103 protein-coding genes, 4 tRNA genes, 1 pseudogene and 1 riboswitch (2 of these 109 only partly in view) are annotated in these 113,451 nt (G+C 66.8%); of the genes and pseudogenes, 44 read left to right on the top strand and 64 right to left on the bottom strand.

Annotation, left to right across the window (positions count from 1 at the left end; all coding sequences use genetic code 11):
* From C507_RS0103100 to C507_RS0103110, 3 genes are all read left to right on the top strand, one after another.
* Positions 1–877, top strand: partial view of a vitamin B12-dependent ribonucleotide reductase gene (locus C507_RS0103100; protein WP_018698196.1) — the 3' end only. The gene continues 2,843 nt to the left of window position 1, outside the view; the window shows 877 of its 3,720 coding nt (coding positions 2,844–3,720); the start codon falls outside the window, past its left edge; it ends in the stop codon at positions 875–877.
* Between the two features lie 171 nt (positions 878–1,048).
* The gene (locus C507_RS0103105; RefSeq protein WP_018698197.1) at positions 1,049–1,399 is read left to right on the top strand and encodes a ParD-like family protein; all 351 of its coding nucleotides are present in this window, start codon (positions 1,049–1,051) and stop codon (positions 1,397–1,399) included.
* 2 nt (positions 1,400–1,401) lie between these two features.
* Complete coding sequence (locus tag C507_RS0103110) at positions 1,402–1,998, top strand: ATPase (RefSeq protein ID WP_018698198.1); 597 nt, start codon at positions 1,402–1,404, stop codon at positions 1,996–1,998.
* A gap of 6 nt (positions 1,999–2,004) precedes the next feature.
* Here C507_RS0103110 and C507_RS0103115 read toward each other — a convergent pair whose 3' ends face one another.
* The 3 genes from C507_RS0103115 to C507_RS0103125 all read right to left on the bottom strand — a co-directional run bounded on the left by C507_RS0103115 (position 2,005) and on the right by C507_RS0103125 (position 3,691).
* Complete coding sequence (locus tag C507_RS0103115; protein WP_018698199.1) at positions 2,005–2,808, bottom strand: DUF72 domain-containing protein; 804 nt, start codon at positions 2,806–2,808, stop codon at positions 2,005–2,007.
* Positions 2,809–2,921: 113 nt separating this feature from the next.
* Positions 2,922–3,275: a lysozyme inhibitor LprI family protein gene (locus tag C507_RS0103120; RefSeq protein WP_018698200.1), complete on the bottom strand. Its 354-nt coding sequence runs from the start codon at positions 3,273–3,275 to the stop codon at positions 2,922–2,924.
* Positions 3,276–3,421: 146 nt separating this feature from the next.
* Complete coding sequence (locus tag C507_RS0103125; RefSeq protein WP_018698201.1) at positions 3,422–3,691, bottom strand: hypothetical protein; 270 nt, start codon at positions 3,689–3,691, stop codon at positions 3,422–3,424.
* Positions 3,692–3,882: 191 nt separating this feature from the next.
* Here C507_RS0103125 and C507_RS0103130 point away from each other — a divergent pair, with 191 nt between their 5' ends.
* The gene (locus C507_RS0103130) at positions 3,883–4,776 is read left to right on the top strand and encodes a sugar kinase (RefSeq protein WP_018698202.1); all 894 of its coding nucleotides are present in this window, start codon (positions 3,883–3,885) and stop codon (positions 4,774–4,776) included.
* Here C507_RS0103130 and C507_RS0103135 read toward each other — a convergent pair.
* Positions 4,760–5,086, bottom strand: a complete 327-nt coding sequence (locus C507_RS0103135; protein WP_018698203.1) for a hypothetical protein — start codon at positions 5,084–5,086, stop codon at positions 4,760–4,762. The two genes, C507_RS0103130 and C507_RS0103135, sit on opposite strands and share 17 nt — an antisense overlap.
* Before the next feature lie 271 nt (positions 5,087–5,357).
* Between C507_RS0103135 and C507_RS0103140 the strand changes: the two genes are divergently transcribed.
* The 4 genes from C507_RS0103140 to C507_RS0103155 all read left to right on the top strand — a co-directional run bounded on the left by C507_RS0103140 (position 5,358) and on the right by C507_RS0103155 (position 12,446).
* Complete coding sequence (locus tag C507_RS0103140; protein WP_018698204.1) at positions 5,358–5,909, top strand: PadR family transcriptional regulator; 552 nt, start codon at positions 5,358–5,360, stop codon at positions 5,907–5,909.
* A 23-nt stretch (positions 5,910–5,932) separates the two neighbouring features.
* Entirely contained in the window at positions 5,933–7,042 is a 1,110-nt protein-coding gene (locus C507_RS0103145) for an efflux RND transporter periplasmic adaptor subunit (RefSeq protein ID WP_018698205.1), read from the top strand.
* Positions 7,039–10,290 (top strand): efflux RND transporter permease subunit, encoded by a 3,252-nt coding sequence (locus tag C507_RS0103150; RefSeq protein ID WP_018698206.1) that lies wholly within the window; start codon positions 7,039–7,041, stop codon positions 10,288–10,290. Before C507_RS0103145 ends, C507_RS0103150 begins: the two co-directional genes overlap by 4 nt.
* Before the next feature lie 221 nt (positions 10,291–10,511).
* Positions 10,512–12,446 (top strand): ABCB family ABC transporter ATP-binding protein/permease, encoded by a 1,935-nt coding sequence (locus C507_RS0103155; RefSeq protein WP_018698207.1) that lies wholly within the window; start codon positions 10,512–10,514, stop codon positions 12,444–12,446.
* 6 nt (positions 12,447–12,452) lie between these two features.
* Here the strand turns inward: C507_RS0103155 and C507_RS0103160 are convergent, their stop codons facing one another.
* From C507_RS0103160 to C507_RS0103270, 23 genes are all read right to left on the bottom strand, one after another.
* Positions 12,453–13,430, bottom strand: a complete 978-nt coding sequence (locus tag C507_RS0103160; RefSeq protein ID WP_018698208.1) for a linear amide C-N hydrolase — start codon at positions 13,428–13,430, stop codon at positions 12,453–12,455.
* A 60-nt stretch (positions 13,431–13,490) separates the two neighbouring features.
* The gene (locus tag C507_RS0103165) at positions 13,491–13,778 is read right to left on the bottom strand and encodes a DUF1467 family protein (RefSeq protein WP_018698209.1); all 288 of its coding nucleotides are present in this window, start codon (positions 13,776–13,778) and stop codon (positions 13,491–13,493) included.
* 155 nt (positions 13,779–13,933) lie between these two features.
* Positions 13,934–14,338 carry a methylmalonyl-CoA epimerase gene (gene mce / locus C507_RS0103170; RefSeq protein ID WP_018698210.1) on the bottom strand — a complete coding sequence of 135 codons (405 nt, stop codon included), beginning with the start codon at positions 14,336–14,338 and terminating at the stop codon, positions 13,934–13,936.
* A 46-nt stretch (positions 14,339–14,384) separates the two neighbouring features.
* Entirely contained in the window at positions 14,385–16,058 is a 1,674-nt protein-coding gene (locus C507_RS0103175; RefSeq protein ID WP_018698211.1) for a ribonuclease J, read from the bottom strand.
* Between the two features lie 112 nt (positions 16,059–16,170).
* Entirely contained in the window at positions 16,171–16,959 is a 789-nt protein-coding gene (locus tag C507_RS0103180; RefSeq protein ID WP_018698212.1) for a biotin--[acetyl-CoA-carboxylase] ligase, read from the bottom strand.
* A gap of 3 nt (positions 16,960–16,962) precedes the next feature.
* Complete coding sequence (nuoN, locus tag C507_RS0103185; protein ID WP_018698213.1) at positions 16,963–18,393, bottom strand: NADH-quinone oxidoreductase subunit NuoN; 1,431 nt, start codon at positions 18,391–18,393, stop codon at positions 16,963–16,965.
* A 37-nt stretch (positions 18,394–18,430) separates the two neighbouring features.
* Positions 18,431–19,942, bottom strand: coding sequence for an NADH-quinone oxidoreductase subunit M (locus C507_RS0103190; RefSeq protein WP_018698214.1), 1,512 nt, complete (start codon positions 19,940–19,942; stop codon positions 18,431–18,433).
* Complete coding sequence (gene nuoL / locus C507_RS0103195; RefSeq protein ID WP_018698215.1) at positions 19,942–21,882, bottom strand: NADH-quinone oxidoreductase subunit L; 1,941 nt, start codon at positions 21,880–21,882, stop codon at positions 19,942–19,944. Before nuoL ends, C507_RS0103190 begins: the two co-directional genes overlap by 1 nt.
* Positions 21,883–21,889: 7 nt before the next feature.
* On the bottom strand, positions 21,890–22,198 hold the full coding sequence (nuoK, locus tag C507_RS0103200; protein ID WP_018698216.1) for an NADH-quinone oxidoreductase subunit NuoK: 309 nt from the start codon (positions 22,196–22,198) through the stop codon (positions 21,890–21,892).
* A 49-nt stretch (positions 22,199–22,247) separates the two neighbouring features.
* Positions 22,248–22,862, bottom strand: a complete 615-nt coding sequence (locus tag C507_RS0103205) for an NADH-quinone oxidoreductase subunit J (protein ID WP_018698217.1) — start codon at positions 22,860–22,862, stop codon at positions 22,248–22,250.
* A gap of 79 nt (positions 22,863–22,941) precedes the next feature.
* On the bottom strand, positions 22,942–23,433 hold the full coding sequence (gene nuoI / locus C507_RS0103210) for an NADH-quinone oxidoreductase subunit NuoI (protein ID WP_018698218.1): 492 nt from the start codon (positions 23,431–23,433) through the stop codon (positions 22,942–22,944).
* A 122-nt stretch (positions 23,434–23,555) separates the two neighbouring features.
* Positions 23,556–23,999 carry a GFA family protein gene (locus C507_RS0103215; RefSeq protein WP_026318806.1) on the bottom strand — a complete coding sequence of 148 codons (444 nt, stop codon included), beginning with the start codon at positions 23,997–23,999 and terminating at the stop codon, positions 23,556–23,558.
* On the bottom strand, positions 23,992–25,041 hold the full coding sequence (gene nuoH, locus C507_RS0103220; protein ID WP_018698220.1) for an NADH-quinone oxidoreductase subunit NuoH: 1,050 nt from the start codon (positions 25,039–25,041) through the stop codon (positions 23,992–23,994). The genes C507_RS0103215 and nuoH overlap by 8 nt, the downstream gene beginning before the upstream one ends.
* Before the next feature lie 32 nt (positions 25,042–25,073).
* Complete coding sequence (nuoG, locus tag C507_RS0103225; RefSeq protein ID WP_018698221.1) at positions 25,074–27,173, bottom strand: NADH-quinone oxidoreductase subunit NuoG; 2,100 nt, start codon at positions 27,171–27,173, stop codon at positions 25,074–25,076.
* Positions 27,174–27,286: 113 nt separating this feature from the next.
* Positions 27,287–27,490: a hypothetical protein gene (locus C507_RS0103230; RefSeq protein ID WP_018698222.1), complete on the bottom strand. Its 204-nt coding sequence runs from the start codon at positions 27,488–27,490 to the stop codon at positions 27,287–27,289.
* A 9-nt stretch (positions 27,491–27,499) separates the two neighbouring features.
* A complete protein-coding gene (nuoF, locus tag C507_RS0103235; protein WP_018698223.1) occupies positions 27,500–28,801 on the bottom strand; it encodes an NADH-quinone oxidoreductase subunit NuoF in 1,302 nt (433 codons plus the stop codon).
* Position 28,802: 1 nt separating this feature from the next.
* Positions 28,803–30,017 (bottom strand): NADH-quinone oxidoreductase subunit NuoE, encoded by a 1,215-nt coding sequence (gene nuoE, locus C507_RS0103240; RefSeq protein WP_018698224.1) that lies wholly within the window; start codon positions 30,015–30,017, stop codon positions 28,803–28,805.
* Positions 30,018–30,205: 188 nt separating this feature from the next.
* On the bottom strand, positions 30,206–31,390 hold the full coding sequence (locus C507_RS0103245; protein ID WP_018698225.1) for an NADH-quinone oxidoreductase subunit D: 1,185 nt from the start codon (positions 31,388–31,390) through the stop codon (positions 30,206–30,208).
* A 4-nt stretch (positions 31,391–31,394) separates the two neighbouring features.
* A complete protein-coding gene (locus C507_RS0103250) occupies positions 31,395–31,811 on the bottom strand; it encodes a GFA family protein (protein ID WP_018698226.1) in 417 nt (138 codons plus the stop codon).
* Between the two features lie 4 nt (positions 31,812–31,815).
* Positions 31,816–32,415, bottom strand: a complete 600-nt coding sequence (locus C507_RS0103255; protein WP_018698227.1) for an NADH-quinone oxidoreductase subunit C — start codon at positions 32,413–32,415, stop codon at positions 31,816–31,818.
* 46 nt (positions 32,416–32,461) lie between these two features.
* Positions 32,462–33,043: a NuoB/complex I 20 kDa subunit family protein gene (locus C507_RS0103260; protein WP_018698228.1), complete on the bottom strand. Its 582-nt coding sequence runs from the start codon at positions 33,041–33,043 to the stop codon at positions 32,462–32,464.
* Positions 33,034–33,399, bottom strand: a complete 366-nt coding sequence (locus C507_RS0103265; RefSeq protein ID WP_018698229.1) for an NADH-quinone oxidoreductase subunit A — start codon at positions 33,397–33,399, stop codon at positions 33,034–33,036. The genes C507_RS0103260 and C507_RS0103265 overlap by 10 nt, the downstream gene beginning before the upstream one ends.
* Before the next feature lie 471 nt (positions 33,400–33,870).
* Positions 33,871–33,947: transfer RNA gene (locus C507_RS0103270), tRNA-Asp, on the bottom strand.
* A 408-nt stretch (positions 33,948–34,355) separates the two neighbouring features.
* Here C507_RS0103270 and C507_RS0103275 point away from each other — a divergent pair.
* Positions 34,356–34,432, top strand: a tRNA-Val gene (locus tag C507_RS0103275).
* A 125-nt stretch (positions 34,433–34,557) separates the two neighbouring features.
* On the opposite strand, the gene C507_RS0103280 is transcribed toward C507_RS0103275, so the two are convergent.
* The 7 genes from C507_RS0103280 to C507_RS0103310 all read right to left on the bottom strand — a co-directional run bounded on the left by C507_RS0103280 (position 34,558) and on the right by C507_RS0103310 (position 43,544).
* On the bottom strand, positions 34,558–35,373 hold the full coding sequence (locus C507_RS0103280) for an EAL domain-containing protein (protein ID WP_018698230.1): 816 nt from the start codon (positions 35,371–35,373) through the stop codon (positions 34,558–34,560).
* 813 nt (positions 35,374–36,186) lie between these two features.
* Positions 36,187–36,462: an HU family DNA-binding protein gene (locus C507_RS0103285; RefSeq protein ID WP_018698231.1), complete on the bottom strand. Its 276-nt coding sequence runs from the start codon at positions 36,460–36,462 to the stop codon at positions 36,187–36,189.
* A gap of 288 nt (positions 36,463–36,750) precedes the next feature.
* Positions 36,751–39,186: an endopeptidase La gene (lon, locus tag C507_RS0103290; RefSeq protein ID WP_018698232.1), complete on the bottom strand. Its 2,436-nt coding sequence runs from the start codon at positions 39,184–39,186 to the stop codon at positions 36,751–36,753.
* Between the two features lie 437 nt (positions 39,187–39,623).
* Positions 39,624–40,892, bottom strand: a complete 1,269-nt coding sequence (gene clpX / locus C507_RS0103295; protein ID WP_018698233.1) for an ATP-dependent Clp protease ATP-binding subunit ClpX — start codon at positions 40,890–40,892, stop codon at positions 39,624–39,626.
* 250 nt (positions 40,893–41,142) lie between these two features.
* On the bottom strand, positions 41,143–41,766 hold the full coding sequence (locus C507_RS0103300; protein ID WP_018698234.1) for an ATP-dependent Clp protease proteolytic subunit: 624 nt from the start codon (positions 41,764–41,766) through the stop codon (positions 41,143–41,145).
* Positions 41,767–41,942: 176 nt separating this feature from the next.
* Positions 41,943–43,325, bottom strand: coding sequence for a trigger factor (gene tig / locus C507_RS0103305; RefSeq protein ID WP_018698235.1), 1,383 nt, complete (start codon positions 43,323–43,325; stop codon positions 41,943–41,945).
* A gap of 134 nt (positions 43,326–43,459) precedes the next feature.
* Positions 43,460–43,544: transfer RNA gene (locus C507_RS0103310), tRNA-Leu, on the bottom strand.
* A 282-nt stretch (positions 43,545–43,826) separates the two neighbouring features.
* Here C507_RS0103310 and C507_RS0103315 point away from each other — a divergent pair.
* The gene (locus tag C507_RS0103315; RefSeq protein ID WP_018698236.1) at positions 43,827–45,410 is read left to right on the top strand and encodes a hypothetical protein; all 1,584 of its coding nucleotides are present in this window, start codon (positions 43,827–43,829) and stop codon (positions 45,408–45,410) included.
* 38 nt (positions 45,411–45,448) lie between these two features.
* Here C507_RS0103315 and C507_RS0103320 read toward each other — a convergent pair whose 3' ends face one another.
* Positions 45,449–46,957, bottom strand: a complete 1,509-nt coding sequence (locus tag C507_RS0103320) for a bifunctional ADP-dependent NAD(P)H-hydrate dehydratase/NAD(P)H-hydrate epimerase (protein WP_018698237.1) — start codon at positions 46,955–46,957, stop codon at positions 45,449–45,451.
* Positions 46,958–47,292: 335 nt separating this feature from the next.
* Here C507_RS0103320 and C507_RS0103325 point away from each other — a divergent pair, with 335 nt between their 5' ends.
* From C507_RS0103325 to cbiB, 3 genes are all read left to right on the top strand, one after another.
* The gene (locus C507_RS0103325) at positions 47,293–47,631 is read left to right on the top strand and encodes a P-II family nitrogen regulator (protein ID WP_018698238.1); all 339 of its coding nucleotides are present in this window, start codon (positions 47,293–47,295) and stop codon (positions 47,629–47,631) included.
* Between the two features lie 81 nt (positions 47,632–47,712).
* Entirely contained in the window at positions 47,713–49,122 is a 1,410-nt protein-coding gene (gene glnA, locus C507_RS0103330; RefSeq protein ID WP_018698239.1) for a type I glutamate--ammonia ligase, read from the top strand.
* Between the two features lie 174 nt (positions 49,123–49,296).
* Positions 49,297–50,268 (top strand): adenosylcobinamide-phosphate synthase CbiB, encoded by a 972-nt coding sequence (gene cbiB / locus C507_RS0103335; protein WP_018698240.1) that lies wholly within the window; start codon positions 49,297–49,299, stop codon positions 50,266–50,268.
* Here cbiB and C507_RS0103340 read toward each other — a convergent pair.
* Positions 50,241–51,725 (bottom strand): cobyric acid synthase, encoded by a 1,485-nt coding sequence (locus C507_RS0103340; protein ID WP_040400445.1) that lies wholly within the window; start codon positions 51,723–51,725, stop codon positions 50,241–50,243. The two genes, cbiB and C507_RS0103340, sit on opposite strands and share 28 nt — an antisense overlap.
* Before the next feature lie 203 nt (positions 51,726–51,928).
* Here C507_RS0103340 and C507_RS0103345 point away from each other — a divergent pair, with 203 nt between their 5' ends.
* Both C507_RS0103345 and C507_RS0103350 read left to right on the top strand, forming a co-directional pair.
* A complete protein-coding gene (locus C507_RS0103345; protein ID WP_026318809.1) occupies positions 51,929–52,186 on the top strand; it encodes a hypothetical protein in 258 nt (85 codons plus the stop codon).
* Between the two features lie 205 nt (positions 52,187–52,391).
* On the top strand, positions 52,392–52,664 hold the full coding sequence (locus C507_RS0103350) for a hypothetical protein (protein WP_018698243.1): 273 nt from the start codon (positions 52,392–52,394) through the stop codon (positions 52,662–52,664).
* Between the two features lie 79 nt (positions 52,665–52,743).
* Here the strand turns inward: C507_RS0103350 and cobO are convergent, their stop codons facing one another.
* The 5 genes and pseudogenes from cobO to C507_RS23415 form a co-directional block, all read right to left on the bottom strand.
* Positions 52,744–53,367, bottom strand: a complete 624-nt coding sequence (gene cobO, locus C507_RS0103355) for a cob(I)yrinic acid a,c-diamide adenosyltransferase (RefSeq protein ID WP_018698244.1) — start codon at positions 53,365–53,367, stop codon at positions 52,744–52,746.
* On the bottom strand, positions 53,364–57,128 hold the full coding sequence (gene cobN, locus C507_RS0103360; RefSeq protein WP_018698245.1) for a cobaltochelatase subunit CobN: 3,765 nt from the start codon (positions 57,126–57,128) through the stop codon (positions 53,364–53,366). Before cobN ends, cobO begins: the two co-directional genes overlap by 4 nt.
* Positions 57,129–57,179: 51 nt before the next feature.
* Positions 57,180–58,220 carry a cobalamin biosynthesis protein CobW gene (gene cobW, locus C507_RS0103365; RefSeq protein WP_018698246.1) on the bottom strand — a complete coding sequence of 347 codons (1,041 nt, stop codon included), beginning with the start codon at positions 58,218–58,220 and terminating at the stop codon, positions 57,180–57,182.
* The gene (gene cobU / locus C507_RS0103370) at positions 58,217–58,771 is read right to left on the bottom strand and encodes a bifunctional adenosylcobinamide kinase/adenosylcobinamide-phosphate guanylyltransferase (RefSeq protein ID WP_026318810.1); all 555 of its coding nucleotides are present in this window, start codon (positions 58,769–58,771) and stop codon (positions 58,217–58,219) included. The genes cobW and cobU overlap by 4 nt, the downstream gene beginning before the upstream one ends.
* Before the next feature lie 132 nt (positions 58,772–58,903).
* Positions 58,904–59,132, bottom strand: a riboswitch (cobalamin riboswitch).
* 132 nt (positions 59,133–59,264) lie between these two features.
* Positions 59,265–59,477, bottom strand: a pseudogene (locus C507_RS23415) (hypothetical protein); the annotation flags it as partial.
* A gap of 243 nt (positions 59,478–59,720) precedes the next feature.
* On the opposite strand from C507_RS23415, the gene C507_RS0103380 reads away from it, so the two are divergent.
* Positions 59,721–59,795, top strand: a tRNA-Asn gene (locus C507_RS0103380).
* 172 nt (positions 59,796–59,967) lie between these two features.
* Here the strand turns inward: C507_RS0103380 and hpxZ are convergent.
* The 10 genes from hpxZ to C507_RS0103430 form a co-directional block, all read right to left on the bottom strand.
* Complete coding sequence (hpxZ, locus tag C507_RS0103385) at positions 59,968–60,342, bottom strand: oxalurate catabolism protein HpxZ (RefSeq protein ID WP_018698249.1); 375 nt, start codon at positions 60,340–60,342, stop codon at positions 59,968–59,970.
* 14 nt (positions 60,343–60,356) lie between these two features.
* Positions 60,357–61,949: a gamma-glutamyltransferase family protein gene (locus C507_RS0103390; protein ID WP_018698250.1), complete on the bottom strand. Its 1,593-nt coding sequence runs from the start codon at positions 61,947–61,949 to the stop codon at positions 60,357–60,359.
* A 43-nt stretch (positions 61,950–61,992) separates the two neighbouring features.
* The gene (locus C507_RS0103395) at positions 61,993–63,282 is read right to left on the bottom strand and encodes a TRAP transporter large permease (RefSeq protein WP_018698251.1); all 1,290 of its coding nucleotides are present in this window, start codon (positions 63,280–63,282) and stop codon (positions 61,993–61,995) included.
* A gap of 19 nt (positions 63,283–63,301) precedes the next feature.
* The gene (locus C507_RS0103400; protein ID WP_210162074.1) at positions 63,302–63,832 is read right to left on the bottom strand and encodes a TRAP transporter small permease; all 531 of its coding nucleotides are present in this window, start codon (positions 63,830–63,832) and stop codon (positions 63,302–63,304) included.
* A 17-nt stretch (positions 63,833–63,849) separates the two neighbouring features.
* Positions 63,850–64,872, bottom strand: a complete 1,023-nt coding sequence (locus C507_RS0103405) for a TRAP transporter substrate-binding protein (protein ID WP_018698253.1) — start codon at positions 64,870–64,872, stop codon at positions 63,850–63,852.
* 163 nt (positions 64,873–65,035) lie between these two features.
* On the bottom strand, positions 65,036–66,244 hold the full coding sequence (locus C507_RS0103410; RefSeq protein WP_018698254.1) for an amidase: 1,209 nt from the start codon (positions 66,242–66,244) through the stop codon (positions 65,036–65,038).
* A complete protein-coding gene (locus tag C507_RS0103415) occupies positions 66,241–67,479 on the bottom strand; it encodes an amidohydrolase family protein (RefSeq protein WP_018698255.1) in 1,239 nt (412 codons plus the stop codon). Before C507_RS0103415 ends, C507_RS0103410 begins: the two co-directional genes overlap by 4 nt.
* A 40-nt stretch (positions 67,480–67,519) precedes the next feature.
* On the bottom strand, positions 67,520–70,012 hold the full coding sequence (locus C507_RS0103420) for a branched-chain amino acid ABC transporter ATP-binding protein/permease (RefSeq protein WP_018698256.1): 2,493 nt from the start codon (positions 70,010–70,012) through the stop codon (positions 67,520–67,522).
* Complete coding sequence (locus tag C507_RS0103425) at positions 70,009–70,884, bottom strand: branched-chain amino acid ABC transporter permease (RefSeq protein ID WP_018698257.1); 876 nt, start codon at positions 70,882–70,884, stop codon at positions 70,009–70,011. Before C507_RS0103425 ends, C507_RS0103420 begins: the two co-directional genes overlap by 4 nt.
* A gap of 79 nt (positions 70,885–70,963) precedes the next feature.
* Positions 70,964–72,160: an ABC transporter substrate-binding protein gene (locus tag C507_RS0103430; protein WP_018698258.1), complete on the bottom strand. Its 1,197-nt coding sequence runs from the start codon at positions 72,158–72,160 to the stop codon at positions 70,964–70,966.
* 199 nt (positions 72,161–72,359) lie between these two features.
* Here C507_RS0103430 and C507_RS0103435 point away from each other — a divergent pair, with 199 nt between their 5' ends.
* Positions 72,360–73,133, top strand: a complete 774-nt coding sequence (locus tag C507_RS0103435) for a TetR/AcrR family transcriptional regulator (RefSeq protein ID WP_245559644.1) — start codon at positions 72,360–72,362, stop codon at positions 73,131–73,133.
* A gap of 58 nt (positions 73,134–73,191) precedes the next feature.
* Here C507_RS0103435 and C507_RS0103440 read toward each other — a convergent pair whose 3' ends face one another.
* From C507_RS0103440 to C507_RS0103450, 3 genes are read right to left on the bottom strand one after another with little or no spacing between them, the layout of a single operon-like run.
* The gene (locus C507_RS0103440) at positions 73,192–74,313 is read right to left on the bottom strand and encodes an isocitrate/isopropylmalate dehydrogenase family protein (protein WP_018698260.1); all 1,122 of its coding nucleotides are present in this window, start codon (positions 74,311–74,313) and stop codon (positions 73,192–73,194) included.
* 41 nt (positions 74,314–74,354) lie between these two features.
* A complete protein-coding gene (locus tag C507_RS0103445; protein ID WP_018698261.1) occupies positions 74,355–75,059 on the bottom strand; it encodes a GntR family transcriptional regulator in 705 nt (234 codons plus the stop codon).
* Complete coding sequence (locus C507_RS0103450) at positions 75,056–76,120, bottom strand: Gfo/Idh/MocA family protein (protein WP_018698262.1); 1,065 nt, start codon at positions 76,118–76,120, stop codon at positions 75,056–75,058. The genes C507_RS0103445 and C507_RS0103450 overlap by 4 nt, the downstream gene beginning before the upstream one ends.
* Before the next feature lie 174 nt (positions 76,121–76,294).
* On the opposite strand from C507_RS0103450, the gene C507_RS0103455 reads away from it, so the two are divergent.
* From C507_RS0103455 to C507_RS0103495, 9 genes are all read left to right on the top strand, one after another.
* Positions 76,295–77,302 carry a tripartite tricarboxylate transporter substrate binding protein gene (locus C507_RS0103455; protein ID WP_018698263.1) on the top strand — a complete coding sequence of 336 codons (1,008 nt, stop codon included), beginning with the start codon at positions 76,295–76,297 and terminating at the stop codon, positions 77,300–77,302.
* A gap of 75 nt (positions 77,303–77,377) precedes the next feature.
* Entirely contained in the window at positions 77,378–78,145 is a 768-nt protein-coding gene (locus C507_RS0103460) for a hypothetical protein (RefSeq protein WP_018698264.1), read from the top strand.
* A gap of 2 nt (positions 78,146–78,147) precedes the next feature.
* Positions 78,148–79,701: a tripartite tricarboxylate transporter permease gene (locus tag C507_RS0103465; RefSeq protein ID WP_018698265.1), complete on the top strand. Its 1,554-nt coding sequence runs from the start codon at positions 78,148–78,150 to the stop codon at positions 79,699–79,701.
* The gene (locus tag C507_RS0103470; RefSeq protein WP_018698266.1) at positions 79,698–79,985 is read left to right on the top strand and encodes a putative quinol monooxygenase; all 288 of its coding nucleotides are present in this window, start codon (positions 79,698–79,700) and stop codon (positions 79,983–79,985) included. Before C507_RS0103465 ends, C507_RS0103470 begins: the two co-directional genes overlap by 4 nt.
* The gene (locus tag C507_RS0103475; RefSeq protein ID WP_018698267.1) at positions 79,982–81,016 is read left to right on the top strand and encodes an aldo/keto reductase; all 1,035 of its coding nucleotides are present in this window, start codon (positions 79,982–79,984) and stop codon (positions 81,014–81,016) included. The genes C507_RS0103470 and C507_RS0103475 overlap by 4 nt, the downstream gene beginning before the upstream one ends.
* Positions 81,009–81,833 carry an N-acyl homoserine lactonase family protein gene (locus C507_RS0103480; RefSeq protein ID WP_018698268.1) on the top strand — a complete coding sequence of 275 codons (825 nt, stop codon included), beginning with the start codon at positions 81,009–81,011 and terminating at the stop codon, positions 81,831–81,833. The genes C507_RS0103475 and C507_RS0103480 overlap by 8 nt, the downstream gene beginning before the upstream one ends.
* A gap of 5 nt (positions 81,834–81,838) precedes the next feature.
* Positions 81,839–83,098, top strand: coding sequence for a 3-oxo-tetronate kinase (otnK, locus tag C507_RS0103485; protein WP_018698269.1), 1,260 nt, complete (start codon positions 81,839–81,841; stop codon positions 83,096–83,098).
* On the top strand, positions 83,095–83,736 hold the full coding sequence (gene otnC, locus C507_RS0103490; protein ID WP_018698270.1) for a 3-oxo-tetronate 4-phosphate decarboxylase: 642 nt from the start codon (positions 83,095–83,097) through the stop codon (positions 83,734–83,736). Before otnK ends, otnC begins: the two co-directional genes overlap by 4 nt.
* 58 nt (positions 83,737–83,794) lie before the next feature.
* A complete protein-coding gene (locus C507_RS0103495) occupies positions 83,795–84,178 on the top strand; it encodes a methylglyoxal synthase (protein WP_018698271.1) in 384 nt (127 codons plus the stop codon).
* Between the two features lie 77 nt (positions 84,179–84,255).
* On the opposite strand, the gene C507_RS22975 is transcribed toward C507_RS0103495, so the two are convergent.
* Positions 84,256–84,408, bottom strand: a complete 153-nt coding sequence (locus C507_RS22975; RefSeq protein WP_018698272.1) for a hypothetical protein — start codon at positions 84,406–84,408, stop codon at positions 84,256–84,258.
* A 193-nt stretch (positions 84,409–84,601) separates the two neighbouring features.
* Between C507_RS22975 and C507_RS0103505 the strand changes: the two genes are divergently transcribed.
* Positions 84,602–84,889: a hypothetical protein gene (locus C507_RS0103505; protein ID WP_018698273.1), complete on the top strand. Its 288-nt coding sequence runs from the start codon at positions 84,602–84,604 to the stop codon at positions 84,887–84,889.
* 47 nt (positions 84,890–84,936) lie between these two features.
* Here the strand turns inward: C507_RS0103505 and C507_RS0103510 are convergent, their stop codons facing one another.
* Positions 84,937–86,043, bottom strand: a complete 1,107-nt coding sequence (locus tag C507_RS0103510; protein WP_018698274.1) for an alpha/beta hydrolase — start codon at positions 86,041–86,043, stop codon at positions 84,937–84,939.
* Between the two features lie 118 nt (positions 86,044–86,161).
* Here C507_RS0103510 and C507_RS20245 point away from each other — a divergent pair, with 118 nt between their 5' ends.
* From C507_RS20245 to C507_RS0103530, 4 genes are all read left to right on the top strand, one after another.
* Entirely contained in the window at positions 86,162–87,841 is a 1,680-nt protein-coding gene (locus C507_RS20245; protein WP_018698275.1) for an alpha/beta hydrolase, read from the top strand.
* Positions 87,831–88,736, top strand: coding sequence for a dienelactone hydrolase family protein (locus C507_RS0103520; protein WP_018698276.1), 906 nt, complete (start codon positions 87,831–87,833; stop codon positions 88,734–88,736). The genes C507_RS20245 and C507_RS0103520 overlap by 11 nt, the downstream gene beginning before the upstream one ends.
* Before the next feature lie 390 nt (positions 88,737–89,126).
* Positions 89,127–90,602, top strand: coding sequence for a guanitoxin biosynthesis MBL fold metallo-hydrolase GntH (gene gntH, locus C507_RS0103525; RefSeq protein ID WP_018698277.1), 1,476 nt, complete (start codon positions 89,127–89,129; stop codon positions 90,600–90,602).
* Complete coding sequence (locus C507_RS0103530; protein ID WP_018698278.1) at positions 90,603–91,703, top strand: CobW family GTP-binding protein; 1,101 nt, start codon at positions 90,603–90,605, stop codon at positions 91,701–91,703.
* Between the two features lie 10 nt (positions 91,704–91,713).
* Here C507_RS0103530 and C507_RS0103535 read toward each other — a convergent pair whose 3' ends face one another.
* Complete coding sequence (locus C507_RS0103535; protein WP_018698279.1) at positions 91,714–92,568, bottom strand: universal stress protein; 855 nt, start codon at positions 92,566–92,568, stop codon at positions 91,714–91,716.
* 237 nt (positions 92,569–92,805) lie between these two features.
* Entirely contained in the window at positions 92,806–94,290 is a 1,485-nt protein-coding gene (locus C507_RS0103540) for a SulP family inorganic anion transporter (protein ID WP_018698280.1), read from the bottom strand.
* Positions 94,291–94,571: 281 nt separating this feature from the next.
* Between C507_RS0103540 and C507_RS0103545 the strand changes: the two genes are divergently transcribed.
* The 8 genes from C507_RS0103545 (at position 94,572) to C507_RS0103580 (ending at position 103,024) form a co-directional block, all read left to right on the top strand.
* Complete coding sequence (locus C507_RS0103545; protein WP_018698281.1) at positions 94,572–95,099, top strand: DUF6790 family protein; 528 nt, start codon at positions 94,572–94,574, stop codon at positions 95,097–95,099.
* A 231-nt stretch (positions 95,100–95,330) separates the two neighbouring features.
* The gene (locus C507_RS0103550; protein WP_018698282.1) at positions 95,331–95,606 is read left to right on the top strand and encodes a hypothetical protein; all 276 of its coding nucleotides are present in this window, start codon (positions 95,331–95,333) and stop codon (positions 95,604–95,606) included.
* A gap of 288 nt (positions 95,607–95,894) precedes the next feature.
* On the top strand, positions 95,895–96,428 hold the full coding sequence (locus tag C507_RS0103555) for a hypothetical protein (RefSeq protein ID WP_018698283.1): 534 nt from the start codon (positions 95,895–95,897) through the stop codon (positions 96,426–96,428).
* Positions 96,429–96,655: 227 nt separating this feature from the next.
* Complete coding sequence (locus C507_RS0103560) at positions 96,656–98,128, top strand: cryptochrome/photolyase family protein (RefSeq protein ID WP_026318814.1); 1,473 nt, start codon at positions 96,656–96,658, stop codon at positions 98,126–98,128.
* Positions 98,125–99,459, top strand: a complete 1,335-nt coding sequence (locus C507_RS0103565) for an NAD(P)/FAD-dependent oxidoreductase (RefSeq protein ID WP_018698285.1) — start codon at positions 98,125–98,127, stop codon at positions 99,457–99,459. The genes C507_RS0103560 and C507_RS0103565 overlap by 4 nt, the downstream gene beginning before the upstream one ends.
* Positions 99,456–100,349 (top strand): DUF1365 domain-containing protein, encoded by an 894-nt coding sequence (locus C507_RS20250; protein ID WP_245559636.1) that lies wholly within the window; start codon positions 99,456–99,458, stop codon positions 100,347–100,349. The genes C507_RS0103565 and C507_RS20250 overlap by 4 nt, the downstream gene beginning before the upstream one ends.
* Before the next feature lie 114 nt (positions 100,350–100,463).
* Entirely contained in the window at positions 100,464–101,702 is a 1,239-nt protein-coding gene (locus C507_RS0103575) for an SAM-dependent methyltransferase (protein ID WP_018698287.1), read from the top strand.
* A complete protein-coding gene (locus C507_RS0103580; RefSeq protein ID WP_018698288.1) occupies positions 101,699–103,024 on the top strand; it encodes an MFS transporter in 1,326 nt (441 codons plus the stop codon). The genes C507_RS0103575 and C507_RS0103580 overlap by 4 nt, the downstream gene beginning before the upstream one ends.
* A gap of 42 nt (positions 103,025–103,066) precedes the next feature.
* Here the strand turns inward: C507_RS0103580 and C507_RS0103585 are convergent, their stop codons facing one another.
* Both C507_RS0103585 and C507_RS0103590 read right to left on the bottom strand, forming a co-directional pair.
* Positions 103,067–103,864 carry an SDR family NAD(P)-dependent oxidoreductase gene (locus tag C507_RS0103585; RefSeq protein WP_018698289.1) on the bottom strand — a complete coding sequence of 266 codons (798 nt, stop codon included), beginning with the start codon at positions 103,862–103,864 and terminating at the stop codon, positions 103,067–103,069.
* 55 nt (positions 103,865–103,919) lie between these two features.
* Positions 103,920–104,663, bottom strand: coding sequence for a ChrR family anti-sigma-E factor (locus C507_RS0103590; protein WP_083923350.1), 744 nt, complete (start codon positions 104,661–104,663; stop codon positions 103,920–103,922).
* Positions 104,664–104,799: 136 nt separating this feature from the next.
* Here C507_RS0103590 and C507_RS0103595 point away from each other — a divergent pair, with 136 nt between their 5' ends.
* The 4 genes from C507_RS0103595 (at position 104,800) to C507_RS22235 (ending at position 108,298) form a co-directional block, all read left to right on the top strand.
* The gene (locus C507_RS0103595) at positions 104,800–105,840 is read left to right on the top strand and encodes a cysteine synthase A (protein WP_018698291.1); all 1,041 of its coding nucleotides are present in this window, start codon (positions 104,800–104,802) and stop codon (positions 105,838–105,840) included.
* Positions 105,841–105,897: 57 nt separating this feature from the next.
* Entirely contained in the window at positions 105,898–106,584 is a 687-nt protein-coding gene (locus tag C507_RS0103600; RefSeq protein WP_051089693.1) for an alanyl-tRNA editing protein, read from the top strand.
* Between the two features lie 245 nt (positions 106,585–106,829).
* Positions 106,830–107,693 (top strand): 3-mercaptopyruvate sulfurtransferase, encoded by an 864-nt coding sequence (gene sseA / locus C507_RS0103605; protein ID WP_018698293.1) that lies wholly within the window; start codon positions 106,830–106,832, stop codon positions 107,691–107,693.
* A 2-nt stretch (positions 107,694–107,695) separates the two neighbouring features.
* Positions 107,696–108,298 carry a hypothetical protein gene (locus tag C507_RS22235; protein ID WP_018698294.1) on the top strand — a complete coding sequence of 201 codons (603 nt, stop codon included), beginning with the start codon at positions 107,696–107,698 and terminating at the stop codon, positions 108,296–108,298.
* 48 nt (positions 108,299–108,346) lie between these two features.
* Here the strand turns inward: C507_RS22235 and C507_RS0103615 are convergent, their stop codons facing one another.
* The 4 genes from C507_RS0103615 to C507_RS0103630 form a co-directional block, all read right to left on the bottom strand.
* On the bottom strand, positions 108,347–109,144 hold the full coding sequence (locus C507_RS0103615; protein ID WP_018698295.1) for an amino acid ABC transporter ATP-binding protein: 798 nt from the start codon (positions 109,142–109,144) through the stop codon (positions 108,347–108,349).
* Positions 109,145–109,219: 75 nt separating this feature from the next.
* Positions 109,220–110,518: an amino acid ABC transporter permease gene (locus C507_RS0103620; RefSeq protein WP_018698296.1), complete on the bottom strand. Its 1,299-nt coding sequence runs from the start codon at positions 110,516–110,518 to the stop codon at positions 109,220–109,222.
* 9 nt (positions 110,519–110,527) lie between these two features.
* Entirely contained in the window at positions 110,528–111,730 is a 1,203-nt protein-coding gene (locus tag C507_RS0103625; RefSeq protein ID WP_018698297.1) for an amino acid ABC transporter permease, read from the bottom strand.
* 94 nt (positions 111,731–111,824) lie between these two features.
* Positions 111,825–112,844 carry an amino acid ABC transporter substrate-binding protein gene (locus C507_RS0103630; protein ID WP_018698298.1) on the bottom strand — a complete coding sequence of 340 codons (1,020 nt, stop codon included), beginning with the start codon at positions 112,842–112,844 and terminating at the stop codon, positions 111,825–111,827.
* Positions 112,845–113,403: 559 nt separating this feature from the next.
* On the opposite strand from C507_RS0103630, the gene metC reads away from it, so the two are divergent.
* Positions 113,404–113,451: the beginning of a cystathionine beta-lyase gene (gene metC / locus C507_RS0103635; protein ID WP_018698299.1), read on the top strand. It continues 1,122 nt past the right edge of the window; only the first 48 of its 1,170 coding nucleotides appear in the window; it begins with the start codon at positions 113,404–113,406; its stop codon lies off the right edge, out of view.

Here is a 113,451-nt window from a genome sequence, read left to right on the forward strand (position 1 = left end):
GGTGCGCGCCGCGGCGGCGGCCGAGCGGATCGTGGAGCGCATCGTGGAACGGGCGATCCGCGAGCGCGACCCGATGCCGAACCGGCGCAAGGGCTACACCCAGAAGGCCATCGTCGGCGGCCACAAGGTGTATTTGCGCACCGGCGAGTACGATGACGGCCGCCTCGGCGAGATCTTCATCGACATGCACAAGGAGGGCGCGGCCTTCCGGGCGATGATGAACAACTTCGCCATCGCCATCTCGCTCGGCCTCCAGTACGGCGTGCCGCTGGAGGAATATGTCGACGCCTTCACCTTCACCCGGTTCGAGCCGGCCGGCATGGTGCAGGGCAACGAGGCGATCAAGAACGCCACGTCGATCCTCGACTACGTGTTCCGCGAGCTGGCGGTCTCCTATCTCGGCCGCAACGAGCTCGCCCACGTGCAGCCGGAAGACGCCGGGTCCACGACCATCGGCCGCGGCGTGGAAGGCGACAAGCCGCAGGTGGCGCCGGTCTCGCACGGCCTGGTGCGCGGCCAGACCCAGCGCTTCCAGATCGTCAAGGGCGAGCCGCGCGGCTCCGCCGGCGGCACGACGACGGCCACCGCCACGGTGACGGCCCTGCGCGCCGACGTGCAGACCGCCTTCAGCCGAGACCTCGACCAGGAGATCGGCGAGGAGGCCTTCGATGCGGCCAGCGACGTGGAAGGCCTCGTCGACGAGGATCCGGAGACGGCGAAGCAGAATGCCCGCAAGCAGCAGGCGTCCAAGGTCGCGCTGGCCCGCCTGCAGGGCTACGAGGGCGAGGCCTGTGGCGAGTGCGGCAACTTCACCATGGTCCGCAACGGCACCTGCCTGAAGTGCGACACCTGCGGGTCCACGAGCGGGTGTAGCTGAGCCTCACCCCTTCTGACTGACATGAGAGGCCGGGCGGAAACGCCCGGCCTCTCTGCGTTATTGGGACTGGCGCACCTGGCGTGCCTCCCCCTCGACCTTTTGGCAGCCTTGATCCAGCACGTGCTAAGCTCTACTTACACTTGGTAGCATTTTGCCACCTGGAGGCTATGCATGGCCCAGTCGATCAAACTCTCTGACGAGGTGATGGACGTCGTCCGCCGCGAGGCGGAGCTCCAGAGCCGATCGATCGCCGGGCAACTGACCCACTGGGCGCGCATCGGCCGCGCCGTGGAGAAGACCGGGCGGTTTGACTACCGGCGCATCGAACAGGCGCTCGGCGGCAAGCTGTCGCCGGACGCGCTCAGCAGCGATGAGCAGGATGTCTGGTTCGATGCCTTCGCCGAGGCGGTGACAGGCCCGACAGCTGAAGAGGAAGCCTTCTTCGCCGAGCGCCGGAAGCTTGGGCGGGGCGTGGGGCTCGACGAGAACGGCCGGTTGGTTCGGCAAGAACCGAAGCCCTGACGGTGGCGGCGGGTCGCCCGACGATCGTGGTCCTCGCCGGGCCGAACGGGGCGGGCAAGACGACCCTCTACCAGACCCGCATTGCGCCGAAACTGAAGGTGCCGTTCGTCAATGCCGACCTTATCCAGCGCGACGAACTCGCGGATCCGAGACCCGAGGCCTCCTACGAGGCGGCCCGGATCGCAGATGATCGCAGGAACGCCTACTTCAAGAACCGTGCGAGTTTCACGACCGAGACGGTGTTCTCCCATCCCTCCAAGCTGGCGTTGATCGAACGAGCGCGGGCTAATGGCTACCGCATCCTCACCTTCCATGTCGGTCTCGACAGTCCGGATCTCGCTGTGGCGCGCGTCGGCGACCGCTCTGAACACGGCGGGCACTCGGTGCCGGAAGACAAGATCCGCGCCCGCTTCGACCGCAACGGCCCGCTTATCCGACAGGCCGTCCTGATGAGCGACGTCGGCCATGTCTTCGACAATTCAGTCCTGAACCGCCAGCCGGAGCGCATCCTCGGGTTCGCAGGCGGGCGCGTGGTCTTCGTGCTGCCGCGCCTTCCCGGCTGGGCAGCAAACCTCTACGCCGACGATCTCATCGTCTGAGCCCCCTCACCCCAGCCGGTCGATGACCGCCATGGCCGCCGCCGGGTTGGCGACCTTGTGGCCGGAGATGAAGTAGAGAAAGACGTCGCGCGGGGTTGTCTCCGGCTCGCCGGCGATGGGCTCGAACCCGTCCGGCGCACCGCCGGCGGCCCAGGTCTTCGCCCGCTCCGCCCAGGCGTCGAGCGCCTTCGGCGGATATCCGGCCGTCTCGCCCTCGACGGTGCCCATCGCCCGCACGTAGACGAAGGACGCCGTCGGGTCGGCGATCAGCGGATAGTCGGAATCGGCGGCGACGACGACGGCCACCCCGTGCGAGCGGGCGAGCGCGACGAACTCCGGCACCTGGAAGCTCGCGTGGCGCACCTCCACCACGTGGCGGATGGCGTGGCCGTCGACGTCCTTCGGCAACAGGTCGAGGAAGGCGGCGAAATCGTCCGGGTCGAAGGCCTTGGTGGGCGCGAACTGCCAGTTGATCGGCCCGAGCCGGCTGCCGAGCTCGGTGACGCCGCTGTCGAAGAAGCGGGTGATGGACTCGCCCGCCTCCGCCAGCACCCGCCGGTTGGTGGCGAAGCGCGGCGCCTTCAGGGAGAAGACGAAGCCCTCCGGCGTCTCGTCGCGCCACTTGGCGAAGGTGGCCGGCTTCTGGCCGCGATAGAAGGTGCCGTTGATCTCGATGGAGGTGAGCTGGCGGCTGGCATGCTCCAGCTCGCGCTTGTGGGCGAGCTTCTCCGGATAGAAGGTCCCGCGCCAGGGCTCATAGGTCCAGCCGCCGATCCCGACGCGGATCGCACCCGCCTTGTCCTTTGCCATGTCACCGTCTCCCGATCGCGATGCCGCCGGACGCCCTCGCCCCGCGCAGGGCAGTCAGGAGGCGCCGGAACGCGACCGGGTTCAACCCGTTTTCGATCGGTTCTGTGGACGGGTCAGTACGGGCCGTTCTTGTAGATGCCGTCGAGCACCGACTGGATGGCGGCGATGTTGGCCTCGTAGGCCGCCTGGATGCAGGAGACGCTTGCGCCGCAGGCGGCGCGCTTCTTCAGGAAGGCCGTCTCCTGGTCCTGCAGGTTGCCGCGCTCGCCCATCGCCACGAGGCTGGTGGCGACCTGGTAGAGGGTGGCGTTCTTCACGTCGAGATTGGCGAGCGCCCGGCTATCGCAGACCGCCTTCTCGTCGGGCTTGGTGGCGGCGGAGCAGGAAAAGCTCTGGGCCGAGGCCGGCGCGGCGAGCGCCAGGGCGAAGGCTGCGGCACAGGCCGCCGACAGGATGGTGCGGGTCATGGGGCGGATCCTCCCTCGTGCGATCGATGGTTCGCCAGAGTAGCCGTTTCGGGCGACCGCCGCACGACAGCGCCGCCCGCCACCCGCCGGACAGCAAAAAGGGCGCCCGGAGGCGCCCTTTTCGAAGTCTGTACCAGCTGTCCGGATCAGCAGGCGACGCGGACGAGCTCGCCGTACTGGTTGCGGACGTAGCAGTCCTCGCGCGGGGCCGTGGCCACGCCGGCAGCACCGCCAGCCGCCGCACCGATCAGGCCACCGGCAACCGCCGAACCGACGTCGCCGCCACCGATGATCGCACCGGTCGCAGCGCCAAGGCCGCCACCGATGAGTGCGCCGGTCGCGCCGCGCTGCGTCTGCGTTTCGGTGCACGCACCAACCATGAGCCCGACAACAATCGGAACAACGAGAATGCGCATATCTGCTCCTATGACTCCCCTCGCTACATTGACGAGATACGACTTTCGAACGATACGGTAAATCCAATTCTTTCGTGCAACAATCCAGCGCTGACGGTGACGCGGATCACACTTTTCCGGATTGTCGACGCACGAACCGGCCGGCGCGACCGGACCCGGCTCCCGAAATCCGAACCCATGGAGAATGGCGGATGGACGCTCTGTTCATCGGGCAGGTCTATATCGACATCACCTTCCTCACCGACCGCATCCCGACCGGTGACGAGAAGACGATCGCCGACGACTATGCGGTGTCCTTCGGCGGCAACGCCGTCACCGCCGCCTTCGCCTGCGCCAAGCTGGGGGTAAAGCCGGACATCGTCTGCCAGATGGCCGACGACTGGCTGTCGCGCATGTTCCGCGAAATGGCCTACCGCTATTCCATCTCCATCCATGGCCGGGCGGTGGAGGAATCCTCGCTGTCCTTCATCATGCCGAACAACGGCAAGCGGGCCATCGTGCGCTGCCGCGACGACGCCTACCTGCACCCCTACCCCAACCTGAACCTGGACGGCTGCAAGGGCCTGCACCTCGACGGCCACATGGCCGACGCAGCACTCCACTACGCGAAGCTCTGCCGGGAGCGCGGCATCCTTACCTCCCTCGACGGCGGCGCGGTGCGCGACAATACCGAGGAGCTGCTGGAGTATATCGACGTCGCGGTGGTCTCGGAGCGGATGTGCGAGCAGATGCGGCTGTCACAGCACGGCATGCTGGACTATCTGCGGGCCAAGGGATGCAGGGTGGGCGGCGTGACGCTGGGCGAGCGCGGCCTGGTCTGGTTCGAGGGCGACGGCGTTCCGCAGTGGATGCCGGCGCTGGCGGTGCCGGGCGACAAGGTCATCGACACCAATGGTGCCGGCGACGTGTTCCACGGCGCCTACATGTACTCCGCGATGGCCCGGCCGGAGCTGGGCTGGAGCGACCATTTCGACTTCGCGCGCGCGGCATCCGCCCACGCCATCCAGCATCTCGGCAACGAGCACAGCATCCCCACGCTGGAGGATATCGAGGCGACGCGGTCGCAGTTCAAAGACGCGGCCTGACCGCGCCTTTCGCCCGAACCGGCACCAGCGCCGGCTGAACCGCCAAGAGCCGACCGCGAGGCCCCTTGGGCTTCCGGTCGCTGCCGAGGCTCATCACCGCCGCGCCCATCGAGGCGCTCGTGAAGGTGACGAGAAAGCCGAACAGCAGCATCGCCACCGGCAGCACCGGATCCTGCGCGCTCATCACAAGACCGCGCAGGCCGCCGAGATCGGTGGCGAACAGCGCGCCCACGCTCACGACGGTCACGCCCGCGCCCACCAGCCAATGGCGCACCAGAAACCGCACCAGCGTTTCGTTCGAGCGGTCCATCGCGACCTCCCTGTCCATTATCGAACGCTAATGTAGAGCGCTTCGGACGAACCAACCAGAGCGCCGGCCCGTCCATGGCGTCGCAGGCGCCTCCGCCTGCCGTGACCGGCGATCCGCGCGCGCCGCGATGATGCGTCGCAAAAAGTTGCCGCACCGCACAAATAAGGACTTGAAACCCTATATCCAGGCGACATATGGAGGGCTGACATATATCGGCCATAAATATGCTGCACCAGCATAGGCTGCTCCGATTGGTCAGTCCGGGATCCTCATGAACGTTCGCACGCTCTGCCTCGCCATTCTTCAGCACGGTGACGCCACCGGCTACGAGATCAAGAAGATGTCGGTCGAGGGCGAGTACAGCTACTTCGTCGATGCGAGCTTCGGCTCCATCTACCCGGCCCTGGCGCGGCTGGAAGCGGACGGACTCGTCACCGTTCGCGAGGAAACCCAGCCCGGCAAGCCGGCCCGGAAGATCTACTCGATTACCGACGCAGGCCGCGAGGCGCTGATCGGCGAGCTCACCGGGCAGACCGACCCGGACATCTTCCGCTCGCCCTTCCTGCTCGTGGCCATGAATGCCGAACTCCTGCCGCGCGAGCATCTGGTAAAGGCGATCGATGCGCGCCTTGCCGATCTGCAGCGCGAGATGGAGCTGCTCGGATCCATCGCCTCCTCCCGCTCGGGCGGCACCGAATGGATCGCCCGCTACGGCATGAACTGCATGACCGCCTCCCACGACTTCCTCACCGCCTACCGCGACCAGCTTGAATGCCTCGCCGTGGACGCCGACGCCCAGCCGGGCGAGCGCGCCGCAGGCTGACGGCCACCGACAGGGATTCCATCATGGGTTTCAAAATCAAGGGCTCCTGGGTGGCCGCCGTGGTCATCACCGCGTCCATCGCCGGCTGGATGAGCACCGGCGACGTGGTCGTCGGCGGCCAGGCCAATTCGCCCGATGCCGTTCCGCCGCCCGCCCAGCGCACCGCGGCCACGGAAGCCGAACCGTTCCGGGTTCAGGTGAAAACGGTGAGCGCGGAGTCGCGCCAGACCGACCTGAAGATGCGGGGCCGCACCGAGGCCGACGCCCGGGTGCCCGTGCGCGCCGAGACCTCCGGCCGCGTTGCCGAGCGACCGGTGGAAGCGGGCAACGAGGTGAAGGCCGGCGACGTGCTCTGCCAGCTCGACCGCGGCGCCCGCGAGGCACAGCTTCTCAAGGCCGAGGCGGAAGCCGCCAAGGCGAAGCTGGAGTTCGAGGCGGCAACCAAGCTGCGCGAGCGCCAGTTCGAATCGGCCACCCGCGTCGCGGCCACCAAGGCCTCCCTGGACGCCGCCACCGCCACGGTGGCAGAGGCGCAGCTGGAGCTGGACCGAACCACGGTGAAGGCTCCGGTCTCCGGGACGGTCGAGGATCCCATGACCGACCAGGGCGCCATGCTCGCGGTCGGTGACGTGTGCGCCACCATCATCGATGTCGACCCGATCACCGTGACCGGCCAGATCTCCGAACGCGACATCGGCAAGGTCTCGAACGGGATGAAGGCGCACGTTTCGCTGGTCACCGGCGAGGAGGTGGACGGCGAGATCACCTTCATCTCCCGCGCCGCCGATCCAGCCACCCGCACCTTCACCGTGGAAATCCAGGTCCCGAACCCGGACGGCAAGCTGCACGACGGCGTGACGGCGCTCGCCTCCATCCCGCTGGAACCGGTGCGCCTGCACCGACTGTCCCCCGCCGTCCTGACCTTGGCCGACAGCGGTACGGTCGGCGTCCAGACGGTCTCCGACAAGGGCACCGTCGCGTTCGAGCCGGTCACCATCGTCGACCAGGGTCCGGAGGGCGTCTGGGTCAAGGGCCTGCCGGAGACCATCACCGTGATCGTCGTGGGGCAGGACTACGTGGTCGACGGCGAGACCGTCACCCCGGTGGAAGATCAGCCCGAGGCCCGCTCGTGATCGACGCAGTCGAAGGCATCATCCGGAGAACCCGGACCGTCGTCACGATCATGATCGTGAGCGTGGCGGCGGGCATCTTCGCCTATCTCGCCATCCCCAAGGAGGCAAACCCCGACATCGATGTCCCCATCTTCTACGTCTCCATCGCCCAGCAGGGCGTGTCGCCGGAGGATGCCGAGCGCCTGCTCGTGCGGCCGATGGAGACCGACCTGCGAAGCCTGGAAGGCCTGAAGGAGCTGACGGCCATCGCGTCGGAGGGGCACGCCGGCATCGTGCTGGAGTTCGAGGCCGACTTCGACAAGGATTCCGCCCTTGCCGACGTCCGCGACAAGGTCGACCAGGCCAAGGCCGACCTGCCGACGGAGGCCGAAGAGCCGGTCATCCACGAAACCAACTTCTCGCTGGTTCCGACCATCACCGTGGCGCTTTCCGGCGACGTTCCGGAGCGCACCCTCTACCGGCGCGCGCGCCAGCTGAAGGACGAGATCGAGGCCATCGCCAGCGTCCGCGAGGCCAACCTGTCCGGTCACCGCGAGGAACTGCTCGAGGTCATCATCGACCGGACGGCGCTGGAATCCTACGGCGTCACCCAGGACGAGCTCCTGAATGCGCTGACCCGCAACAACCAGCTCGTGCCGGCCGGTTTCATCGACACCGGCCAGGGCCGCTTCCAGGTGAAGGTGCCCGGCCTGGTGGAGAACCGGGACGACGTGTTCTCGCTGCCGATCAAGCAGAACGCGGAGGGTGTCGTCACCCTTGACGACATCGCCGACGTGCGCCGCACGTTCAAGGATCCGTCGAGCTTCACAAGGGTCAACGGCAAGCCGGCCATCGCCATCGAGGTGGTGAAGCGGCTCGGCACCAACATCATCGAGAACAACCAGGCGGTCCGCGACGTCGTGGAACGGCAGACGGCCGAGTGGCCGTCCACCATCCGCATCGACTACCTGCTCGACCAGTCCAGCTTCATCTACGAGGTTCTGGGGTCGCTGCAGTCCTCCATCATCACCGCCATCTGCCTGGTGATGATCGTGGTCGTCGCGGCGCTCGGCCTGCGCTCGGCGCTGCTCGTCGGGCTCGCCATCCCCACCACCTTCCTGCTGGGCTTCCTCATCCTGACGGCGCTCGGGATGACGGTGAACATGATGGTCATGTTCGGCCTTGTGCTGACCGTCGGCATGCTGGTCGACGGCGCCATCGTCATCGTCGAGTACGCCGACCGGAAGATCGTCGAGGGTATGCCGCGCAAGGAGGCCTACATCCGCGCCGCGCGGCTGATGTTCTGGCCGATCACCTCGTCCACCGCGACGACGCTTGCCGCCTTCCTGCCGATGCTGCTCTGGCCCGGCGTCGCCGGCGAGTTCATGAGCTACCTGCCGATCATGGTCATCATCGTGCTGACCGCGGCGCTGGTGACCGCCATGATCTTCCTGCCGGTGGCCGGCGGCCTGTTCGGGCGCGGCCAGGCCTCGGCGGAGGAGCAGGCCGCTGCCCGGCGCCTGTCGGCCTCCGAGGATCTCGATCCCGACAGCATTCCCGGCTTGACCGGCGTCTACGTGCGCGCCCTGCACTGGCTGGCCGGCACGGTGATCGGTAACGTCGTGACGCTCGCCGCTGTCATCGGCGTCAGCTTCGCCGTCATCACCACCTTCGCGGCCAACGCAACCGGAGTGGAGTTCTTCGTCGACGAGGAACCGGACGTGGCGGTCGTGCTCGTCTCCGCGCGCGGCAACATGTCTGCCTCCGAGGCGTCCTCGCTCGTTTCCCAGGTGGAGCGCGTGGTGCTGTCCACCGACGGCGTGGAGAATGCCGTGGTCAGCGCCTACCCGAGCGGCGGCTCGACCGGCGGCGGCTTCAAGATCGATGGCGTCAACGACAAGCCGGCCGACGTGATCGGCGAGCTGCAGATGGAGCTGGGCGACTTCTGCTGCCGGCGGACGGCGGCGGAGATCTTCGAGGAGATCCGCCAGCGCACGGCCTCGATCCCGGGCATCAAAACCGAAGTCCGCAAGATCGAGGGCGGACCGCCCACCGGCAAGGACATCCAGCTGCAGGTCTCCGGCAGCAATTACGAGCTCGTGCAGGAAACCATCGAGCGCGCCCGCAGCCACTTCGAGACCGTGGCCGGCCTGCGCGACCTGGAGGACGACCGCCCCCTGCCCGGCATCGAGTGGCAGCTGGACATCGATCGCGAGCAGGCGGGCCGCTACAACGCCAACATCGCCTCGGTGGGCTCCATGGTGCAGCTCGTCACCACGGGCGTGCTGATCGGCAACTACCGGCCGGACGATTCCGACGACGAGATCGACATCCGGGTCCGCTTCCCGGACGACCAGCGCACGCTCAACCAGTTCGAGAGCCTGCGCCTGAAGACCCAGAACGGCATGGTGCCCATCGCCAACTTCGTCGACATCACGCCCTCGCCGCGGGTGTCGTCGATCACCCGGCGCGACGGTCTCTACTCCATGTCGGTGAAGGCGGACGTGATCGAGACCCAGGGCTTCGATCCGAACCAGAAGATCGCCGAGATTCAGGAGTGGATCGACGGCCAGGACTGGCCGTCCGGCATCTCGTTCCGCTTCCGAGGCGCCGACGAGGACCAGCAGGAGTCCGGCGCCTTCCTGATGAAGGCGATGATGGGCTCGCTGTTCCTGATGTTCATCATCCTGGTGACCCAGTACAACTCCTTCTACCAGACGGCGATCACCCTCTCCACGGTGGTGCTGTCGGTGCTGGGCGTGCTGATCGGGATGACGCTCACCGGGCAGAAATTCTCCATCATCATGACGGGGACGGGCGTGGTGGCGCTGGCCGGCATCGTGGTGAACAACGCCATCGTGCTGATCGATACCTACAACCGCATGCGCGAGGACGTGTCGGATCCGCTGGTGGCGGTTCTGAAGACGTCGGCGCAGCGCATGCGGCCGATCATGCTGACCACGATCACGACCATCGCCGGCCTCGTGCCCATGGCCACCGAGGTCAACCTGAACTTCTTCGACCGGACGGTGGCGGTAGGCGGCATCACCTCCATCTGGTGGGTTCAGCTGTCCACCGCGATCATCTTCGGCCTGGGCTTCTCCACGATGCTGACGCTGGTGGTGGTGCCGGTGGCGCTGGCCGCGCCGACGGTGTGGAGACGCAAGGCCGGAGCGCTGTGGCGCCGCATTCGCCGGCGGCCCGAAACGCCCTCCGCGCCGCCGCCCGCCGCGGTGGCCGGCCCTGCCTATCCACAGGCGGCCGAGTAGGTCCGACAGGCTCCGGGCCCGGATGCGATCCGGGCCCGCTTCATCGGCGCTTTCTTGAACCGTTCCGGATGCGCCGTATATCTATCCGGGAACCAGGCTTCCTCCGCGCGTGCCCCGGCCCCCGACGCCGGCGCGCGCCACCAGGCCCCTCTCCGCCCCGACCGACGGTCGCGCAGCCTCCTGGCCGCGCCGGGCGCCGGCCCGTTCCGCAAGCCGAGCGCATGCCAACCAAGACCGACCCGTCCAATCGCGTCTCCGCCGACCGGGGCCAGACCTTCCGCGCCATCCGGGCGCTGTGGCCCTACATGTGGCCTGCCGAGCGGCCCGACCTGAAGCGCCGGGCACTCGTTGCGCTCGCCGCGCTGATCCTCGGCAAGCTGATCACGGTGCTCACCCCCTACACCTACAAATGGGCCACGGATTCCCTGACGGCGCCGCGCGCTGACGGCGGCGCCGGGGTGCCCGACTTTCTCGTGGTTCCGGTGTTCCTGGTCATCGCCTACGGGGTGGCGCGGGTGCTGGCGATGACCTTCAATCAGCTCCGCGACGCCCTGTTCGCGCGGGTCGGACAGCATGCCGTGCGCTGGATGGCGCGCCGCACCTTCGTGCATCTGCACGACCTGTCGCTGCGCTTCCACCTGCAGCGGCGCACCGGCGGCCTGTCGCGGGTGATCGAGCGCGGCACCAAGGGCATCGAGACCATCGTGCGCTTCACGATGCTCAATTCGCTGCCGACGGTGCTCGAGTTCGCGCTGGTCGCCGCCGTCGTCGCCTACCAGTTCGACCTCTGGTACCTGCTGGTCATCGCCGTCACGGTCGCGGCCTATATCGGCTTCACGCTGGTTGCCTCCGACTGGCGGATCAAGATCCGCCGCGAGATGAACGAGTCGGACACCGAGGCGAACTCCAAGGCCATCGACTCGCTGCTGAACTACGAAACGGTCAAGTATTTCAACAACGAGGCGATGGAGACGGAGCGCTTCGACCGCTCCATGGCGCGCTACGAGGGCGCGGCAATCCGCATCTGGACGTCGCTGGCCTGGCTCAATCTCGGACAGACGGTGATTTTCGCCGTTGGCATGACCACCTGCATGGTGATGTCGGCGCGGGCGGTGATGGCGGGCACGCAGACCATCGGCGACTTCGTCATGATCAACGCGCTGTTGATCCAGCTGTCCATCCCGCTGAACTTCATCGGCTTCGTCTATCGCGAGATCAAGCAGGCACTGGCCGACATCGAATCCATGTTCCGGGTGCTCGACGTCGAGCCGGAAATCCGCGACCGCGACGAGGCACCGGCGCTGGCGGTGACCGACGGCGCAATCCGCTTCGAAAACGTCTTCTTCCACTACGACCCGGACCGGGTGATCCTGAAGGACGTCTCGTTCGAGGTGCCGCCGGGCCACACGGTGGCCCTGGTCGGGCCGTCGGGTGCGGGCAAGTCCACCATCTCGCGGCTGCTCTACCGCTTCTACGACGTGACCGGCGGCCGCGTGACCATCGACGGCCAGGACCTGCGCGAGGTCAGCCAGGAATCGGTGCGGGCCGCCATCGGCATCGTTCCGCAGGACACGGTGCTGTTCAACGACACCATCGCCTACAACGTCCGCTATGGCCGTCCCGGGGCCAGCGAGGACGAGGTCCGCACGGCCGCCGAGATGGCGCAGATCGGCGGGTTCATCGAGGCGCTGCCCAAGGGCTACGCGACGGAGGTGGGCGAGCGCGGATTGAAGCTGTCCGGCGGCGAGAAGCAGCGCGTCGCGATCGCCCGCACCATCCTCAAGGGACCGCCCATCCTGATCCTCGACGAGGCGACTTCGGCGCTGGACAGCCGCACCGAGCAGGAGATCCAGGCGGCCCTCGACCGGGTGTCGGAGAACCGCACGACCCTGGTCATCGCGCACCGCCTCTCCACCATCGTCAAGGCCGACGAGATCCTGGTTCTGGACGCCGGCCGCATCGTGGAGCGCGGCACCCACCTGGAGCTCCTCGACCACGGCGGCATCTACGCCCAGATGTGGAACCGGCAGCGCGAGGAAGGCGGCTGGGACGAGGCTCCCCTGCCCCACGACGGGGCCGCGCGGGTCTCAGAGGATGCAGAAGCCGACGACGGCATCGAGCCGACCGCCGCGGAGGTCCTGTCCAGCACCCGGTGAGCGGGCTTACGGAACCAGGAACTCGAACGGCTCGGCCGGCTGGAGCTGGCCGGCGAGATTGCCGCCCTCGTCGCGCGGCGTGTTCAGATGAACCTTGAGGGCCGGTGCGCCCGGCGACAGGTCGACCGCGTCGAGATCCACCCACAGCACCGCCGGGTTGATGACGGAATCCACCAAGTAGCGCTTCGCGTCATGGTCGATGACGCTGCGCCACAGGGTCGAGGCGATGTTGGGCTTCTCCGGATCCTCGATGCCGAGCGGCGTGCTGATCGCCCGCATCTGGGAGAAGACCGCGGCGAGCGCCGCACGCCTGTCGGAGAATTTCGGCGTGGATTTCAGATTGTAGCTCGCCCGGGCGAAACGGTCCGCCGCGCCGATGGTGCCGGGCAGGAAGTGCTGGCCGCCGATCAGGTCCCAGTAGGTGTTGATGGCGAGCTGCTGGTCATAGACTGGCGAGTTGGTCATCACCCGGTAGGCGCGGTCGTGATGGATCTGCAGCGCCCCGCCGACGAATTCCAGAATGGCGGAATCGCCGCTGGCGTCGGACAGCGCCAGATGCACCGTCGCGGCTTTTCCGTTCGGCGCGTCGGCCGAGACCACCGTGAACGGATCCTCGCGCAGCACGGCAACGGCCTCGGCCACGGTGGCGAAGCTGTCGAGGATGTACTGAAGCCAGGCGCCGACGGAGATGGTCGGCTTGCCGCGCTCGGCCGCATCGCCGAAGTCGGATTCGGCCAGATAGAGAAGGTTGCCAGCAAGGCCGGCCTCGTTCAGGCCATCGGACGTGGCCATCTCGTAGATCGCCAGCACCACAGAGCCGTAGATCGACGTCCAGCGAACGGTCTCGGCACCGGTGCCGCCGTTGCGCTCGAGACCGCGCGGAAAGGCCCACAGGTCCGTCGCCATGGACACGTCGCTCCAGTCCATGGAGCGTCCGGTGATGTAGGTGCCGGTTCCGGTCTCGTAGAAGATGCGCGTGCACATGATCCGGGTCTCCCCCCCCTTGCGACGCCGGGAGGCCGCGCCTGCGGCCCCGGCGGTTTATCAGCCCTGGCCCTCGACCGTGTGTTCCAGCGGATTGGGCAGCGGCAGGTCGTCGAGCGTGAGATCCGAGGTCACCACCGCGTTGATCGCGACCATCACTCCGACGGCCACGACGGCGGCGATGGCCCCCTTGAGGATCAGCCGCGGCCGCGCGGGCGCGCTGGGCATGGTGCCGGGCGTCATCTCGTCCCCCGCCTCTTCCTGGGAGCGGTTACCCCACGGCAGGGTGAAGAAGAAGATCAGCCACCAGACGATGAAATAGACGGCGATTGTGCTGGTAAGGGACATGGGTTCGCTTCTCGCAGCCGCGGCTCGCGCCAGCACCTAATCGTTGCTCCAGTTTCGAGAGCGGACAAGAAGCGATCTGCATCCGCCGCGAAAATGGCTCTTTCTCTCTTCGCAATCCCGGACGGAAAACCGGTTCCCACTTTTCCTGGGATTGCTTAGGCCTCTTCGAGCTCGGTGAGCGTGCCGCAGAAATCCTTTGGATGCAGGAACAGGACCGGCTTGCCGTGGGCGCCTATCTTCGGCTCGCCGTCCCCGATCACCCGGGCGCCTGCCGCCACCAGCCGGTCGCGCGCTGCCCGGATGTCATCGACCTCGTAACAGACATGGTGCATGCCGCCTGAAGGGCTCTTCTCCAGGAACTTCGCGATGGGCGAGTCGGCGCCAAGCGGCTCCAGGAGTTCGATCTTGGTGTTGGGCAACTCGATGAAGACGGTCGTTACGCCGTGGTCGGGTTGCTCGACCGCCTCCGACACCGTGGCCCCGAGGGTGTCGCGGTAGGTGGCGGCCGCCGCCGCGATGTCCGGCACCGCAATCGCCACGTGGTTCAGCCGTCCGATCATCGCGCGCCTCCTGAGCCCTGACCGTATTTCCTCACCCCTCAGCCAGTCATAGTACCGTGACTTCCACCGAGCAAAGCGGCTTCTTGCCCCATTTCTGCTGAGCCAGGGAGCGGATGGCGCGACGCGCTGCCTTGGCCACCAGGCCGGCATCGCGCCGGCGCCCGCGCGGAATGCCGTCCAGCGCCTCGTCCACCGCATCTTCCAGGAGTTCGATGAACGACTCGCCCTCCCTGTCCGACGTCGGCAGGCCGAACAGCGTCACCGTGGGATCGGAGAGGATCTCGCCGCGCGCGTCCATCACCACGTTCGCCACGACACAGCCTGCGAAGGAAAGCTTGCGCCGCTCCTGGACGCCCGACGCCTCGGGGGCGGCGATCAGCGATCCGTCCTTGTAGAGAACCCCGGTTTCCGCCTCGCCAACGACCTCAAGCGGTCCCGGCGCAATGCGGAAGATGTCGCCGTTCTTGCCCTTCACCACCTCGCGGATGCCCTGCTTCCTCGCGAAGCGGGCGTGCTGGTCGAGATGGTAGGGCTCGCCATGGACCGGGATCAGCGCCTCAGGCTTCACCCAGGAGTAGAGGTCGGCGAGTTCGCCCCGGCGCGGGTGACCGGAGACATGAACCAGGTCGTCGCTGTCGGTCATGATTTCGACGCCGCGCTCGGCGAGCGAATTGATCACCTCGATCACCTCCGACTCGTTGCCGGGAATGGTGCGCGAGGAGAAGACCACCAGGTCGCCGGCCGACAAGGCCACGCGGGGATGGTCGTCCCGGGCGATCCGCGACAGCGCGGCGCGCGCCTCACCCTGGCTGCCGGTCAGGAGCGCGACGACCTTGTCGCGCGGCAGGTAGCCATAGGCATCCTCATCCTGGAACGGCGGGACACCGTCCAGGTAGCCGAGCTCGCGGGCGACCTCGATGGTCCGCTTCATCGCCCGTCCGATGACCACGACGTCGCGTCCGGCGGCCTGCGCGGCCAGCGCCACGGCCTTCAGCCGCGCGACGTTGGAGGCGAACGTGGTCACGGCCACCCGGTTCGGCGCGGCCTTGATGATCTCGGTGAGCCGCTCCGCCACATCGGCCTCCGACGGCGAGCGACCCTCGCGGATAGCGTTGGTGGAATCACAGACGAGCGCCCGCACGCCCTCCTCGCCAACCGCCTTCAGACGCTCCACGTCGATGGGCTTTCCGAGCCCCGGCGTCAGGTCGATCTTCCAGTCACCCGAGTGAACCACCGTGCCGAGCGGCGTGCGGATCACCAGCGCGTTCGGCTCCGGGATCGAATGGCTCATCGGCACATATTCAACGTCGAACGGACCGACCTGAATCCGGCTGCCCTGCTGGACGACCTCGACCGGCACGGAGTCCTGGCCGTGGTTCTCGATGGCCTTGGCCTCCAGCAGACCTGCCGTGAACGGGGTCGCGTAGAGCGGCGCCCCGAGGCGCGGCCAGAGATCCAGGATGGCGCCGTAATGATCTTCGTGGGCATGCGTGATGACGATGCCCGCAAGCCGCTCTTTCTGCTCCTCGATGAAGGAGATGTCGGGATAGACCAGATCGACGCCGGGCGTCTTCTCATCGCCGAAAGTCACGCCCAGGTCGACCATGAGCCAGGTGCGGTCGCGCCGCGACCCGAAGCCGTACAGGCCGAGATTCATGCCGATCTCGCCGACGCCGCCGAGCGGCAGGAAGACGAGCTCGTCCTTGTTCGTTTTGGTCAACTGGGATCTCACTTCTCAATCCGGTTCGCGGGCGACCGTCCGGTGCCCGCGGCAAACATCACCAGGACCGATGCGGCGCCACCGCATCGGCAGCGGCACCGGCCATCGCTCCTCAATCGGGTCGCGCCGTGGCAGCAGCGCCAAAATGAACCTCGCCGGCCGCAACCGCTTCACGCGAACCGTCGGCCATGCGCAGGACAAGGTATCCGTCCCAGTCGACGGTCTCGAAGACACCGGACAGCGTCCGCCCGCCGACCGTCACGGCGATGTCCGAGCCGACGCCCGCTGCCCGCGCCAGCCAGCGCTCACGCAACGCCTCGAACCCACCGCCGGCCTCCCAGGCAGCGAAGGTGGTCGCCCACGCATCCGACAGGGCGCAAAACAAATCCTCGGCGGTCACGTTCGGCGCCACCGAGCCAAGATGCGTTGCCGGATATGGCGTGTCCGCCGCTCCGGCGAGGACATTCACGCCCATCCCAGCAACGACCACGGTTTCGCCCGGCCGGGCCCGCGCCTCAAGGAGAATGCCGGCAAGTTTCGCCCCGTCGAGAAGGACGTCGTTCGGCCATTTGAGCGCCAGACCGGTCATGGCCCTCTCGCCCGCCACGGCATCGAGGGCGTCGGCCAGGGCCAGTCCGGCCACGAAGCCGATGGTCGCCGCCACTGCCGCCGGCGTCTCGACGGTCACCAGAATGGACGCGGCGAGATTGCCCGGCGTCCCCTGCCAGGGTCGCCCCCGCCTGCCCCGACCGCCGGTCTGGTCGGCGCTCACGCACCACAGAGGCCCGGCAGCGCCCGCGTCGGCTTCCGCCAGAGCCGCGGCATTCGTCGAGCCGATCGTGTCGAAGTCCAGCAGGCGATGGCCCGCGGCGCTCGCCCGCGGACCGAGACGGAAGGCCATGCGCTAGAAGAGGCTCTGCGCCGCCGCCGTCGCCGCGTGCTCCAGCGGAGCCGCGACAAACACGAAAAACAGCACGAAGACACCGCTGAGACCGAGCACCACGCGCAGTTCGCCGGGCATCGGCTCGAACTCCTCGGCCGGCTCGTCGAAATACATCAGCTTGATGATGCGCAGATAGTAGAAGGCACCGACCACCGACGCGAGCACGCCGATGATGGCCAGCCCGTAGAGACCGGCTTCGATGGCGGCGACGAAGACGTAGAACTTGCCGAAGAAGCCCGCGAGCGGCGGAATTCCGGCCAGCGAGAACATCAGCATCGCCAGGATGAAGGCCATCACCGGGCGCGAGCGCGCCAGCCCGGCCAGTTCGCCGATCTCGTAGACCATGCCGTCCTTGCGGCGCATCGTCAGGATGCAGGCAAACACGCCCAGCGTCATGGCCACGTAGATGGTCATGTAGAGGATGACGCCCTGCACGCCCTGGGCGGTGCCGGGGGCGAGACCGACGAGCGCATAGCCCATGTGACCGATGGAGGAGTACGCCATCAGCCGCTTGATGTTGCGCTGGCCGATCGCGGCGAAGGAGCCGAGCACCATCGACAGGATGGAGATGAAGATGATGATTTGCTGCCACTCGAACAGCGCCGGACCGAACGCCTCGATGACGACGCGGATCAGGAGCGCCATGGCGGCGACCTTGGGCGCGGCGGCGAAGAAGGCCGTGACCGGTGTCGGCGCGCCCTCGTAGACGTCCGGCGTCCACATGTGGAACGGCACTGCGGAGATCTTGAAGGCCAGACCCGTCAGCACGAACACGATGCCGAAGATGGCGCCGAGCGAGGCACCGTCGGCGTTCATCACGCTGGCGATGGTGGCGAACTCGATCGAGCCCGTGAAGCCGTACAGCAGCGAGATGCCGTAGAGCATCATGCCGGACGATAGCGCACCAAGGACGAAATATTTGAGGCCCGCCTCGGTGGAGCGCACGGAATCGCGGTTGATCGAGGCGACCACGTAGAGCGCCAGCGACTGCAGCTCGAGGCCGAGATAGAGCGACAGCATGCTGCCGGCCGAGATCATCACCATCATGCCGAGCGTCGCGAGCACCACCAGCACCGGGTACTCGAAGCGCTCGAACTTGGCGGCGCGCGCATAGGCCGTGGTCATGATGATGGCGAAGCCGGAGCCGATCAGCGCCAGGATCTTCAGGAACCGCGCGAACGGATCAAGCACGAAGGCCCCGTCGAACCGCGTGCCGTAGTCCGGGGCGATCAGGAGCAATGCGGTGGCGATCACGATGAGGATGACCGCACCGGCGGTCACCGTGCCCACGGGCTCGTCGCCCGCGAACACGCCGATCATCAGGAGCACCATCGCCCCGATGGCCAGAACGAGCTCCGGAAGAAGGGGCATGATGTCGGGCACGGCGGTCATCCCTTGAGCCTCACGTAAAGAAGGGCTGCTGCGTCGGTCAATGGCTCACCTGCGCGGTCTGGCCAGCCACTTCCAGGGCGGCGTGGTAGTGCTGCAGCAGGTTGTCCACCGAGGCGGCGGTCATGTCGAGAACCGGGTTCGGCCACACGCCGAACAGGATCGTCAGCACCACCAGCGGCACCAGCACGAACTTCTCGCGCAGGTTCAGGTCCGGCAGTGCCTTGAGGCTCTCCTTCTCCAGCGGCCCGAAGGCGACCCGGCGGTAGAGCCAGAGCGCGTAGGCCGCCGACAGGATGATGCCGGTCGCCGCGAGGAAGGCAGTGAGCGTCGACACCTGGAAGGCGCCAACCATGGTCAGGAACTCGCCGACGAAGCCCGAGGTGCCCGGCAGCCCGACGTTGGCCATGGTGAACACCATGAAGGCCATCGCGTACCAGGGCATCTGCTTGGCCAGGCCGCCATAGGCCGAAATCGCGCGGGTATGGGTGCGGTCGTAGACCACGCCCACGCAGAGGAAGAGCGCGGCGGAGACGATACCGTGCGAGAGCATCAGGAAGATCGCGCCCTGGATGCCCTGGGTGGTCGCCGTGAACATGCCCATCGTCACGAAACCCATGTGGGCCACCGACGAATAGGCGATGAGCTTCTTCATGTCCTCCTGCATCAGGGCGACGAGGGAGGCGTAGATGATGGCGATCACCGACAGGCCGAAGATGAAGGGCGCATAGAACTCCGCCGCCACCGGGAACATCGGCAGCGAGTAGCGCAGCACGCCGAAGCCGCCCATCTTCAGAAGCACGCCGGCCAGCACGCCGGAGGCCGCGGTCGGCGCCTCGACGTGGGCGTCGGGCAGCCAGGTGTGCACCGGCCACATGGGCATCTTCACCGCGAACGAGGCGAAGAAGCCGAGGAACAGCCAGTACTCCATGTGGGTCGGGAAATCGTGCTGCAGGAGCTCCGGCACGCTGGTGGTGCCCGCCTCCCAGTACACCGCCATGATCGACAGCAGCATGAACAGCGAGCCGAGCAGCGTGTAGAGGAAAAACTTGAACGTCGCGTAGACGCGCCGGTCGTGGCCCCAGATGCCGATGATCAGGAACATCGGGATCAGGCCGCCCTCGAAGAAGACGTAGAAGACCACGATGTCGAGCGCGGTGAACACGCCGATCATCAGGGTTTCCAGCACCAGGAAGGCGATCATGTACTCCTTCACCCGCCACTGGATCGCGTCCCAGCTGGCCAGGATGCAGAAGGGCATGAGGAGCGTGGTCAGAAGCACGAACAGGATGGAAATCCCGTCGATGCCGACATGGTAGGTGAACGGCCCGCCGATCCACTCGTAATGCTCGACGAGCTGGAAGCCGGGGTCGGAGGGATCGAACTGGACGATGATCAGCAGCGACACCAGGAAGGTGAACACCGTCGTGATCATCGAGACGCGGCGGATGTTCGTCAGCGCGACCTCGTCGTCTCCCCTCACCAGCAGGATGAAGAGGACGCCGACGAGCGGCAGGAACGTTACGATCGTAAGGAGCGGCCAATCACTCATCAGGGAGCTCCCACGCCCGTCATCATCGCCCAGGTCACCAGCGCGGCGACGCCGATCAGCATCGCGAACGCGTAGTGGTAGATGTATCCAGTCTGAAGCCGCACGACCCGCTGGGTCACGTCGAGCACTCTGTGTGACACCCCGTCCGGCCCGAACCCGTCAATGAGCCAGCCGTCACCCTTCTTCCAGAGGAAGTGGCCAATGCGCTTGGTGGGTCGCACGAAGAGGAAGTCGTAGAGCTCGTCGAAGTACCACTTGTTCAGCAGGAACTGGTACAGCGCCGGGTGCTCGCGGGCGACGGCCGCCGGGGTCTTCGGCGACAGCATGTACCACCAGTAAGCCCAGGCGACGCCGGTGATCATCATCACCGTCGGGGCCAGCGGCACCCAGGCCGGCAGATGGTGCATGTCGTGCAGGATGTGGTTCTCCGCACCCAGATAGAGCGAGCCGCGCCAGAAGTGCTCGTACTCGTGGCCGATGAAGTAGCCGTGCAGGATGAAGCCGGCGAACAGCGCGCCACAGGACAGCACGGCCAGCGGGATCAGCATCACCGGCGGGCTCTCGTGAGCGTGCTTGAACACGTCGGCAGAGGCCCGCGTCTTGCCGTGGAAGGTCATGAAGATCAGGCGCCATGAATAGAAGGCGGTGAGCAGCGCGGCCAGCGTCGTCAGCCAGAAGGCATAGGCGGAGAACGGATTGTGGGCCGCGAAGGTCGCCTCGATGATGGCGTCCTTGGAGAAGTAGCCGGACGTGTACGGGAAGCCGGTGATGGCGAGCGTGCCGATCACCATGCCCGCGTAGGTGAGCGGGATCTTCTTCACCAGGCCGCCCATCTTCCGCATGTCCTGCTCGTCGTGCATCGCGTGGATGACGGAGCCGGCGCAGAGGAACAGGAGCGCCTTGAAGAAGCCGTGGGTCATCAGGTGGAAGATGCCGGCCGAGTAGGCCCCGACGCCGAGCGCGGCGAACATGTAGCCGAGCTGCGAGCAGGTCGAGTAGGCGATCACCCGCTTGATGTCGTTCTGGGTGCAGCCGATGGTCGCCGCGAAGAAGGCCGTGGTCGCGCCGATGAAGGTGACGAAGGTCAGCGCCGCCGGAGCGTACTCGAACAGCGGCGACATGCGCGCCACCATGAACACGCCTGCCGTCACCATGGTGGCGGCATGAATCAGCGCGGAGACCGGGGTCGGGCCTTCCATGGCGTCCGGCAGCCAGGTGTGCAGACCCAGCTGAGCCGACTTGCCCATGGCGCCGATGAACAGCAGGAAGCAGATCGTCTCGACCGCGTTCACCTGGTAGCCGAGGAAGGAGAAGGTCGTGGTCGACAGCTCCTCGCCGTGGCCGAAGATCGTGTCGAGATCGACAGAGCCGACCAGCATGAACAGCGCGAAGATGCCGAGCATGAAACCGAAGTCGCCGACGCGGTTGACGACAAAGGCCTTGATGGAGGCGGCGACCGCGGACGGCCGCGTGTACCAGAAGCCGATCAGCAGGTAGGAGGCGAGACCGACGCCTTCCCAGCCGAAGAACATCTGCACCAGGTTGTCGGCGGTCACCAGCATCAGCATGGCGAAGGTGAACAGCGACAGATAGGCGAAGAAGCGCGGCCGGTCGGGATCGTGCGACATGTAGCCGATCGAGTAGAGATGCACGAGCGAGGAGACCGAGGTCACCACGATCAGCATCACCACGGTCAGCGTGTCGACGCGCAGGGACCAGTCGATCTCCAGCGCCCCGGACGTGATCCACGGCATCAGCGGAACCTTGATCGGCTCCACGTCGGAGAAGCCGACATGAATGAAGGCCACCCAGGACAGGATCGCAGAGACGAACAGGAGGCTCGTCGTCACGATCTCGCTGGCCCGGGCCCCGATCAGGCGGCCGAAGATGCCGGCAACCAGGAAGCCGATGAGCGGCAGGAAGACGATAGCGGCGTACATCAGCCCGTCAGCCCTTCATCGTGTTGATGTCTTGGACCGCGATCGAGCCGCGGTTGCGGAAGAAGACGACCAGGATGGCGAGGCCGATGGCCGCCTCCGCCGCGGCCACCGTCAGCACGAACAGCGCGAACACCTGGCCCACCAGGTCGCCCAGGAAGGCGGAGAACGCGATGAAGTTGAGGTTCACCGCGAGCAGGATCAGTTCGATCGCCATCAGGATGACGATGACGTTTCTCCGGTTGAGGAAGATCCCGAAGACCCCGAGCGTGAACAGGATCGCCGCGACCGTGAGATAGTGCGCCAGACCGACCGCCATTTTCGGTGCTGTCCCTTCTGGAAGTGTCTCGTGCGAGCGACCGGGATCCTCAGATGCCCTTGCGGGAGGGCACCTTGCGGACCTCGATCGACTGTTCGGGTGTGCGTGCGACCTGCTGGCTGATGTCCTGCCGCTTCACGCCTTCCTTGTGGCGCAGCGTGAGCACGATGGCGCCAACCATCGCGACGAGAAGGACCATGCCCGCAGCCTGGAAGAAATAGACATAGCGCGTGTAGAGCAGTTGCCCGAGCGCCGCAACGTTCGACGTCTCGCCCATCGGGGGGATCGGCGCCGCCGGCGTGGCGCTCACATCCGGCGCGATCACCCAGGCGCCCAGGACCATCACCAGCTCGATCAGCAGGATCAGTCCGATCAGGCCACCGATGGGCAGGTACTGAAGCGCGCCGTGGCGCAGCTCGGCGAAATCCACGTCCAGCATCATCACGACGAACAGGAACAGGACCGCGACCGCGCCCACGTAGACGACGACCAGGATCATCGCCAGGAACTCAGCGCCGAGGAGCAGGAACAACCCGGCGGAGTTGAAGAAGGCGAGGATCAGGAACAGGACCGAGTGCACGGGATTTCGGGACGAAATCACCATGAAGGCCGAAGCGACGGTCACCGCGGCGAAAAGATAGAAGAAGAGTGTCTGCAGGATCATTGCCTGGCCCGCCCCGCGTTCGGAGTGGTCGTCTGCCCGCGTCGTCTCATATCCGAGCCCTCATTGCGCGTCCACAGCGTCACCGGAACGGTGCGTCCTGGGCGATGTTGCGCGCGATGTCGCGTTCCCAGCGGTCGCCGTTCGCCAGCAGCCGCTCCTTGTCGTAGTAGAGTTCCTCGCGCGTTTCCGTCGCGAATTCGAAGTTCGGCCCCTCCACGATGGCGTCCACCGGGCACGCCTCCTGGCAAAAGCCGCAGTAGATGCACTTCACCATGTCGATGTCGTAGCGGGTCGTGCGCCGCGTGCCGTCGTTGCGACGCGGACCGGCCTCGATGGTGATGGCCTGGGCCGGGCAGATCGCCTCGCACAGCTTGCACGCGATGCACCGCTCCTGGCCGTTGGGATAACGGCGCAGTGCGTGCTCACCCCGGAAACGCGGCGAGATCGGCCCCTTCTCGAAGGGGTAGTTCAGGGTCGACTTGGGCTTGAAGAAATATCGCATGCCCAGAAAGAAGGCCGATACGAATTCCGACAAGAGCAGCGATTTGGCTGCGCGATCCAAGGCTGCCATGACGCGTGTCCTCTAGGTCCACTCTACCGGGCAACCGCCGGATGGTTCTCCCGCAGCAGCCCGTGCGTTCCAGTCCGTTCCGCACCCGCCCGGCCCTGCCGGCGGCGCGTCTCTCAAGTCCCTCAGGCCCCTGCCCCGTCCACGCGCGCCCGGGAATACCGGTCGTGGCGCGGAAGATCGTCGGCGACCGCCACGTAGGGCAGCCGCGAAGCCCAGAATGCGTGCGCCATCGGCGCGACCCGCTCCGGCGCCTCGAAGGCCCCGATCGCGAGGTAGATCTCCTCGCCGGGGATCGTGGCGTCGGCATAGGCCAGCGGCGACCCACAGTCGCCGCACCATTGCCGGACGCATCCCGTCCCCGTCGCCCGCTCATCCGGCGTCCCCGTCCAGGAGACATCGACGGCGGGAAAGCCAACCCACAGCGTCATCGGCGCACCCGTTGCGCGGCGGCAGTCCGTGCAGTGGCAGTAGGCCGCCCAGACGGGCTCACCTTCCGCCGAAAACCGGACCGCGCCACAGGCGCAGCTCCCCGCGTGCGGGGCGCCTGATGGCGCATGCTCAGCCATGCCACCCCGTCAGCTTCAGAACGAGGGCGACCACCACCACCGCCACCAGCGAGATCGGCAGGAAGACCTTCCAGCCGAGCCGCATGAGCTGGTCGTAGCGGTAGCGAGGCACGATCGCCTTCACCATGGCGAACATGAAGAACACCAGCAGGCACTTCAGCGCGAACCAGATGACACCCGGCACCCAGGTGAACGGCGCCACGTCGATCGGCGGCAGCCAGCCCCCCATGAACATGATCGTCATCAGCGCGCACATCAGCGCGATGGAGACATACTCGCCGAGCATGAACATCATGTACGGGACCGAGCCGTATTCGACCATGAAGCCCGCGACGAGCTCCGATTCCGCTTCCGGAAGGTCGAAGGGCGGCCGGTTCGTCTCCGCCAGCGCCGAGATGAAGAACACCACGAACATCGGGAAGAGCGGCAGCCAGTACCAGTTCAGGATCGACAGCCACGGCACACCGAGCATGGTTGCAAGGCCGCTCTCCTGCGACGTCACAATCGCGGTGAGGTTCAGCGAACCCACGCACATCAGGACGGTGATGATGACGAAGCCGATGGAGACCTCGTAGGAAACCATCTGCGCGGCGGAGCGCAGCGCGCCGAGGAAGGGATATTTCGAGTTCGACGCCCAGCCGCCCATGATGACGCCGTACACGCCGAGCGACGAGATCGCGAAGATGTAGAGGATGCCGACATTGATATCGGCGATCACCCAGCCATCGGCAACCGGAACGACCGCCCACGCCGCCATCGACAGGATCACGGTTACCAGCGGCGCCAGCAGAAAGACCGTCTTGTCGGCCCCAGCGGGGATCACGGGTTCCTTCAGCGCGAACTTGCCGAGGTCGGCGAAGGACTGCATCAGGCCGAAGGCGCCGACGACGTTCGGGCCGCGGCGCATCTGCACCGCCGCCCAGATCTTGCGGTCGGCCAGCAGGATGTAGGCGATGATGACCAGAAGCACCACGAGCAGCAGCAGGCTCTGCCCGAGCATGACCAGGAACGGAAAGCCGTAGGTGGACCAGAAGTCGTTCATGACTGGTGGAGACCCTCGTTGATCATGCCGCCTTACTCAGCCGCTTCCGCATCGATCCGCCCGCGGGCGAGCGCGGAGCACTCCGCCATCACCGCCGAAGCGCGCGCGATCGGGTTGGTCAGGTAGAAGTCACGCACCGGGGAGGCAAACGAAGCCGCCTCGACCGAACCGCCGAGATCGGCGAGCGCGGAGACATCCGCCGCGTCCGCGGGCGCGACCGTCTCGCCCATCGCCAGGTGCGGATGACGCTCGAACATGGCGCCGCGCAGTTCCGCCATGGAATCATAGCCGAGCTGGTGCCCGAGATGCGGCGACAGGGCGCGCAGGATGGCCCAGTCCTCGCGGGCGTCGCCCGGCGGGAAACCCGCGCGGTTGGCGCGCTGGACGCGGCCCTCGGTGTTGACCCAGGTCCCGGTCTTCTCCGGGTAGGCGGCGCCCGGCAGGATTACGTCGGCCCGGTGCGCGCCGACGTCGCCATGGGTGCCGACATAGACCACGAAGGCGTTGCCGAGCCGGCGGGTATCGATTTCGTCGGCACCGAGCAGGAAGACCACGTCCAGGCCGCCCCCTTCGGCAGCCGCCAGCATGCCTTCCACGTCGAGACCGCCCTCGCCCGGCACGCAGCCGACATCGAGACCGCCGACGCGTCCGGCCGCCGTGTGCAGCACGGAGAAGCCGTTCCAGCCTTCCGCGACGGCGCCGACCGCAGTCGCGGCCTTCGCGGCAAGCGACAGAACCGCCTCGCCGTCCGCGCGCGAAATGGCGCCCTGGCCCACGATGATCAGCGGCCGCTCGGCCTCCGCCAGCACCTTCGCGAAGGAGTGGCTGCCGTCGACGATGCCTTGCAGCGTGTCGGTGCCCGCACCGAGATATTCGTAATCGTAGGTCAGGTCGACGCGTTCGCCGATGACACCCACCGGCAGCGGGCCCATGCGCCAGCGCTTGCGGATGCGGGCGTTCAGGACGGCGGCTTCCCAGCGCGGGTTGGTGCCGATCATCAGCACCGCGTCACAGTCCTCGATGCCCTCGATGGTGGCGTTGAACAGGTAGCTGGCGCGGCCGAACTTCGGATGCAGCTTGGTTCCGTCCTGGCGGCAGTCGACGTTGGCGACGCCGAGCTTGTCCATCAGGTCCTTGAAGGCGAACTGCTCTTCGGTGGAGGCCAGGTCGCCGGCGATGGCGCCAACGCGCTCCGGCGCCACGCCCTTGGCCTTCTCCGCGATGGTGGCGAACGCCTCCGGCCAGGTCGCCGGCGTCAGGCGGCCGTCCTTGCGGACATAGGGCCGGTCGAGTCGCTGGGTGCGCAGCCCGTCCCAGATGAAGCGCGACTTGTCGGAGATCCACTCCTCGTTCACCGCCTCGTTGAGGCGCGGCATGATGCGCATCACCTCGCGGCCGCGGCAGTCAACCCGGATGGCCGAGCCGAGCGCATCCATCACGTCGATCGATTCCGTCTTGGAGAGCTCCCACGGCCGCGCCTTGAAGGCGTAGGGGCGCGAGGTCAGCGCGCCCACCGGGCACAGGTCGATCACGTTGCCCTGCAGCTCGGACGCCATGGCGTGCTCGAGATAGGTGGTGATCTCCATGTCCTCGCCGCGCCCGATGGCGCCAAGGTCGGAGACGCCGGCCACCTCGGTGGTGAAGCGCACGCAGCGGGTGCAGTGGATGCACCGGGTCATGATCGTCTTGACCAGCGGGCCGATATACTTGTCCTCGACGGCGCGCTTGTTCTCGTGGAACCGCGAACCGGAGACGCCGTAGGCCATCGCCTGGTCCTGCAGATCGCACTCGCCGCCCTGGTCACAGATCGGGCAGTCCAGCGGGTGGTTGATCAGCAGGAATTCCATCACCCCTTCGCGCGCCTTCTTCACGAAGGGCGTGCGGGTGTTCACCTGGGGCGGCGAGCCGTCCTTGCCGGGACGCAGGTCGCGCACGCCCATGGCGCACGATGCGACCGGCTTCGGCGGGCCGCCGACGACCTCGACCAGGCACATGCGGCAGTTGCCGGCGATCGACAGCCGGTCATGGAAGCAGAAGCGCGGGATCTCCGCGCCGGCTTCCTCGCAGGCCTGCAGGATCGTGTAGTGATCCGGCACCTCGATTTCGGATCCGTCGACGATCAGCTTCGCCATCGGTCAAAACCCCTCGTTCGTCGACACGGACCGTCGCAGTCGGTAGCCCGCGTCCCTGGCGGAAGTCGGCAAAGCCTGTCGCATTATGAGGCAGCTTCCCTTCGACATCCGTTTCAATGCTCAACCAGATCGAGTCGCCGCTCGATACGCTCTACACGGCCATCCAGTCGGTCCAGGCGACGGTGAATTCCCGCCACCGCTTCCTCGATCCCGGTCATGCGAATTTTCAGGTCGTGGACGTCGCCGCTAACGCGGTCGAGCTTGTCGTCCAGCCGACGCAGAAACTGCAGCACGAGATTGTCGGGACCGTCGGTCATCCGTGCCCCCTACTCCGCCGCCACCGCCGGGCGCGCGGCGTCGGCCACGCGGCGCTGGGCGATGCGATCCTCGATCTCCGGCCGGAAATGCCGGATCAGGCCCTGGATCGGCCACGCCGCGGCATCGCCGAGCGCGCAGATCGTGTGTCCCTCGACCTGCTTGGTCACTTCCAGCAGCATGTCGATCTCGGCCGGGTCGGCGCGGCCTTCCACGAGGCGCTCCATGACCCGCCACATCCAGCCGGTGCCCTCGCGGCACGGCGTGCACTGACCACAGGATTCGTGCTTGTAGAAGTGGGCCAGCCGGGCAATGGCCTTGATGATGTCGGTGGAGCGATCCATCACGATCACCGCCGCCGTGCCGAGGCCCGACTTCTTGTCGCGCAGGGTGTCGAAGTCCATCGGCAGATCCTGGCATTCCGACGCCGGCAGGCAGGGCACCGACGAGCCGCCCGGGATGATGGCCAGGAGATTGTCCCAGCCGCCGCGGATACCGCCGCAGTGCTTTTCCACCAGTTCGCGGAACGGGATGCCCATTTCCTCTTCCACCGTGCACGGCCGCTCCACGTGGCCGGAAATGCAGAAGAGCTTGGTGCCGACATTGTTCGGCGTGCCGAGACCGGAGAACCAGGACGGGCCGCGGCGCAGGATTTCCGGCGCCACCGCGATGGATTCCACGTTGTTGACCGTCGACGGGCAGCCGTAGAGGCCGACATTCGCCGGGAAAGGCGGTTTCAGGCGCGGCTGTCCCTTCTTGCCCTCTAGGCTTTCCAGGAGCGCAGTCTCCTCACCGCAGATATAGGCGCCGGCACCGTGGTGGACGACGATGTCCATGTCCCAGCCGTGGACGTTGTTCTTGCCGATGAGGCGCGCCTCGTAGGCCTGGTCGATGGCGGCCTGCAGGTGCTCGCGCTCGCGGATGAACTCGCCGCGCACGTAGATGAAGGTGTGGTGCGCGCCCATGGCCACGCCGGCCAGCAGGCAGCCCTCGATCAGGAGATGCGGGTCATGCCGCATGATCTCCCGGTCCTTGCAGGTGCCCGGCTCGGATTCGTCGGCGTTGACGACCACGTAGTGCGGCCGGGCCGGATCGACCTCCTTCGGCATGAACGACCATTTCAGGCCCGTCGGGAAGCCCGCGCCGCCACGGCCGCGCAGGTTCGAGGCCTTCATCTGCTCGACGATCCATTCGCGGCCGTTGTCCACGAACTCCTTGGTCCGGTGCCACTGGCCGCGTTTCTTCGCGCCTTCGAGGCCCCAGTCGTGAAAGCCGTAGAGATTGGTGAAGATGCGATCCTGATCGGCCAGCATCTCAGCTCTCCTTCCCGGTCTTCGCGGCGGCAAGCGCCTTGGCCTGGGCGATCCAGTCCTCCCGATCGATGCGGCCCTTGAACTTCAGGTAGGTGTCGACCCAGGCGACATTCTCCGGCGTCCAGGCGGCGACCTGCTCGAACGCGACGATGCCGAGATCGTTGAGGATGCCCTCGATTTTCGGACCGACACCCGAGATCTGCTTCAGGTCGTCCTTGTCGCCGTCTGTGGACGAACGGCCTTCGGGACGCGTGCCCACGGCATCGGCACGCTGCTCGGGCGACGCGCTCGACGAGCCGGCAGCGTCATTTTCGGCCTCGGAAGCAGAGCCCGACTTGTCGACCTTCGGCGGCGCTGACGGGTCGGCACCCGACTGGGACCGATCACGATCGGCGGCATGGACGCTGCGCGCATCCGGCTCGCCCTTGTCGGCAGCCGTTGCCTCGCCGGTTTCACGCGCGGCGGCGACTTCCGGGCGACCGGACGGTTCCGGCTTGCCGTTCTTCTGGTCGGCCGCGGCCGGCGTCGCCGGGTCGACCGAGGCATCCGGCTCGGAGTCGGTCTTGGCGGGCTGTGGCGTGGCGGCGGTCTCGCGGTTGCGGCTGCCGTCATACAGCGAGGGATCGGTGAGCGTGATCGCGCCGGTGACCGGCTCCGACGACTTGCGATCGCTCTGCGGACCCGGCGCCGGCGGCGTGCCCTTGTCGAAGCCGTCGATGAGCGCCTCGAAGGTTTCCGGCGTCAGGTCCTCGTAGGTGTCGGCACCGACCTGAACCATCGGCGCGTTCACGCAGGCGCCGAGGCATTCCACCTCTTCCCACGAAAAGCGGCCATCCTCGGACAGTTCGAAGGCGTGGCCGTTGATACGCCGCTTGCAGACACCGACAAGGTCTTCCGCACCGCGCAGCTGGCACGGCGTCGTGCCGCACACCTGGATGTGCGCGACCCTGCCCACCGGCTTCAGCTGGAACATGGTGTAGAAGGTCGCGTTCTCGAACACCCGGATGTACGGCATGTCGAGCATGTCGGCGACGAGCCGGATCGCCGGCTCCGGCAGCCAGCCGTGCTGCTCCTGGGCACGCCAGAGAAGCGGCACCACGGCAGAGGCCTGGCGACCCTCCGGGTACTTGGCGATCGTCTTCTTCGCCCACGCAAGGTTCTCCTCCGTGAAGGAGAAGGACTCAGGCTGGACTTCGGCAAGTCGGCGAACAGCCATGATGCGACGAAACCCTCCGCGATTGCGGTCGCGCGAAACGCGCGGCTTGGAACATTTGGGACCCCTCTCCCCGCCGCCGCGGTGGCGGGCGGATCGCGATCCCTATTCAACAACCCGGCCGCTCCCGCCACCCGATGGGCGGCGACCGGCGCGGGATGGGCCCGAAGGCCCGGAAGACCAGTCCGGCGTTACCGGTCGACCTCGCCGAACACGACGTCGAGCGAGCCCAGCACCGCCGAGACGTCGGCGAGCAGGTGGCCGGAACAGACGAGATCCATCGCCTGCAGATGCGCGAAACCGGGCGCGCGGATCTTGCAGCGATAGGGTTTGTTGGTGCCGTCGGACACGAGGTAGACGCCGAATTCGCCCTTGGGCGCCTCGACGGCGGCATACACCTCGCCTTCCGGCACGTGATAGCCCTCGGTGTAGAGCTTGAAGTGATGGATGAGCGCTTCCATAGAACGCTTCATCTGGCCGCGTGTCGGGGGAACCACCTTGCCGTCCCGGCTGTGGACCGGCCCCGGTTCGCGGCTCAGGCGCTCGCAGCACTGCTTCATCAGGTAGGTCGACTGGCGCATCTCCTCCATGCGGATGAGATAGCGGTCGTAGCAGTCGCCGTTCTTGCCGATCGGGATGTCGAACTCGAGATCCTCGTAGCACTCGTAGGGCTGCGACTTGCGCAGGTCCCAAGCCGCGCCGGAGCCGCGTACCATGACGCCGGACATGCCGTGCGCCCACGCCTCCTCCAGCGTGACGACGCCGATGTCGACGTTGCGCTGCTTGAAGATGCGGTTGCCGGTAAGCAGCGTGTCGAGGTCGTCGACCACTTTCAGGAACGGATCGCAGAAGGCGTAGATGTCGTCGATGAGCTCCTGCGGCAGGTCCTGATGGACACCGCCCGGACGCACATAGGCGGCGTGCATCCGGCTGCCGGACGCACGCTCGTAGAAGACCATCAGCTTCTCGCGCTCCTCGAAGCCCCACAGCGGCGGCGTCAGGGCACCGACGTCCATCGCCTGCGTGGTGACGTTGAGGAGATGCGAGAGCAGCCGGCCGATCTCGGAGTAGAGCACACGGATCAATTGGCCGCGCGGCGGCACGGAGATGCCCAGCAGCCGCTCCACGGCGAGCGCATAGGCATGCTCCTGGTTCATCGGCGCGACATAGTCCAGCCGGTCGAAATAGGGCACCGCCTGCAGATAGGTCTTGTGCTCGATCAGCTTCTCGGTGCCGCGGTGCAACAGGCCGATGTGCGGATCGACGCGGGTCACGACCTCGCCGTCGAGCTCCAGCACCAGACGCAGCACGCCATGGGCCGCCGGATGCTGCGGTCCGAAGTTGATGTTGAAGTTGCGGACATCCGCCTCGGCCATGGCGTCAATTCCCCTGGAACAGAGCGATGACCTCGTGCGAGGTCATCTTCTTCGCGTCGCCGGCGAGCGCGTAGGTGGACGGCTTCATGTCGACGAAGATCTCCACACCAAGCGGCAGATCCAGCGGCTCATCGAACGCGAAGGCGGACAAGGTGATGAAGCTGCCGTCCTTGAGACGATAGCCGAACGACGTCCCGCAGGCGGTGCAGAACAACCGCTCCGCCCATTCCGAGGAGTCCCAGACGCCGAGCGTCTCGTCGGCGGAAAAGGCAAGATCGGTCGCCTCGACACCCATGAACGGACCGGCCACCCATTTGCGGCAGGTGCCGCAGTGGCAGGCGTCCATGTGGTCGCTCTTGACGGTCGCGGAGAAGCGCACCGCGCCGCAGGCACAGCCGCCGGTCCTGGCTTCGCTCGTCATCACCTCAGCTCGCTTTCTCGTCGCCCGGCAGCACGTAGTCGGTGCCTTCCCAGGGCGACAGGAAGTCGAAGTTGCGGAACTCCTGCGTGAGCTTCACCGGCTCGTAGACGACTCGCTTGAGGCCATCGTCGTAGCGCACTTCCACGAAGCCCGTCAGCGGGAAGTCCTTGCGCAGCGGGTGGCCCTCGAAACCGTAGTCGGTGAGGATGCGGCGCAGGTCCGGATGCTCGGAGAACAGGATGCCGTAAAGATCGTAGGCCTCGCGCTCGAACCAGTCCGCAGCGGGAAAGATCTCCACCACGGAAGGAACCGGCGTGATCTCGTCGGTCTGCGTCTTGATGCGAATGCGCACGTTATGCTTGGGCGACAGCAGGTGGTAGACGACGTCGAAGCGCTTGTCGCGGGACGGCCAGTCCACGCCGCACACGTCGAGCAGGTTCACGAACAGGCAGCGCGCGTCGTCACGCAGCACCCGCGCGACCTCCTGGATGCGCGCCGGCTCCACGTCGACGGTCAGCTCATCATACTCGACGCGCCAGCCGACCACGGCCTCCCCCAGCTTCTGGGCAAGGTAGTCCCCAAGTTCGCTCAGCGTCTCGTCCATTGATCCTCGCCTGCCGTTGCGGCCCGTAGCGGGCGCGCGGCCGAGTTCAGCGTTCGATGGTACCGGTGCGGCGGATCTTCTTCTGCAGCAGCAACACGCCGTACAGAAGACCCTCCGCCGTCGGCGGGCAGCCCGGAACGTAGACGTCGACCGGGACGACCCGGTCGCAGCCGCGGACCACCGCATAGGAGTAGTGGTAGTAGCCGCCGCCGTTGGCGCACGACCCCATGGAAATGACGTACCGCGGTTCCGGCATCTGGTCGTAGACCTTGCGCAGCGCCGGGGCCATCTTGTTGGTCAGCGTCCCGGCCACGATCATCACGTCCGACTGGCGCGGGCTGGCCCGCGGCGCGAAGCCGAACCGTTCGACGTCGTAGCGCGGCATGGAGACCTGCATCATCTCCACCGCACAGCACGCGAGACCGAACGTCATCCACATGAGCGAGCCGGTGCGGGCCCACTGGATCAGGCTGTCGGTGGAGGTGACGAGGAAGCCCTTGTCGGCCAGCTCGTTGTTCACTTCCACGAAGAACGGATCATTGGACCCGACCGGGCGGCCCGTGTCGGGATCGATCGCTCCCGTCGCGCCATGGGCGACGAGCGGACGCTCTGCGGTGCTCAATCCCATTCCAACGCTCCCTTACGCCACTCGTAGACAAAGCCGATCGTCAGGATACCGAGGAAGGCCATCACCGAGCCGAAGCCGAACCAGCCGATCTCTCCGAACGTCACCGCCCAGGGGAACAGGAAGGCGACTTCCAGGTCGAAGATGATGAAGAGAATCGAGACGAGGTAGAAGCGCACGTCGAACTTCATGCGGGCGTCGTCGAACGCGTTGAAGCCGCATTCGTAGGCCGACATCTTCTCCGGATCGGGATTCTGGTGGGCGATCAGGAACGGCGCCACGAGCAGCGCCAGTCCGATGATGCCTGCCACGCCGATGAACACGGCGATCGGCACATAGTCCCGCAGGAGATCTTCCATGCTCGCAAGCCTCTTCTGAACGCCCCGGACCAGCGACCCGACGGGCCGCTCAGACAGCGCGACCGCTTCCTGGCCGCAAGACATGCGGCAAAGCCGGCTGGCGCTCCGCGCCCTGCCCGCTTGCCCGTCCATCAAGTCCGTCCGGAGCGCCGGCCCATCGCGGCCGTCAGCTCTCGAATTTCACCTATGGAAACGAGCCCGTGCGTCAACGGTTCGTTTCCGCCGCACCGCAGCATCGCTGCCCTTGGAGGCAGGCTTAGCGGAGGGTGCTTGTTTAGACAAGGTCAAACACATCCAGATCGGTCAAGATGCGCGGCTCGGTCGCGGCTGGTCCCGACATACGGGAAATTGCCGTCCGCCGGTCGAAAAAACCTGCAGGCTCACCGCCCTCGGGCGCGGCGGAACCGCAGCATGGACGCATCTCAGCGATGGGATCTGGAAGGAAGAAAGCCACTCTCCGGAGAGGGAGAATGGCGGGAGTGACGGGGCTCGAACCCGCGACCTCCGGCGTGACAGGCCGGCACTCTAACCAACTGAGCTACACCCCCGTTGGCGTCGGGCCGTTTTCGGCCGCGCCAAGGTGGGAGGGAGATACGATCCGCCCATTCCGAAGTCAAGCGCATCCGGCATCGAAATCGGGGATGGAGGCATGTGTTTTTTGCTTAGCCGGAAAACCCGCCGGTTTCGCGCCCTTTCCCGCCTGCCACGCCACGAAGGAATGTTGCGGGCAGGGGCCAAGTCCCATATGGAAAGAGCGCTCCGGCGGGCGAACATGACGGGCCTCGCGCCCTTACCCGCGACGCGATCCGGCGTTTCTGCGTGAATCACCGGCGCATCTGGAAGCAGAACCGATTCCTCTTCCCCCGGCCTGCCGGGCAGAGCGTCTCGGTCCCCGATCCGCAAGGCGGATCGAATCGAAGCGACGCGGGACCGGCCATCCGGACCGCGCCCGCGGCGGGCGGTTAGCTCAGCTGGTTAGAGCACCTGGTTTACACCCAGGGGGTCGGGAGTTCGAATCTCTCACCGCCCACCATTTTTTTCTGCTCACGGTGATCCCGCTGCGCCCGACGCCTCCGCGAGGACGGCCCGACCGGCCGGCGCGCAGAAGACTCCCTCCCGGAAAACCCTGGCTTGGATCCCCCCTACACTGCCACCACGTCATGAATGGGTTGCGCAGTAGTCCTCGAGCGGGCGCGGAGCTCCGAAGTGGTAGCCTTGGGCACGGTCGACGCCCATTTCACGGACCTTTTCCAGCGTACCGACGTCCTCGACCCACTCGGCGACGCAGGCGATCCCAAGGGTCTTGCCCACGCTGAGGATTGCTTTGACGACCTGAGCATTGATTGCGCTGTCAGCAATGCCCCGGATGAAGCTGCCGTCAATCTTAAGCTCGTCGACCTTGAAGTCTCTGAGGTAGGAGAAGGAACTCAGCCCCACACCGAAATCGTCCAGCGCAATCCTGCAACCATACTCCTGGGCGCTGGTGACAAAGTGGATTGCGGAGGAGAGGTTCTGAATGATGCAGGTCTCTGTAATCTCGAAGCAAATGTCACTCGGAGGAACTTTCGAACGCTCAAGATGGCTACGGACATAGTCCCAGAAATGAATGTCATCCAGTGAGTTTGCCGACAAGTTGATCGAGCAGGCCATTCGGGGAAGGCCTGCTTCGGCGGCCTCGCAGCACTTGTCGAAAAGCGTGGCAATCACCCATCGATCGACTTCCGCCATCACCCCATAACGCTCCGCCGCTGGAATGAAATGACCAGGTGAAACGACATTGCCGGCCCGATCCCGCATCCTGATGAGGATTTCGATCTTGTGGGGGCAATCCCGATCCGTCTCGCTGCAAACGTCGACAATGCTCTGCCCGAAGAGTTCGAGGCGGCCCTCGTGGAGGGCTGCCCGCAGGTCGGCTGCAACATTGAACTCATCGTGCAGGGCGGAAAAAGAAGCGCTCGCGATGTGCTTGGTCACGGAAGATACCCCTTGTTCGCGTCTGCCCCAGCCGGGGCGGTTGGTAGGATGCAACCAAGCGGCAAACGCAAGTTTGACCGCATTTGGCGTGCTTCTGAAGCATCCAGAGGCCCGCAGCCGGCGACTGACCTTCATTCTGAAACGCTAATCCAAACAACTCGGCATTTGACCGCCGCGCACCGGTAGATTTGGCAGCAAAATAGGAGCCTATTACGCCTTCAGGACAGGATTGCGCTCGATGGAGATGGACCGGACTGCCTTTGAAGAGGCCATATATCCGAAAAGATAGCGGTCACTATCCTCTAGGCATCGAGCTTTTCTGGTGCATTGAGCCGCTTGCGGCCACGCATGCATCACGGCCGGGATGGGTCATAGCGCAGTGCAACCGCGGCGCCGCTACGGCATCGCGGTGTCATGTGCGGATTCGGCAGACAGGAATCGATTTCGGCCGGGATGGCCGGGCTGCGCCCTCCCCCGGTCCGGCCAGGCCCGCCTGGGGGACGGTCCGGCCGGAGCGGGCAGAGAGATCGCGTCCAGACCCTTTTCGGGGCATACGCCGGGGCGTTTGGCCCGGCGGTCCGCATGCGCCGGCTGGGAGGCCAGGGCCCTGGACGGAGTGCGCCCGCAAGCCGGGCACACGATCATGACCAAGAGGCGGTCCGGCAGGCCCTAAGGAGCCTGCGGGAACTCAGCGCCGCACCGCGAACGTGTGCGGCATCCCCTCGTGGCACCCGCCTCCGCGGCGAACCGCGAAAGCGGATGGCGCGGTGCGGTCACCTCCCCCGTCGGGAGATGCGCCGCATCGCTGTCGGATCAGCTGTTCACCAGCTCCTTGAGCGGCTTACCGGCCCGGAACTTCGGAACGTTGGCGGCAGGAATCTTGATGGTGTTGCCGGTGCGGGGGTCACGACCCTCGGAGGCAGCACGCTTGGTCACGGCGAACACGCCGAAGCCGACGATGCGGACTTCGTCACCGGCCTTCAGGGCGGACGCGATCGTGTCGAACATTGCGTCGACGGCCTTCTGAGCGGCCGGCTTGGTCAGTTCGGCCTTCTCGGCAACCTCGGCAACCAGATCGTTTTTCTTCATGTCGTTCCCTTTCCTCAATGACAGCCACACTCGAATTATCGACCCAGCCGTCCACCCTTGGTGCGGCGAATCATGGTCGAGCGCAACCGTATTCTCCCCATTTTTCCCGGAAATCCGACATTCAGAGGGCCCTTGAGGCAAAAAAGAGCCCGCGGAAAATCCGCGGGCTCGATTGATGGCTGCAAGAGGCCGGTGTCGAGAATCGATAACGGCGCCTTTTGGGTACTCCGTTCCGATTCACCGCCGTCCGGACGGCAAGCTTCTCCCGTCCGGCCGCGCCTCAGCGGACTAGTGGGCCCGCATGGTGGCGCTGTCATCCTCGGCCACGGCCACCGGATCGTTCGCGTGGGCCTTCTCGTCCCACTCGATCGGCTCGGGCTTGCGCACCAGGGCGCGGGCAAGCACCTCGTCCATGCGCGAGACCGGAACGATTTCCAGCCGGTTCTTCACCGTATCCGGGATGTCGGCCAGATCCTTGGCGTTCTCCTCCGGGATCAGCACCGTCTTGATGCCGCCGCGGAGCGCCGCCAGGAGCTTCTCCTTCAACCCGCCGATGGGCAAGACCCGGCCGCGCAGCGTGATCTCGCCGGTCATGGCGACGTCGCGGCGCACCGCAATGCCGGTCATGACGGAAACGACCGCGGTCGCCATGGCGATACCCGCCGAGGGACCGTCCTTCGGGGTCGCCCCCTCCGGAACGTGGACGTGGATGTCGCGCTTGTCGAACATCGGCGGTTCGATGCCGAAATCGACGGCCCGCGAGCGCACGTAGGACGCCGCCGCGGAGATCGATTCCTTCATCACGTCCCGCAGGTTGCCGGTGACGGTCATCTTGCCCTTGCCGGGCATCATCACGCCTTCGATGGTCAGGAGCTCGCCACCGACCTCGGTCCAGGCCAGCCCGGTGGTGACACCAACGGCATCCTCCAGCTCGGCCTCGCCGTAGCGGAAGCGCGGCACGCCGAGATAGTCCTCGAGGATCTCGTCGTTGATCGTGACGCTGGTCTTCTCGCCGTTAGCGAGCACCAGCTCCTTGACCACCTTGCGGGCCAGCGTGGCCAGCTCGCGCTCGAGATTGCGGACGCCGGCTTCCCGCGTGTAGCGGCGGATCACCGTGCGCAGCGCATCGTCCTCGACGTAGAACTCACCGTCCTTCAGGCCGTGGTCCCGGATGGCCTTGGGCATCAGGTGCCGCTTGGCGATCTCGACCTTCTCGTCTTCGGTGTAGCCGGCGATCCGGATGATCTCCATCCGGTCCATCAGCGGGCCCGGGATGTTGAGCGTATTCGCCGTGGTGATGAACATCACGTCCGACAGGTCGTATTCGACCTCCAGATAGTGATCCATGAACGACGAGTTCTGCTCCGGATCCAGCACCTCAAGCAGGGCCGACGACGGGTCGCCGCGGAAGTCCATGCCCATCTTGTCGATCTCGTCGAGCAGGAAGAGCGGGTTGGACTTCTTCGCCTTCTTCATCGACTGGATGACCTTGCCGGGCATCGAGCCGATGTAGGTGCGCCGGTGACCACGGATCTCTGACTCGTCCCGGACGCCGCCCAGCGACATGCGCACGAACTCGCGGCCCGTCGCCTTGGCGATGGACTTGCCAAGCGAGGTCTTGCCGACGCCGGGCGGGCCGACGAGGCACAGGATCGGACCCTTGAGCTTGTTCGCGCGGCTCTGCACCGCGAGATACTCGATGATCCGCTCCTTGACCTTCTCCAGACCGTAGTGATCGGTCTCGAGCACGTTCTCCGCATTGCGCAGGTCGTGCTTCACGCGCGAGCGCTGCTTCCACGGCAGGCCCAGGATCCAGTCCAGATAGTTGCGGATGACGGTGGCTTCGGCCGACATCGGGCTCATCTGCTTGAGCTTCTTCAGCTCGGCATTGGCCTTTTCGCTGGCTTCCTTGGAGAGCTTGGTCTTCTTGATCCGCTCTTCCAGCTCGGCCAGCTCGTCCTTGCCGTCCTCGCTGTCACCCAGCTCCTTCTGGATCGCGCGCATCTGCTCGTTCAGATAATACTCGCGCTGGGTCTTCTCCATCTGGCGCTTGACGCGCGAGCGGATGCGCTTCTCGACCTGGAGAACCGAGATCTCGCTCTCCATCAGGCCGAGCACCTTCTCAAGGCGCTCACTCACCGAGGCGATGCCCAGGATCTCCTGCTTCTCGGGGATCTTCACCGCGAGATGCGAGGCGACCGTGTCGGCGAGCTTGGCGTAGTCCTCGATCTGGGACACCGCCCCGATCACCTCGGGCGACACCTTCTTGTTCAGCTTGACGTAGTTCTCGAACTCGCTGACCACCGAACGGGCGAGCGCCTGCGCCTCGACCTCGTCGGGGATCAGTTCCTCGATCACCTCCGCCTCGGCCTCGAAGAAGCCCTCGCGGTCGGTGAAGCGCACGAGATTGGCGCGCGCCGAGCCCTCGACCAGCACCTTCACGGTGCCATCGGGGAGCTTCAGGAGCTGCAGCACCGTCGCCAACGTGCCCACGTCGAAGATCGACTCCGGAGCCGGATCGTCGTCACCGGCTTCCTTCTGGGTCGCGAGCAGGATCTGGCTGTCCTCGCGCATCACCTCTTCCAGGGCCCGGATGGATTTCTCCCGGCCCACGAAGAGCGGCACGATCATGTGGGGGAACACGACGATGTCGCGCAGCGGCAGGACCGGATAGACCGCGTCCTCGGATCCCTGCCGGGTTCCCTGTTCCTCAATGCTGCTCATGCATCCGTCCTTTCAAGAGAGGGCCTCGCACGGAAACGGGGCAGCGTGTTTCCGCCGAACCGGCACTCTGACTCTGTGCGGTGATCGAACCGGAGGACGGGACTGTCCACCGTCAGATCGATCCCGAAGCCGAACTCGCCATGCCTCACAGCCGGATAATGCACGAGTCGGGCCACGGTGCTGCGGCTTTTCTCGGCAGGGACCGCTCCTTGTGGACGGAGCGCCCCACTGCCTGCCCGCAAGATACGCACCCAGGCTGGCGTGCGCCTTGCCCCGGCCACCGCAGGGGTTTCCCAATAAGTGGAACCACGGACTGCCTGTTTCAAGGCGCGGAGCTGCCGAGGCCGCGCCGCGGCGACCGCTCCATCGGCGCCCGAAACAAAACGGGCCCGCCTCCTGGGAGGTCGGGCCCGCATGGAAGTCCTGCGATGTCAGCCTCAGGCGGAGGTCAGCGAAGTCTCGGCCCGGTCCGCGTAGATGTAGAGCGGACGGGCCTTGCCCTCCACGACCTCCTGCGAGATCACGACCTCGCGCACGCCTTCCAGGCCCGGCAGCTCGTACATGGTGTCGAGAAGGATCTCTTCCATGATGGAGCGCAGGCCGCGGGCGCCGGTCTTGCGTTCGATGGCGCGCCGCGCGATGGCGGCGAGCGCATCCTCATGGAAGGTCAGCTCGACGCCCTCCATCTCGAACAGGCGACCATACTGCTTGGACAGCGCATTCTTCGGTTCGGCCAGGATCTGAACCAGCGCGGGCTCGTCGAGATCCTCCAGCGTCGCGATCACCGGCAAACGGCCGACGAACTCGGGGATCAGGCCGAACTTGAGCAGGTCTTCCGGCTCGACGGAGTGGAACAGCTCGCCGGTCTTGCGATCCTCCGGCGCCATCACCTGCGCTGCGAAGCCGATTGAGGTGGTGCGGCCGCGATCGGAGATGATCTTCTCCAAACCGGCGAAGGCACCGCCGCAGATGAACAGGATGTTGGTCGTGTCCACCTGCAGGAATTCCTGCTGCGGGTGCTTGCGGCCGCCCTGCGGCGGAACGCTGGCGACCGTGCCTTCCATGATCTTCAGAAGCGCCTGCTGGACGCCCTCGCCCGACACGTCGCGGGTGATGGAGGGGTTGTCCGACTTGCGGCTGATCTTGTCGACTTCGTCGATGTAGACGATGCCGCGCTGGGCACGCTCGACATTGTAGTCGGCGGCCTGCAGCAGCTTCAGGATGATGTTCTCGACATCCTCGCCGACATAACCGGCTTCCGTCAGCGTCGTGGCGTCGGCCATCGTGAACGGCACGTCGAGGATACGGGCGAGCGTCTGCGCGAGCAGCGTCTTGCCGCAACCGGTCGGGCCGATCAGCAGGATGTTCGACTTCGACAGCTCGACGTCGTTGTTCTTCGAGGCGTGATTCAGCCGCTTGTAGTGATTGTGCACCGCGACCGACAGCACCTTCTTGGCGCTCGGCTGGCCAATCACATAATCGTCGAGCACCTTCTGGATCTCCGAGGGAGTCGGGATCCCGTCGCGCGACTTCACCAGCGAGGACTTGTTCTCCTCGCGGATGATGTCCATGCACAGCTCGACGCACTCGTCGCAGATGAACACAGTCGGTCCCGCGATCAGCTTGCGAACCTCATGCTGGCTCTTGCCGCAGAAAGAGCAGTAGAGGGTGTTCTTGCTGTCGCTACCGCCGCTGACCTTGCTCATCCAGTAACCTCTTGTGTCCGCCAACCGCCGCATCCTGCCGGCGGCGCTTCACCCCCCGCTGCCATCGCACAGCATCGCAGGCCGAAGTTCAACTTCAGATTCGCGCCGAACCGCGATTGATCATGCAATCACGGTGCCTGTCGCCAAATCAACCCGCCCCAGCCTTCCAAACCCTTAAGACGGGCGGCTGGCGCCAGCCTGTCCATCGGACAGGCGGGAGGACGCGCGCCCTATCGAGCGCGCGCCGCCCTTATTCCTCGATGGCAGCGCGGCTGCTAATGACCTGATCCAGAAGGCCGAATTCCTTCGCCATCTCCGGGGTCATGAAGTTGTCGCGCTCCAGCGCCTCCTCGATCTGATCGAGGGCCCGGCCGGTGTGCTTCACGTAGATCTCATTGAGCCGGCGCTTCAGTTTCAGGATTTCCTGAGCGTGAAGCTCGATATCGCTCGCCGTGCCGCGAAAGCCGCCGGAAGGCTGATGCACCATGATACGGGCATTCGGCAGCGAGAATCGCAGGTCCTTGTCGCCGGCCGCCAGAAGCAGCGAGCCCATGGATGCCGACTGACCGATGCACAGCGTGGAGATCTTCGGACGGATGAACTGCATCGTGTCATAGATCGCCAGGCCGGAGGTGACGATGCCGCCGGGCGAGTTGATGTACAGCGAGATTTCCTTGTTCGGGTTTTCCGACTCAAGGAACAGAAGCTGCGCACAGGCGATCGACGCCACGCCGTCCTCGATCGGACCCGTGATGAAGATGATGCGCTCCTTCAGGAGACGCGAAAAGATGTCGTAGGCGCGCTCGCCCCGGTTGGTCTGCTCGACCACCATAGGCACGAGCGAGCTCATGTAGAAGTCAACCGGATCTTTCATTCTCAGTCCCGCTTCGAGGGAGGCGCCGGGGCCCGGCGCTTGACGTCGGTGGCGGCGGAAAAGCGCCTGTGCGCCATCGCCCGCCGCTCACTTGGTTCTCCGGAGAGGGCCGCCCATCGGGACGGGCCGCCCTTTCCGCTGGTTCGATCGACCGGTCGGGCGGCGCTCAGAAGCGCCTAGTGCGCGTGGTCGTGATCGTGATCGTGGTCATGGTCGTGATCATGACCGTCCGGATCAGCCATCAGTTCCTCGCGCGGCACCGTCTTCTCGGTCACCGTGACGAGCTCCAGGAGGTAGTCCACGACCTTGTCTTCGTAGATCGGCGCCCGCACGCTCGCCAGGGCTTCCGGCGTCTTGGAGAAGTACTCGTAGGCCTGCTGCTCCTGGCCGGGGAACTGGCGGACACGCTGGATCAGGGCCCGCTGGACCTCCTCTTCGGTCACCTCGACCTCGGCGCTTTCGCCGACCTTGGAGAGCAGAAGCCCCAGGCGCACGCGACGCTCGGCGATCTTCTGGTAATCTTCGCGCACGGCCTCCTCGGTCGTGTCGTCGTCCTCGAAGGAGCGACCGGACTGCTCGCGCTCGCGGCTTTCCTGCTGCCAGATGGCCTCGAACTCGCCCGTGACCAGCTTCTGAGGAACGTCGAACTTGTAGTCCTCGTCCAGAGCGTCAAGCAGGGCGCGCTTGGCCCGCTCACGGCTGGCGCCGGCGAAGGCGGTTTCCATCTGGTTGCGCACGGCCTCGCGCAGCTTTTCAAGCGACTCCAGGCCGACGCGCTCGGCGAAGGCATCGTCCACGGTCACCTCGGCCGGGCCCGCGACTTCGACGATGTTGGTGTCGAAGGTCGCGGCCTTACCGGCCAGCGGCTCATGCGGATAATCGTCCGGGAAGGAAAGCGAGATCTCTTTCTCATCGCCGGCCTTCACGCCGACGAGCTGCTCCTCGAAGCCCGGAATGAACTGGCCCTCGCCGATGATCACGTCGACATCCTCGGCGGTACCGCCCTCGAAGGGCTCGCCGTCGATCTTGCCGACGAAGGAGAGTTTCACCCGGTCGCCGTCTTCCGCAGCGCCATCCTTCGTATCGAAGGCGCGGCTGCGCTCGGCAAGCTTGCGGACCTCTTCGTCGACTTCCTCGTCGGTCACCTCGGCAACCGGCTTCTCGATCTTGATCTTGTCGAAGCCGCCAACCTCGATTTCCGGAAGGATCTCGTAGGCCACCTTGAAGGCGAGGTCAGAGTTGCCCTCGACCACCTGCTCCATCGTGACTTCGCCGGCCAGATCGATCTCCGGCTGGGTGGCGGGGCGCTCCTCGCGATCGGAAAGGGCCTGCTGGACGGATTCGTTGAGCACGTCACCAACGATCTCGCTCATGGCGCGCTTGCCATACATCTTCTTCAGATGCGCAAGGGGCACCTTGCCCGGCCGGAAGCCGTTGAGCCGCACGTTGTCCTTCATGTCTGCCAGATAGGCGTCGAGGCGCTCGTCCAGCGTGGTGGCGGGGACGACGACTTCGAGCTCGCGTTTCAATCCGTCAGACAGCGTTTCGGTGACCTGCATGCTATTCTTCTTCGCTTCCAGTCGTGGAATCTTCGAGGTGAACGGCTTCCGACCGCGGCCGGCACGCTGCGATCCTCAGCGGGTGAAATAAGAGATGCCCCGGCCCGTTTGCAAGGGCGCCACCGAACGCTCACTGGTGCGGGCGGAGGGATTTGAACCCCCACGGCTTACGCCACCAGGACCTAAACCTGGCGTGTCTACCAATTCCACCACGCCCGCGAGCCGCGCTACGGGGCTCAACCGATGCCGGTTTGCCCCGCTTCTGGCACAGATTTCCACGATTGGCGACAGGCTTTGTTGTGGACGGCAATTCCCGGGCCACTGAAACATGCCCGCAAGAGCGCCTGCGATCACGTTCCCGACAGCTTTTGCTAGCCCAGTTGATGATGGGGGTTGTCTCGGCGACACACGCTGCGCTTCAAGGAGGCTCCCTCGCCCACCGCCGACAGGCGTAGTGGGGGAACGCACTCCGCTTGCCCGCAGCGCACTTCCGGATGACCCATGTCGCGCTCGACCCTCACCAAAATCAGTCTTGCGGCCGTCCTTGTCTGCTTGGCCCTGGTCTATCGTGGCTTCCAGGAGCCTGCCGTGACGGACTACGCCTTTGGCTGCGATCCGTTCGGGTATCAGCGCCAGGCGGAGCTGTTCCGGGAAAAGGGCTACATCGACGGCCTCGACACACAGATAGTGGACGAGGAAGGCGCCTTTCTTCTGGCGCTCGCGCCGTCCGTGGGGGTCTCGCCGCGCAGCTACGCGGAGATGACGGCCCCGCACTGCCATCACTACGAGCCGAAAAGCGAACGGGTGATATTGCAGTACCCGCCCGGCACCGGCTTTCTCCTGTCGCTACTGCCGGCAGACAGGCAGGTGGACCTGCTCTACGTGGCCGCCTTCTCGTTGCTCGTCCTGTGTTTCGGGCTCTATGCGGCCGCTGCCGCTCCTTCCCTCGCCCTCACCGCCAGCGTTGTCGGCAGCCTTTTCGTCTCGGCGCTGGTCATCAACCATTCCGCGCTGATGGTCAGCTATTCCGCGCCGGCGACGCTCGGGCTCACGGCGGTTGCGGTCGTTCTGGTTCTCGCCGGTCTGCCGATCGGCCGCCCGCCAAGATGGTGGGCCGGCGCCCTGCTTGGGCTGCTGTCCGCGCTGCTCGTCGCCGTCCGAATCCCCAACCTGTTCCTCCTGGCCGGACTGGCCGCGTTCATCGTCGTACAGGTCGCCCCCTGGCAGCGCGGCCGGTTGAGCGGTTTCCTCGCCTTCACCCTGTCGGGACTGGTCACCTTTGCGATCGGGTTGATACCGCTCCTGGCCGCCAATCGCATCAACGCAGGGGGCCTGTTCGACACCACTTACGGGGCGGCTGATTCGGCCGGAGCGAGCCTCGACCCCGCCTTGATCGCCGGTCACTTGCTCTACTATTTCGCCGAAACGCCGGCGTGGCCCCTCACCATCGTTGCCCTGGCCGCCCTGGTCATGGCCGCCTGGCTCTCCCTCGGCGACCTGAAGGGCGAGGCCCGCCGCAGGATGGCGGCCGCGACCATCGGCGGCGGCCTCCCATTCCTCGTCTCCATCGGTTTTTTCGTCACCCACGAGGTGACCGCCTCATACTACCTTGTGCCCAGCGCTTTCTTCTGCCTCGCCCTGTGCGCGTTCGTGCTGGTGGAAATCAACGGCGGCCGGGCCTTCACGTTCTTGCGTACCGGAAGCGTCGCGGCGGTAGTGCTGATTATGGCGGCCCTGCAGGTGGCGCACCTCCCCTATCGGCCCTACTCCATCATGCCACCGGCCGAGATCCTCGCCCCCGGCGCCATCGTCTGGGCGGACCGGGTCGGCAGCTCGCTCTATCACTACCGCGGCAAGTATGCTGCCAAGATCCCGTTCGGGCTGGACTGCGAGCAGAACGCCATGGTCAACGGCGTCTCCGCCGCCGGCCGGCCGCAATATTTCGTGGTCGACAGCCGGGCCATGAACCGGCTTGTGACGCGCCTTCAGAAGGAGGATCTCCTGGACTGGGCGGGGGTGCTCGCCGCGATGGACACCTATGCCGTCTACCGCATGAAGCCCGGCGGAAATCTGAAAGCCTGCTGACGGCATTCCCAGGGGCGTGGCGAACGCCGAGCTCCCCCCTAGCTGACGGCCTCCACCAGCCGCGCGATGACGGCCTTCAGCGCCGGGGCGAGATCTTCCGAGATCAGTCCCGGGCCGGCCGCGGTGCCCGCCTCGCCGTGCATCCAGTCGGCCATTGCGGCCGCCTCGAACGGCGGAATGCGCTGCGCCAGGAGCGCCGTGACGATACCCGCAAGAACGTCACCCGAGCCGGCAGTGGCGAGCCAGGCCGGTGCGTTGTCGGAAATGGCCGCGCGGCCGTCGGGAGCGGCGACGACCGTGTCTGGCCCCTTCAGGAGCACCACGGCGCCGCTGCGTTGCGCCGCCTGGCGCGCCCGATCGACTTTCGAGGCCGTGTCGGGGCTCGCATCGGCGGCGTCGACCGCCAGATCGGAGAACAGCCTTGCAAATTCGCCCTCGTGCGGCGTCAGCACCACTGGCCGGTTCGGTCGGGCGCGGATGACACGGAACAGCGCGTCCGCTTCTCCCTCGAAGCTGGTCAAGGCGTCGGCATCGAGAACGGCGGCGCGCTCCCCGTCGAGAATCGCCTCGACCGACCGGGCGGTCTCGGCGCCGACGCCGGCTCCGGGTCCGATGAGAACGGCGTTGAGACGCGCGTCGGCGAGAAAGTCCGAGAGCCCGTCCGCTCCATCGACCTTGCGCACCATGACCGCCGTGAGGTGGGCGGCATTGACCGCGAGGGCATTGCCGGGCGAGGCGACCGTGACCAGCCCCGCCCCGGCGCGGAGCGCGGCCCCGGCTGCGAGCCGCGCCGCGCCGGTCTGCGCCATCGGCCCGGACACCACGATGGCATGGCCGCGGGCGTATTTGTGGTCCTCCACGGCCGGGGCACGCCAGTGATCGGTCCAGAGCGCGGGGGCGTTGCGGAAAGCGGCCGGAGCGATTCCGCGAAGCGTGTCGGCCGGAATGCCGATATCGGCGACACCCACGGCGCCGCAGTGCAGGCGCCCCGGCAAAAGCAGGTGGCCGGGCTTCAGCCGGAAGAAGGTGACGGTCGCATCGGCCTCGACGGCCGTGCCAAGCACCTGGCCGGTGCGTCCCGAGACGCCGCTCGGAAGATCAACCGCGATGACATCGGCACCAGAATCGGTGATGGCCTCCACGAGCTCCGCCGCCCGTCCCTCGATGGCGCGGGCAAGCCCTGCTCCGAACAGCGCATCGACGATGACGTCGCCGGCGACGATAAACGGGTCGGCGGGTTCGATCCTGCCGCCCCACGAAGCGGCAGCCGTGGCCGCATCGCCCGTCAACCGGTCCGCCTCGCCCAGAAGCATCACCCGCACCCGGTAACCAGCGCGCGCCAGGACGGAGGCGGCCACGAACCCGTCACCGCCGTTGTTGCCGGGCCCGGCGATCACCAGCACATCCGCGCCCCGCTTGTGGCGAGCCATGACCGCGTCTGCGACGGCGCGGCCGGCCCGGTCCATGAGAACGAATCCCGGCGTGCCGGACGCAATCGTCGCGGCATCGGCCCTGCCCATTTCGTCCGGTGTCAGAAGCTCGATCATGCGGCGCCCTCCGTCGATGTCTGCCGTTTATACGCGCCGACGGAACGGAATTTTGCACATTTTGCGTGCAAGATGATTACTCCTTAGCCATCCTCAAGGCTTCTGCGCGAGGTGCTATGGACGAGGATTGCACGGCATGCGAACAAAATGGCGAACCGCCAATCGCTTCGGACGCCCGGCTCTCGGACGTTCCCGGTTTTGCGCGGATCCTGCATGTTTTTACCCCAGCGGAGCCCGGTTGAACCCACGCTGACGATCCACATGGCACGCCCCGTGCTATAGCGACCGTGGATCGGCAGAGGCCGGTTTGATTTGGAGCCGCGGAAAGGGAGGCGATGAAGAAGATTGAGGCGATCATCAAGCCCTTCAAGCTCGATGAGGTGAAGGAGGCGCTCCAGGAGGTCGGCCTTCAGGGTATCACGGTGACCGAAGCCAAGGGTTTCGGACGCCAGAAAGGCCACACCGAGCTTTATCGGGGAGCCGAGTACGTGGTCGACTTTCTTCCCAAGGTGAAGGTCGAGATCGTGCTGGCCGACGAGCTGGTCGACAAGGCTGTCGACGCCATTCGAAACGCGGCCCAGACCGGCCGGATCGGCGACGGCAAGATCTTCGTCTCCAACGTCGAGGATGCGATCCGCATCCGGACCGGTGAAACCGGTATCGACGCGATCTGAGGAAGCCGAGCCCGCTCGGCCGCCTGACCTCCCAATTTCGTTTATCCGGGTTGAAATCCCAAAAATCTAAGGATGGTTTTCATGAGCACAGCCCAAGACGTTCTGCAGACGATCAAGGACAAAGACGTCAAGTTCCTTGACCTGCGCTTTTCTGATCCGCGCGGCAAGCTGCAGCACGTCACGATGGATGTGTCGATGGTCGACGAAGACATGTTCGCCGACGGCGTGATGTTTGACGGCTCGTCGATCGCGGGCTGGAAGGCGATCAACGAGTCCGACATGGTCCTGATGCCCGATCCGGAGACGGCCCACGTCGATCCGTTCTTCGCGCAGACCACGATGGCCATCGTCTGCGACATTCTCGAGCCGACCACCGGCGAGGCCTACAACCGCGATCCGCGCACCACGGCCAAGAAGGCCGAGGCTTACGTGAAGACGCTCGGCATCGGCGACAGCGTGTTCTTCGGCCCGGAAGCCGAGTTCTTCGTGTTCGACGACGTCCGGTTCGCCACCGATCCCTACGACACCGGCTTCCAGATCGATTCCATCGAGCTGCCCTCCAACATGGGCACCGAGTACGAGACCGGAAACCTGGGCCACCGTCCGCGCACCAAGGGCGGCTACTTCCCAGTGCCGCCGATCGACTCCGCGCAGGACATGCGCTCGGAGATGCTGTCGGTCATGGCCGAGATGGGCGTGTCCGTCGAGAAGCACCACCACGAGGTGGCCGCGGCGCAGCACGAGCTCGGCCTGAAATTCGCACCGATGACCCTCGTTGCCGACCACATGCAGATCTACAAGTACGTGGTGCATCAGGTCGCCAACGCCTACGGCAAGTCGGCGACCTTCATGCCGAAGCCGGTGTTCGGCGACAACGGCACGGGCATGCACTGCCATCAGTCGATCTGGAAGGACGGCAAGCCGGTCTTCGCCGGCAATCTCTATGCCGACCTCTCGGAAGAGTGCCTGTTCTACATCGGCGGCATCCTGAAGCACGCCAAGGCCCTCAACGCCTTCACCAACCCGTCGACCAACTCCTACAAGCGTCTGGTCCCGGGCTATGAGGCGCCGGTGCTGCTGGCCTACTCCGCGCGCAACCGCTCGGCGTCCTGCCGCATTCCGTTCGGCACCTCTCCGAAGTCGAAGCGCATCGAGGTCCGCTTCCCGGATCCGACGGCCAACCCGTACCTCGCCTACGCGGCGATGCTGATGGCCGGCCTGGACGGCATCAAGAACAAGATCCATCCGGGCGACCCGATGGACAAGAACCTCTACGACCTGCCGCCGGAGGAGCTGAAGGAAATCCCGACCGTCTGCGCGAGCCTGCGCGAGGCGCTGGAGTCTCTCGATGCCGACCGCGACTTCCTGAAGGCCGGCGGCGTCATGGACGACGACCAGATCGACGCCTACATCGAGTTGAAGATGGAAGAGGTCATCCGGTACGAGCACACGCCGCACCCGGTCGAGTTCGACCTCTACTACTCGGTCTGATCGATCGCACCGGAGAGGGCCCGCCCCTCTCCAGCGGATTGCGCGAAGCCCCGGCCCCGGCCGGGGCTTCGTCGTTTCAGGGCCCAGGATCACGCCCGCCCCTCTTGCACCGGCGCCCATGCCGCCGGACAAGGAACGCTTGCAGCAAGCGGCCAAGCGGACAGCCGACACGCCATGTTCCTCGATCAAATAACCCTTGTGATCCTCGTCGTGGCGCTCGCCTTCGACGCTCTCGTCGGGGAACCGGACCGGCTTTGGCGTCGCGCCCCGCACCCTGTCGTCGTTATCGGCCGGCTGATCGATGTGCTCGACCACGGTCTCAACCGTGAGGGCCTGCCGGACACGGCCCGACGGCTTCTCGGGCTTGCCACGGTCACGATCCTCGTCGCAGCCACCTTCATGGCGGGCTGGCTCGTCGAGGCGCTCCTGATGGCCCTGCCGTTCGGCTGGGTGCTGACCGCTGCCGTGGCTTCCGTCCTGATCGCCCAGCGCAGCCTCTATGAGCACGTCGCTCCCATCGGCCAGGCTTTGGCGGCCGGCGACATACACCAAGCGCGGAAGGCGGTGTCCCTGATCGTCGGACGCGACCCGGCCCGGCTCGACGGCTCCGGCATCGCCCGCGCAGCCATCGAATCGACGGCCGAAAACGCCTCCGACGGCGTGGTGGCCCCGGCTTTCTGGTTCGCGCTGTTCGGCCTGCCGGGTCTCGTTGCCTACAAGGCGATCAACACCGCTGATTCCATGATCGGACACCGCTCGCCCCGGCACGAAGCGTTTGGCTGGGCCGCGGCCCGGCTGGACGACCTGGTCAACCTGGTACCGGCCCGGCTGTGCGGTCTCCTGTTCGCGCTGGCCGCCCCGGTCGCCGGGGGGCGGATCGGCACGGCCCTCGCGACCATGGGCCGGGATGCCCGCCTCCACCGCTCGCCAAACGCCGGCTGGCCGGAGGCCGCGACCGCCGGTGCGCTCGGGATCGCGCTGGCAGGACCCCGCGCCTATGCCAGCGGCACCGTCGACGATCCGTTCCTGAACCCGGAGGGCCGCCGCCATGCCGATGCCCGGGACATCGAAAGGGCGCTGCGGCTATTCGTGACAGTCTGCGTCCTGCAGGCTACGCTCTACGGAGCGCTCGCCGTGCTCGTCTGACCTCCCCTGGCAATGGCCAGGAGCGCATCTGCATCGATAGCCCGCTCGATGTGCACCGCGAGCCCGTCCAGAACGGCATCGACGGTCGCGTCGTAGGACAGGTCGCTCTGTGTGCCATGCGCCCGCAGGAAGGCTGCACGGAAGGCATCGTCGGTGAAGAGCCCGTGCACGTAGGTGCCGGCGACCCGCCCATCGGCCGAGACCGCACCTTCGGGCGCCCCTTCGATGCGGAGGAAGGGGCGTGCGCAGTCGGTGCCGGTGGTCCGGCCCATGTGAATTTCGTAGCCGGCGACCGCCGCTCCGCTTTCCGCATGCGCGCCCCGCACCACCCGCGTGGTCTTGTCGCCTTCCAGCACCGTCTCGATATCGAGCAGGCCCAGCCCCTCGACACGACCGGCCGTGCCCTCGATGCCCTCGGGATCGGCGATGGTGCGGCCGAGCATCTGGTAGCCCCCGCACAGCCCGACCACCCGCCCGCCACGGCGGACGTGGGCGGCGATATCGACGTCCCAACCGGCTGCCCTGAGGGCGGCGAGGTCGGCGATGGTCGATTTCGAGCCGGTGAGGATCACCACGTCCGTGTCGCCAGGCACCGCCTCTCCGGACTCCAGAAGGCGAACCGAGACGTCCGGCTCTTCCGCCAGCGGATCGAGATCGTCGAAATTGGCGATGCGCGGCAGCCGCGGCACGACGATTTTCAGCGAGCCGGTCCGCGCTGCAGCGCGGTCGAGATCGAGGGCGTCCTCGGCAGGCAGCGCACCGGCGCGGCCAAACCAGGGAATCACGCCGAGCGGTGCCCAGCCGGTGCGCCGGGCGATCTCGGCCATGCCTTCGTCGAACAACGAAACATCGCCTCGGAAGCGATTGATAATGAATCCCTTTATCCGCTCCCGCTCGCGTGGCGGCAGCACGACATGGGTCCCGACGAGGTTGGCGATGACCCCGCCGCGGTCGATATCGGCGACGAGCACGACAGGCACGTCCGCGGCTTCGGCAAAGCCCATGTTGGCGATGTCGCCGGCGCGCAAATTGGTCTCCGCCGGGCTGCCGGCGCCTTCCACGACCACAAGGTCGGCCGCCCCGGAAACGCGTTCGAAGCTCTCCAGCACCATCGGCAGAAGGCTCGAGCGCAGTGACTGGTAGGCCCGGGCCTTCGACGTCGCGAAGCGCCGGCCCTGAACGATCACCTGGGCGCCTATGTCGGTCTCCGGCTTCAGGAGCACCGGGTTGAAATGAACGGACGTCTCCACCCGAGCGGCGCGCGCCTGCAGCGCCTGGGCCCGCCCGATCTCGCCCCCGTCGAGCGTGGCGGCGGCATTGTTCGACATGTTCTGCGGCTTGAAAGGACGGACCGCGAGGCCGCGGTTTGCAAACAGGCGGCAGAGGCCGGCAACGACCAGCGACTTGCCGACGTTCGACCCGGTGCCCTGCACCATGATTGCAGGTGACTGCGCCATTTCCGTTCTCTCCCCGCCCGTCCCGGTCACGCCTGAAAACTCCGCCGTCTCAACCCGTTCGCCGGGGGCCGTTTGCGCACCTGCCGAACCGGAGAAAGGAACTTTTGGTGCGCCGGCGAATTCTTCCGGCTCGTGGAATGCGCTGTCGCAGAGCGTGGTGCGCACGCCAACGAAACCGGTTCAAGCTTCCAAAGGAGGGACGCGTGAAAGCCCTTATGATCATCGCCGTGCTGGCCGTTAGCCTCGCCGGCTGCAACTCCTACTCGTCGCGCGATCGTGCACTGGCGGGCGGCGCAATCGGCGCGGGCACGGGCGCCCTCGTCGGCGCGGCTGCCGGCGGCAGCACCGGGGCCGCGCTTGCTGGCGGCGCCATCGGTGCCGGTGCCGGCGCGCTGGCCGGTGCGGCCACGACGCCGAAGGCCTGCCGCGACGCCTATGGCCGGGCGGTCGCCTGCCCGTAAGCCACTCGATCCATCCAACGATCGAAAGACCGGTCGCCGAGCTTCGGCGGCCGGTTTTTTTGTGCCCCGACCGTCACGCAGTTCCATCAGATTCCAGCGAAAGCCCTTGCCCTGGAGCGGAAAAGCACAGTCAATGCCCGGGTCTGACGAACCCGACACGACCGGTGGCTGCCGGTCCGGGCAACTGCAAGGGGAAACCGGGGCCATGAAAATCGCCACCATCAGAACTGCCGTTATCGTTTCCGCGCTCGCCCTCGGGCTCGGCGCCTGCAACTCCAATTCCACCACCGATCGGGCGCTGGTCGGCGGCGCGCTGGGTGCCGGCGGCGGCGCTCTTATCGGCGCGGCGGCGGGCGGCAGCGCCGGTGCGGCCCTGGCCGGCGGCGTCATCGGCGGCGCGACGGGCGCCATCATCGGCGGGGCCACGACGCCGAAGAATTGCCGTGACCGCTATGGCCGCGCGGTGCGCTGCCCGTAGGCAACCCACCATCCGGTCGATGTGAGGCGGGCGGGCATGGCCCGTCCGTTTCGCGTTTCGGCGTTCGCCCCGGGCAAGATCAGAATTCCACGCCGGCCTGGGGCTTAACACCGGCCCGGAAAGGGTGCTTGATCATGGTCATCTCGGTGACGAGATCGGCGGCCTCGATCAGCTCGTCCTTGGCGTTGCGGCCGGTCACGACCACGTGGACGTCTTCGGGCCGCTCGTTCACGAGAAAGTCCACCACCTCCTCGATGGGCAGATAGTCGTAGCGCAGGACGATGTTGAGCTCGTCCAGCAGCACGACACGGTACTCGCTGGAAGCGATCATCTCCTTCGCCGCGTCCCAGGCGGCGCGTGCCGCCTGAATGTCGCGCTGGCGGTCCTGGGTCTCCCAGGTAAAGCCCTCGCCCATGCGCTTGACGGTGACGAGATCATCGAAGCGCTCCAGCGCCATGCGTTCGCCGGTCTCGATGCGCCCCTTCACGAACTGCACGACGGCGACGGGGAAGCCGTGGCCGAGCGCCCGGAAGATCATGCCGAATCCGGCGGTGGACTTCCCCTTGCCCTTGCCGGTGTTGACGATGAGAAGCCCCTTCTCGATCGTCTTGGTGGCCATGATCTTGTCGCGGGCGGCCTTCTTCTTGCGCATCTTGTCGGCGTGGCGCGCGTCGAGTTCCTCTTCGCTCAGGCCTTCCTTCACGTGACGGTCTCCTTTTCGCTTGCGCGGGCGGGCACGGCCCAGCCGGCCAGCCGATCATAGGCGCTGTTGGCCCGCGGCTTCCACATGCCGCGATCAATGGCTTCCTTCAGCCGCGCCGCCATCTCGGCGAGCGCGTGCGGGTTTTTCTCCTCCACGAAGGCGCGCACCGTCTCGTCCTCGAGGTAGGCGTCGTAGAGCTGGTCGAAATGGTGGTCGCCCACCGCGTTGGTGGTGGCGGCGAAGGCGAAGAGATAGTCCACCGTGGCGGCGAGTTCGAAGGCGCCCTTGTAGCCGTGGCGCATCATGCCGGCGATCCATTTCGGGTTCGCGGCACGACCCCGCACCACCCGCCCGATCTCCTCGCCGAGCGTGCGCGCGATCGGCCGCTCCGGCCGGCTGGTATCCACGTGCAGGCTGACCGGTGCGGCGCCCGCCAGCGTCTCAACCGCCGCCGCCATGCCTCCCTCGAACTGGTAGTAGTCGTCGGAATCGAGGATGTCGTGTTCGCGGTTGTCTTGGGCCTGGAGCACGGCATCGGTGCGGGCGAGCTGGGTCTCGAACCGCCCCCGCGCCGAGGCGCCCTCCACGCCCGCCCCGTAGGCGTAACCGCCCCAGGACAGGAACACGTCGGCAAGCTCTTCGCGCGCCTCCCACTGGCCGCTGTCGATGGGCGCCTGGAGACCGGCTCCATAGGCGCCGGGCATGGAGCCGAAGACGCGGTAGCCCGCCTCGCGCTCGGCCTCCTCTTCGCCGTGGCCTTCCGATGCCAGAGCGACCCGGTCAGCCTCCATCCGCACGGCGATCGGGTTCTGGTCGGCCGGCTCATCGAGCTTGCCGATGGCGCGCACGGCCGCATCGAAGAGCGCGATCTGGTTGGGGAAGGCATCGCGGAAGAAGCCGGAGACGCGCAGCGTGACGTCGACCCGGGGCCGGCGAAGCTCCGACAGCGGCAGGATCTCGAAACCGGTCACCCGGCCGGAGCCGGCGTCCCAGGTGGGTTTCGCGCCGACCAGCGCCAAGGCCTGGGCCACGTCGTCGCCGCCGGTGCGCATGTTGGCGGTGCCCCAGCAGGTGAAGGCGATGGCGCGGGGCCAGTCGCCCTCCTCCATCACGTAACGCTCCACCACGCGCTCGGCGGCCTTCGAGCCGATCCGCCAGGCCGCCTCGGTGGGCACGGCGCGCACGTCGACGGAGAAGAAATTGCGGCCGGTCGGCAGCACGTCGGTGCGCCCGCGCGTCGGCGCGCCGGAAGGGCCCGGTGCCACGAAGCGACCGTCCAGAGCTCTCAGCACCGCGGCGATTTCCGCCGCGCCGGACCGGTCGAGAGCAGGCGCAATGCGGGCCGAGAGGGCGTCGAGCACCGCCCGCGTTTCCGCCCAGGCCGGATCCGGATCCACCGCCCCGGCAATCAGTGCCGCGGACAGGAGTTCAATGCGCTCGATCGTGTCGCCCGCCGTCCGCCAGTGCGCATCGGAAACGGCTGCCAGGGCGGCAGGCCGGAGGCCCGACCATGGCGCGGCCAATTCCGCCTCGAGCGGGTCGAAGCCGGACAGGCCGAGATCTGCGGCCAGCGCCCTCGAGAGCGATGCCGTGCCGATCCCCTCGCCGCGCGGCAGGCGGGCGATGGCGGCAAGGGTGTCCGTCCTCAGTCTTCCCTCCGGCGAGGCGCCAAGGATGTGCAGCCCGTCCCGGATCTGCAGTTCCTTCAGGTCGCAGATGTGCGCATCCAGCGCCATCAGCGCGCCATCGGGATCGGCGGCGAAGTCGACGCCGATGTCGCGGTCGAAGCCGTGGCGGATGGCGAGGTCCACAAGGTCCTTGCGCAGCACCTCGGCACGGCGCGGATCGACCGCATCGGCAAGCGAGAACTCGTCGAGGAGGTGCTCCAGCGTCTCCGAAGCGCCGTGGCTCTCCGCCCGGGTCATCGCCGGCGTCAGGTGATCGACGATGACGGACGATGTCCGCCGCTTGGCCTGGCTGCCCTCGCCCGGATCGTTGACGATGAAGGGATAGACCGTCGGCACGGGACCGAGGGCTGCCTCCGGAAAGCAGCCGGCCGAGAGCGCCAGCGCCTTGCCAGGCAGCCATTCCAGGTTTCCGTGCTTGCCGACCTGCACGATGGCGTCGGCCCCGAACGTCTCGCGCAGCCAGACATGGAAGGCGAGATAGGCGTGGGTCGGCGGCAGATCCGGGTCGTGGTAGGTCGCCTTTGGATCGCGGTCGTAGCCGCGGGCCGGCTGGACGGCGACGGCGACCGAACCGAATTCGTGAACCGCCAGCCGGAAGGCGCCATCCTCGATCGAGGGATCAGCGGCGGGATCGCCCCATTTCTCGACGACCTTTTGACTAGCCTCTTCAGGCAGTTGCGCGAAGAAGCGAAGGTATCGATCGAGCGATAGAGTGACGCCGCCGCCCCGTATGATCGAGCCCGGCGCGTTGGTGGGACCAGCCGTCAGGCACGCCATCAGCGCGTCGCTCGTCTCCGGTGCGCCCTCGACGGCGTAGCCGGCCGCCGTCATGGCGTGGAGAATGGCCACGGTGGACGCCGGGGTATCGAGACCGACGCCATTGGCGAGCCGCCCGTCCCGGGTCGGGTAGTTGGCGAGCACCAGGGCGACCTTCCGCTCCGCCGCCGGCGTGCGGTGTAGCCGCGCCCAGTTCGCCGCAAGGTCGGCAACGTAGGCCACGCGGTCGGGCACTGGCACCGGCAGGATCGGCGCCCATTCGGTGCGCGCATCGACAGGCGCCTCCTCCTTGAAGGAGATGGCGCGGGTCAGGATGCGGCCGTCGATCTCGGTGGTGACGACGTTCATGGCCAGATCGCGGATGCCGAGACCGCGCTCGCTCTCCACCCAGCCGGCATGTGAGGAACCGGCCTGGACCACCTGCAGGACCGGCGCGCCGGTGCGGTCCAGCGCGGTGCCGCGCCAGTCGTCGCCGATGCCGCCGGCGGAGAAGACCGTCGAGCTCAGGACCACGGCCGGATCGGCGGCACCGAGCGTTGCGGCGACCACCTCGGCCGGCGCGTCGTCGCGCAGGCTGGAGGCGAACATCGGCAGCGGGTTGAGCCCGCGCGCGGCAAGCGCCTCGACGAGGGCGTCGGAGGGGGCGGTCGCGCCGTCCTGGAGATGCGAGCGGTAGAAGACCAGCGCCGCGACGGGGGCAGCGGGATCGGCCCAGCGGGCGCGCACGAACTCGAGATCGACGGCGCCCTCGCCCGGCCAGTAGCAGCCTGCGAGCGGGATCGGCTTCGGCTCCGCCGGCCGCTCGGCCCGACCGATCAGGTGCGCGGCAAAGGCGAGCGCGTTGACGCGGTTGTCGCGGCCGCCGTCGACGCAGTAGCGCCAGAAGGTGCGGGCATCCTCCTCCGCAACGGTTCCGGTGGCGGCAAGCGCCTCCGACCAGCGCGCCTCGCCCGGCACGATGAGAAGCTTGGGTCCACCCTGCCGTGCGAGCGTCGACAGGGCGTCCACCCCGTGCGGCCAGTAGGCGGCGCCCCCCAGCAGCCGGACGACGATCAGGCGGGCGTGCCGGAACGTCTTTTCCAGCGCCACGTCCACCGACATCGGGTGCGCCAGGGTGACGAGGCTGGCGAGCCTCAGCGTAGGGAAATCGTCCGGCAGCGCCCCAGCCGCATCAGCGAAGGCGGACAGTTCGGAATCCGCCGCCGAGAGAAAAACGATCTCCCCCGGCGACAGGTCGATATCGACTGCCTCTTCCGTGGTCTCGATGCCGGTGGAGCGGGCTGCGAGAAGGTGCATGCGGTCGGTATCGCTTCTGGATCGTGGTGGGAACGCGCGCGGAACGGACCCTCAGGCGGAGGCGGGAAGCTCCGCGACGAGCGCCTCGACGGCAGCCCGGTCCATGTCGTGAATCCCGATGACGACGATGCCGCCGACCGCATCACCGGGACGGCCGAACCAGGTCTCCACGCGCGGCCCGACCGCCTGGACGACCAGCGGTGCCGGCTTGCCATCCACCGCCAGCCGGCCCTTCACCCGCAGCACGTCGTCACGCTCGACGATGCGGGTCACGAGATGGCGCGCGGCGCCGACGCTCGCAAACGAGCCGGGCGTCAGCACGAAGGAATCGAAGTCGTCGTGCTCGTGGTCGTGGTCGACCCCGTGGTGGCCGGCGCGGGCGGCCACGTCGTCCTCGGCGTTGGCGACGATGCCGAAGAGCGCATCGACCGGCACCTCGCCCGCTCTTCCCTCGACCGTCGGCACGCCGGCGCGAATACGGCCGGAAACCTGACCGCGCACGCCATCGAGCGCCGCGCCGTCGACCAGATCCGTCTTGGTCAGCACCACGACGTCGGCGCAGGTGAGCTGATCCTCGAACAGCTCCTCGATCGGGCTTTCGTGATCGAGCGCCGGATCGGCCTTGCGCCGCGCCTCCACCGCCGCCAGGTCGGCCGCAAGCCGCCCCTCGGACAAGGCGTGCGCGTCGACCAGCGTGACGACACCGTCAACGGTGATGCGGGTCTTCACCGTCGGCCAGGCGAAGGCGGAAACCAGCGGCTGCGGCAGCGCCAGGCCCGAAGTCTCGATGACCACGTGCTCCGGCGGGTTGGGCCGGTCCAGCAGCGCCTCGATGGTGGGCAGGAAGTCGTCGGCGACGGTGCAGCAGATGCAGCCGTTGGTCAGCTCGATCACGTCGTCGGCGACGCAGTCGGGATCGACGCACTCGCCGATCAGCGACCCGTCGAAGCCGAGATCGCCGAACTCGTTGACGATGACGGCGATGCGCTTGCCGTCGGCGCGCTCAAGAAGGCGGCGGATGAGGGTGGTCTTTCCCGCGCCGAGGAAGCCGGTGACGATGGTCGCGGGAATGCGGGAGGGAAGCGTCGTCAAAGCACGATCTCCGGATCGGGGGACTTCGGAAGCACGAGCGGCCGGCCGGCCACCATCAGGATGGCTTTGTCGGCAGCGGCGGCGATTGTCTGGTTCAGGCGGCCGTGATGATCGCGAAAGCGGCGCGCAAGCGCGTTCTCCGGCACCACGCCGTGGCCGACCTCGTTTGAAACGAAGACGACGGGGCCGGAAAGCGCAGCAAGGGAAGCGGCGAGCGCCGCCGCCTCGGCGTCCGCATCCCGGCCGGCCTCCATCAGGTTTGCCAGCCACAGCGTCAGGCAGTCGACCAGGACCGCCGTGTCCGGACGGGCAGCGTCGGCCAGAACGGGAATCAGGTCCAGCGGGGCTTCAACGGTGCGCCACTCGTCGCCGCGCTGGGCACGGTGATGCGCGACGCGTTCGGCCATTTCGCCGTCGCGCGGCGTGCCGGACGTGGCGAGATAGACCGGCGTGCGGCCGCTCTTGAGGACGAGCGCCTCGGCGAATCGGCTCTTGCCGGAGCGTGCGCCACCGAGCACCAGGACCGTTCGGGACGGTACGGGATCGCTCATGACCGGCAACCCGGCACGCGGAGCGGGCAGCGGCGGCATTCATCGGGCCCGCAGGCACTGGCAATGGGGAAACCGGACGCGGCCGGGTCGAACATCGAAGCCTCCATGAGCCGTCCGCCCGACGGCCCGGGATGAAGTCGTGCGCGTCCGGCCGGTCTCCTGGCTCGCGGGTCGCAGCCCTGTCCTCCGCCTTCCCGGTTTCCCAGTGGCCGGCGGACCGTCCGCCGAGGAGAGAGGGCTCGCCGCCTACAGTTGCGGGGGCAGCTGCGGCCTTGCGATTCGCCAGGGGCGAACCGCGTACCGCATTCCCGAAGACCCGACGGATCAGCCCGTCAGGTCACCGAAGCGCGCATAAGACCATGACGGAAAGCCGGTGCCGACGCAATCAGCGGGCAGAGTGCTGCGGACTGCCGCCCGCCTCGCGGCTTTCAGCGGAGCCATCCGCGGGCGCGGGTGAACCCGCGCGGCCAAGCAGGCGCGAAAGCGGCCACGTCCGCCCCCACCGGACTTCCAGCCGGCGGCGAAGCCGACGCACGATCGGACTGTCGACGGACAGGACGAGAAGGCCCAGCGGCAACATCCACAGCCCCAGGACAGGCAGGAATGCGAGCAGCCCTCCGCCGATCAGAGACACTCCGAGAGCCATCCGCAGCGCGCGTGATCGCGGCAGCGGCATCCGCCACCGCGCGAATCTCACCTCTGCCATTCTCCCTGAGCTCCTTCCCACCTGCTGAGGCGCCGATGCCGGCTGCACGGGTCGCCGGCCCGGCGGCCGCACCCGACCAGCGTGAAATGCTCCGGGGCCGGCGGCCGTTCCACCGGATGCGGTCCGATTTCGGGTCTCGGAGACGCCATCCACAGGCTTGATCCCATCCGATCGCGTCGGGAGGCTTGGCAACGCCTAGAAGGATTGATATAGGCAGCACCCAAGCTCACATCGAGACCTTGTTCCCCGGTAGCTCAGTGGTAGAGCAATCGGCTGTTAACCGATTGGTCGCTGGTTCGAATCCGGCCCGGGGAGCCACCATCTCGAGAGCACGCGGCGTCGATCCCGACCAGGATCCGCCTTGGGTCTTTCCCATTTCCCCACGCACAGCCGCGCCGACGGCCGAACGTCGACCGCGGCGCGCCGCCCCTCCGACAGCAGACACGTCTGCCGTCGCCTCGCCGCGTGCCGGTTGGTGGCGAGGACGGAATCAGCCGGTCATGACGCTCACGTGGGCCGCCACCACCTTCCAGCCATCCGGCGTGCGCATCCAGGTCTGGCTCTGACGCCCGGTGCGGCTGCCGGCGCGTTCGAACAGGGTCATCGCCGTCGCCATGTCGCGGCCGTAGGTGGTGATGACCGTCCGGTGCAGCGTGCGATCCAGGTTCTTGCTGCTGCGCCCCGCCCGGAAGGCCATGATCTCGTCGTAGCCGTAGAGATTCTCGCCGGCGCCGTAGCGAATCGTGTGCGGGCTGACCCAGAACAGATCGTCCAGCACTCCGACATCATTGGTCACGAGCGCGGTCTCGTAGCGCGCGAAGGCCGCCTCGACCTCCGCCTTCACGTCGGGAAGGTTGATGTCCATGGCTGATCTCCTGGTCAGAACGCGGCGACGCAGCCGTCGGCGCGCGGGTCGGTGGCGCCTTCGAGCAGCCCGTCGGGATGGCGGACGATGGCGCCGGCATGCCCCATCGTGTCGGAGAAGGCCTCCACCAGTTCGACGTCATGGCCGGCTGCACGGAGCACCGCCACGGTGTCCGGCGAGAACCGGTCTTCGAGCTTGAGGTTGGTGCTCTCCGCGCCCCAGGTGCGGCCGAGGAGCCAGCGCGGCTCCGTCACCGCCTGCTGCAGGCCGAGCCCGCCCCAGGCATAGCGGGCGAAGATGGCGGCCTGGGTCTGCGGCTGCCCCTCCCCGCCCATCGTGCCGTAGGTCATGGCGCGGCCGTCGTCGAACAGCGACAGGGCGGGATTGAGCGTGTGGAACGGCAGCCGGCCGGGCACCAGCGCGTTGCGGTGCGCCGGATCGAGCGAGAAGCTCATGCCGCGGTTCTGCCAGAGCACCCCGGTGGCGGGCGAGACGACGCCGGAACCGAACTCCCAGTAGATGCTCTGGATGAAGGAAACGGCGCGCCCCTCCCCGTCCACGGCGCCCATCCAGATGGTGTCGCCGGGCACGGCCGGCTGCGGCCACGGCGCGGCGGTCTCGCGGTCGACGCCGGCCGCCATCCCGGCGATCGCCGCGTCAGAAAGGAGACTGGCAGGATCGACGTCCATGAAGGCCGGATCGACCACCTTTGCATTTCGCACCAGGAAGGCCTGCTTGGTGGCCTCCACCGTGTCGTGGACGAAGCCCGCGCCCGATGTGTCGCGGCGCTCCAGCCGGTCGAGGATGGCGAGGATGGCGAGCGAGGCGAGGCCTTGCGTCGGCGGCGGCATGTTGAACAGGCGCACGCCTCGGATGGCGAGCGACAGCGGCGCCACGCGCTGCGCCCGGTAAGCCTCCAGGTCGGCGAGCCGCACCGGGCTGCCGGCGGCCTCCAGATCGGCGGCAAGCGCGCGGGCGACATCGCCGCGATAGAAGTCGTCGAGGCCTGCCTCGGCGAGGCGCTGCAGCGTCGCGGCAAGTGCCGGGAACCGCTGGCGCGCCCCCTCGCCCGGTACCGCGCCGTCGACGAGGAAGGTGTCGGCGAAGCCCGGCACGTCGGCCAGTTCACCCAGCTTCTCCACCGTCAGTCGGGCCTGACTGGCACAGACGGCGGTGCCGTCGCGAGCGTAGTGAATGGCGTCGGCGAGGAGGTCCGCCAGCGGCATCCGGCCGCCCCATTCCCCGGCCACCGCCATCGCTTCCTGCCAGCCGCCGACGGTGCCGGCGACAGTGAGCGCCGCCGGGCCGCCCCGGCCGGGGATCGCGTCAGTGAAGCCGATCTCGGCATAGTGCTCCGGCGTGGCCATCCGGGCCGCCGGGCCGCACGCCTGGATGCCGACGGGTTCCGCGCCCGGCGCATGGGCGATCCAGAAGCCGTCGCCGCCGATGGCGTTCATGTGCGGATAGACCACCGCGATCGTCGCGGCCATGGCGACCATCGCTTCCAGCGCGTTGCCGCCCTGCTCCAGGACGCGCGCGCCGGCGCGGCTGGCCAGGTGGTGTGGGGCGGTCGTCATGCCGCCATAGGCGCGGGGCGTGTTCAGCACGGGGATCCGCCTCTCTGTTTCTGCCGCATCGCTCGCTGCGGTCTCAGTTACCGGCGATGCCCTGATAGACCTGCGAGGGCAGCCAGAGGCTGACGCCCGGCACGTAGGTGATCACGGCGAGCGCCACCAGCGCCACCAGGATGAAGGGCGCGGACCCGACGACCGCCTGACGGTAGGTGATGCCGAGCGTGCTTGCGACGAACAGGTTGAGGCCGAAGGGCGGCGTGAACATGCCGATGGCGGCGTTCACCGACAGGACGACGCCGAGATGGACCGGGTCGATTCCTGCACTCGTGGCCAGCACGAACAGGAACGGCACGAGGATGATGATGATGGAGTTCGGGTCGAGCACCATGCCCGCGATGAGGACCACCACGTTGATGACCAGCAGGACCTTGACCGGGTCGTCGCCGATATCGGCCAGAAGCGACTGGACGGCGACGGAGAAGCCCGACGTGGTCAGGTACCAGGCGAAGGCGGATGCGGCGGCGACGACGATCATCACCTGGGCCGTGGTGACGGCGGAGTCGAGCAGGACCGAGAGCAGTCCCTTCAGGTCGAGTTCGCGGTAGATGACCATGGTGACGAAGGCCGCATAGGCGACCGTCACGGCGGCGGCCTCCGTCGGCGTGAACAGGCCGCCATAGATGCCGCCGAGCACGATGACGGGGATCGCCAGGCCCCAGGCGGAGGCCTTGAGGTTGCGAACGATCTCGCGGCCCGACCAGGCCGCACCCCGCGACAGCCCGACCCGCCAAGCGTAGATCATCGACATCGCCATGAAGACGGCGCCGTAGATCAGCCCCGCCCCCAGCCCCGCCAGGAACAGCGCCCCGATGGAAACGCCCGTCACGGCGCCGTAGACGATCATGAAGATAGACGGCGGGATGACGATGCCGAGCGAGCCCGCGCTCATCAGGAGGCCGATGGAGAACGGCTTGCGGTAGCCGGCGTCGGTCATGGCCGGCAGCATGATCTTGCCGACGGCGACCACGGTCGCCGGGCTCGAGCCGGAAATCGCGCTGAAGAACATCGAGCTCGCCACGGAGGTCATGGCGAGACCGCCCGGCAGCGCGCCGACCAGCGAGACGGCAAGCGCGGTCAGCCGCCGTGACAGGCCGCCGCTCGCCATCAGGTTGCCCGCCAGGATGAAGAACGGGATCGCCATCAGCGGGAACTTGTCGACACCGGAAAACAGCCGCTGGATCACCAGCTCGGGTGGTGTCGACGTGGTGGTTGCCAGGAAGACGATGACCGGCAGGCACAGCGCCACGAAGATCGGGACGCTCAGCGCAAGCAGGCTCGTGACGGCGGCGGCAAAGCCAAGCGGCATGCAAAGAACTCCAGACGGATCAGGCGGCCGAGCCGGTGTGCTGGGCCGGCGGGCTCACTGCGGCCTGCGCGAAGCGTACCGTCATCAGGGCAAAGCCGAGCGGCAGCGCCAGGTAGACCCACCACATCGGGATCTCCAGCGACGGGGAAAGCTGCCTAAACGCCATCATGGTCTGGACCAGGCCGACGCCGTACCAGGCCAGCACGGCGCAGGCGACCGAGGACACCGCGAAGCCGGTGCGGGTCACGGCACGCGCGGCGTGATGGGGCAGGAATTCCGGCAGCGCGTCGATGGTGATGTGGGCGCCCACCAGGGCGGCCCGGCTGCCGCCGATGAAGACAAGCCAGACGATGGCGTATCGGGTGGCCTCGGCCGCCCATGGCAGGGCGACGTTGACGGTGACGCGCAGCGCGATGTCCGCGACGAGAAACAGGACCGACGCGGACAGCGCTACCACGAGCAGGGCGGCCTCGAAGACCGTCAGGAGCCGGTCCGCCAGGCGCAGCAGTGCCCGGGCGCCGCTTGCGGCGGCCCCCGGGTTACGTGCCATCGAGGCGGCAGCGCCTGTCATTGAGCGCTCAGCTCGTCGAGCTTGGTGTAGGTGCGCTCGAGCAGCTCCGGACCGATCTTGTCGGCGAACTGCGCGTGCACCGGCTTCATGGCCTCGGAAAAACCGGCGATCTGCTCCGGCGTCAGTTCCACGATGGTCGTGGTGCCGGCATCGGCGATCTCCTGCAGGTAGGCGCCCTGCAGCTCGGCCGACTTCTCGCGCTGGTAGGCGCCGGCTTCCCGGGCGGCCTCAAGCAGGATCGCCTGGGTCTCCTCGTCCTGGGCGTCGAACCAGACCTTGGAGAAGATCATGGCGGTCCCGAGATAGCCGTGGTTCGACAGCATCATGTAGTCCTGAACCTCGTAGAACTTCATCTTGAGGATCGAGACGATCGGGTTCTCCTGGCACTCCACGACCCCCTGCTGGAGGGCCGAATAGGTCTCGGAGAAGGCGATCGGGATTGCGGTCGCGCCGAGCTCCTCGAACTGCGCGATCAGCAGCGGGCTCTCCATGACGCGGGCCTTGCGGCCGTCGAGATCGGTCGGAGCCGTGACTTCGTGGTTGCAGGTGAGCTGCTTGAAGCCGGACTCCCAGAACATGGCGCCGACGAAGCCGGACTCATCGAGGTCGGCCAACACGTCCATGCCGACATCGGAATCGAGGAACTCGTAGGTCACCTCGGGGCTCGGGAACAGGAACGGCAGGTCGATCAGCTGCAGGCTCGGCGCGAAGTTGGAGAGCTTGGCCGTCGGGATCGGAGCGGCCTGGACGGCACCGAACTGCATCTGCTGCGCCACCTCGACATCATCGCCGAGCGCGTTGTTGGCGAAGATCTGAACGTCGATGGCGCCATCGGTGCGCTCCTCGACCAGTTCCTCGAACCGCTCCGCTGCCATGTGCTGCGCGGAGTCCTCGGGGAGGTCGTGATGGAACTTCAGGACCTCCTGCGCCTGGATGGATGTGCTGGCCATGAGAGCGGCCGCCAGGGCCAGGCCGGCCGGCGCGGCGTTACGCGTGTGAGCAAGAACGTGGAGGAGCATGAAGACCGGTCCCTTTGGTTGGAGGCCGCCGGCTCCCGGTGGTTCCGGTGACCGGCTCGCGATGCAAGTAAATGCTTACATGCAGCCTACATCTGGCCGTTTTATTTGCACGCGCAAACTTTGTGCAAAACTGCCTCAATGGCAGACAGGCAGGGCGGTTCGATCAGCGGGAGGCGAGGCTCGACGCGAGCGCCAGAAGATCCACGTCACTGCCCCTCGCGCCCACGATGGAAAGTCCGAGCGGGAGGTTCCCGTGCCGGGCGAGCGGCAGCGAAATCTGCGGAAGGCCGGCGAGCCCGGCCACGCTCAAGAGGTTCATCGCCTTGTTGCGATAGGTGACCTCGATCTCGCCAGCATCGCCCCCCCGTTCCGGCGCCCCGCGCGGCACGGTGGGCAGAACCAGGACGGTGCCGGGAGCAAGCAGCCCGGAGAGGGCCGATACGATTGAGCGCCGATGCGACTTTGCACGCTCGAGCCGGGCAGGATCGACGGTCCGCGCCGCCGCGAAGCGCTCCCTCACGCCGGGACCGAATTCGGGCTCCACCTCGGTGAGCCAGGACCCCATCGACCGCCAGATCTCTGCGGCCTGGATGGTGCGGAACGTCTCCGACCAGGTGTCGAGCCCCTCCTCTGCCAGCACGATCTTCTCCGCCGACACCACACGCGTCTCGACCCGCTGGATTGCCTCGTCGAGGGAGGCGCGGGGCTCGTCTTCCAGCATCGCGAAGGCGTCGGAGGGATAGAGGATCCGCATGACCGGCCGAGCCGGCGTCTCGTCGGCCAGAAGCACCCGCCCGACCCGTTCGAAAATCCCCGGGTCGCGCGCGAACCAGCCGGCACAATCGAAGCTGGGCGCGAACGGGACGGCGCCGTCCAGCGGCACGCGCCCGTGGGTCGGTCGCATTCCGAGAATGCCGCAATAGCTGGCCGGCACGCGGACCGATCCGCCGCAATCGGAGCCGAGGGCGAAATCCACCACGCCGGCGGCCGCCACCGATGCTGACCCGCTGGAGGAACCGCCCGGCACCCGGGTCGGATCGGCCGGATTGACCGGTGTGCCGTAGTGGAAATTCTCGCCGGTGAGCGAATAGGCCAGCTCGTCGCTGATCGTCTTGCCGACGAGGTCGGCGCCGGCCGCCAGGAGTCGCTCGACCGCCACAGCGGACCGCTCGGCCGGATCGTGCGTGCGGAGCCAGTCGGGATGCCCGTTTCCCGTCACCGCCCCTTCGATGTCGAAGACGTCCTTGGCCGCGAAGGTCAGGCCGGCGAGCGGCCCCTCGCCGGATCCATCGACGGCGATCTGGTTGTCGGGACAGTAAGCGTTGAGGCTGTCGGCGAAAGGCGTGGCGGCAGCGTAATCCGTCGCGGTCATGCGTGATCTCGATTGGGGAAATGAAGCTCGGCGGGCTGACGGGTGAGCGTCCGGCGCCCCCGCTTGAAGGCGTGGAGAACCGGCGCCAATTCGGCCACCGCGGCGTGCGGCGTGGCGCCGTCGATGACGACGAGGTCGGCGGACTTGCCGACTTCGAGCCCGTAGTCGTGCAGGTTGGCCAGCCGGGCCGAGCGCGTGGTGATCATGTTGAAGCACTCGGCGATGTCGTCCGCCGCGCCGATGTGACAGATGTTGGCATTGAGGTTCGCCATGCGCAGCAGCGAGCAGTCACCGAACGGCGTGAACGGGTTCAACACGTTGTTGGTGGAGAGCGAACAGTTCACGCCGTGATGGAGCAGCGTGTGGGCGTGCGTGACGCCCCGCGTCTGCGCATGGTCGCGATCGCGCCCCATCAGGAAGAGGTCGGTGGAAGGCAGCACGGTCAGGGCGACACCCGCATCGCGCAGCCGGCCGGCGATCTCCGCCAGGCGTTCCGGATCGACGTAGGCAAGCTTGGTAACGTGGCCGATCGCGACCCGCCCTCCCCGGCCGAAGCGCTCGGTCAGTTCGCAGACATAGTCCAGGTCGAGCCCGCTGGCGTCCGTACCGAAATCGAGATGCATGTCGATGTCGGCGTCGAATTCGCGCGAGATCTCGAAGACCCGGTCGATCTGGCCGTGCGGATCGCAGTCGGTGTAAGGCGCAGCGCCGACGACCTTGCCGCCCTTCTGCATCGCCTCGACCATGAGCTCATCGGTGCCGGGATAGTTGAGCAGGCCTTCCTGCGGAAAGACGCAGATCTCAATGTCGATGGCCCAGGCATAGTCCTTCACCAGTTGCATCACGCCTTCGAAGCTGCGCAAGCCCACCACCGGGTCCACCTCCAGGTGGGTACGCATGTGCGTGGTGCCCTGCTTGAGGCACTTCTCGATGGTGCGGCGGCCACGCTCGTAGACGTCCTCGGCGGTGAAGTCCTTCTTGGCCTTCGCGACCTCGCCGATGGCCTCCTCCAGGTCGCCCCTGCGGGAGGAACAGCGATCGAGGATGCAGGACTTGTCGAGATGGATGTGGGTTTCGACGAACCCCGGCGAGACCAACCGTCCGCCGGCATCGACGATTTCGGCGTCGGCCAAAAGTCCCGCCTCGATCGCCGCGATGCGCCCATCGGCGATGCCGATGTCAACGCTTGCACCGGCGTCGCCGGGCAGCCGGGCGTCCTTCAGGATGAGATCCATGGTCCGTTCCTCAACGCGCTTGATTGGGGGATGAGAGGCATCAGGACGCCACGCTTGCGGCGTCGCCCAGGTAGGCCTCCTCGAGAAGCCGGCTGTCGCGGATCTCCGCCGGCGTGCCGCTGGACACGATGCGGCCGGACGACAGCACGTAGGCTCGGTCGGCGATGGCCAGCGCCATCTCAGCCATCTGGTCGACCAACAGGATGGTGGCGCCCTCGTCGCGCAGCCCCGCGAGGATGGCGTAGAGCTCCTCGATCAGCGCTGGCGCCAGGCCAAGCGACGGCTCGTCCAGCAACAGCACCTCCGGCCGCGCCACCAAGCCGCGGGCGATGGCCAGCATCTGCTGCTCGCCGCCGGAGAGAAGCCCCGCCCGTTGCGCCTGGCGCTCCCTCAGGCGCGGGAAGCGGTCGAGCATGCGCTCCACCTCGGCGTCCAGATCGGCCGGCGGACGCCCATAAGCACCGAGGCGGATGTTCTGCACGACGGTAAGCTCGGGGAAGACCTGGCGGCCCTCGGGAACCAGGACGAGGCCGCGCCGGGCAATCCGGTCCGCGCTTAGATGCTCGACCGCCTCGCCCCGGAAGGCGATGCGTCCGTCCACCGGGCGGTGCAGCCCGGAAAGCGTGCGCATCAAGGTGGATTTTCCCGCCCCGTTGGCGCCGAGCACGGCAACCAGCTCGCCGCTGGCAATCGACAGGTCGAGGCCATGCAGGACCTCGCTCGCCCCGTAGGAGGCCGACAGGCCTTCCACCGCCAGCGCCACCTCGCCCGCCTTCACGAAAGCGGTGCGGGCCGGCATTGCCGAGGCCCCTTCGCCGAGATAGGCCGCCAGAACCCGCGGGTCCTGGCGCACCACGGCTGGTGGCCCCTCGGCGATCTTCGCACCGGAATCGAGCACCAGCACGTGATCGGAGATCCCCATCACCAGGCTCATGTCGTGCTCGATCAGGATGACGGTGAGCCCGGCATCGGCAAGCCGGCGCAGGAGCCTGGCGACATGCGCGGTGTCCTCATCGCCCAGGCCCGCCGCCGGTTCGTCGAGGAGCACGATCTCCGGATCGAAGGCGAGCGCCCGGGCAATCTCGACCAGGCGCTTGTCGATGTGGGCGAGTGTTCCGGTGAGGGCACGCAGATCGCCGCGGTAGCCGACGAAGGCCAGCAGTCCCTCGGCCTTGCGCCGGCGCTCCGGTGTTTCGAGCGACGCGCCGAGATCGCGCGCCGTCACCCGACCGCCGACCATCGCCATCAGCAAATTGTCCAGCACGCTCATATGTTCGAAGAGCTGCGTCGTCTGGTAGGTCCGGGCAACGCCAGCCCGCGCCACCTGGTGCGAGGGCTTGCCGGTGAGGTCCTCATCGCCAAGCAGTACGGTGCCGGTGTCGGGCGCGTAGAAGCCGGCGATCAGGTTGAGAGCGGTGGTCTTTCCCGCGCCATTCGGACCGATGATGCTGGTCACGCAACCCGGCTCCGCCGTGAAGCTGAGACCGCGCACCGCCTTCACCCCGCCGAAGGAGATCGACGCGTCGTCTACCACCAGCCGGTTTCCGCTGGCCGCGCGCGACGGAAGGACCGGGTCCCCCTCGTCCACCCTCGTGGCGGCTTCGGGCCGGAAGCGCCGCCACTGCGCCAGGACGCTGCCGACGATGCCCCGCGGGGCAAGACGCAGCACGACGAGCAGCAGCACGCCGACGAAGAGCAGCTGGTACTCCGCCAGCGAGGAGAAGGCCTCCGGCAAAAGCACGATGATCACCGCCCCGATGACAGGCCCAAGGATCGTGTCGGCGCCACCGATCATCACCACGAGGAGGAACAGGATCGATTCGAAGAACGGGAAGCTTTCCGGGCTGATGAAGCCGCTCATGGTGCCGTAGACACCGCCCGCCACACCGGCGAAGACGGCCGAGAGCGCAAACGCGACGCAGCGCAGCAGGATCGGATTGAGGCCGATCGACTGGGCCGCGACCTCGGAATCGCGCAGCGCACGCAGGGCCTTGCCCCAGGGGCTCTTGCTGATCAGCGCGTAGACGACAAGCGAGACCAGCACCAGCACCAGGACGAGGAGTGCAATCTCGCGCTGGCTGAAGCTCTCGCCGAAAAGCTGCGGCGGACGGATCCCCATGATGCCGTTCCAGCCGCCGGTCAGCCCGTCGAGCTCGGCCGCGCTCTGCTCCACGATGAAGCCGAAGGCGATGGTGATCATCGCCAGGTACGGCCCGCGGACCCGCAGGGCCGGCACCGACAGAAGGCCGCCGGCCAGACCCGACAGGACCCCCGCGATCGGCAGCGCCACCCAGAAGCTGAGGCCGTGGTCGACGGTGAGGATCGCCACCGTGTAGGCGCCGATGGCATAGAAGGCGACGTGACCCAGCGAGATCTGCCCGGACATGCCGACCAGGATGTTGAGGCCGATGCCGACGATCGCGGTGAGGCCGACCTGCGACAGGATGTAGAGCTCGTAGCCGTTGCCGGTAAAGATCGCGGCGAGCGCCAGGGCGACCAGCAGGCCGCCTGAGAGGAGATGGATGGGTTTCATACCTTCTTGACGCCCGCACGTCCGAACAGCCCTTCGGGTCGCAGCGCGAGCGCCACGATGACCAGCGAGAAGGCCGTGATCTGGGTGTAGGTGGAGCCGAAGCTCGCTGTGATGAGCGCCTCGGCGACGCCGTAGAGCAGGCCGGCGCACATGACGCCCCAGGGGTTGGTGATGCCCCCCAGGATGGCCACGGCGAACGCCTTGATGCCGAACATCGTCCCCATGGTGGAGGAGATGGTGAAGAGCGGTGCGATCAGGATGCCGGCGACACCGGCGAAGAAGCCGGACATGGCGAAGGCAACGGAGACGGCGACACCGACATTGATGCCCATCAGCCGCGCGGCCGCCTCGTTCTGAACGACGGCAAGCATGGCGAGGCCATGGCGCGTGCGCCGGGCGAAGACGGTGAAGGCAATGGCGAGGCCGATGCCGACCAGCGGGATCAGCACCTGCTGCGGCTGCACCCTGACGCCGGCAACCGAAAAGGTGTCGGTGATCAGCGAGGTCGGCGGCATGCCGCGCGGATCCCGCCCGAAGGTGAACAGCACGACGTTGTCGATGACGATGCCGAGCGCCACGGTGGCCATCAGCCAGGCCTCGGAGTTGCGCCGCACGAACGGTCGCACGGCGATGCGCTCGACCGCGACACCCCACAGCGCACAACCGACGAGCGCGATGGCGATGGCGATGGGCGCTGGCCAGCCCAGCGTCACCCAGAAGGTGAAGCACAGGACCGCGCCGAGCATCATGGTCGAGCCCTGCGCGAAGTTGACCGTCTTCGAGACCACGTAGGTCACGTAGAAGCCGAGCGCGAGCAGACCGTACATGCTGCCGAGCCCAAGGCCGGTAATCAGTGCTGAAAGGAAAAGCATCGGTGCTCCGCCTGACGCTTCGCGCGATGCGAAGCCTGGAGGCAGCCGGGCGACGCGCGCCGCCCGGCCGGGGTTCGCTTCACTCGGTCGGAACGACCTTGTCACCCTCGTAGTGGACCATGACGTAGTCGTCCGGCCCCAGGGCGTCGTGGTTCTCCGGGGAGAAGGGCTTCTCGTAGGTCTTGATCAGACCGACATAGGTGCCCTGCAGGTCCTCCAGCGCCTCACGGATGGCATCGCCGTCCGTCGAACCGGCCTGCTCGATCGCCATGGCGACGAGGTGCATGGCGTCATAGGCGTTGGCGGTACCGACCGGCGAGAACACGTCCTCGGGGCCGTCGATCTCGGAATATTTTTCCTTCAGCGTCCCGAGCACCTTCTCACCGACTTCGCCCTGGTCTCCGAAGAAGGAGTAGGTCTGCACGAAGTGAGCCTCGCCCGCGGTCGGGCCGGCGAGCTCGGGGAAGCGGCCGCCGGAGATGCCCCAGTGGGAGACTACCGGCACGTCCCAGCCCATGCGCTCACGCGACTTCATCATCTGCGCGCCGGGAGGGGCGTTCACCACGAGGATGATGGCTTCCGCCCCGGCGTCCTTGAGACGGGTGAGCTGCGGCGTCATGTCGACGTCGGCGCCCTCGAACTTCTCGATGCCGACGATCTCGACGGCGTCGTTCTCCTCGTCGGCCGCCACAAGGCCCTTCTCGTTGGACTCGCCCCAGGGGTTGTTGATCAGCATCAGGCCGACCTTGGTGGCGCCGAACTTGTCGTTGGCGTAGTCGAGCAGCTTGATATCAACGAGCGCATCGATGGCGGAGACCCGGAAGACGTAGTTCGGATCGGCGCCGTTGCGGGTGATGCCGGTCGCTGCGGCCCAGACCGCCATGAACGGCGTCTTTTCCTGGTTGGCCAGCGGCGCGATGGCCAGCGACACCGGGGAATCGATGCCACCGAAGAAGGCCGCGACGTCCTCGTTGAAAATCAGCTCGCGGGCGGCGATCAGCCCTTTCGGCGGCTTCGATTCATCATCACGCTGGATGAGCTCGATCATCCGGCCATCGAGCAGGCCACCTGCCGCGTTGATCTCGTCGATGGCGATCTGCAGACCGCGCGTGATCGCTTCTCCCGACTGGGCGGATGCGCCCGAGAGAGCGGCGACATGGCCGAGCTTGATCGGATCGGCGGCAAACGCCGGTCCCGCCGGCATGGCGTAGCCGAGTGCGGCGATGGTCATGCCGAACGCGGCCGGCAGCAGTCTGAGCCTGGAGGGTGTCTTCATGTCGGCTCTCCCCTTGCAGATGGATGGGCACAGGCATGCATGCGCCTGCTGGACGGGGAGACATGTGCAACGGGCGGGCCAGAGCAGCGAAGAATGCGCGAAGAAAATCGGCGAGACGGCTCGTTTCCCAGGCTGTAAGCAAATTTTTACATACGTTGCCGCTCATTTGTGCTCAGGTCGGGACCATGCTTTGAAGCGCGTGCGCGGCGACGGCTTGGTCAAACAGGCACCAGATGCCTCATTTCAGGGCAGCGGCGCGGAATGCATCGCATCGACCGGACCAGCGATCGGGGGTTGGGATTTGGTGACGACGAGAAAGACGAAAGCGCCACGGCGCGCGCCCCACAAGCGCGATGCCGAGGCCACGCGGCAGAGAATTCTTGACGCGGCCCGACACGCCTTCGCACAGCACGGCCTCAGCGGCGCGCGCATCGACCAGATTTCCAAGGCCTCTGAAGCCAACGTGCAGATGATCTACCGCTATTTCGGCGGCAAGGAAGAGCTGTATCTGGCGGCGCTGGAAGACACCTACGCCCGCATCCGCGCCATGGAGCGGCAGCTCGACCTGGGCACCCTCCCCCCGGAAGACGGAATGCGCCGGCTGGTCGAGTTCACCTTCGATTACCTGCGCGACAACCCCGATTTCGTGGCCATCATCCGCAACGAGAACATGGCCTCGGGCCGGTTCGCACACGCGCTGCCGATGGTGTCCGACACGACGCTGCCGCTGCTGGAGGCCATCAACGACCTCGTCGCCCGCGGCCGCGCCAGCGGCGTGTTCACGGTCGACATCGAGCCTGCGCAGCTCTACGTGACCATCCTGTCCCTGTGCATCACGCACCTCGCCCAACGCCACACACTGTCGGCAATGTTTCAGCGCGATCTCGGCGACGATGCCTGGCTGGCCGAGCGCCGCACGCACGCGGTCGATGTGGTGATGACCTATCTGACCGCGCCGCGGCCGACGTCGTAGCGCCCGGTTCCGGGTTACTTGTCCTGGGAACCGCTGGCGCCGGTCCGGGCGGTACCGGTCAGAACCGGGCCCGCGTCTCCCGTTCGCCGACGAGATCGACGATCGTTCGCGTCACGGCCTCGGTGCCCATGTCCCCGCCGAATTCCATCGGGCGAAGTCGGTTTTCCTCGAAACCCCGGGCAACCGCCTCCTCGATCAGCAACGCGCCCGTCGCGAAGGCCTCGCCCCCGGTGCGGTCGGCCAGGTAGTCGAGCATCAGGGCACCGGACAGGATCGCGGCGCAAGGGTTCGCCTTGTCCTGGCCGGCGATATCAGGCGCACTTCCGTGAGCGGGCTGGAACAGGCCGAGCTCATCGCCGATCTCGCCGCACGAGGCCATGCCCATTCCGCCAACCAGCGCCGCGGCGAGATCGGAGAGGATGTCGCCGAACATGTTCTCCATCACGAGGATGTCGAACTCCCACGGCCGGCGGATCAGCTCAAGCGCCTGGGCGTCGACATAGTTGTAGCCGGTCTCGATGTCGGCAAACTCGGCTGCGACCTCATCGAAGATCTTCCGGAAGAAGGCCATCGACGTGAACACGTTGGCCTTGTCGACGCAGGTGATGCGGCCCGGCGAGCCGCGCCGCTTGCGCTTTTCCGCCAGCCGGAAACCGAACCGGTGCAGACGCTCGGTCACGTCGCGAGAGATGCGCAGGGTCTCGAAGACCGCGCTGTCTCCAACCACTTCCGCCCGCTTGTGCACGGCGGCGGAGTAGAACAGGCCCTCGGTGGATTCCCGCAGGATCACCAGATCGATCCCGGCGGCGCGCGGGTCGGCCAGGCGCTTCGGTGCGTTGGCATATGCCTTAACGGGGCGTACCCCGGCATAGAGGCCAAACCGGTCGCGCAGCCTGAGATGCGGCGAGATCTCCGTGCCGTCCGGCCAGCGGATGTGCGGCAGCCCGATGGCGCCCAGGAAGATGGCGTCCGCCTCGCCCGCGGCTTCCTCGCCCCCCGGCTGGATGTCGGCCCCGGTCTCCGCGTAATAGGACGCGCCGGCCGAGATGGGTACGAGGTCCAGGTCGAAGCCGCCGACGATGCCGCGGGCAGCCTCCACGACGGCGAGCGTTGCGCGGGTAACGTCGATGCCGATTCCGTCGCCTTCAATTACGGCGACCTGCGCCTTGGCCGTGGTCACGGGGCTTGTTTCCTCATTTATCGTTGGGATGGAAGGACGCCTCAGAGCGCGCTTAGTCCGTGGGTGGCGATGAGGCCGATCATCAGGTTCTTGGCCGCGACACGGTGGTCGCGATGGATTTCCCGGGCGCGGTCCGCTTCGCCCGCAGCGATCGCATCCACCAACGCCCTATGATCGGCGTTGGACTTGTAGGGCTTCGGCCGCATGTGAAGCGTGAGAAGCCGGGCCCGGTGGACCTGGTCTGAGTAGGTCGCGACGATGGATATCAGGCGCCGGTTGCCGGTCATCGCCACGAGCTTGCTGTGGAACGCGTGGTCGGCCTCGGCCCAGGCGGCCCGATCATCGTCCTTCAGAGCCGCGTCCATGTCGTCGGTGTGGCTGCGCAGCTCGGCGATATCGTCCGCCTCCGGTCCCTTTCGGGCAACATCGTAGGCGGCCAGCGATTCCAGCTCGGTCAGGATGGAATAGATCTCCTCCATGTCCGCGACCGACAGCGGCACGATCTTGATGCCCCGCCGCGGGATGACCTCCACCAGCCCCTGGCCTTCCAGGATAATGGCCGCCTCCCGCACCGGGGTGCGCGACATGGCCAGAAGCTCCGCCAGTTCGCTCTCCAGATGCATCGACCCGGGCAGGAGCTTGTTGGAAATCACCATCTCGCGCAGCAGAACGGTCGCCTTGCGGGTCTGGGAGGGGCGCTTCTCCGCCCCCTCGTCGAGCATGGACCTGAGCCTGGTTTCGATCATGGCGCATCGGGCTCCAGCGTTACGGTGCATCCCGTTTCGGCAGAGGAATAGACGGCCTCCTCGATGCGCTGGTTGCGCAGATAGGACGGGGCATCGTTTTCGATCGGCGTGCCGTGCAGGAGATGATCGGTGACGTGCTTCTCCAGCGCGAAGACGCAGCCCCCACCGAACTCTCCCTGCCGGATATCGACCGGGATCCCTTGCCATTCCGTCGAACCCCGGGCCCTGAAGCGAACCGCGCCGTAGCCATCGAGCGTCAGCACGCCCGCGCTGCCCTCAACGAGGCACTCGCCCATGGTCAGCCGCGTGTTGTCGGCCGGATGGTCGACGAGCCGGTTGCCATCGAACAGCGCCCGGCGCCCGTCGCCGTAGCGGAACACGATCAGGCCGCTGTCCTCGCCCGCGATATGGGCGTTGAGCCGCCTCAGGTCCGCCCAGACCGCCTCGGGCTCCCCGAATAGGAAGCGAAACGTGTCGATCCAGTGGACCGCCGTCTCATGCACGAGGAAGCGCGGCATCTTCTGGAAGTAGGGCTGGCGCGACAGGTAGGCATCGGCCCCCTGCCCGTCCCCCGGCCTCAGCCGGAAGCTCACCTGGTAGAGCTCTCCGATCCGGCCGGAGGCGATCTCGTCGCGGATGACCCGGTACCAGGGCTGGAACCGGAAATTCTCGTGGACCACCACCAGTGCACCCGCCTCCGCGGCAAGCGCGGTCGCGCGGCGCGCCTCTGCAGCCGTTCCGCAGAAGGGTTTCTGGCAGACGATCGTCTTCACGCCGTGCGACAGGGCCAATTGGATCAGCTCGGCATGGGTCGCGGGTGGCGATGCAATGTCGAGTATATCGGGCTGAACCTCGCGCAGCATCGCGCCGGCATCGGTGAAGACTCGCACGCCTTCGGCGGCAGGCTTCAGCCCGGCCAGCAGCGTTTCGGCCTTGGCCGCGTCCAGATCGCACAACGCCTCGAACCGGGCATCCGGGTTCTCGATCCAGCCCGCAACATGGAAGGCCGAGAAGTAGCCGGCCCCGATGGTTGCGACCCGGATCGTGGAAGCCTCTGCCATTGCGTCCTCTCCCTTGCGCGGCCGCGAGCCGCCCGATCGGCCGCCCCCGTCCAACTCTTGTGCTGGTAGCCCAAAACAATGGCGTTGACAATGTATACGTTAATGCATACCCAATTTTGGATCAGCCCCGCACTCGACGCAAGTTCGGGGCAGCCTGATGGGAGGAAATCGGGAATGACACGTTGTAGGACTGCCTTCGTCGCGGCTGCCGCCGCCACTCTCCTCGTCGCCGCGCCCGCGGCCGCTCAGGAATATCCGTACCGTGACATCACGGACGTCGTCGTCTGGGGTGCCGGCGGCGGAACGGACTCCATCAACCGCATGATCATGGCGGAGATGGAGAAGGAACTCCCCGTCTCCATCTCCGTGACCAACCAGACCGGCGGCGTCGCCGGTTCCAACGGCATGGTCTACGTGCTCAACCAGCCTGCCGACGGCTACACGCTCGCCGGCATTTCCGAGTCCAATGTCACCGCCTCCGTCCAGGGCGGCTGGGACAAGACCTTCGACGCCTGGTACCCGTTCATCGTTGGCGGCTCGCCGGACCTGATCTCGGTTTCCGCGGACGCGCCTTACAAGACGCTAGAAGAGCTGATCGACGCCGCCAAAGCCAAGCCGGGCACCATTCCGGCCGCTGCTTCGGGCTCAGGCTCGATCCATCACCTCAACCTGCTGGCACTGGAAGACGGCACCGGCGCCACCTTCAAGTTCGTGCCCTATGGCGGCTCCGGCCCGGCTCAGGAAGCCGCCGTTGCCGGCGAAGTTCAGGTGATCGTGACCTCGCTTGCCGAGCAGCAGGGCCTGATCAAGGGCGGCAAGATCCGTCCTCTGGCCATGCTGACCCCGGATGCCGCCACCATCGACGGCACCGAGATCCCCTCGGCTTTCGCCGCCTATCCGGGCCTGGACAAGTACCTGCCGCTGAAGCAGGCGATCGGCTTCGCCGTGCTGGCCGATGCGCCGGACGACGCCAAGAAGACGCTGACGGAAGCCTTCAAGAAGGCGATGCAGGCGGACGCCGTGCAGAGCTGGGCCAAGGACAACTACTATGACCTGTCCGGCCTGGCGGGCGACGAGGCGAGCGCCGTGTTCGCCAACCTCGAAAGCAACTTCGCCTGGACGCTCCACGAACTCGGAGCCGCGTCCGTCGATCCGGCGAAGCTCGGCATTCCCAAGCCGTAACCGCTCGCTCATGTTGTGGCCGGCCGGGCGTCCCGCGCCCGGCCGGACTGCCTTTTCCGTTCCCGGAGTAGCGTCATGCACGATCGTGCGGCCTTGCGTCGGCAGGACTTCTGGACCGCACTTCTTCTGGCGGGACTGAGCCTCTTCTTCCTCTGGAAGACATCTGAGATTCCGTTCTTCCGCGCCAACGCGGCAGGCGTTGAGTCCGGCCGCTGGTACAATTCCGCGGCCATCGTCCCCTATGCCATCTTCGCGACCATCCTGGTCCTGTCGCTCGGCCTGCTCGTGACCGCGATCCGCCAGGGCGGTGCACCGTGGCTCCGCCGTGCCGTCACCGCCGACGCCGAGACCGGCGGTTTTGCCCGCCTGTGTGCGGTGGCTGCCATCATGCTCTTCTACATCTTCGCGCTGGTTCCGAGGGTGGACTTCACCATTGCCAGCGCGCTGGTGCTCCAGGCGCTCATCTATGGCTTCCACGAGACGCGGGCGCGCGCCACGGCCATCGCGGTTGTGGCGGTGGCCATCCCCGCTCTCTATGCGCTGGCAATGCATTTCCCGCGCTCCGAATGGAACACCCCGCAAGACGATGACTGGATCACGCTAGCGGCCTTCGTGATCCTCGCCGTCGTGGCCCTGGTCGAGACGCGGCTCTGCCACGGCCGCCTCGACAAGGCCATCGCGATAGCACCCGTCCTGTCCGTCCTGGTGCCGTTCCTCCTCGTGATCGCCATGGCCTTCGGCTTCCGCCAGAACGTGCCGAACCGGACCGGGCTCCTCTTCAAGCAGGTCGAGTACCACTACTACGTCACCGTGAAGCCCTGGCTCGCCGGCAAGGGGCGCTGACCATGATCGATTTCGTCGTCCAGCAGTTCGCGGTCTTCCTCACCCAGATGTCGGCCCTCGCGCTCGACCCGGTCACCTATCTCTATCTGTTCGGCTCGGTGGCGCTCGGCATCGTCTTCGGTGCCCTGCCCGGTCTGACGGCGACCCTCGCGGTCACCATCCTGACCGGCTTCTTCGGCAACAAGTTTCCGGTCGAGCAGTCGCTGATCGCCCTCATCGGCGCCTATGTCGGCGCCATCTACGGCGGTTCCTACCCTTCCATCCTGCTCAACATTCCGGGCACGGCTGCCTCGGCCGCATCCGCCCTCGACGGCTACCCGCTGACCCGTCAGGGTCGCGGTGGCGAGGCGCTCGGCCTGACCACCACGTCGTCCGTCATCGGCACCCTGATCGGCACATTCTGTCTGCTGATCTTTGTCTGGGTTCTGCTGGCCGTCGCCCAGAACATCGCCTCGCCGGAGAAGGCGCTGCTGGCCCTTTTCGGCATCCTCGTCTCCGGCACGCTGATGAGCTCCGACCTGGTGGTGAAAGGCTGGATCGCCGGACTGATCGGTTTGGCGATGGCCATGGTCGGCCTCGACCCGATCCTCTCTGAACACCGCTACACGTTCGGCTGGTCCTATCTCCTGAGCGGCTTCCTGGTGGTTCCCGTGCTGATGGGGGCATTCGCCATCCCGCAGATCATGACGGGGCTGCGCACCGGCCCGGTCTCCGGACGCCCGCCCCAGGTGGGCCGCATCGTTCCGCACTGGCGCACCATCTCGCGCAACATGCCGACGATCGCGCGCTCGGGCTCGCTGGGCGTTGGCATCGGCGCCCTGCCCGGCGTCGGCGAGGACGTCGCCGGCTGGGTCTCCTACGGCGTTGGCAAGAGCTTTTCCAAGGAACCCGAGAAGTTCGGCCGCGGGTCCCTGCAGGGGCTTCTTTCGGCGGAAACCGCCAACAACGCCTGCATCGGCGGCGCGCTCATTCCGCTGCTGGTGCTCGGCATTCCCGGATCGCCGCCGGCAGCGGCCCTGCTCGGCGCGCTGATGATCAACAACGTCACGCCGGGCCCGACCATCGACCCGGACCTGATCGTACGCATCGTCGCGATCCTGGTGCTCGCCTCCCTGGCAACCTTCGCCCTCGGCCTGTTCATGGCCCGGGTCTTCATCTCGGTCCTGAAGGTGCCGCAGACGATCTTCCTGCCCGTGGTTCTCGTCCTGACCACGATCGGGTCGTTCTCGGTCGGTGGCGGCATCAACGACCTCTTCATCATGGTCATCGTCGGCCTGTTCTCCTACGCTCTCATCCGGATGGAATACCCGATCGCCCCGCTGGTCATCGGCGTCATTCTGGGCGGCCTGTTCGACGAGAGCTTCCGCCGTGCGATGCTGGTGTCCGACGGCGACCTGTCGGTCTTCGTCACCCGTCCCGGCGCCGGCATCCTCCTCTTTCTCAACGTCCTTCTCATCCTCTCCCAGGTGCCGCCTGTCCGCCGCGCCATGAAGCGCCTGGTCGCACGCGGAATTTCAGACGCCGGCGCCTCCGACCAGCCCGGGAGCCCCTCATGACCTACTGTGTTGCCGTGACCTTCCGGTTCGAACCGGACGCGCGCGAGTCATTCATTCGCCACGTCCTCATCCAGGCGGAGGAAAGCCTCAAGGAGCCCGGCTGTCTCGTCTTCGACGTGTGGTGCGATGGCGAAAACGCCAATGAGGTGTTTCTCTACGAGGTCTACGATGATCGCGCCGCCTTCGACGCGCATCTGGCCTCCGATCACTTCCACGCGTTCGACGCGACGGTCGCGCCGCTCCTTAGCGCCAAGACCGTGCAAACCTGGGATAGCCGCCTATGACCCGCCTCAAGCATGTCGCCCCGTTCGCCGGTCACCGCCCGGTGGCTCGCCTGTGCCTCGGCACGATGACGTTCGGCGCACGCACCGACGATGACGAGGCCGGCCGCATCCTGGAGACCTACTTCGCGACGGGCGGCAACTTCGTCGACACCGCCGACAGCTATGCGGGCGGCGAATCGGAGCGGATGCTGGGCCGGCTTCTGCAAGACAGGCGCCGGGACGTAGTACTGGCCACGAAGGTCGGCAACCCGACGCCGGACACCGACGGCAGCAGCGGGCTCGCCGGCGACCGCATCCGGCGGGCTGCAGAGCATTCGCTGAAGCGCCTGCAGACCGAGCGCATCGACCTCTACTATCTGCACCTGGAAGACCCGACGGTGCCGCTGGAGGAGACGGTCGCGGCCGTGGGAGCGCTGGAGCGCGAAGGGCTCATCGGCGCCTGGGGCTTTTCCAACTTCCGCCCCTGGAAGATCGCCGAGATGGTCCGGCTCGCCGACGAGCTCGGGGTGGCCCGGCCCCGCGTCGCCCAGCCCTACTACCATCTCCTGAACCGGCGCATCGAGGCGGACTACCTGCCCGCCTGCCGTCATTTCGGCATCGGCGTCGTCTCCTATTCCGCGCTGGCACGCGGCGTGCTCACCGGCAAGTACCGGGACGGCACCCCGGCCGATTCCCGCGCGGCCCTCGGCGACAAGCGCATGATCGAGACGGAGTTCTTCCCGGCGACCCTGGAGCTCGCAAACCAGGTCACCGACTACGCCACGGAGACCGGCCGGACGCCCTCCGCCCTCGCCCTCAACTGGGTGCTCGCCAACGACGCCGTCCACGCCGCACTGGTGGGCCCGCGCACGCACGAGCAGCTCGTCGGCTATCTTGAGGCCTACGACACGGCCTACACGTCCGCCGACGAGGAGATGCTGAGCGGTCTCTGTCCCGCCGGCCATTCCTCGCCCCCCGGCCACAACGACCCGCGCTATCCCATGGACGGCCGCCACACCGCGTTCGCGACCGGACCGGCCGACCATGAGTGAGGTCTACGAGGTCCACGCCCTCAAGTACGCCGAGCGCAACGCACGCACCCGCGCGGACTCCTTCCTGTTCGACGACGACCACGCCGCGCCCCATGCGATGGACTATTTTCTCTGGGTGCTGCGCAGCGACCGCCGGACCATCGTTGTGGACACCGGCTACGACACCGACGAGGCCCGCCGCCGCAACCGGCCGATCCTGATGGATCCCCCGTCGGCGCTGCGGCTTGCCGGCTTCGATCCCGACCGGATCGAGACCGTCATCCTCACCCACCTCCATTACGACCATGCCGGTGCGCTCGACCGGTTTCCCGCGGCCACCTTCCACCTCCAGTCCGCAGAGATGGCCTACGCCACCGGCCCCTGCATGTGCCACGGCACGCTGCGCATGCCGTTCACGGCCGACCATGTCTGCCAGATGGTGCGCCACGTCTACTCGGGCCGGGTGGTGTTTCACGAAGGCGATGCGGCGGTGGCACCGGGCGTCGAGGTCCTGGCCGTCGGCGGCCACTCGCGCGGGCTTCAGGCGGTCCGCGTCATGACCGCACGCGGCCCGCTGGTCCTCGCCTCCGACACGTCGCACTACTACGAGAACTTCCTGACCGGAAAGCTGTTTCCGATCGTCGTCGATGTCGAGGCGATGCTCTCAGGCTTCGAACGGCTTCGCGGCTTCGCGGACCGGCGCGAGCTGGTCATTCCGGGGCACGACCCGCTGGTTCGCGCGCTGTTTCCCCTGGTCAGGGACGATCCGTCCGGAGTCGCGCTGCACCGGCTCGACGCGGAGCCGCTGCGCCCGCTTCCCTCGTTCGCAGCGGAGTAGGCCTCATGCTTCTGGGATGCATCGGCGACGACTTCACCGGCTCGTCGGATCTTGCCAATACGCTCGCCAAGGGCGGGATGCGGACCATCCAGTATTCCGGAGTGCCGGCGGGTTCCGCCTCCGCCGACGTCGAGGCCGGCGTGGTGGCGCTCAAGTCGCGCACCATCCCCGCCGACGAGGCCGTGCGCCAGTCGCTTGCGGCACTCGACTGGCTGATGGCGCAAGGCTGCCGGCAGATCGTCTTCAAGATCTGCTCCACCTTTGATTCCACCGAGCGCGGCAACATCGGACCGGTGGCGGAAGCCCTGGCCGATGCGCTGGGGGCGGAGAGCGTCGTCGTCTGCCCCGCCTTCCCCACCGCCGGACGCACCGTCTACCAGGGCCACCTGTTCGTCGGCGACAGGCTCCTGTCGGAATCCGGCATGGAAACCCATCCGCTGACACCCATGCGCGACGCGGACATCCGCCGGGTGCTGACCAGCCAGTCGCGGAGCCCCGCCGGCCATGTCGCGCATGCGATCGTCCGCGCCGGCCCGGATGCCATTGCCGCGGCCCTTGCAGACGAAGCCCGGGCCGGCCGCCGGCTTGTCGTGGTGGACGCCATCCATGACGAGGACCTCGCCACCATCGGCCGCGCCGCCCGCACCGCCCGGCTTCTGACCGGCGGATCCGGGGTAGCGCTGGGTTTGCCGGCGAACTTCGCCGACGAAGGCCTTCTCGCCGACACGACGCCAGCCTGGACCGGGATGGACGGCCCCGCCGCGGCTCTGGCGGGCTCGGTGTCCAGGGCAACGCGGGGCCAGGTCGAGCGCCACATCGAAGTCGGCCTACCGGCCCGTGCGCTGTCGCCAGATGAGATCATGGCCGGCACCGTCACCGCCGACGAGCTCGCGGGCTGGGCCCTGGCGCAGACCGGCCTGCCGCTGATCTACTCCTCCGCGGACCCGGAGGCCGTCGCCCGGGCCCAGGCGGCACATGGCGCCGACACGCTCGCCGGCACGATCGAACGGCTGATGGCGGACACCGCCCGGGCGCTGGTGAAAGCCGGTCTGACGCGGCTCGTCTGCGCCGGAGGCGAGACCTCGGGGGCCATCGTCTCCGGCCTCGCCATCGCCTCCATGCGGATCGGGCCGGAAATCGATCCCGGCGTGCCCGCGATGATGGCCGAGGGCCGGCCGCTGGCGCTGGCGCTCAAGTCCGGCAATTTCGGCGGCCCCGATTTCTTCGAGAAGGCCGCACATATCCTGGGAGGCTCGCACGCATGAGCGAGGAAGCGACACTGCGCGAGGATATCTGCCGCTTCGCTCAGTCCCTCTACGCGCGCGGCCTGACGCACGGTTCCACCGGCAACATCTCCGCCCGGCTGTCGGACGGCTCGGTGCTCATCACGCCAACCGGCTCCTCCTTCGGCTTCCTCGACCCGGCGCGCCTGTCGAAGCTCGACGCCTCCCTCGCCTTCGTCAGCGGTCCGAAGCCGACGAAGGAGCTGCCGCTGCACAGCGCTCTCTATCGCACCCGGCACGAGCGGGCCGGTGCCGTCGTCCATCTTCATTCGACCTATTCGGTGGCGCTCTCCATGCTGCCGGACACCGATCCCGACGACGTGCTGCCGCCGCTCACGCCCTACGCCATCATGCAGCTCGGCCGGGTGAAGCTGCTGCCCTACTTCCGGCCGGGCGACGACGCGATGGGCCGGGCTGTCGAGGCGCTGGAGGGCACCCGCAGCGCCATCCTTCTCGCCAACCACGGGCCGGTGGTGGCCGGGCGCGACCTTGCCAGCGCGGTCTACGCGACCGAGGAGCTTGAGGCCTCGGCCCGTCTCACACTCCTGACGCGTGACATGAAACCGTGCCCGCTCTCGTGCGATGCTGTCGCCGAGTTGCGGGCCCGGCATCCGGACTGATCCGGGCCCCCGGACGCCCCGAGACTGAGTTTTTCGCGCGACGCGCCAGGAGACGACCATGACCGAGCCGGAGCGACGCGGGACGATCGCGCTGATCGCGCACGACGGAAAGAAAGCGGAGATGGTCGACTGGGCGCGGGCCTGCGAGGCGCAGCTCGTCGGCTGGAAGATCGTCGCCACCGGCACCACCGGGCGCACCATCGCCGAGGCCGTGCCGAGCCTCCACATCACCTGCCTGAAGAGCGGCCCGCTCGGTGGCGACCAGCAGGTGGGTGCCCTGATCGCGGAGGAGGTGCTGGCAGCGCTGATCTTCTTCATTGATCCGCTGTCCGCCCTGCCTCACGATGTCGACGTGAAGGCGCTGACGCGGCTGGCGACGGTCTACGATCTGCCGCTGGCCTGCAACCCCTCCACCGCGACCCTCATCATCAAGGGCCTCTGACACCCGCCGGTTCGCGGCGCGGCACGCCTGGCCTGCATCCGCCGGGCGGACCCGGAAGCGGCGCTTGCGGCTTGCCCTCAGACCCTCAGCGTCAGCCGTCCGGTGACCGCGTTGTCGGAGAGGCCCAAGCCGAACTGGCTGTCATCGGCGACGCCCAGGGTGGCGCTGGCAAGGCACAGCGTCGAATGCGCCACCTCGGTCGTGTCACTCTGGATGCTGAGCGCAGCCAACCGAACGGCTTATCCATCCCCCACCGGAGGCCGGAATCCCTAAGGCTGTGACATTTCTGGTAAAATCGCCCCAAAGTCGCATTGGCGTTTTCGCAGCCCTGCCGTTGTGCGTGTCAAAAGGCTCGACGCAGACGCGACGGCCGTACTAGGCAAGGAAAAGCCGACCGACCCTCCCCAGATCACAGGACGCCCGATGTTCCGCACCCTCGCCCTCGTAACTACGACCCTTGCCTTGTCGTGCGCCGCCGCCGGCGCTCAGGACGCCGCGAAGGAGGCTCCCGTCGATCCGGCCCTCATCAACCAGCAGGAGCAGTCGCAGGGCCTTCCCTCCATCGCCGAAGAGGCAGCCGAATCCGGCGCGGCGACCTCGGGTCCCGACGGCGAGGAGCGGATGATGGACGAGATGGAGAGCGCGGAGAACCAGGACGGCTGCACGCCCGACGACGACCCCGCGGTCTGCGACGGCGAACTCCTCGACTGAGCCTGCGCGACCGACCGGCGCCCCAAGGGACGCCCGCCGGCGGTCGCTCAGTTCGCCGGCGGCTTGCCGGTCTCGATCAGGTCCAGGATGATCGGATATGTGAGATCCGGGTCCGCACCCGGCTCCAGCGGGTCGATCAGCTCGTGGCCAAGGCCGTGGCTGGCATCGAACACGTAGGAGACCAGCGGCACGCCCGCCTCGTCCCATGTGTCCGCAATGGCGTCGGTGGTGGAGTTTGAAACCGCCGTGTCCGCCTCGTTGGTGACCACGACGACCTCCCCGGCCGCCGCCTTTGCCTCCTTCGCCTGCCGCCAGGTGCCGTAGCCGAGGCGCATGATCTCGCCTGTGGCCCGGGTCGACTGGCGCTTGTAGGCGTGCGGCATCACGTCTTCGGCGTTCTCGCGCGCCACCGGATCCTTCCAGATCGACATGTTGGGCATCAGCAGCATCGCGCGCATCAGCACGCGGTTGAGCCCCGGCCCGAACCCGTGCAGTCCGAAGAAGGGTGCCAACAGCACCGAACGGTCCACGTCGGCGCGGTTCTGCGCCACCCAGCCGGCAATGGTGCCACCGGCGGAGATGCCGACGAAGGTCACCTCCTCGCCGAAGCCGGTGGCCATGTCGACGGCCTCGTCGCCGAAGCGGGCGAGATTGTCGGCCGTCATGAAGCGCAGCGCATCGGTTGCCCGATCGGCAAAGCCGTTTTCCGGCATCCGCAGCACCAGGACCGTGTGGCCGCGCTGGTGCAGGATCGGCGCGAAATCGACGAAGGCCTGCGGGCAGCTCGACACCCCGTGGACCAGCACGACGACACTGTCGGTGCGCTCGCCGTGATCGAGGAGCTGCGGCTCGCAGAGCGGGTTGAGCGGCTGCGGCGGGTTGGCCTTCATGGCGTCGAAGCGCGCCCTCGCCTCCTCGTAGGTGGTGGTGGGGTCAGGGGACGAGCCCAACCCCGACGTGCCGACCGGCCAGGCCACCAGCGCCACCGCGCCGGCGGCGAACAGCACCACCCAGGCCAGCGCCGCGCGCCTGAGCCCCAGCACCAGCGCCGACAGCGCGAACACGATCGCGAAAACGACCAGCACGAAGCCGATCCCGATCACGGCCCGCCCCATCACGGTCGTCGGCGCGAACCATTCCATCACGGCATTCATCGATCATTCCCCCGGACCCATGAAACGCGCTACCACGGTCGCGCGGGCGCGCCGGCCACTCCTTCGGCGACCGCGCGAACCTCTACTGGTTTCCTGCGACGAGAGAAAGGATGCGGCAATGGCGAACGGGGCGCTGGGGGCAACCGCGACCACTCCACCGGCCGGCGGCGGCCCTCCAAGCCGTGCCGCCCGGCTTGCCGGCCTGGTGTCGCCGAGCGGCGTCTGCCTCGGTCTGCTCCTGTTCGCGGCGTCTCTGACGCCATCGCTGATTCCCCGCAACGCCCTCATGCAGGGGCTGCTCGGCGGCGCCTCCTTCGCGATCGGCTACGGCATCGCGGTGGCGCTGGTCGGGTTGTGGGGCTGGCTGGGCCTGCGCCGGCACGGCGGGCGAACCGTTGCCATCGGCGTGGTCGCGATCGGCCTTGCGGCGGCCGTCTTCTCGCTGTTCCGGGCGCGGCACTGGCAGGATTCCATCCGCGTCCTGATGGACATGCCGAAACTGGAGACCGCGCACTCCTTCAAGGTGCTTGCGCTCGCCATCGCCATGGCGGCGCTGCTGTTCTTGGTGGCCTGGCTGTTTCGGCTCCTGGCACGGTTCGTCCTGCGCCGGACACGGCCTTTCGTGCCGGAGCGGGTCGCCGTCCTCACGGCCCTCGTCGTGGCGCTTTCGCTCTTCGCGATGCTGATCGATGGCGTGCTGGTTCGCTACACCCTGACGGTCCTGGACGCCTCCTTCGCCGAGCTCGATGGCCTGATTGAACCGGATACGGCCGAGCCGGCCGCCGACTGGAAGACGGGCAGCGCCGCCTCGCTGGTCCGCTGGGAAAATCTCGGCCGCGACGGACGCCGCTTCGTCGACCGCCTGCCCCTGCAGCCTGCCATCGCCGAGTTCTGGGGCGGCGAGGCGACGCAACCGCTGCGCATCTATGTCGGCCTCAACGCCGCCGACGATGCACAGGCCCGCGCAGACCTGGCGCTTCAGGAGATGCTCCGGGTCGGCGCCTTCGATCGAGAGGTGATCGCCGTTGCCATCCCCACCGGCACCGGCTTCATGGACCAGGCGGCGATCGAGACGCTGGAATATCTCCATCGCGGCAACGTGGCGACCGTGGCGGTCCAGTACTCCTACCTTCAGAGCCCGTTTTCACTGATCTTCGAGCCCGGCTATGGCGCGGACACCGCCCGCCAGCTCCTGCGCGCCGTCTACGATCACTGGACAACGCTGCCTGCCGACGACCGTCCGGACCTCTACCTCCAGGGACTGAGCCTCGGCGCGCTCAGCTCCGAGCGCTCGCTCCGTCTGCACGAGATCATCGGCGACCCGTTGCAGGGCGCCCTGTGGAGCGGTCCGCCCTTCCCCAGCCCCATCCACACATGGGCCACGGCGGAGCGTAACGAGGGCACGCCGGAGTGGCTGCCGGTCTTCGAGGACAGCTCGCTGATCCGTTTCATGATCGAGCCGGAGATCCCGCAGCCGGACACGCCCTGGGGCCCCTTGCGCATCGTCTATCTGCAGCACGCCAGCGACCCGATCGTGTTCTTCTCCACCGACATGCTGTGGCGCGTGCCGGACTGGATGAAGGCGCCGCGCGGACCCGATGTATCGCCGATGATGCGCTGGGTTCCGGTGGTCACGGCATTGCAGGTGGCCGCCGACATGGCGCTCTCCAACGACGTGCCGCTCGGCCATGGCCATCAGTATTCGCCGCAGAGCTACATCGATGCCTGGGTGGCCGTGACGGCGCCTGACGTGAGTGACGCCGACATCGCCCGCCTGAAGGCCCGCTATGACCGCTGACAGGGCGCAGCGCCGGCGCCGGCTGAAGCGCTGGGTCATCGCCGGCGCCGTGGTGGCGGTGCTCCTCGTCGCCGGCGTGGTCTTCAACACGGTCGGCAACTATCGCGGCTGGACCGTGAAGCGGGTAAACCCGGAAGCGCTTTCGGACTTGCTTTCGCCCGACTACCGGGTGATGCGGCCAGAGGGTGACGGGCCGTTTCCGACCGCCCTCCTCTTCTCCGGGTGCGACGGACCTCACGACAACATGGTGCGCTGGGCCGAGGCTCTCGTGGCAGACGGCTGGGCGGCGGTGATCGTCGACAGCCATGCGCCGCGCGGCTTCGACGACCTGGAAGCCTGGCGGCTGGTCTGCATCGGCCAGATTCTCACCGGTGCGGAGCGGGCCGGCGACGTGCTCGTCTCACTGGCGGACGCTCGGGCGATGCCCTTCGTCGACCCGGACCGGATGGCGCTGATCGGCATGTCGCACGGTGGCTGGTCGATCATGGACCTGCTTGCCCTCGAAAGCCGCGACCGGCTGCCGCTCAACCTCACCCGGGCGCCGGGCGTCGACGACGATCCGCCACTCGCCGCCGTGAAGGCCGTCGTTTTGGTCTACCCCTGGTGCGGCCCCACCAATCGCGCCGCCGACGACGGCTGGACGCACGACGCGCCCGTCCTGTTCGTATTGGCCGACGACGACATGATCGCCCCGGCGGCGGACTGTCGTGCGGTGGCGGCAACGCTCGAGGAGATGGGCCGGTCGGTGGAGATCGAGAGCTTCGCCGGCGTCACCCACGGCTTCGACCAGCAGGCCCGCGCGGTTCCGAGCACCCTCGTCTTCGACGCGGCGGCTACGGCGCAGGCTCTCAGGCGTGCCATCGACTTCCTCGACACGGCGACCGCTGCCCGTTGACGGCCCACTGTGCATTCATACAGCCACGCCAAGCACCCAAACATTTTCAACCGCAGCCCACGCAAGCCGTTGTCACCGAATTGCGCCCTTTCGCACATGACGCCTGCCCGACCTTCGAATTTCAGGGTCCCGACTTAGGTAAAATCTGCCCCGGACAGGCCACAAAATGACAAATCACAACGGCTATGCCGGCCTGCAATCTTTGATACACCTCTCCGGATTGTAATTTTGTTCGCCTTCCATTTGCCTGACGGCCAGATACTATGCTCCGCATCTGCCAAGGGGGGCAGCCAATACGGCCGTCGACAAGCTCGGCACCGCGACCCAATCGGCCGCATGCATGACCGACATGTTCGCGGTTACCGGTCACGTCAGATGGGGGGAACATGAATGTCCGATGAAAACAACACGGCAGGGGCCTCGCCGGAGGCGTCCGGGACCGGCGCGCACAGCCGCCGCGATTTCATGAAGGTCGGCGCCGCCGGTGCGGCCGCGCTCGGTGTGTCCGCGACCGGCGCTTCGGCTGCGGAGACGACCGCCACGTCCGCGAGCGCCGCGACGGAGCCCGCGGTGACCAACCCCTACGGCCCGAGCCCTGGCGGCGGCATCAGCCTGCCCGACTATTTCAAGCCGTGGCCGGCCATCAAGAACAACAACTTCTACATGCCCGGCACGGAGACGCTGCCGAAGAACGAGATGCGCATCTCGTTCCTGGGCTCCACGCCGTGGCCGCCGACGCAGCTCCAGTCCGGAACCTCGATCCTGGTGGAGCTCGGCACCGGCGAGGACCAGCCTCGGCGCTTCTTCTTCGACATGGGCAACGGCAGCATCCGCAACGCCATCGCCATGCAGGTGCCGGCGCCGCTGATCAACGACATCTTCCTTACCCACCTGCACGCCGACCACTACGCCGACCTGCCCTACATGTATCCGTTCCGGGCCTTCTCCGGCGGCTTCACCCCGCTGCGGGTCTATGGTCCCTCGGGCCGCACGCCGGAGCTCGGCATCAAGCACATGGTCAAGCACATGCGCGAGATGAACCGCTGGCACGAGGAGAACTTCAACGCCTGCCCGATCGGCGACGGGTTCGAGATCGACGTCACCGAGTTCGACTGGAAGCAGGAGAACGGCATCGTCTACGACCAGGACGGCGTGAAAGTCCGCTCCTGGCCGCGCTCGCACGTGAAGGACGGCGCCGTCGCCTACCGGCTCGACTGGGAGGACGCGGGCCTGTCTTTCGTCTTCACCGGTGACGGACGCCCGGACGAGTTGTCGGCGAAATACGGCAAGGGCGCCGACGTTTTCGTGTCGGAAGGCACCATCGACGTGCCGAAACTCTCCGCCATGAAGCTCGGCGCACCCGCCGAACTCTGGGAATACACGATCGATATCTTCCACACGATGTATTACGCGGCCGGCTACCTCTTCAAGCAGACCCAGCCGCGCATGGCCGCCATCTGCCACTACGAATATGCCGGCGAGGCGCTGGAGGCGGAATCGGTGGCCGAGGTGCGCGCCAACTGGGACGGACTGTTCATGTTCGGCGGTCCGGACGTCCAGGTCGTCAACGTGTCCAAGGACGCGATCTGGTCGCGCGAGGCGAACCTGCCGAAAGGGGCTGCGCCGGCCGCCATGGACCCGCGCTGGTTCCTCAAGCCGGGTGAGGCGCTTCCGGAAACCATCTCGCTGCCGACGCCGCGCCTGCCCCGCGAGGAGCAGCAGGAGCAGTTCGTCCGCGACCTCGAGATCGACCCGCACAAATACTACCCGCCGGACGTCTATCGGAAGCCGGTGCAGACCTGGCCGGGCGTGACGCTGAACCCGCGCGAGATGCTGGCCGCGCGCGGCATCAAGGTCGACGACTAGGTGGCGGGCCAACAGACGGGCGGCGTTCCGCCCGGCTCGCCGGACCGGGGCGCGTCGCGCCCGGACCCGGCGGCCATCCTCGCACCGGCACCGCGCACCGGGCCGATCGCGGTCCCGGGCCGCGGTCCCGTTCCCGTCACGCTGCTCACCGGGTTCCTCGGCGCCGGCAAGACGACCCTTCTCAACCGGATCCTGTCCGGCGATCACGGCCTGCGCGTCGGCGTGCTGGTCAACGATTTTGGCGCCATCAACATCGACGCGGCGCTGGTCGATTCCGTCGAGGAGAACACGATCAGCCTGACCAACGGCTGCGTGTGCTGCGAGATCCGCGACGATCTGGTCCTCTCGATGGAGGACCTGCTCACCCGCGCCGATGCGGTCGACTACGTGCTGGTGGAGGCGAGCGGCGTGTCGGATCCCGCCGGGATCGTCATGACCTTTCTCGACAAGCGCTACGAGAAGCTCTTGCGGCTCGACAGCGTCACCTGCCTCGTCGACGCGGAGGCGGTGTTCGCCCATGGCGACGACGTGGAACTGAACACGCTCAAGATGCGCCAGATCGCCTTCGCCGACATGGTCGTCCTCAACAAGGTGGACCTCGTCGGGCCGGACCATATCGCGGTCATCCACGAGTGGATCGGCGCCTATCTGCAGCGCATTCGCATCGTCGAGGCCTGCCACGGCGATGTGCCGCTGGAGATCCTGCTGGCAGTCGGCCGCTTCGATCCCGTGTCGGTGGTCTCGCAATTGCCGAGCGACGCACCGACCAACGACCATGCGCATCACCATCATGCGGATGGCGGCCGGATGTTCGAGACCTGGAGCTACGAGAGCGAGCGGCCCTTCTCGCTCGCGGCGCTGGAAGAAGCGGTTCGCAGCCAGCTGCCGGCCGCGGTCTATCGCTGCAAGGGCATTATCCACGTCGCCGATGCACCCGACCGGCGATACGCGCTGCAGGCCGTCGGGCGGCGCACCGAGATCACCGACATCGGGCCACGGAGCGAGGACGTGCCGGCCTCCCGCATCGTCGCCATCGGGTCTGACATCGATCCCGATGCCCTGACGCGACTGTTCGAGAGCTGCCTGTCCGCGCCGGCCTGAGCCCGGCCGGTCAGCGGAACAGCATCACCGGGATCTTGCAGGAGCGCACCATTTCGGTGGTCGTCGAGCCGATGACGAGGTTTCGGATGCGCGAGTGGCCATAGGCGCCCATGACGAGCAGGCCGATCTTCTCGTCGCGCACGATCTCGGAGATCACCGTATCGGGCTGGCCCGGCACAACGTCGGCGGAGACCGTGTAGCCCGCGCCTTCCAGAAGCGCCTTCGCGCCCTCCACCTGGCGGCGGTTGTCGGTGGTGTCGTGGCCGACCATCAGCAAGCGGCATTCCAGCCCGGCGAACAGCTGAGACCGCGCGATGTGGTCCACCGCCTTCATGCTGGAGACGCCACCGTCGTAGGCGACCAGGAAACGCTCGATCGGCGTGAAGGCGCGCGAGGCGACGAAGACCGGCTTGGCGCTCGAGCGCACGATCCGTTCCAGGTTGGAGCCAAGATGCGAGGCCGCGAAATCCGCGGCCTCCCCGCGCTTGCCGATGACGATCAGGTCCGCGTCGCCCTCGCTCTCCGCCACCGTCTCCACGATGTCGCCGATGCGCAGCTTGGCGGTGACGGCCGCTACGCCGGCCTTTTCCAGCAGCGCCTTGGCATCTTCCAGAATGGCCCGGCCACGCTTCTGGGAGAGCTTGGCGCGCTGCTCGTCGAGGGCGGACAGCTCCTCAAGCAGCGCCGTGCGCGCACCCAGCGAGATCGAGCCGGACAGGTCCTGCGGGGCACTCGAGGTCTCCCGCCGGCCCAGAACGTGCAGGACCTCAACCGAGCCCCCCGTACGCCCGGCGATCCAGGCGACATGGTCGCAGACGCTCTGCGAGTAGATCGACCCGTCGACCAGTGCCACGAGCTTCGTCATCGTTCACTCCCCACCGCGTCTCGCGGCATCTCTGTCCCGAATGCCTTCCCGGCAGTTTGGACATTGCAACCGGTTCTGGCAAAGCCACCGGACAGGCCGGTTCCCGCTTTTGCTGGTATCGGCTTCCTGTCCCGCGAAGCCGGACGGAAAACCGCAAGTGCACTTTTCCTGGCTTCGTCGGCTCCAACATCGCGAAGCCGGACGGAAAACCGCAAGAGCACTTTTCCTGGCTTCGCTCTAATGCCCCATCACGCTGTCCATCGCGCCGGGCTTGTCGTGCACCGCGAGCCGGTCGACGATGGTCTCGCTGGCCGCATTCAGGCCCACGATCTCCACATCGGCGCCGTCCCGGCGGAACTTCAGGACGATCATGTCGAGGGCCGCGACGCTGGAGATGTCCCAGATGTGCGCCCGGCTGACGTCGATGGTCACCTTTTCCAGCGCCTCCTTGAAGTCGAAGGCGGCAGCGAACTCATCGGCCGAGGCGAAGAACACCTGGCCCTCCACCACATAGGTGCGGTGCGCGCCGTCGTCGCTGAGCGTGGAGGTCACCCGCAGGAACTGCGCGATCTTCCAGGCGAAGAAGATGCCGGAGAGAAGCACGCCCACAAGCACGCCAATGGCGAGATTGTGGGTCAGCACAACGCAGGCCACCGTCGACAGCATGACGATGGACGACGAGCGCGGGTGCGAGCGCAGATTCTTGATGGACGACCAGGAGAAGGTGCCGATCGACACCATGATCATGACGGCAACCAGCGCCGCCATCGGAATCTGCTTCACCCATTCGCCGAGCACGACGATCAGGAACAGCAGGAACACGCCCGCCACGAAGGTGGACAGCCGCCCCCGGCCGCCGGACTTCACGTTGATCATCGACTGGCCGATCATCGCGCAGCCCGCCATGCCGCCGATGAAGCCGGTGCAGAAATTGGCGACACCCTGGCCCACGCACTCGCGGTTCTTGTCGCTCGGCGTGTCGGTGAGCTCGTCGACGATGGCCGCCGTCATCAGCGATTCCAGCAAGCCCACCGCTGCGATCGCAGCCGCGTAGGGCAGGATGATCAGGAGCGTCTCGAGCGTCAGCGGCACCTGCGGCAAGAGGAAGATCGGCAGCGTGGACGGCAGTTCGCCCATGTCGCCCACCGTCCGCAGATCGAAGCCGAAGCCGATGGACACGGCGGTCAGCACCAGGATGCAGATCAGCGGCGACGGGATCGCCGTGGTCAGGCGCGGGAACAGGTAGATGATCGCCAGGCCGACCGCCACCATCACGTAGGTGAGCGACGGCACGCCGATCAGTTCCGGCAGCTGAGCGATGAAAATCAGGATCGCCAATGCGTTGACGAAGCCCGTCATCACCGATCGCGACACGAACCGCATCACGTTGCCGAGCCGCAGCACCCCGGCCGCCACCTGCAGCACACCGGCGAGGATCGTGGTGGCGAAGAGATATTGCAGGCCGTGATCGCGCACCAGCGTGACCATCAGAACCGCTGTCGCGGCCGTTGCCGCGGAGATCATGCCCGGGCGCCCGCCGACGATCGCCGTGATCACCGCGATGGAGAAGGAGGCGTAGAGGCCCACCTGCGGATCGACGCCGGCAATGATGGAAAAGGCGATGGCCTCGGGGATGAGGGCGAGCGCAACGACGATACCGGAGAGGACGTCGCCGCGCACGTTGCCGACCCAGTCGGCGCGATAGGCATGAAAAGAGGTCATGGCATTCCGAGCGGATGGGCCGCCGCCCTGCCGCTACGGAGCGCTGGGGGAGACCATCGGATGAAGGGGTCTCCGATGCGGCGCCGCGCAACGCTGCCTTCGCCGGAGAACGATGGACCGGGTTTACGGTTATCGATGCTGCGACGCAACATCCCCGTGTGGGACGCTCCCATGCGCACCTGCTGCCGACGTGCCCCGATGCACCGCCAAATTCACGACCGCGCACCTGAAATCTGCGCTAGAATTCGGGCGCCAACACATCCGGAACGGGGGGACCGTCCATGCAGGCAACCATCATCTTCCTTATCTCGAATTTCACGCTCACGTGTCTGGTGCTGGGGCTGATCGCCTCGGCCATCGCCATTTCACGGGCGCCCGAGGTGACCCGGTCGGTGGTGATCGAGAAGCTGTTTGCCTACTTCCTGCTGTTCTCCATCTTCGTGTCCTTCTTCTACAATGCCGTCATGCACGTCGTTTTCGGGGATACGGCTGCCCGGTTCATCGGCTGGGCGCAGAGCCCATTCCAGGCGGAGGTGGGATTTGCATCGCTCGGCTTCGCCATTGTCGGTCTGCTGGCTTTCTTCGGCGATCGGGGATTGCGGATCGCGGCGATCACCGGTCCCGCGTTCTTCCTGTGGGGCGCCGCCGGCGGTCACACCTACCAGATGATCACGGCTCACAACTTTGCGCCCGGCAACGCCGGCATCATCTTCTGGACGGATGTGTTTCTCCCGATAATCGGCTTTGCGTTCCTTTGGCTTCAGCGCTCGGACACACGGATCGAGCGACGTCGCACGCGCCCCGCATGACCTCGTCTCGCCGCGATTTCAAATAGATCACAGCAAAACTTGTAGCGCGCACCAACACGCTGGGGACGCGCGTATTGGATTCGTTGTCAGCCCATGAGATAATTGGGAACAATAATATTGCCGCCAAAATGGAGTAAATTCCACTTCGTTTGGCAGCGACAAGGCTTGTGTGCGCGAGATGACCGGCTATCAAGGTCGGCGGGGACGACGCATGCAAGTAGGGAGATTGCGATGCGCCTTGTCGTAGCCGCCGGCGTAGCCTGCCTGTTCGTCGGCATAACGTTCATTCTGAATGATCTGATCACGCACTGGTGGGGTCAGACCGCCGGCGTCGACGCGCCTGCCGCCCGTATTCCTGTCGAGGGAATAGCGCTGGCGGTCTTGGGGCTCGTTGTCGCCCTGCTCGGAGAACGCTTGAAGACACGGCGGCCGGTCGCAGCCCGCGACAAGTCTCCCAAGGCCGAAAAGGTCGTGCTTTACGAGCACGGGCCCGACAGGCCCTACTGAGCGGTCGAAGCGCCTTGTCGGGACGGAACCCTCGCCCGCCCGACACGAACTCCAGATAATTTTATCTTTCTCGCACCGGTTTCGGTCATCCGCCAGACGAAGCCGCAAAGCCCCGGTTTTCCGGGCCTTTTGCTTTTGTGACGTACGTCACGTTTTTGCGATTGCGGCTGGATTCCCCCCGACTGCCCCCCATCTCTCAAGGAACGGTTCGACAACCGGTGCGTTGTCAGCCCCAAGAGGAAAGCATCCTTGACGTAAACGACCGTCGAGAGCTTGGAGTACCGTAGGATGAAGCGCAACAACGACACCATCGTCGTCGCCACTGTGTTGACCGGGGCTGTACTGTTTACTGCTCCGCTGGCCATCGCGGAATCGTTCCGCGCGGATCGCCGCGAGGCGCCCGCTGCGACGATGACGCAGCCTGTCAGCCAGTCCGTCCGTATCGGATCCATTTCGCACGCCGGAAACGACGGTTACGTGATTGCGCTTCTGGACGAGGCTGGCCAGAAGCTCGGCGAAACCAGCATTCGTCCGAACGAAACGGTTCTTTTCCGCGATGGCCCGGCGGTCTCGGCCAGGCCGGACGCTGGCGGCGACCGGATCGCCAAGACCAGCGACCGGATCGAGGGTGGAGCGCCGCAGGATGTTGCGCTCAAGCGCGACGAGGTGAGCGACCCGGTCGTAACTTTCGAGGTGTATCAGCCGCGCGCGGCCCAGCACATCGACCAGCCGTCCGACAATGTTCTTCATCTCGCCCGGTTCGGCGAGGAGGTCCACACCCAGGCGCGCGCTGCGCTGGAGAAGGCCCTCAACTGGATCTGACCTGACTGTACCTGACTATCCAAGCAAACCCTTCGAGGCGGTGCGCAAAGCACCGCCTCTTTTTTTGCGCACGCCAGCCAGCCGAAAGCCTGGCGCCGTAGTCTCTGGTGGAACCATCGACCCGCCTGCCGCTTGGTACGCATGCAGGGTCGGTCGTGATCCGGTGAAGAGCGGGTGACGTATCTCTTTCACCCGCCAAGCTTTCACGCTCCGCCCAGAGACCCCGGATGAGCCGAACCCAAGACCCGCCCGTGATCGTCTGGTTTCGCGACGATCTCCGCCTTGCCGACAATCCGGCGCTCGCCGCCGCAATCGACGCGGAAGCCCCCATCGTCCCGGTCTTCATCCGCGAGACCGCTCCCGATGCGTTGCGCGCGCTCGGCGGCGCGGCCGACTGGTGGCTGCACGGATCGCTCGAGGCCCTTTCCGCTTCCCTTGAGAAGCACGGCCTCCGCCTGATCCTCCGCGCGGGCGATGCGCGGACCGAGATCGGCGCGCTGGTCAACGAGACTGGTGCCTCTTCCGTCTTCTGGAACCGCCGCTACCATCCCGCCGCGCGGGACGTCGATGCCGACATCAAGGCGTCGCTGGCCAAGAACGGCATCGAGACCAAAAGCTTCAACGGCTCGCTGCTCATCGAGCCCTGGGAAATTCAGACCGGCGATGGATCCTACTATCGCGTCTACTCGCCGTTTGCGCGTGCGGCCCGACAGAAGCTCGGCTCAGTCGACCCGCTGCCCGCTCCGGAAGGCAAGCTGAGCGCTCCCGACAGCTGGCCGGAGAGCGACAAGCTGTCGGACTGGTCGTTGCGCCCCTCGCGTCCGGACTGGGCCGGCGGGCTGCGTGAGACGTGGGAACCAGGCGAAGCCGCCGCGCGCGAAGCGCTGGAAGCGTTCCTCGACGAGCGTCTGGAGACCTACAAGAGCAAGCGCGACTTCGCGGCCATCGACACCACATCCCGGCTGTCTCCGCGTCTCCGGTTCGGCGAAGTGTCGCCGCGCACCATCTGGCGCGCCGCCTCCCACGTCATCGAGGACGGCCGCACTTCCACCGGCCGCACCCAGTCGGCGGAGAAGTTCCTCAGCGAGGTTCTGTGGCGCGAGTTCTCCTACCACCTGCTCTATCACCTGCCGCCGCTGGAACAGGAAAACGTCCAGCAGAAGTTTGACGACTTTCCCTGGCGCACCAGCGACGATCCGTTGAAGGCGTGGCAGTCGGGCCGAACAGGCTATCCGATCGTCGATGCCGGCATGCGGCAGCTCTGGCAGACGGGCTGGCTGCACAACCGCATCCGCATGGTCGTCGCCTCCTTCCTGACCAAGCACCTCCTGATCCACTGGCGCGACGGCGAGGCCTGGTTCTGGGACACGCTGGTCGACGCCGACGCGGCCAACAACCCGGCCAGCTGGCAATGGGTGGCGGGCTCCGGGGCCGATGCCGCCCCCTATTTCCGGATCTTCAATCCGATCCTGCAGGGCAAGAAGTTCGATCCCGACGGCGCCTACGTCCGCGCCTGGGTCCCCGAGCTCGCCGAGCTTCCTGACAGCCACATCCACGAGCCGTGGTCGGCCCCCTCCTCCGTTCTCGAGAAGGCCGGGGTGACGTTGGGCAAGACCTACCCCGACCCCATCGTTGACCATTCCGACGCGCGCAAGCGCGCCCTCTCAGCCTACGACCGGATCAAGGGCAAAGCTGCATGACCATTCATACGTCCCTCGATCCGCGCTCGCGCATCGCCGTCATCGGGTCCGGTATCGCCGGAAACGGAGCGGCCTGGGCGTTGTGCGAGAACCACGACGTGGTGCTCTACGAAGCGGAGGCGCGCGCCGGCGGTCACTCGGCTACCGTCGACATCGATTATGACGGCGCGCGGATGCCGGTCGATACCGGCTTCATCGTCTACAACGACCTCAACTACCCCAATCTCGTGCGCCTGTTCGACCATCTGGGCGTGCCGACGGAAGCGAGCGACATGAGCTTCGGCGTGTCGTTGCGCGGGGGCCGGCACGAATGGTCCGGCCAGTCGCTTGGCGGTCTGTTCGCCTGCAAGCGCAACCTCGTCTCGCCGCGCTTCATCGGGATGCTGCGGGAAATCCTGCGCTTCAACGAAACGGCGCGAAGCGACCTTGCCAACGGCCTGTGCGAGACCCTGACCCTCGGCGACTACCTGGTGGAGCGAGGCTTTGGGCGCGCCTTCGCGGACGACTATCTCGTGCCCATGGGCGCGGCGATCTGGTCGATGCCCGCCGACGCCATGCTCGCCTTTCCGGCGCGCGCGCTTCTGGCATTCTTCGACAACCATCGCCTGATCGACCGTCAACGCCCGACCTGGCGCACCGTCAGCGGCGGCAGCCGGGTCTACGTCAACCGGATGCTGAACCGCATTCTGCGGCAAGGGACGCTGCGCCTCGCCACGCCCGTGCAGCGCATCGAGCGCGATGCTCATGGCGTCACCATCGTCGACGCCACCGGCCACCGCGACCGCTTCGACGCCGTCGTCCTGGCCTGCCACAGCGACCAGGCTCTGGCTTTGCTGGACCGTCCGTCCACCGACGAGCGCGCCATCCTCGGCGCGGTCGGCTATCGGCCGAACACGGTCTACCTGCACCGCGACCGGAGCCTGATGCCGCGCCGCAGACAGGTCTGGTCGTCCTGGAACTATCTGAGCGGGCCGGATGACGGGACCGAGCGCGGTGTCGCCGTCAGCTATTGGATGAACCGGCTCCAGAACCTCGATGAAAGCCGCCCGGTCTTCGTCACGCTCAATCCGCCGTCCGCTCCCGACCCGGACCTGACCTTCGGCACCTACACCTACAGCCATCCGCAGTTTGACCGCGCGGCGCTGGCTGCCCAGTCCGATCTCGAGACCATTCAGGGCAGCGCGCGCACGTGGTATTGCGGTGCCTGGTGCGGTTACGGCTTCCACGAGGACGGGCTGTCTTCCGGCCTTGCCGTTGCCGAGGCGCTTGGCGGCCGCGTGCCCTGGCGGGCGCCGCGCACGCTTCAACCGATCCTGGAGGCGGCGGAGTGAGAACGCGCATTCCGACGACATGGGCATCGAACGGCGATACGCCGTCAGCCGCCATCGCGCTGTATGTCGGGAGTGTCATGCACGCCCGCCTGAAGCCGGTCGGTCACCGCTTCAGCTACAGCGTCTATTCCATGCTGGTCGACATCGACCGGATGGACGAGCCCACGGGTCTGTCGCCCTGGTTCGCGTTCAACCGGTTCGCACCGCTGTCGGTGCACGCGGCCGACCACGGGGCGGGTGACGGCTCGCCGCTGCGTCCACACATCGACCGGCTTCTGGCCGAGAAGGGCGTGACGCGGCCCGCCCGCGTCCTGATGCTCTGCTATCCGCGCCTCTTCGGCTATGTCTTCGACCCGATCACCGTCTATTTCGCCTATGACGAGGACGGCGACCTGACCGCCCTCCTCTACGAGGTGCGTAACACGTTCGGCGGTCGCCACACCTATGTGGCCCCGGTCCGCGACGGCGAGGCCAGTCCCGCCGGCATCGAGCAGCAGGCAAACAAGGTCTTCTACGTGTCGCCCTTCATGGAGATGGACGAGACCTACCGCTTCCGGGTCCTTCCGCCGGGCGAGGCCGTGCGCATCCGTATTCTCGAGGGTGACCGCCACGGGCCGACGCTGGCCGCCACCTTCGCCGGGCGCGTCCGTGCCGCTACCCGCGCCAGCCTGGCCTGGGCATTCGTCTCCATTCCGATGATGTCGCTGAAGGTCGTCGCCGGCATTCACTTCGAGGCCCTGCGCCTCTGGCTGAAGCGCGTGCCGCTCGTCCCCCGCGGCGGCGCCGACGTCACCGGCCATGCCACCGCGACCATCCGCCCCTCGCGACGCGCCCATGGTCGCACGGCGCCCGTTTCTGACGTCGCTGGCCATGCGCCTTCTCAGGGCTAGATAAAGTCTGGGCCATTGCGACATATTTGGCCGTGTCCGCAGCCGTTGTGCAGGGAAGGACCCTGCCGGCCGCGTCAGTCGGCACTGTCTCAACTGAAAAAGGGTTGTCCCGGCATGCAGCTTGCCAACACCGCACCCACGATCCTGACGCCCTCCAATGCCAGCACCGAGCTGAAGGCCCTGCCCGCCTTCGTCCGACGCGGCTTCGCCGTTGGCCTCAAGCTGCGCATGGGAAGCCTCACGGTGACCGTGCCCGACGGCCGCAGCTTCCGCATCGAGGCTCCGGAACCCGGCCCGGACGCCGCGTTCACCATCCATGACTGGCGTTTCGCCCGCCGCCTGCTGCAGGGCGGCGACATCGGTGTCGGCGAGGCCTTCATGGCTGGCGAATGGACCAGCCCCGATCCGACGACATTCCTGGAGCTGTTTGCCGCCAACCGGCACGTCATGAGCGATGCGCTGACGGGCAACCCGGTGGCCAGGGCGCTGGTGTCCGTTCGCCACTTCCTCAATCGCAACTCGCGCGCGGGCTCGCGGCGCAACATCGCCGCCCATTACGATCTCGGCAACGCCTTCTACGAAGCGTGGCTCGACCCTTCCATGACCTACTCCTCCGCCTATTTCGGCGCCGGGGCGAACGATCTGGAGAGCGCGCAGCGCGACAAGTACCGCGCCATCGCCGAGCGCACCGGGATCGGGCCGGATGACCATGTCCTTGAGGTCGGCTGTGGCTGGGGTGGGTTCGCCGAGTTCGCCGCCAGTGAGATCGGCTGCCGGGTCACCGGCATCACCATCAGCCAGGCGCAGCACGCCTATGCCGCCCGCCGGATCCAGGACGCCGGACTGTCGGACAGGGTGTCCATCGAGCTGGTCGACTACCGCGACAAGCAGGGTGCCTTCGACCGGATCGTCTCCATCGAGATGTTCGAGGCGGTCGGTGAGCGCTTCTGGCCGGGCTACTTCCAGATGCTTCGGGAGCGCCTGCGCGCAGGCGGCCAGGCAGGTTTGCAGATCATCACCGTCGAGGATGCGCATTTCGACACCTACCGGCGCGCGCCCGACTTCATCCAGCGCTACATCTTCCCCGGTGGCATGCTGCCCTCGCCCGAGCGCGTCACCGATCACGCCCGCCGGGTCGGTCTCTCGCCGGTCGCCGAGGCCGGTTTCGGCATCGATTACGCGCGGACGCTGGCAGAATGGCGCGACCGCTTCCGCGCGGCCTGGCCGCGGCTCGCCCAAGGCAGCTTCGACGAGCGCTTCAAGCGCATGTGGGAATTCTACCTCCACTATTGCGAGGCGGGCTTCCGCGCCGGGTCGATCGACGTGAAGCAGTTCGTGTTTGCCCGACCGTGAGCGGCCATGCGGCGTCTGGGCGAGATCGTCAGACCCTCAGTCGGCTGATTCTCTATGCCCTGCCGGCCCTGCCGCTGGCGACGCTGCAATTCCCGCTCTTCATCCTGATCCCGACCTACTACGCCGACGGTCTCGGCCTGTCGTTGGCCGCGGTGGGGACCGCCCTCCTCGCGGTCCGCATCGTCGATGCCGTATCCGATCCCCTGGTCGGCGTCGCCGCCGATCGCTGGCGCCCGCGGCTCGGACGGCGCCGGATGTGGCTGGCGCTGTCAGCCCCGGCAACGGCGCTTGCCTGCTATTTCCTGTTCGTACCGCCCGACGACGCCGGCATCGCCTATCTGGTGGGCTGGGGCATCGCGGTGTCGCTGACCAGCACCGCCGCGCTGGTGCCCTTCAACGCCTGGGGCGCCGAGCTTGAAACCGACTATCATGGCCGCAGCCGCGTGGCAGCACTCAGGGAGGGGCTCATCGTTGCCGGCACGCTGTTGGCGGCCGGGGTGCCAGCCATCCTGGCCGGGGGCGATCAGGGGCTGGCGCTCTCGTGGATCGCTGTCGGCGTGCTGATTGCGCTGCCCGTGACGGCGCTCCTTGCGGTCATCTTCGTGCCCGAGCCTGAAGATCGATCACGCCGCTCGGTGTCGCTACGCGAGGGCCTCGGTCACATCCGCCGCAACAAGCCGTTCCTGCGGCTGGTCGCCGCTTTCGCCATCAACGGTCTCGCCAACGGCTTTCCCGCGACCCTGTTCCTGCTGTTCGTAGCCAACGTGATCGGCAAGCCGGACCTGCAGGGCCCGTTCCTGTTCCTCTATTTCCTGTGCGGGATCGCCGGGATTCCCCTGTGGGTCCGCCTCAGCCGGACGCGCGGCAAGCACCGCGCCTGGTCGGTCGCCATGATCGCGGCATGCGCGATCTTCGCGTTCGTCCCGGCGCTCGGCACCGGCGATATCGTCGCCTTTGGCGCGATCTGCGTCCTGACGGGCCTCGCGGTCGGGGCCGACCTGGTGCTGCCGGCGGCGATCCAGGCCGACGTGGTCGACATCGATACAGCCTCCTCCGGCAGCCAGCGCACCGGCCTCTATTTCGCGTTGTGGGGCCTCGCGACGAAGCTCGCCCTCGCTGCGGCCGTCGGCATCGCCTTTCCGCTGCTTCAGGCCTTCGGCTTCACCCCCGGGGCGCACGATGGCGAAGGCTTGCTGGCCCTCGCCATCCTCTACGCCTGGGTGCCGATCGGCTTGAAGCTCGCGGCGATCGCTTTGATGTGGAATTTCCCGCTGGATGCGGTCGCCCACGCCAGCGCGCGGGCCGAGATCGAGGCCGGCTGAACAGCCTTCACGTTCCGCGCCCGTCCGTCCGTCAGCCCCGTCTCAAGACGCCCGCTTGTTCCAACCCGTGGCCTTGGCGATGGCGGGGAAGAACAGCCAGTACGGCATGATCCGCATCACCTTGAGCGCATAGGTGAACTTGCGCGGAAACGTCACTTCGAAGCGGCCGCTCTCCAGCCCCTCGACAATGCGACGCCCCGCCTTGCCGACCGAGATCAGGAACGGCATCGGGAACGGGTTGTCGGCCGTGGCCGGCGTGTCGACGAAGCCAGGCGCAATCACCTGAAGGGTGATGCCCTGTTTGTCGAAATCGAACTTCAGTGCTTCCGCGAGATTGATCAGCGCCGCCTTGCTGGCCCCATAGGAGGCGGCGGTCGGCAGGCCGAAATAGCCGGCGACGGACGCGACGATGGCGATCTGACCGCGACCGCTGGTGCGCATCGCGGCAGCCACTGGGATCAGGCAGTTGACCGTCCCCTTCAGGTTGACGTCGAAGGTCTTGTCGAAGTTGTCCCGCTCCAGCGCATCGCCCTCCACCGGCAGATAGACGCCGGCATTGAGGAGCGTCAGCGCGACCGGACCGAGTTCGGCCTCGATGCGCTTCACCAGCGCTTCCATGCCGGGACCGTCGGTCACGTCACCCGGATAGGCAACGATCCGTCCGGGCCCGGACGCCTTTGCCGCCAGGTCGGCAAGCTCGTCTTCGCGCCGCGCGGTCACCGCAACGGTGAACCCCTTCGCGGCGAGCCGCTCGGCCACTTCGGCGCCAATCCCGGAGCTGGCTCCGGTGACCCAGGCCACGCCGTCTTTCGGTGTCGCAACGAACGCCTTCTTCGACATGCTACTCTCACTGACCCTGGGGCGGACGCGCAGACGCCGGGGAAGTCCTGGTCGGTCAGTCCGGCAAGAACGGGGCCAGAAGGCGGCCAAGCCGGCCGGTCAGCCGCAGCGACGCATTGCTCACGACGAACCCGATACAGTCGCCATCGTCATCGGCCACGGGCTTGTGATCGATCATCTCATCGGCAATCGACACGTCACCGACGCCATAATGACCGGTCGTGTCGGTGAACCCGCCGTGCAGGACCAGCGTCATTTCCGTGCCGCGATGGGTGTGCGGCGGCAGGCCGTGCCCAGCCTTCAGGATGAACAGGCTGGTGTTGAACCCTTCGTCGCTGCCGATCTTCCACTCCCGGATGCCCGGAAGACGCGTGCGCCACGGCACCTCGTCGAGCGAACGCCCTACGAAGCGGCGCAGCGAAGGCGGCAGCCCGCCATCGTCGGCTGCAGCGCCCGCGGGCGCAATGGAGCCGAGGCCGAACTCGGGCGCGCCATCGGGCGGGAGGTCGTAGATGTCAGCCAGAAGCCGGTCCCGGCCGGACATCTCCACCGGTTCGATCCGGTCCAGGAACGAACCAGCGACGGCCTCCAGATCGCCCACCCACCGGCGGTTTCGCGGGTTGAGTTCCAGATGCGCCTCGACGAGCACCTCCACCGGCGCAGGCAGGCTCCCCGCCACGTATCCGGCGATCAGGCCGTCGAGGGCCTCGGCTTGTTCGGTTGTCTTGTCAGTCACTGCCACACACAGCTGTTGGAATTCGAAAGGGTGTCTAGACTGCTCAATGTACGGGCCCCGCATTGCCCCGGATCAAATTCTTCATGATCAAATCGCATAGCATCGCTGCCAGCCCCTCGCCAAACGGGCGCCCTTCCCGGTTGATGTGACATAGCGGTGTCGCTAGCTTGGCCGCTCTCACCCCAGCGAAAGCAAGGTCATGGCCGAACTCGCATCTGTGCTCGACGCCATCGGCAACACACCTCTGATCCGCCTCAACCGCGCGTCCGAAGACACCGGCTGCGAGATCCTGGGAAAAGCCGAGTTCATGAACCCCGGCCAGTCCGTGAAGGATCGCGCAGCTTACTTCATCATACGGGATGCGATGGAGCGCGGCGAGCTGAAGCCGGGCGGGACCATCGTTGAAGGAACCGCGGGCAACACCGGCATCGGTCTGGCGCTTGTGGGCGCCGCGCTCGGCTTCCGCACGGTCATCGTCATTCCGGAGACCCAGTCGGAGGAGAAAAAGCTCATGCTGCGCCTCGCCGGCGCGGAGCTGATCGAGGTGCCCGCGGTCCCCTACCGCAACCCGAACAACTACGTGAAGCTGTCCGGTCGCATCGCCGAGCAGCTGGCGAAGTCCGAGCCGAACGGCGCCATCTGGGCGAACCAGTTCGACAACGTGTCCAACCGCGAAGGTCACATCCGAACCACCGGGCCGGAAATCTGGGAACAGACCGAGGGCAAGGTCGACGGCTTCATCTGCGCGGTGGGCACGGGCGGCACGCTCGCGGGCATCGGCATGGCGCTGAAGGAGCGCAACCCCGAAGTCGTTGTCGGCCTCGCCGATCCGATGGGTGCCGCCCTTTACAACTACTACGCCCATGGCGAGCTGAAGTCCGAGGGATCCTCCATCACCGAGGGCATCGGCCAGGGCCGCATCACGAAAAATCTCGAGAACGCCCCGATCGACATCGCTTTCCAGGTCCCCGATGAGGAAGCGCTGCCTGTGGTCTTCGATCTCCTGCAGCACGAGGGCCTGTGCCTCGGTGGCTCGTCCGGCGTCAACGTGGCCGGGGCCATCCGGCTGGCGAAGCATCTGGGACCCGGGCACACGATCGTGACGATCCTGTGCGACTACGGCAATCGCTACGCTTCGAAGCTGTTCAATCCGGACTTCCTGCGCGGCAAGAACCTGCCGGTGCCGGAGTGGATGGACCACAAGCCGGCGATCGACATCCCCTACGAAGCGACCGAATAGGACAGGCCCTTGGCGAGCGCACCCACAACAGAGCCGCTCTTCCGCGACGACGCCTACATGCCGTCGTGCGAAGCCGTGGTCACGGACGTGACCGCGGATGGTGGCGTGGTGCTCGACCGCACGGTGTTCTACGCCGCCGGCGGGGGGCAGCCCGGCGATGCCGGCCGTATCGAACTGTCCGACGGCACCATGCTGGCGGTGCCGACCGCCGTCTACGGGCCGGACCGGGCATCGATTGTCCATCAAGTTGCCGAAACGACCTCCGTCCCCTCTCCGGGGGATCGCGTGGTTGCGCACCTGGACTGGGACCGGCGCTATCGCCACATGCGCATGCACACGGCTCTCCACCTCCTCACGGCGGTCCTGGCCTATCCCGTCACCGGCGGTCAGATCGGCGCCGACGAGAGCCGCCTCGACTTCGACATTCCCGACGGCGGGCTCGACAAGGATGCTGTCACCGAGGCGCTGAACGCTCTCATCGCCGGCGACCATTCGGTCACGAGCGAATGGATCACCGATGCAGAGCTTGAGGCCAATCCGGGCCTGGTGAAGACCATGAGCGTGAAGCCCCCAATGGGGGCCGGACGGGTACGCCTGGTGCGCATCGGTGAAGAGGTCGACCTGCAGCCCTGCGGCGGAACGCACGTTCTCAAGACCGGCGAGATCGGCCGGGTCGTCGTCTCCAAGATCGAGAAGAAGGGCAAGCAGAACCGCCGTGTGCGGCTGCAGTGGGCTGATTCGTAGATGGCCGTGGTCTCCCCGGCCGGCCACGTGTCGGCCGTCTCTTCCGGCGCATCCGCGCTTGGCCGACCGGCGAGCGCAGCGCCTGCCGCCTTCGTCCGGAAAGAGCGTTCCGTCTGGCCGCGTCGAGCCTCGCTCCGCCGTTCGCGAAGGCCGGCAATTGGTTTTTCCGGAGCCTTTCGCTCCGCCGCGCATGTCCGGTCCGCCGGACGACGTCAAGAACCCTGACCCATCGAGGATCCGCCCACGTGCAAGATCATCGTTTTGACTACCTTGTGTCCACGGACTGGCTTGCCGAGCATCTGAACGCGCCCGACGTCATCGTCATCGACGGCTCCTGGCATCTGCCAACGAGCGAGCGCTCGGCGGCTGCGGAGTATCGCGAGGCCCACATTCCCGGCGCCGTGTTCATGGACATTGACGCGGTCTCCGATTCCGACAGCACCCTGCCTCACATGCTGCCGCGGCCAGAGGTCTTTGCGAGCGCGGTCCGGCAGTTGGGCATCGGCGATGGCCAGACCATCGTCATCTACGACACCGTCGGCATCTACTCCGCGCCGCGCGTCTGGTGGATGTTCCGGGCCATGGGTGCGGAACGCGTGTTCGTGCTCGATGGCGGCCTGCCCCGCTGGCTTGCCGAGGAGCGGCCGGTGGAGGACGGGAGCGTCCGGCGCCCGCAGCGCCATTTCACCGCCCGCCTCGACAACGCCCTTCTGGCCACCCGGGAAGACGTCAAGGATGCGCTCGCTAGCGGCAGCGCGCACGTGGTCGACGCCCGTTCCGCGGAACGCTTCGCCGGCACCGCCCCGGAACCGCGCAAGGATCTGCGCTCCGGCCATATGCCTGGCGCGCTGAACCTGCCCTATACGCGGCTGATCGGTCCGGACGGGTCGCTGAAATCCGCCGACGCGCTGGTCAACGCCTTCGCGGATGCCGGCGTCGAACTCGACCGGCCGGTCATCACCACCTGCGGATCCGGCGTCTCCGCCGCGATCCTGAATCTGGCGCTGCGCTCTGTGGGGCACGGCCAGGTGTCGCTCTATGACGGGTCCTGGGCGGATTGGGGCGCCGATCCCGACCTGCCGCTCGCAACCGGTGCCGTGCGCCGCTGACAGTGAGCGCCTCCCCGCCACGCTGGGAATTCAGGACCTGGTTCGCGCCCGGCGAACCGATCGGCGGCCCTTTCGAGGGGTGGACGGCGAAGGACACGACGCAGCGAACCGACGTCTACCTGATCCTTCCCGGCGCGCATGGGTTGCTGCCCAAACTGCGCGGAAACACCCGCCTCGACGTCAAGCAGCGGATTGCCCTCGACGATCCGCTTCAGCAGTGGCGCGTCGCCTTCGGCGCTGATTTTCCGCTGGCCGACGACGATCTCGATGAGGCGCTGGGGCTTCTGGCCCGCCCCGGACTTCGCCCGGCTGCGGATGCGGGCCTGGACGGCGAGCGGTTTCTGGCTGCCCTTAGGGAGCATGTCCCCGGCCTCCTGGAGCGGACCGTCACCAAGCGGCGCACCAGCTTTGTCCGGGATGTGGTGATCGGCGAACGCACCGCCGTCGAGGTCGCGGAGGACGGCAGCCATGCCGTCTCCATCGCGCTTGAAAGCACCGACCCCGACGCCCTGCGCACGGCCATGACCGTGAGCGGGCTCGAAGACCGCCCGAATGTCGACTACGGCGCCTGGCTCAAGGCAGGCGCCGGCGCTGCCGGCGACTGACCCGCGCCGCCACCGGTCCGTTCCGGCAGCGCCCCGCCCCTCCGGCGATCAGTGCGACAGGATCTGGCTCAGGAAGAGCTTGGTGCGCTCGTGCTGCGGATTGTTGAAGAACGGCTCCGGCGCGTTCTGCTCCACGATCATGCCGGCATCCATGAAGATCACCCGGTTTGCCACCTGCCTGGCAAAGCCCATCTCGTGGGTCACGCAGATCATCGTCATGCCGGATTCCGCCAGGTCGATCATGACGTCGAGCACTTCCTTGATCATCTCTGGGTCGAGCGCCGACGTCGGCTCGTCGAAGAGCATCACGCTCGGATTCATGCACAGCGCCCGGGCGATCGCCACGCGCTGCTGCTGACCGCCGGACAGCTGGCCGGGATATTTGTTCGCCTGCTCCGGGATCTTCACCCGGGTCAGGTACGTCATGGCGATTTCCTCGGCCTCCTTCTTGGGCATCTTGCGGACCCAGATCGGCGCGAGGGTGCAGTTTTCCAGGATCGTCAGGTGCGGGAACAGGTTGAAGTGCTGGAACACCATGCCGACCTCGCGGCGGATCTCGTCGATCTTCTTGAGGTCGTTGGTCAGCTCCGTGCCGTCGATGACGATGCTGCCCGCCTGATGCTCCTCCAGCCGGTTGATGCACCGGATCAGCGTTGACTTGCCGGAGCCCGACGGCCCGCAGACGACGATGCGCTCGCCCTTGTTGACCGTCAGGTTGATGTCGCGCAGCACGTGGAACTCGCCGTACCACTTGTTCACCGACGACATGTCGATCATGACCTCGTCGGAAACCTTCATCTTGCGAACCGGCGCCCGCGGGGTCGTCTCGGTGTCGGACTGTGTCATCTCGTTACCCTTTTCTTGGTCGTGGCCCCGGCCGCCTGCCGCTCCTGGCGGGCCGGGTCACGCAGTGTCCATGCCCTATCGATGGGTCCGGTCCAGCCGTCGCTCGATGAACATCGAGTAGCGCGACATGCCGAAACAGAAGACCCAGAAGACGAAGGCCGCGAAGATGTAGCCGGTGGCTGGCGTCACCGGCGTGGCCCACTTCGGGTCGACGAGGCTGAGCTTCACCATCCCCAGGAGATCGAACAGGCCGATGATCAGGACCAGTGAGGTGTCCTTGAACAGGCCGATGAAGGTGTTCACAATCCCCGGGATGACGTGCTTGAGGGCCTGCGGCAGGATGATCAGGCGCATCTTCTGCCAGTGGCTGAGGCCGAGCGCGTCGGCACCCTCGTACTGGCCCTTCGGCATCGCCTGGAGGCCGCCGCGCACCACCTCGGCCATGTAGGCGGAGGCGAACATCGCCACGCCGATGATGGCCCTGAGCAGCTTGTCGAACGACACGTCGTCCGGCAGGAACAGCGGCAACATCACGCTCGACATGAACAGGATGGTGATCAGCGGCACACCGCGCCAGAACTCGATGAAGATCACCGAGAACATCCGCACGATGGGCATCTTAGACCGCCGCCCGAGCGCCAGCAGGATGCCCAGCGGCAGCGACGCGGCAATGCCGCAGAGTGCCAGCACCAGGGTGACCAGCAGGCCGCCCCAGAGCGACGTCTCCACCTCGCGCAGGCCGAAGTCGAGGCCCATTATCACGAAGATCAGCGCCAGCGCTGCGAACGGCACAAGCGTCACCGTCGCCGGCCGCTTGCGCTCGGCGAACGGCACGGCTCCGAGCAGCGCCGGCAGGAGCACGATAATTTCGGCCAGCACCAGGGTGAAGACCAGCGCCAGCCACCAGCTCACCCCGATCTCGAAGTCGCCGCCAGTGAGCAGGATCAGCGACACCACCGGGAAGATGACCAGCAGGAAGATGGCGTTGAGCGTCTTATAGGGCACGCGCGGGATGGCCATCGGGATCAGCCCGGCGGCCAGCAGGAAGAAGAAGATGTCCACCCGCCAGCGTTCGTCGATCGGGTAGCGCCCGTAGATATATTGCGGGAACCGCGCCTCGACGAAGGCCCAGCAGGCACCGACATCCGCACCCAGGCAGTCCTGGCGGTCGGAGCCGCTCCACACCGCATCGATGAACAGGAACTGGATCATCGGCGGGATGGTGAGCCACAGCAGGTAGAGCGCCAGCAGCGTCAGGATCGTGTTGCGGATGCCGGAGAACAGGTTCTCCCGCAGCCAGCCGATCGGACCCGACGAGCTCGTCGGCGGCGGAAGAGCCTCGGCCGGCTCGGATCGGACGTAAGCGATCTCCATGCCGGCCCCCTATCGTTCCACCAGCGCGACGTGCGCGTTGAACCAGTTCATGAAGGCCGAGGTGAGCAGCGAGATCACCAGGTAGACGAGCATCGTCATGGAGATCACTTCCACTGCCTGGCCGGTCTGGTTGAGCACCGTGCCGGCGAACACGGACACCAGGTCCGGGTAGCCGATGGCCACGGCAAGCGAGGAGTTCTTGGTCAGGTTCAGAAACTGGCTGGTCAGCGGCGGGATGATCACCCGCATGGCCTGCGGGATGACCACCAGCCAGAGCGTCATGCCGGTGGTCAGGCCGAGCGCGTGGGAGGCCTCGCTCTGGCCCTTGCTGACGGACTGGATGCCGGCGCGGACGATCTCGGCGATGAAGGCGCCGGTATAGATCGCAAGCCCGAGCACCAGCGCTACCAGTTCCGGAATGACCTGGACGCCGCCCTGCAGGTTGAAGCCCTTCAGCTCCGGCCGCTCCAGCGTGATCGGACCGCCCGAGACGAAGAAGGCCAGCACCGGCAGCCCGATGATGAGGGCGAGCACCACGGAGGGAACCGGGAAACGCCGACCGGTCAGCATCTGGCGCTTCTTGGACCAGCGGGCGATTGCGATGGACACGAGCACGGCGACCACGAAGGCGCCGATGACGATCCCGCTTCCCGGGCCAAGCACCGGAGCGGGAATGTAGAGCCCGCGAATGTTCAGCGCGGCGCCGAAGCCCAGCTCGATGGACTGGCGTGGGCCGGGAAGCTGCTTGAGGACCGCGAAATACCAGAAGAACAGCTGCAGGAGCAGCGGCAGGTTCCGCATGATCTCGACATAGGCGGTCGCCAGCTGGCGGATCAGCCAGTTCTTGGACAGCCGCATCACGCCGACGACGAAGCCGAGGATCGTGGCCAGCACGATGCCCACGAAGGCGACGAGAAGCGTGTTCAGCAGGCCGACGAAGAACGCCCGCCCGTAGGTGGAGGTCGCGGAGTAGGAAATCAGCGTCTGCGAGATCTCGAAGCCGGCCGTCTGCTGCAGGAAGCCGAAGCCGGAGGCGATGTGCTGACGCTGGAGGTTGGCGATGACGTTGGTCGCCGCCTCGTAGACGAAGAAAAGGACGGCCACCAGGACAAGCGCCTGGAAGAAGGTGCCGCGAACCTTGGGGTCGTAGATGAACGAGCCGCGCGAACGCGCTGCGGGCGCGGAGCCCGCGTCATGATCCTGAACCGCCATGGTGCCCCTCGGAAGGTGATGAGGTTGTTATTGGGACACGGTCGCCGGAACCGCGGCCGGACAGGTCGTCCGGCCGCGCTCCGGTCATGTGCGATCAGCGAACGGGGATGCCGTACTGCAGGCCACCGTTGGTCCACAGCGCGTTGATGCCACGCTCGATGCCCAGCGGCGTGTCCGGACCGATGTTGCGGTCGAAGATCTCGCCGTAGTTACCCACGCCGGCGATCGCCTTGGCGGCCCAGTCGTTGTCGAGACCGATGGCCTCGCCGTAGGCGCCCTCGGTGCCGAGCAGACGCTTGATCTCCGGATTGTCGGAGTTCTTCATCTCCTCGACGTTGTCCTTCGTCACGCCCAGCTCCTCGGCGTTGACGAGCGCGAAGCCGACCCACTTGACGATGTTGAACCACTCGTCATCGCCCTGGCGGACCACCGGGCCGAGCGGCTCCTTGGAGATCACTTCCGGCAGGATCATGTGGTCGTCGGGGTTGGTGAGCTTCAGGCGCTCGGCGTAGAGGCCCGAGGCGTCCGTGGTGAAGGTGTCGCAACGGCCGGCGTCATAGGCCTGGATGGCCTCGTTGGCCGACTCGAACACCACCGCGTTCAGATCCATGTCGTTGGCGCGGAAGTAGTCGGAGAGGTTCAGCTCGGTCGTGGTGCCGGTCTGCACGCAGACGGACGCGCCGGACAGCTCAAGCGCCGACGTGATGCCGAGCGACTTGCGGACCATGAAGCCCTGGCCGTCATAGTAGTTCGTGCCGGTGAAGTTCAGGCCCAGCTGCGTATCGCGCGACATGGTCCAGGTGGTGTTGCGGACCAGCACGTCGACGGAGCCGGACTGCAGGGCGGTGAAGCGCTCCTTGGCGTTGAGCGGGGTGAACTTCACCTTGCTCGGATCGCCGAAGATCGCGGCGGCGTAGGCGCGGCAATAATCCACGTCGAAGCCGGTCCACTCGCCCTGGTCGTTGGTGGTGGCGAAACCGGCAAGGCCGCTGGCATTGGCGCCACACTGAACGAAGCCCTTCGATTTCACATCTTCGAGCGTCGCTGCGTTGGCAGCGGCCACGCTCAACCCGATTGCGGCTGCAATGGCAATCGGGAGCACGGTCTTTTTCATGGGAATGCCTACTCTTTATCTAGAGTTTTGCTGGAATGGTGAACGTTCGGCACCCGGAGCCGGTGGCCTGGAAACAGGCCCGCGATGGGCCGGCCCGCCCCCCTCTTGCGCCCCTCGCGCCTCCGGAGGCCCGCATCACAGGCCATTCCGCGCACACGGTCAAGTGGTTCCGGCCTCTCCTAAAATCGCTCAAGCGTTCGGTTTTTGGCGAATCCTCATGGTCTGCCGAAGAATGGGGCGGCCTGACCAAAAGAAACTCACTCATTCTGACTTATGTGGATAAAGCGCAGGCAGGGAAGGCGACATCCCCCTGAACGGCGTACAGGATTCACCAAGAAAAATGAGGACTGAAAACTTCCAGATACAGTAGAATCACGGGCGCGCACCGCCGGCTTGGCGCCCTGCGCGCTCCGCGTCCCGCGTCGTCCAGGGCGCAACCTATGCGATATGACCGCCTGGTCGCGGGATCGGGCGGTGTTGCATCATCCGGCAAAAGGTTCGATCACTTGGGCCGCGTTCCGACCGACTTACCCTCCGAACCAGCCCGAGCGACCCGTCCATGAGCACCAAGCCGTCCGCCGACATCGCCACGAAACTTGCCCACGCG

The sequence above is a fragment of the Amorphus coralli DSM 19760 genome, from assembly GCF_000374525.1.
In the GTDB taxonomy this organism is placed as follows: Bacteria; Pseudomonadota; Alphaproteobacteria; order Rhizobiales; family Amorphaceae; genus Amorphus; species Amorphus coralli.

Excerpts from the sequence above, each read along its gene's own strand:
- C507_RS0103590 (WP_083923350.1), bottom strand. The coding sequence starts at position 104,663 with ATGCGGGGCCCGTACATTGAGCAGTCTAGACACCCTTTCGAATTCCAA.
- glnA (WP_018698239.1), top strand. The coding sequence starts at position 47,713 with ATGAGCACAGCCCAAGACGTTCTGCAGACGATCAAGGACAAAGACGTC.
- C507_RS0103460 (WP_018698264.1), top strand. The coding sequence starts at position 77,378 with ATGCACGATCGTGCGGCCTTGCGTCGGCAGGACTTCTGGACCGCACTT.
- clpX (WP_018698233.1), bottom strand. The coding sequence starts at position 40,892 with ATGAGCAAGGTCAGCGGCGGTAGCGACAGCAAGAACACCCTCTACTGC.
- nuoE (WP_018698224.1), bottom strand. The coding sequence starts at position 30,017 with ATGGCTGTTCGCCGACTTGCCGAAGTCCAGCCTGAGTCCTTCTCCTTC.
- C507_RS0103395 (WP_018698251.1), bottom strand. The coding sequence starts at position 63,282 with ATGCCGCTTGGCTTTGCCGCCGCCGTCACGAGCCTGCTTGCGCTGAGC.
- C507_RS0103620 (WP_018698296.1), bottom strand. The coding sequence starts at position 110,518 with ATGGAGATCGCTTACGTCCGATCCGAGCCGGCCGAGGCTCTTCCGCCG.
- gntH (WP_018698277.1), top strand. The coding sequence starts at position 89,127 with ATGTCCGATGAAAACAACACGGCAGGGGCCTCGCCGGAGGCGTCCGGG.
- nuoI (WP_018698218.1), bottom strand. The coding sequence starts at position 23,433 with ATGGCAGCCTTGGATCGCGCAGCCAAATCGCTGCTCTTGTCGGAATTC.
- C507_RS0103465 (WP_018698265.1), top strand. The coding sequence starts at position 78,148 with ATGATCGATTTCGTCGTCCAGCAGTTCGCGGTCTTCCTCACCCAGATG.
- C507_RS0103595 (WP_018698291.1), top strand. The coding sequence starts at position 104,800 with ATGGCCGAACTCGCATCTGTGCTCGACGCCATCGGCAACACACCTCTG.
- C507_RS20245 (WP_018698275.1), top strand. The coding sequence starts at position 86,162 with ATGGCGAACGGGGCGCTGGGGGCAACCGCGACCACTCCACCGGCCGGC.
- nuoK (WP_018698216.1), bottom strand. The coding sequence starts at position 22,198 with ATGGCGGTCGGTCTGGCGCACTATCTCACGGTCGCGGCGATCCTGTTC.
- C507_RS0103285 (WP_018698231.1), bottom strand. The coding sequence starts at position 36,462 with ATGAAGAAAAACGATCTGGTTGCCGAGGTTGCCGAGAAGGCCGAACTG.
- C507_RS0103120 (WP_018698200.1), bottom strand. The coding sequence starts at position 3,275 with ATGACCCGCACCATCCTGTCGGCGGCCTGTGCCGCAGCCTTCGCCCTG.
- C507_RS0103410 (WP_018698254.1), bottom strand. The coding sequence starts at position 66,244 with ATGACCGCGACGGATTACGCTGCCGCCACGCCTTTCGCCGACAGCCTC.
- tig (WP_018698235.1), bottom strand. The coding sequence starts at position 43,325 with ATGCAGGTCACCGAAACGCTGTCTGACGGATTGAAACGCGAGCTCGAA.
- C507_RS0103105 (WP_018698197.1), top strand. The coding sequence starts at position 1,049 with ATGGCCCAGTCGATCAAACTCTCTGACGAGGTGATGGACGTCGTCCGC.
- C507_RS0103180 (WP_018698212.1), bottom strand. The coding sequence starts at position 16,959 with ATGGCCTTCCGTCTCGGTCCGCGGGCGAGCGCCGCGGGCCATCGCCTG.
- C507_RS0103480 (WP_018698268.1), top strand. The coding sequence starts at position 81,009 with ATGAGTGAGGTCTACGAGGTCCACGCCCTCAAGTACGCCGAGCGCAAC.
- C507_RS0103615 (WP_018698295.1), bottom strand. The coding sequence starts at position 109,144 with ATGACACAGTCCGACACCGAGACGACCCCGCGGGCGCCGGTTCGCAAG.
- mce (WP_018698210.1), bottom strand. The coding sequence starts at position 14,338 with ATGATCGGACGGCTGAACCACGTGGCGATTGCGGTGCCGGACATCGCG.
- nuoG (WP_018698221.1), bottom strand. The coding sequence starts at position 27,173 with ATGGCGAAGCTGATCGTCGACGGATCCGAAATCGAGGTGCCGGATCAC.
- C507_RS0103575 (WP_018698287.1), top strand. The coding sequence starts at position 100,464 with ATGCAGCTTGCCAACACCGCACCCACGATCCTGACGCCCTCCAATGCC.
- C507_RS0103470 (WP_018698266.1), top strand. The coding sequence starts at position 79,698 with ATGACCTACTGTGTTGCCGTGACCTTCCGGTTCGAACCGGACGCGCGC.
- C507_RS0103155 (WP_018698207.1), top strand. The coding sequence starts at position 10,512 with ATGCCAACCAAGACCGACCCGTCCAATCGCGTCTCCGCCGACCGGGGC.
- C507_RS0103425 (WP_018698257.1), bottom strand. The coding sequence starts at position 70,884 with ATGCTTTTCCTTTCAGCACTGATTACCGGCCTTGGGCTCGGCAGCATG.
- C507_RS0103300 (WP_018698234.1), bottom strand. The coding sequence starts at position 41,766 with ATGAAAGATCCGGTTGACTTCTACATGAGCTCGCTCGTGCCTATGGTG.
- C507_RS0103325 (WP_018698238.1), top strand. The coding sequence starts at position 47,293 with ATGAAGAAGATTGAGGCGATCATCAAGCCCTTCAAGCTCGATGAGGTG.
- C507_RS0103565 (WP_018698285.1), top strand. The coding sequence starts at position 98,125 with ATGACCATTCATACGTCCCTCGATCCGCGCTCGCGCATCGCCGTCATC.
- C507_RS0103510 (WP_018698274.1), bottom strand. The coding sequence starts at position 86,043 with ATGAATGCCGTGATGGAATGGTTCGCGCCGACGACCGTGATGGGGCGG.
- otnK (WP_018698269.1), top strand. The coding sequence starts at position 81,839 with ATGCTTCTGGGATGCATCGGCGACGACTTCACCGGCTCGTCGGATCTT.
- C507_RS0103350 (WP_018698243.1), top strand. The coding sequence starts at position 52,392 with ATGAAAATCGCCACCATCAGAACTGCCGTTATCGTTTCCGCGCTCGCC.
- C507_RS0103415 (WP_018698255.1), bottom strand. The coding sequence starts at position 67,479 with ATGGATCTCATCCTGAAGGACGCCCGGCTGCCCGGCGACGCCGGTGCA.
- C507_RS0103560 (WP_026318814.1), top strand. The coding sequence starts at position 96,656 with ATGAGCCGAACCCAAGACCCGCCCGTGATCGTCTGGTTTCGCGACGAT.
- hpxZ (WP_018698249.1), bottom strand. The coding sequence starts at position 60,342 with ATGGACATCAACCTTCCCGACGTGAAGGCGGAGGTCGAGGCGGCCTTC.
- C507_RS0103550 (WP_018698282.1), top strand. The coding sequence starts at position 95,331 with ATGCGCCTTGTCGTAGCCGCCGGCGTAGCCTGCCTGTTCGTCGGCATA.
- C507_RS0103540 (WP_018698280.1), bottom strand. The coding sequence starts at position 94,290 with ATGACCTCTTTTCATGCCTATCGCGCCGACTGGGTCGGCAACGTGCGC.
- C507_RS0103545 (WP_018698281.1), top strand. The coding sequence starts at position 94,572 with ATGCAGGCAACCATCATCTTCCTTATCTCGAATTTCACGCTCACGTGT.
- C507_RS0103140 (WP_018698204.1), top strand. The coding sequence starts at position 5,358 with ATGAACGTTCGCACGCTCTGCCTCGCCATTCTTCAGCACGGTGACGCC.
- C507_RS0103340 (WP_040400445.1), bottom strand. The coding sequence starts at position 51,725 with ATGGCGCAGTCACCTGCAATCATGGTGCAGGGCACCGGGTCGAACGTC.
- C507_RS0103255 (WP_018698227.1), bottom strand. The coding sequence starts at position 32,415 with ATGGACGAGACGCTGAGCGAACTTGGGGACTACCTTGCCCAGAAGCTG.
- C507_RS0103630 (WP_018698298.1), bottom strand. The coding sequence starts at position 112,844 with ATGAAAAAGACCGTGCTCCCGATTGCCATTGCAGCCGCAATCGGGTTG.
- C507_RS0103135 (WP_018698203.1), bottom strand. The coding sequence starts at position 5,086 with ATGGACCGCTCGAACGAAACGCTGGTGCGGTTTCTGGTGCGCCATTGG.
- C507_RS0103505 (WP_018698273.1), top strand. The coding sequence starts at position 84,602 with ATGTTCCGCACCCTCGCCCTCGTAACTACGACCCTTGCCTTGTCGTGC.
- C507_RS0103625 (WP_018698297.1), bottom strand. The coding sequence starts at position 111,730 with ATGGCGGTTCAGGATCATGACGCGGGCTCCGCGCCCGCAGCGCGTTCG.
- C507_RS0103455 (WP_018698263.1), top strand. The coding sequence starts at position 76,295 with ATGACACGTTGTAGGACTGCCTTCGTCGCGGCTGCCGCCGCCACTCTC.
- nuoF (WP_018698223.1), bottom strand. The coding sequence starts at position 28,801 with ATGCTGGCCGATCAGGATCGCATCTTCACCAATCTCTACGGCTTTCAC.
- cobN (WP_018698245.1), bottom strand. The coding sequence starts at position 57,128 with ATGCACCTTCTCGCAGCCCGCTCCACCGGCATCGAGACCACGGAAGAG.
- C507_RS0103430 (WP_018698258.1), bottom strand. The coding sequence starts at position 72,160 with ATGAAGACACCCTCCAGGCTCAGACTGCTGCCGGCCGCGTTCGGCATG.
- C507_RS0103585 (WP_018698289.1), bottom strand. The coding sequence starts at position 103,864 with ATGTCGAAGAAGGCGTTCGTTGCGACACCGAAAGACGGCGTGGCCTGG.
- C507_RS0103230 (WP_018698222.1), bottom strand. The coding sequence starts at position 27,490 with ATGACCGACGGTCCCGACAATCTCGTGCTGCAGTTTCTGCGTCGGCTG.
- C507_RS0103400 (WP_210162074.1), bottom strand. The coding sequence starts at position 63,832 with ATGGCACGTAACCCGGGGGCCGCCGCAAGCGGCGCCCGGGCACTGCTG.
- C507_RS0103125 (WP_018698201.1), bottom strand. The coding sequence starts at position 3,691 with ATGCGCATTCTCGTTGTTCCGATTGTTGTCGGGCTCATGGTTGGTGCG.
- C507_RS0103600 (WP_051089693.1), top strand. The coding sequence starts at position 105,898 with ATGCCGTCGTGCGAAGCCGTGGTCACGGACGTGACCGCGGATGGTGGC.
- C507_RS0103320 (WP_018698237.1), bottom strand. The coding sequence starts at position 46,957 with ATGATCGAGCTTCTGACACCGGACGAAATGGGCAGGGCCGATGCCGCG.
- C507_RS0103145 (WP_018698205.1), top strand. The coding sequence starts at position 5,933 with ATGGGTTTCAAAATCAAGGGCTCCTGGGTGGCCGCCGTGGTCATCACC.
- C507_RS0103160 (WP_018698208.1), bottom strand. The coding sequence starts at position 13,430 with ATGTGCACGCGCATCTTCTACGAGACCGGAACCGGCACCTACATCACC.
- C507_RS0103115 (WP_018698199.1), bottom strand. The coding sequence starts at position 2,808 with ATGGCAAAGGACAAGGCGGGTGCGATCCGCGTCGGGATCGGCGGCTGG.
- C507_RS0103535 (WP_018698279.1), bottom strand. The coding sequence starts at position 92,568 with ATGACGAAGCTCGTGGCACTGGTCGACGGGTCGATCTACTCGCAGAGC.
- C507_RS0103190 (WP_018698214.1), bottom strand. The coding sequence starts at position 19,942 with ATGAGTGATTGGCCGCTCCTTACGATCGTAACGTTCCTGCCGCTCGTC.
- C507_RS0103245 (WP_018698225.1), bottom strand. The coding sequence starts at position 31,390 with ATGGCCGAGGCGGATGTCCGCAACTTCAACATCAACTTCGGACCGCAG.
- C507_RS0103250 (WP_018698226.1), bottom strand. The coding sequence starts at position 31,811 with ATGACGAGCGAAGCCAGGACCGGCGGCTGTGCCTGCGGCGCGGTGCGC.
- C507_RS0103405 (WP_018698253.1), bottom strand. The coding sequence starts at position 64,872 with ATGCTCCTCCACGTTCTTGCTCACACGCGTAACGCCGCGCCGGCCGGC.
- C507_RS0103205 (WP_018698217.1), bottom strand. The coding sequence starts at position 22,862 with ATGATCCTGCAGACACTCTTCTTCTATCTTTTCGCCGCGGTGACCGTC.
- C507_RS0103445 (WP_018698261.1), bottom strand. The coding sequence starts at position 75,059 with ATGATCGAAACCAGGCTCAGGTCCATGCTCGACGAGGGGGCGGAGAAG.
- C507_RS0103555 (WP_018698283.1), top strand. The coding sequence starts at position 95,895 with ATGAAGCGCAACAACGACACCATCGTCGTCGCCACTGTGTTGACCGGG.
- C507_RS0103520 (WP_018698276.1), top strand. The coding sequence starts at position 87,831 with ATGACCGCTGACAGGGCGCAGCGCCGGCGCCGGCTGAAGCGCTGGGTC.
- nuoL (WP_018698215.1), bottom strand. The coding sequence starts at position 21,882 with ATGTACGCCGCTATCGTCTTCCTGCCGCTCATCGGCTTCCTGGTTGCC.
- lon (WP_018698232.1), bottom strand. The coding sequence starts at position 39,186 with ATGAGCAGCATTGAGGAACAGGGAACCCGGCAGGGATCCGAGGACGCG.
- C507_RS0103215 (WP_026318806.1), bottom strand. The coding sequence starts at position 23,999 with ATGGCTGAGCATGCGCCATCAGGCGCCCCGCACGCGGGGAGCTGCGCC.
- cbiB (WP_018698240.1), top strand. The coding sequence starts at position 49,297 with ATGTTCCTCGATCAAATAACCCTTGTGATCCTCGTCGTGGCGCTCGCC.
- C507_RS0103260 (WP_018698228.1), bottom strand. The coding sequence starts at position 33,043 with ATGGGATTGAGCACCGCAGAGCGTCCGCTCGTCGCCCATGGCGCGACG.
- C507_RS0103420 (WP_018698256.1), bottom strand. The coding sequence starts at position 70,012 with ATGAAACCCATCCATCTCCTCTCAGGCGGCCTGCTGGTCGCCCTGGCG.
- otnC (WP_018698270.1), top strand. The coding sequence starts at position 83,095 with ATGAGCGAGGAAGCGACACTGCGCGAGGATATCTGCCGCTTCGCTCAG.
- nuoN (WP_018698213.1), bottom strand. The coding sequence starts at position 18,393 with ATGACCGCCGTGCCCGACATCATGCCCCTTCTTCCGGAGCTCGTTCTG.
- C507_RS0103315 (WP_018698236.1), top strand. The coding sequence starts at position 43,827 with ATGTCGCGCTCGACCCTCACCAAAATCAGTCTTGCGGCCGTCCTTGTC.
- C507_RS0103495 (WP_018698271.1), top strand. The coding sequence starts at position 83,795 with ATGACCGAGCCGGAGCGACGCGGGACGATCGCGCTGATCGCGCACGAC.
- nuoH (WP_018698220.1), bottom strand. The coding sequence starts at position 25,041 with ATGAACGACTTCTGGTCCACCTACGGCTTTCCGTTCCTGGTCATGCTC.
- C507_RS0103165 (WP_018698209.1), bottom strand. The coding sequence starts at position 13,778 with ATGTCCCTTACCAGCACAATCGCCGTCTATTTCATCGTCTGGTGGCTG.
- C507_RS0103475 (WP_018698267.1), top strand. The coding sequence starts at position 79,982 with ATGACCCGCCTCAAGCATGTCGCCCCGTTCGCCGGTCACCGCCCGGTG.
- cobU (WP_026318810.1), bottom strand. The coding sequence starts at position 58,771 with ATGAGCGATCCCGTACCGTCCCGAACGGTCCTGGTGCTCGGTGGCGCA.
- C507_RS0103130 (WP_018698202.1), top strand. The coding sequence starts at position 3,883 with ATGGACGCTCTGTTCATCGGGCAGGTCTATATCGACATCACCTTCCTC.
- C507_RS0103450 (WP_018698262.1), bottom strand. The coding sequence starts at position 76,120 with ATGGCAGAGGCTTCCACGATCCGGGTCGCAACCATCGGGGCCGGCTAC.
- C507_RS0103265 (WP_018698229.1), bottom strand. The coding sequence starts at position 33,399 with ATGGAAGATCTCCTGCGGGACTATGTGCCGATCGCCGTGTTCATCGGC.